At 37.5% G+C, this 108,156-nt stretch carries 101 protein-coding genes; 46 read left to right on the forward strand and 55 right to left on the reverse strand.

All coding sequences use genetic code 11. The features are described 5' to 3' along the window. Nucleotides 1–245: 245 nt before the first annotated feature. From NFR29_RS03870 to NFR29_RS03935, 14 genes are all read right to left on the reverse strand, one after another. Nucleotides 246–479, reverse strand: a complete 234-nt coding sequence (locus tag NFR29_RS03870; protein ID WP_251423533.1) for a (2Fe-2S)-binding protein — start codon at nucleotides 477–479, stop codon at nucleotides 246–248. Between the two features lie 118 nt (nucleotides 480–597). Continuing rightward, nucleotides 598–1,239: a site-2 protease family protein gene (locus NFR29_RS03875; RefSeq protein ID WP_251423536.1), complete on the reverse strand. Its 642-nt coding sequence runs from the start codon at nucleotides 1,237–1,239 to the stop codon at nucleotides 598–600. 249 nt (nucleotides 1,240–1,488) lie between these two features. Next, the gene (locus tag NFR29_RS03880) at nucleotides 1,489–1,923 is read right to left on the reverse strand and encodes a hypothetical protein (protein ID WP_251423539.1); all 435 of its coding nucleotides are present in this window, start codon (nucleotides 1,921–1,923) and stop codon (nucleotides 1,489–1,491) included. A gap of 88 nt (nucleotides 1,924–2,011) precedes the next feature. After that, nucleotides 2,012–2,542, reverse strand: coding sequence for a MarR family winged helix-turn-helix transcriptional regulator (locus NFR29_RS03885; RefSeq protein ID WP_251423542.1), 531 nt, complete (start codon nucleotides 2,540–2,542; stop codon nucleotides 2,012–2,014). 106 nt (nucleotides 2,543–2,648) lie between these two features. Next, the gene (locus tag NFR29_RS03890; RefSeq protein WP_251423545.1) at nucleotides 2,649–3,002 is read right to left on the reverse strand and encodes an arsenate reductase family protein; all 354 of its coding nucleotides are present in this window, start codon (nucleotides 3,000–3,002) and stop codon (nucleotides 2,649–2,651) included. Between the two features lie 95 nt (nucleotides 3,003–3,097). Then, nucleotides 3,098–3,817 carry a DUF554 domain-containing protein gene (locus NFR29_RS03895; RefSeq protein ID WP_251423548.1) on the reverse strand — a complete coding sequence of 240 codons (720 nt, stop codon included), beginning with the start codon at nucleotides 3,815–3,817 and terminating at the stop codon, nucleotides 3,098–3,100. Between the two features lie 69 nt (nucleotides 3,818–3,886). Then, on the reverse strand, nucleotides 3,887–4,474 hold the full coding sequence (locus NFR29_RS03900) for a DNA-3-methyladenine glycosylase I (RefSeq protein ID WP_251423551.1): 588 nt from the start codon (nucleotides 4,472–4,474) through the stop codon (nucleotides 3,887–3,889). A 230-nt stretch (nucleotides 4,475–4,704) separates the two neighbouring features. Then, nucleotides 4,705–5,232 (reverse strand): hypothetical protein, encoded by a 528-nt coding sequence (locus tag NFR29_RS03905; protein ID WP_251423554.1) that lies wholly within the window; start codon nucleotides 5,230–5,232, stop codon nucleotides 4,705–4,707. Between the two features lie 265 nt (nucleotides 5,233–5,497). Next, nucleotides 5,498–6,253: a TRM11 family SAM-dependent methyltransferase gene (locus NFR29_RS03910; protein ID WP_251423557.1), complete on the reverse strand. Its 756-nt coding sequence runs from the start codon at nucleotides 6,251–6,253 to the stop codon at nucleotides 5,498–5,500. Further along, on the reverse strand, nucleotides 6,253–7,116 hold the full coding sequence (locus tag NFR29_RS03915; RefSeq protein WP_251423560.1) for a type II restriction endonuclease: 864 nt from the start codon (nucleotides 7,114–7,116) through the stop codon (nucleotides 6,253–6,255). The genes NFR29_RS03910 and NFR29_RS03915 overlap by 1 nt, the downstream gene beginning before the upstream one ends. 32 nt (nucleotides 7,117–7,148) lie before the next feature. Next, nucleotides 7,149–8,279 (reverse strand): Dam family site-specific DNA-(adenine-N6)-methyltransferase, encoded by a 1,131-nt coding sequence (locus tag NFR29_RS03920; RefSeq protein WP_251423563.1) that lies wholly within the window; start codon nucleotides 8,277–8,279, stop codon nucleotides 7,149–7,151. Nucleotides 8,280–8,354: 75 nt separating this feature from the next. Continuing rightward, the gene (locus NFR29_RS03925) at nucleotides 8,355–10,202 is read right to left on the reverse strand and encodes an AAA family ATPase (protein ID WP_251423566.1); all 1,848 of its coding nucleotides are present in this window, start codon (nucleotides 10,200–10,202) and stop codon (nucleotides 8,355–8,357) included. 43 nt (nucleotides 10,203–10,245) lie between these two features. Then, nucleotides 10,246–10,773, reverse strand: coding sequence for a hypothetical protein (locus NFR29_RS03930; protein ID WP_251423567.1), 528 nt, complete (start codon nucleotides 10,771–10,773; stop codon nucleotides 10,246–10,248). Nucleotides 10,774–10,928: 155 nt separating this feature from the next. After that, on the reverse strand, nucleotides 10,929–15,203 hold the full coding sequence (locus NFR29_RS03935) for a DUF4011 domain-containing protein (protein ID WP_251423570.1): 4,275 nt from the start codon (nucleotides 15,201–15,203) through the stop codon (nucleotides 10,929–10,931). 196 nt (nucleotides 15,204–15,399) lie between these two features. Between NFR29_RS03935 and NFR29_RS03940 the strand changes: the two genes are divergently transcribed. Next, nucleotides 15,400–16,071, forward strand: coding sequence for a DUF805 domain-containing protein (locus NFR29_RS03940; protein ID WP_251423573.1), 672 nt, complete (start codon nucleotides 15,400–15,402; stop codon nucleotides 16,069–16,071). Between the two features lie 74 nt (nucleotides 16,072–16,145). On the opposite strand, the gene NFR29_RS03945 is transcribed toward NFR29_RS03940, so the two are convergent. The 8 genes from NFR29_RS03945 to NFR29_RS03980 all read right to left on the reverse strand — a co-directional run bounded on the left by NFR29_RS03945 (nucleotide 16,146) and on the right by NFR29_RS03980 (nucleotide 21,447). Next, entirely contained in the window at nucleotides 16,146–16,937 is a 792-nt protein-coding gene (locus NFR29_RS03945; RefSeq protein ID WP_251423576.1) for an HpcH/HpaI aldolase family protein, read from the reverse strand. Nucleotides 16,938–16,969: 32 nt separating this feature from the next. Then, nucleotides 16,970–17,512, reverse strand: coding sequence for a glutathione peroxidase (locus tag NFR29_RS03950; RefSeq protein ID WP_251423579.1), 543 nt, complete (start codon nucleotides 17,510–17,512; stop codon nucleotides 16,970–16,972). Nucleotides 17,513–17,530: 18 nt separating this feature from the next. Continuing rightward, nucleotides 17,531–17,986, reverse strand: a complete 456-nt coding sequence (locus tag NFR29_RS03955; protein WP_251423584.1) for a ferritin-like domain-containing protein — start codon at nucleotides 17,984–17,986, stop codon at nucleotides 17,531–17,533. A gap of 210 nt (nucleotides 17,987–18,196) precedes the next feature. After that, on the reverse strand, nucleotides 18,197–18,745 hold the full coding sequence (locus NFR29_RS03960; RefSeq protein ID WP_251423587.1) for a TetR/AcrR family transcriptional regulator C-terminal domain-containing protein: 549 nt from the start codon (nucleotides 18,743–18,745) through the stop codon (nucleotides 18,197–18,199). A gap of 57 nt (nucleotides 18,746–18,802) precedes the next feature. Continuing rightward, complete coding sequence (locus NFR29_RS03965; protein ID WP_251423589.1) at nucleotides 18,803–19,267, reverse strand: Tat pathway signal protein; 465 nt, start codon at nucleotides 19,265–19,267, stop codon at nucleotides 18,803–18,805. A gap of 126 nt (nucleotides 19,268–19,393) precedes the next feature. Continuing rightward, nucleotides 19,394–20,548 (reverse strand): DNA/RNA nuclease SfsA, encoded by a 1,155-nt coding sequence (gene sfsA / locus NFR29_RS03970; RefSeq protein ID WP_251423592.1) that lies wholly within the window; start codon nucleotides 20,546–20,548, stop codon nucleotides 19,394–19,396. Nucleotides 20,549–20,917: 369 nt separating this feature from the next. Beyond that, the gene (locus tag NFR29_RS03975) at nucleotides 20,918–21,139 is read right to left on the reverse strand and encodes a DUF2922 domain-containing protein (protein WP_251423595.1); all 222 of its coding nucleotides are present in this window, start codon (nucleotides 21,137–21,139) and stop codon (nucleotides 20,918–20,920) included. Nucleotides 21,140–21,240: 101 nt separating this feature from the next. Beyond that, nucleotides 21,241–21,447, reverse strand: a complete 207-nt coding sequence (locus tag NFR29_RS03980) for a DUF1659 domain-containing protein (RefSeq protein WP_251423597.1) — start codon at nucleotides 21,445–21,447, stop codon at nucleotides 21,241–21,243. 326 nt (nucleotides 21,448–21,773) lie between these two features. On the opposite strand from NFR29_RS03980, the gene NFR29_RS03985 reads away from it, so the two are divergent. The 3 genes from NFR29_RS03985 to NFR29_RS03995 all read left to right on the forward strand — a co-directional run bounded on the left by NFR29_RS03985 (nucleotide 21,774) and on the right by NFR29_RS03995 (nucleotide 23,962). After that, on the forward strand, nucleotides 21,774–22,820 hold the full coding sequence (locus NFR29_RS03985) for a DUF1858 domain-containing protein (RefSeq protein WP_251423600.1): 1,047 nt from the start codon (nucleotides 21,774–21,776) through the stop codon (nucleotides 22,818–22,820). Between the two features lie 116 nt (nucleotides 22,821–22,936). Beyond that, nucleotides 22,937–23,605 carry a hypothetical protein gene (locus NFR29_RS03990; protein WP_251423603.1) on the forward strand — a complete coding sequence of 223 codons (669 nt, stop codon included), beginning with the start codon at nucleotides 22,937–22,939 and terminating at the stop codon, nucleotides 23,603–23,605. A 72-nt stretch (nucleotides 23,606–23,677) separates the two neighbouring features. After that, on the forward strand, nucleotides 23,678–23,962 hold the full coding sequence (locus NFR29_RS03995) for a cupin domain-containing protein (RefSeq protein ID WP_251423606.1): 285 nt from the start codon (nucleotides 23,678–23,680) through the stop codon (nucleotides 23,960–23,962). Between the two features lie 148 nt (nucleotides 23,963–24,110). On the opposite strand, the gene NFR29_RS04000 is transcribed toward NFR29_RS03995, so the two are convergent. The 9 genes from NFR29_RS04000 to NFR29_RS04040 form a co-directional block, all read right to left on the reverse strand. Then, entirely contained in the window at nucleotides 24,111–24,572 is a 462-nt protein-coding gene (locus NFR29_RS04000) for an OmpH family outer membrane protein (protein ID WP_251423608.1), read from the reverse strand. A 237-nt stretch (nucleotides 24,573–24,809) separates the two neighbouring features. After that, the gene (locus NFR29_RS04005; protein ID WP_251423783.1) at nucleotides 24,810–25,190 is read right to left on the reverse strand and encodes a GerW family sporulation protein; all 381 of its coding nucleotides are present in this window, start codon (nucleotides 25,188–25,190) and stop codon (nucleotides 24,810–24,812) included. 126 nt (nucleotides 25,191–25,316) lie between these two features. Beyond that, on the reverse strand, nucleotides 25,317–26,450 hold the full coding sequence (locus tag NFR29_RS04010; RefSeq protein WP_338146902.1) for a hypothetical protein: 1,134 nt from the start codon (nucleotides 26,448–26,450) through the stop codon (nucleotides 25,317–25,319). Between the two features lie 15 nt (nucleotides 26,451–26,465). Beyond that, entirely contained in the window at nucleotides 26,466–27,044 is a 579-nt protein-coding gene (locus NFR29_RS04015; RefSeq protein ID WP_251423614.1) for a cob(I)yrinic acid a,c-diamide adenosyltransferase, read from the reverse strand. 141 nt (nucleotides 27,045–27,185) lie between these two features. Further along, on the reverse strand, nucleotides 27,186–28,139 hold the full coding sequence (locus NFR29_RS04020) for a M23 family metallopeptidase (RefSeq protein ID WP_251423786.1): 954 nt from the start codon (nucleotides 28,137–28,139) through the stop codon (nucleotides 27,186–27,188). Nucleotides 28,140–28,214: 75 nt separating this feature from the next. Beyond that, nucleotides 28,215–28,736: a DUF4446 family protein gene (locus tag NFR29_RS04025; RefSeq protein ID WP_251423617.1), complete on the reverse strand. Its 522-nt coding sequence runs from the start codon at nucleotides 28,734–28,736 to the stop codon at nucleotides 28,215–28,217. Between the two features lie 12 nt (nucleotides 28,737–28,748). Continuing rightward, nucleotides 28,749–30,014 carry a [FeFe] hydrogenase H-cluster maturation GTPase HydF gene (gene hydF / locus NFR29_RS04030; protein ID WP_251423620.1) on the reverse strand — a complete coding sequence of 422 codons (1,266 nt, stop codon included), beginning with the start codon at nucleotides 30,012–30,014 and terminating at the stop codon, nucleotides 28,749–28,751. A 244-nt stretch (nucleotides 30,015–30,258) separates the two neighbouring features. After that, the gene (locus NFR29_RS04035) at nucleotides 30,259–31,170 is read right to left on the reverse strand and encodes a ParB/RepB/Spo0J family partition protein (RefSeq protein ID WP_251423623.1); all 912 of its coding nucleotides are present in this window, start codon (nucleotides 31,168–31,170) and stop codon (nucleotides 30,259–30,261) included. Nucleotides 31,171–31,259: 89 nt separating this feature from the next. Next, entirely contained in the window at nucleotides 31,260–32,024 is a 765-nt protein-coding gene (locus NFR29_RS04040; protein WP_251423626.1) for a ParA family protein, read from the reverse strand. A gap of 246 nt (nucleotides 32,025–32,270) precedes the next feature. On the opposite strand from NFR29_RS04040, the gene NFR29_RS04045 reads away from it, so the two are divergent. From NFR29_RS04045 to NFR29_RS04055, 3 genes are all read left to right on the forward strand, one after another. Further along, nucleotides 32,271–32,960 (forward strand): methionine synthase, encoded by a 690-nt coding sequence (locus NFR29_RS04045; protein WP_251423629.1) that lies wholly within the window; start codon nucleotides 32,271–32,273, stop codon nucleotides 32,958–32,960. Between the two features lie 68 nt (nucleotides 32,961–33,028). After that, complete coding sequence (locus NFR29_RS04050) at nucleotides 33,029–35,503, forward strand: homocysteine S-methyltransferase family protein (protein ID WP_251423632.1); 2,475 nt, start codon at nucleotides 33,029–33,031, stop codon at nucleotides 35,501–35,503. 83 nt (nucleotides 35,504–35,586) lie between these two features. After that, nucleotides 35,587–36,444: a methylenetetrahydrofolate reductase gene (locus tag NFR29_RS04055; protein WP_251423635.1), complete on the forward strand. Its 858-nt coding sequence runs from the start codon at nucleotides 35,587–35,589 to the stop codon at nucleotides 36,442–36,444. 221 nt (nucleotides 36,445–36,665) lie between these two features. On the opposite strand, the gene rsmG is transcribed toward NFR29_RS04055, so the two are convergent. The 14 genes from rsmG to rpmH form a co-directional block, all read right to left on the reverse strand. After that, the gene (gene rsmG, locus NFR29_RS04060; RefSeq protein WP_251423638.1) at nucleotides 36,666–37,415 is read right to left on the reverse strand and encodes a 16S rRNA (guanine(527)-N(7))-methyltransferase RsmG; all 750 of its coding nucleotides are present in this window, start codon (nucleotides 37,413–37,415) and stop codon (nucleotides 36,666–36,668) included. A gap of 252 nt (nucleotides 37,416–37,667) precedes the next feature. After that, nucleotides 37,668–37,793, reverse strand: coding sequence for a hypothetical protein (locus tag NFR29_RS08285; protein ID WP_277612499.1), 126 nt, complete (start codon nucleotides 37,791–37,793; stop codon nucleotides 37,668–37,670). Nucleotides 37,794–37,955: 162 nt separating this feature from the next. Next, the gene (mnmG, locus tag NFR29_RS04065) at nucleotides 37,956–39,827 is read right to left on the reverse strand and encodes a tRNA uridine-5-carboxymethylaminomethyl(34) synthesis enzyme MnmG (RefSeq protein WP_251423640.1); all 1,872 of its coding nucleotides are present in this window, start codon (nucleotides 39,825–39,827) and stop codon (nucleotides 37,956–37,958) included. Between the two features lie 309 nt (nucleotides 39,828–40,136). Further along, nucleotides 40,137–41,522: a tRNA uridine-5-carboxymethylaminomethyl(34) synthesis GTPase MnmE gene (mnmE, locus tag NFR29_RS04070; RefSeq protein WP_251423643.1), complete on the reverse strand. Its 1,386-nt coding sequence runs from the start codon at nucleotides 41,520–41,522 to the stop codon at nucleotides 40,137–40,139. A gap of 379 nt (nucleotides 41,523–41,901) precedes the next feature. Further along, the gene (locus NFR29_RS04075; protein WP_251423646.1) at nucleotides 41,902–42,429 is read right to left on the reverse strand and encodes a DUF805 domain-containing protein; all 528 of its coding nucleotides are present in this window, start codon (nucleotides 42,427–42,429) and stop codon (nucleotides 41,902–41,904) included. A gap of 35 nt (nucleotides 42,430–42,464) precedes the next feature. After that, entirely contained in the window at nucleotides 42,465–42,794 is a 330-nt protein-coding gene (locus tag NFR29_RS04080) for a DUF805 domain-containing protein (protein ID WP_251423649.1), read from the reverse strand. Between the two features lie 172 nt (nucleotides 42,795–42,966). Beyond that, nucleotides 42,967–43,674, reverse strand: coding sequence for a DUF805 domain-containing protein (locus NFR29_RS04085; protein ID WP_251423652.1), 708 nt, complete (start codon nucleotides 43,672–43,674; stop codon nucleotides 42,967–42,969). A 112-nt stretch (nucleotides 43,675–43,786) separates the two neighbouring features. Further along, the gene (locus NFR29_RS04090) at nucleotides 43,787–44,149 is read right to left on the reverse strand and encodes a DUF805 domain-containing protein (RefSeq protein ID WP_251423655.1); all 363 of its coding nucleotides are present in this window, start codon (nucleotides 44,147–44,149) and stop codon (nucleotides 43,787–43,789) included. Between the two features lie 59 nt (nucleotides 44,150–44,208). Next, nucleotides 44,209–44,568, reverse strand: coding sequence for a DUF805 domain-containing protein (locus NFR29_RS04095; RefSeq protein WP_251423658.1), 360 nt, complete (start codon nucleotides 44,566–44,568; stop codon nucleotides 44,209–44,211). A 189-nt stretch (nucleotides 44,569–44,757) separates the two neighbouring features. After that, entirely contained in the window at nucleotides 44,758–45,609 is an 852-nt protein-coding gene (gene jag, locus NFR29_RS04100; RefSeq protein WP_251423661.1) for an RNA-binding cell elongation regulator Jag/EloR, read from the reverse strand. Between the two features lie 8 nt (nucleotides 45,610–45,617). Then, a complete protein-coding gene (locus NFR29_RS04105; protein ID WP_251423663.1) occupies nucleotides 45,618–46,286 on the reverse strand; it encodes a YidC/Oxa1 family membrane protein insertase in 669 nt (222 codons plus the stop codon). A gap of 165 nt (nucleotides 46,287–46,451) precedes the next feature. Beyond that, entirely contained in the window at nucleotides 46,452–46,673 is a 222-nt protein-coding gene (yidD, locus tag NFR29_RS04110) for a membrane protein insertion efficiency factor YidD (RefSeq protein WP_251423666.1), read from the reverse strand. A 111-nt stretch (nucleotides 46,674–46,784) separates the two neighbouring features. Continuing rightward, nucleotides 46,785–47,132 carry a ribonuclease P protein component gene (gene rnpA, locus NFR29_RS04115; RefSeq protein ID WP_251423669.1) on the reverse strand — a complete coding sequence of 116 codons (348 nt, stop codon included), beginning with the start codon at nucleotides 47,130–47,132 and terminating at the stop codon, nucleotides 46,785–46,787. Nucleotides 47,133–47,208: 76 nt separating this feature from the next. Then, complete coding sequence (rpmH, locus tag NFR29_RS04120; RefSeq protein ID WP_004692946.1) at nucleotides 47,209–47,343, reverse strand: 50S ribosomal protein L34; 135 nt, start codon at nucleotides 47,341–47,343, stop codon at nucleotides 47,209–47,211. Between the two features lie 513 nt (nucleotides 47,344–47,856). Between rpmH and dnaA the strand changes: the two genes are divergently transcribed. From dnaA to NFR29_RS04165, 10 genes are all read left to right on the forward strand, one after another. Continuing rightward, nucleotides 47,857–49,422 carry a chromosomal replication initiator protein DnaA gene (gene dnaA, locus NFR29_RS04125; RefSeq protein ID WP_251423672.1) on the forward strand — a complete coding sequence of 522 codons (1,566 nt, stop codon included), beginning with the start codon at nucleotides 47,857–47,859 and terminating at the stop codon, nucleotides 49,420–49,422. Between the two features lie 420 nt (nucleotides 49,423–49,842). Further along, on the forward strand, nucleotides 49,843–50,964 hold the full coding sequence (dnaN, locus tag NFR29_RS04130; RefSeq protein ID WP_251423674.1) for a DNA polymerase III subunit beta: 1,122 nt from the start codon (nucleotides 49,843–49,845) through the stop codon (nucleotides 50,962–50,964). Between the two features lie 206 nt (nucleotides 50,965–51,170). Continuing rightward, entirely contained in the window at nucleotides 51,171–51,407 is a 237-nt protein-coding gene (locus tag NFR29_RS04135; protein ID WP_251423676.1) for an RNA-binding S4 domain-containing protein, read from the forward strand. Between the two features lie 3 nt (nucleotides 51,408–51,410). After that, the gene (gene recF, locus NFR29_RS04140) at nucleotides 51,411–52,511 is read left to right on the forward strand and encodes a DNA replication/repair protein RecF (RefSeq protein ID WP_251423678.1); all 1,101 of its coding nucleotides are present in this window, start codon (nucleotides 51,411–51,413) and stop codon (nucleotides 52,509–52,511) included. Next, nucleotides 52,498–53,454: a DciA family protein gene (locus NFR29_RS04145; protein ID WP_251423681.1), complete on the forward strand. Its 957-nt coding sequence runs from the start codon at nucleotides 52,498–52,500 to the stop codon at nucleotides 53,452–53,454. The genes recF and NFR29_RS04145 overlap by 14 nt, the downstream gene beginning before the upstream one ends. A gap of 45 nt (nucleotides 53,455–53,499) precedes the next feature. Next, the gene (locus tag NFR29_RS04150; RefSeq protein WP_251423684.1) at nucleotides 53,500–53,739 is read left to right on the forward strand and encodes a DUF370 domain-containing protein; all 240 of its coding nucleotides are present in this window, start codon (nucleotides 53,500–53,502) and stop codon (nucleotides 53,737–53,739) included. 60 nt (nucleotides 53,740–53,799) lie between these two features. Further along, nucleotides 53,800–55,701, forward strand: a complete 1,902-nt coding sequence (gyrB, locus tag NFR29_RS04155; RefSeq protein WP_251423687.1) for a DNA topoisomerase (ATP-hydrolyzing) subunit B — start codon at nucleotides 53,800–53,802, stop codon at nucleotides 55,699–55,701. Nucleotides 55,702–55,851: 150 nt separating this feature from the next. Continuing rightward, entirely contained in the window at nucleotides 55,852–57,252 is a 1,401-nt protein-coding gene (locus NFR29_RS04160; protein WP_251423789.1) for an amino acid permease, read from the forward strand. A gap of 239 nt (nucleotides 57,253–57,491) precedes the next feature. Next, complete coding sequence (locus tag NFR29_RS08320) at nucleotides 57,492–57,575, forward strand: putative holin-like toxin (RefSeq protein ID WP_420908275.1); 84 nt, start codon at nucleotides 57,492–57,494, stop codon at nucleotides 57,573–57,575. A gap of 195 nt (nucleotides 57,576–57,770) precedes the next feature. Then, nucleotides 57,771–58,088 (forward strand): YbjQ family protein, encoded by a 318-nt coding sequence (locus NFR29_RS04165; RefSeq protein WP_251423690.1) that lies wholly within the window; start codon nucleotides 57,771–57,773, stop codon nucleotides 58,086–58,088. Nucleotides 58,089–58,245: 157 nt separating this feature from the next. Here NFR29_RS04165 and NFR29_RS04170 read toward each other — a convergent pair whose 3' ends face one another. Together NFR29_RS04170 and NFR29_RS04175 are read right to left on the reverse strand one after the other, a co-directional pair. Then, nucleotides 58,246–61,308, reverse strand: coding sequence for an efflux RND transporter permease subunit (locus NFR29_RS04170; protein WP_251423693.1), 3,063 nt, complete (start codon nucleotides 61,306–61,308; stop codon nucleotides 58,246–58,248). Then, on the reverse strand, nucleotides 61,305–62,399 hold the full coding sequence (locus NFR29_RS04175) for an efflux RND transporter periplasmic adaptor subunit (RefSeq protein WP_251423695.1): 1,095 nt from the start codon (nucleotides 62,397–62,399) through the stop codon (nucleotides 61,305–61,307). Before NFR29_RS04175 ends, NFR29_RS04170 begins: the two co-directional genes overlap by 4 nt. A gap of 448 nt (nucleotides 62,400–62,847) precedes the next feature. Here NFR29_RS04175 and NFR29_RS04180 point away from each other — a divergent pair, with 448 nt between their 5' ends. Both NFR29_RS04180 and NFR29_RS08325 read left to right on the forward strand, forming a co-directional pair. Next, nucleotides 62,848–65,772: an S-layer homology domain-containing protein gene (locus NFR29_RS04180; protein WP_251423698.1), complete on the forward strand. Its 2,925-nt coding sequence runs from the start codon at nucleotides 62,848–62,850 to the stop codon at nucleotides 65,770–65,772. A gap of 372 nt (nucleotides 65,773–66,144) precedes the next feature. After that, nucleotides 66,145–66,213 carry a putative holin-like toxin gene (locus NFR29_RS08325; RefSeq protein ID WP_420908276.1) on the forward strand — a complete coding sequence of 23 codons (69 nt, stop codon included), beginning with the start codon at nucleotides 66,145–66,147 and terminating at the stop codon, nucleotides 66,211–66,213. Between the two features lie 278 nt (nucleotides 66,214–66,491). Here NFR29_RS08325 and NFR29_RS04185 read toward each other — a convergent pair whose 3' ends face one another. Then, a complete protein-coding gene (locus NFR29_RS04185; RefSeq protein WP_251423700.1) occupies nucleotides 66,492–67,928 on the reverse strand; it encodes a hemolysin family protein in 1,437 nt (478 codons plus the stop codon). A gap of 106 nt (nucleotides 67,929–68,034) precedes the next feature. Between NFR29_RS04185 and NFR29_RS04190 the strand changes: the two genes are divergently transcribed. From NFR29_RS04190 to NFR29_RS04225, 8 genes are all read left to right on the forward strand, one after another. After that, on the forward strand, nucleotides 68,035–68,634 hold the full coding sequence (locus NFR29_RS04190; protein WP_251423703.1) for a methyltransferase domain-containing protein: 600 nt from the start codon (nucleotides 68,035–68,037) through the stop codon (nucleotides 68,632–68,634). A 219-nt stretch (nucleotides 68,635–68,853) separates the two neighbouring features. After that, nucleotides 68,854–69,684, forward strand: a complete 831-nt coding sequence (locus tag NFR29_RS04195; RefSeq protein WP_251423706.1) for a hypothetical protein — start codon at nucleotides 68,854–68,856, stop codon at nucleotides 69,682–69,684. Nucleotides 69,685–69,896: 212 nt separating this feature from the next. After that, nucleotides 69,897–71,834: an LTA synthase family protein gene (locus tag NFR29_RS04200; RefSeq protein WP_251423792.1), complete on the forward strand. Its 1,938-nt coding sequence runs from the start codon at nucleotides 69,897–69,899 to the stop codon at nucleotides 71,832–71,834. Between the two features lie 75 nt (nucleotides 71,835–71,909). Beyond that, complete coding sequence (locus NFR29_RS04205) at nucleotides 71,910–72,884, forward strand: glycosyltransferase (RefSeq protein WP_251423708.1); 975 nt, start codon at nucleotides 71,910–71,912, stop codon at nucleotides 72,882–72,884. A 20-nt stretch (nucleotides 72,885–72,904) separates the two neighbouring features. After that, a complete protein-coding gene (locus NFR29_RS04210; RefSeq protein ID WP_251423711.1) occupies nucleotides 72,905–73,663 on the forward strand; it encodes a glycosyltransferase family 2 protein in 759 nt (252 codons plus the stop codon). A 10-nt stretch (nucleotides 73,664–73,673) separates the two neighbouring features. Continuing rightward, nucleotides 73,674–74,822 (forward strand): glycosyltransferase family protein, encoded by a 1,149-nt coding sequence (locus tag NFR29_RS04215; protein WP_251423713.1) that lies wholly within the window; start codon nucleotides 73,674–73,676, stop codon nucleotides 74,820–74,822. Between the two features lie 63 nt (nucleotides 74,823–74,885). After that, nucleotides 74,886–75,833, forward strand: a complete 948-nt coding sequence (locus NFR29_RS04220; protein WP_251423716.1) for a VirK/YbjX family protein — start codon at nucleotides 74,886–74,888, stop codon at nucleotides 75,831–75,833. A gap of 19 nt (nucleotides 75,834–75,852) precedes the next feature. After that, nucleotides 75,853–77,070: an O-antigen ligase family protein gene (locus NFR29_RS04225; protein ID WP_251423719.1), complete on the forward strand. Its 1,218-nt coding sequence runs from the start codon at nucleotides 75,853–75,855 to the stop codon at nucleotides 77,068–77,070. Nucleotides 77,071–77,163: 93 nt separating this feature from the next. On the opposite strand, the gene NFR29_RS04230 is transcribed toward NFR29_RS04225, so the two are convergent. Further along, entirely contained in the window at nucleotides 77,164–77,376 is a 213-nt protein-coding gene (locus tag NFR29_RS04230; protein WP_251423722.1) for an Ada metal-binding domain-containing protein, read from the reverse strand. A gap of 282 nt (nucleotides 77,377–77,658) precedes the next feature. Between NFR29_RS04230 and wbaP the strand changes: the two genes are divergently transcribed. The 9 genes from wbaP to NFR29_RS04275 all read left to right on the forward strand — a co-directional run bounded on the left by wbaP (nucleotide 77,659) and on the right by NFR29_RS04275 (nucleotide 88,549). Beyond that, the gene (gene wbaP, locus NFR29_RS04235) at nucleotides 77,659–79,062 is read left to right on the forward strand and encodes an undecaprenyl-phosphate galactose phosphotransferase WbaP (protein WP_251423795.1); all 1,404 of its coding nucleotides are present in this window, start codon (nucleotides 77,659–77,661) and stop codon (nucleotides 79,060–79,062) included. Between the two features lie 23 nt (nucleotides 79,063–79,085). Continuing rightward, complete coding sequence (glf, locus tag NFR29_RS04240; protein ID WP_251423725.1) at nucleotides 79,086–80,186, forward strand: UDP-galactopyranose mutase; 1,101 nt, start codon at nucleotides 79,086–79,088, stop codon at nucleotides 80,184–80,186. A 44-nt stretch (nucleotides 80,187–80,230) separates the two neighbouring features. Beyond that, nucleotides 80,231–81,133, forward strand: coding sequence for a glycosyltransferase family 2 protein (locus tag NFR29_RS04245; RefSeq protein WP_251423727.1), 903 nt, complete (start codon nucleotides 80,231–80,233; stop codon nucleotides 81,131–81,133). Between the two features lie 2 nt (nucleotides 81,134–81,135). Further along, a complete protein-coding gene (locus tag NFR29_RS04250; RefSeq protein WP_251423730.1) occupies nucleotides 81,136–82,299 on the forward strand; it encodes a glycosyltransferase in 1,164 nt (387 codons plus the stop codon). Next, entirely contained in the window at nucleotides 82,299–83,273 is a 975-nt protein-coding gene (locus tag NFR29_RS04255) for a glycosyltransferase family 2 protein (protein WP_251423733.1), read from the forward strand. The genes NFR29_RS04250 and NFR29_RS04255 overlap by 1 nt, the downstream gene beginning before the upstream one ends. A 31-nt stretch (nucleotides 83,274–83,304) precedes the next feature. Continuing rightward, nucleotides 83,305–84,552 carry a flippase gene (locus NFR29_RS04260; RefSeq protein WP_251423736.1) on the forward strand — a complete coding sequence of 416 codons (1,248 nt, stop codon included), beginning with the start codon at nucleotides 83,305–83,307 and terminating at the stop codon, nucleotides 84,550–84,552. Between the two features lie 447 nt (nucleotides 84,553–84,999). After that, complete coding sequence (locus NFR29_RS04265) at nucleotides 85,000–86,568, forward strand: O-antigen ligase family protein (RefSeq protein ID WP_251423739.1); 1,569 nt, start codon at nucleotides 85,000–85,002, stop codon at nucleotides 86,566–86,568. A 499-nt stretch (nucleotides 86,569–87,067) separates the two neighbouring features. Continuing rightward, nucleotides 87,068–87,829, forward strand: a complete 762-nt coding sequence (locus NFR29_RS04270; RefSeq protein ID WP_251423798.1) for a DUF4422 domain-containing protein — start codon at nucleotides 87,068–87,070, stop codon at nucleotides 87,827–87,829. A gap of 108 nt (nucleotides 87,830–87,937) precedes the next feature. Beyond that, nucleotides 87,938–88,549, forward strand: a complete 612-nt coding sequence (locus NFR29_RS04275) for a hypothetical protein (RefSeq protein WP_251423742.1) — start codon at nucleotides 87,938–87,940, stop codon at nucleotides 88,547–88,549. 150 nt (nucleotides 88,550–88,699) lie between these two features. On the opposite strand, the gene NFR29_RS04280 is transcribed toward NFR29_RS04275, so the two are convergent. Beyond that, nucleotides 88,700–89,332, reverse strand: a complete 633-nt coding sequence (locus NFR29_RS04280) for a flavodoxin family protein (RefSeq protein ID WP_251423745.1) — start codon at nucleotides 89,330–89,332, stop codon at nucleotides 88,700–88,702. 236 nt (nucleotides 89,333–89,568) lie between these two features. Between NFR29_RS04280 and NFR29_RS04285 the strand changes: the two genes are divergently transcribed. Continuing rightward, a complete protein-coding gene (locus tag NFR29_RS04285; RefSeq protein WP_251423748.1) occupies nucleotides 89,569–90,573 on the forward strand; it encodes an acyltransferase family protein in 1,005 nt (334 codons plus the stop codon). Nucleotides 90,574–92,087: 1,514 nt separating this feature from the next. Here NFR29_RS04285 and NFR29_RS04290 read toward each other — a convergent pair. Then, nucleotides 92,088–93,524: a reverse transcriptase domain-containing protein gene (locus tag NFR29_RS04290; protein ID WP_251423750.1), complete on the reverse strand. Its 1,437-nt coding sequence runs from the start codon at nucleotides 93,522–93,524 to the stop codon at nucleotides 92,088–92,090. Nucleotides 93,525–95,351: 1,827 nt separating this feature from the next. On the opposite strand from NFR29_RS04290, the gene NFR29_RS04295 reads away from it, so the two are divergent. Continuing rightward, nucleotides 95,352–95,663, forward strand: coding sequence for a hypothetical protein (locus NFR29_RS04295; RefSeq protein WP_251423753.1), 312 nt, complete (start codon nucleotides 95,352–95,354; stop codon nucleotides 95,661–95,663). Nucleotides 95,664–96,041: 378 nt separating this feature from the next. On the opposite strand, the gene NFR29_RS04300 is transcribed toward NFR29_RS04295, so the two are convergent. After that, nucleotides 96,042–96,650 carry a flavodoxin family protein gene (locus NFR29_RS04300; protein WP_277612501.1) on the reverse strand — a complete coding sequence of 203 codons (609 nt, stop codon included), beginning with the start codon at nucleotides 96,648–96,650 and terminating at the stop codon, nucleotides 96,042–96,044. 135 nt (nucleotides 96,651–96,785) lie between these two features. After that, nucleotides 96,786–97,478, reverse strand: coding sequence for a hypothetical protein (locus NFR29_RS04305; protein ID WP_251423756.1), 693 nt, complete (start codon nucleotides 97,476–97,478; stop codon nucleotides 96,786–96,788). 200 nt (nucleotides 97,479–97,678) lie between these two features. Between NFR29_RS04305 and rfbB the strand changes: the two genes are divergently transcribed. Then, nucleotides 97,679–98,671 carry a dTDP-glucose 4,6-dehydratase gene (gene rfbB / locus NFR29_RS04310; protein ID WP_251423759.1) on the forward strand — a complete coding sequence of 331 codons (993 nt, stop codon included), beginning with the start codon at nucleotides 97,679–97,681 and terminating at the stop codon, nucleotides 98,669–98,671. 178 nt (nucleotides 98,672–98,849) lie between these two features. Next, nucleotides 98,850–99,083, forward strand: a complete 234-nt coding sequence (locus tag NFR29_RS04315; RefSeq protein WP_251423761.1) for a hypothetical protein — start codon at nucleotides 98,850–98,852, stop codon at nucleotides 99,081–99,083. Nucleotides 99,084–99,177: 94 nt separating this feature from the next. On the opposite strand, the gene NFR29_RS04320 is transcribed toward NFR29_RS04315, so the two are convergent. Then, a complete protein-coding gene (locus NFR29_RS04320) occupies nucleotides 99,178–99,813 on the reverse strand; it encodes a flavodoxin family protein (RefSeq protein WP_251423764.1) in 636 nt (211 codons plus the stop codon). 283 nt (nucleotides 99,814–100,096) lie between these two features. Between NFR29_RS04320 and NFR29_RS04325 the strand changes: the two genes are divergently transcribed. The 6 genes from NFR29_RS04325 to NFR29_RS04350 all read left to right on the forward strand — a co-directional run bounded on the left by NFR29_RS04325 (nucleotide 100,097) and on the right by NFR29_RS04350 (nucleotide 105,598). Beyond that, nucleotides 100,097–100,255 (forward strand): hypothetical protein, encoded by a 159-nt coding sequence (locus tag NFR29_RS04325; RefSeq protein WP_251423767.1) that lies wholly within the window; start codon nucleotides 100,097–100,099, stop codon nucleotides 100,253–100,255. A gap of 48 nt (nucleotides 100,256–100,303) precedes the next feature. Beyond that, the gene (locus NFR29_RS04330; protein WP_277612502.1) at nucleotides 100,304–100,828 is read left to right on the forward strand and encodes an RNA polymerase sigma factor; all 525 of its coding nucleotides are present in this window, start codon (nucleotides 100,304–100,306) and stop codon (nucleotides 100,826–100,828) included. Nucleotides 100,829–101,248: 420 nt separating this feature from the next. Further along, nucleotides 101,249–101,869 (forward strand): hypothetical protein, encoded by a 621-nt coding sequence (locus NFR29_RS04335; RefSeq protein ID WP_251423772.1) that lies wholly within the window; start codon nucleotides 101,249–101,251, stop codon nucleotides 101,867–101,869. Between the two features lie 188 nt (nucleotides 101,870–102,057). Further along, on the forward strand, nucleotides 102,058–104,523 hold the full coding sequence (gene gyrA, locus NFR29_RS04340) for a DNA gyrase subunit A (protein ID WP_277612500.1): 2,466 nt from the start codon (nucleotides 102,058–102,060) through the stop codon (nucleotides 104,521–104,523). Nucleotides 104,524–104,582: 59 nt separating this feature from the next. Further along, nucleotides 104,583–104,960 carry a hypothetical protein gene (locus NFR29_RS04345; protein ID WP_251423775.1) on the forward strand — a complete coding sequence of 126 codons (378 nt, stop codon included), beginning with the start codon at nucleotides 104,583–104,585 and terminating at the stop codon, nucleotides 104,958–104,960. Nucleotides 104,961–105,127: 167 nt separating this feature from the next. After that, nucleotides 105,128–105,598, forward strand: a complete 471-nt coding sequence (locus tag NFR29_RS04350) for a hypothetical protein (protein WP_251423777.1) — start codon at nucleotides 105,128–105,130, stop codon at nucleotides 105,596–105,598. 208 nt (nucleotides 105,599–105,806) lie between these two features. Here the strand turns inward: NFR29_RS04350 and NFR29_RS04355 are convergent, their stop codons facing one another. Further along, nucleotides 105,807–107,261, reverse strand: a complete 1,455-nt coding sequence (locus NFR29_RS04355; protein ID WP_251423780.1) for a catalase — start codon at nucleotides 107,259–107,261, stop codon at nucleotides 105,807–105,809. Nucleotides 107,262–108,156: the final 895 nt, after the last annotated feature.

The following is a 108,156-nucleotide window of genomic DNA, read 5'->3' on the forward strand; positions in this document are numbered from 1 at the left end:
GCTTATTTTTTTTGCAAAAAAATAATGTTGGTTGTGCCACCTTGATGGTGACACCCCAACATTTATTATAGAACCATAAAAAATCGCGCTATTAGAAATTCCTAACAACGCGATATATAAAATAAATTAATATATTAATTCTATCGTAGGGAGTTCCTACACAACAATTACAATCCGCCTAATGAACGCATGTTATGAAATAGCACTTAACTAGCGTATACATCAATCACTAGATAATCGAATCGTTATATACGACCTTGCTCCTTTAATTCTGCTAACAATTTTACGATGCGTGGTCCACAGCCTTTACCACCGCAGGCACCTGTACCTGCACGAGTGGCTTCTTTCACAGCAGGGAATGTATGGGCACCGTTAAAAATAGCCTCTTTAATAGTCTTCCTTGTAATACTGCGACATGTGCAGACTTTTGTCAATTTATCCAGAATAGCTTCTGGGACTTGGTTGCTTTCAAAATCCATAGGGTTCTCCTTTACTCACTTGAGCTCATAATATATAAGTATATAACGCTAATATAACACTAACGGAACACTCATAACACGGATGGACTAATACAAACTAATCGACTATGACGACCGTCTATAAGAAAGAGCTACCCAATATTGCCTGCATAATAATGCTATAGATATGTAATATGTTGAGCATTAATGGGCGAATAACAGATGTTAAAATCGGCGTATTAATGAGAATAATCAAAAAGATAAGATTCCAAATACCCAGTTGATAATAACGTAATTGCCATGTCGGCGGTAACCACGGCAAGACCAAATTAAACCCTGGTAGCGGCGGAATAGGAATTAAACAGAATAACGCTATACCCACACTATACAACATAATTGTACGTAACACCTCGATGAGACCAAGAGACGTGATGAATCCCATAGATGTTCCCAAAACGAGAATAAATGCAACTATAAATCCGACGATAAGGCTAAACACGGGACCTGCAAAAGTGACGAGGGTAATATCGCGGCGTGGATTTTCAAAGTTATTCGGATCCATGGGCACTGGTTTTGACCAACCGAAACCGATTAATAACATCACGAGAGTCCCTACTAATTCCAAATGACTGGTAGGATACAAATTCAAACGGCCTGCCAGTTTAGGCGTTGGATCACCGAGCCATACAGCAGTTTGCGCTTGGGCGTAGCCGAATACAGTTAATACAACAATAATAGCCGGTATACGGGCTAATATATCGGTTAGACTCAAATCAAACATATAACTCCTTACGATAAGCACTAAAGACCATGATGCGACATGCACCAAACATACTGTATGCTACGTGCATGAACGACGCCATATCTATGGAATACACTACCTATATAGTGTGCCTATCTTATATATAAATTTACACATAATAAATGGTGAAAGCCCGCAGTCGAACTTTCACCATTACAGATTATATCGTTGAGAACGTACCCACTGGATACGCTCTCTTTACCTAAACAGCCTATTAGGAATGTACGATTATAGCGTTTTTCTCAATGTTTCTGGCACGTCTAACATGTTAGGGAATGCCAAATCTTTGCCGTATACTTCACGGTATGCAGCTAAAAACATGTTGTATTCGTTAGTGCCAGGAGTAATTTGGTAACGTTCACCGTTAGGCGCTATACGATATACAGTTTGTAAGCTAGGATTTACAAGATAGTGGAATAATGTCGCTTCGCCATATTGGTTATTGTGCATATTAATCACGTTAATACCGAATACGATGTTGCGGCTACCATCAACTTCTTTGAATTGAGATGCTTTGTCGAAATAGTATGTTTCAGAACCGTTAGCACTGTTTGGCACTTCTGGGTAGTTTGCTAACCCATTCCAGTTCGCTGCTTCGCTCACATTAGAGCAAATGCATAATGCTGCAGCTAATACAGCAGTAGCAAAAAATTTTGTTTTCATAACAATCTCCTCTTTCCTTGAGTCGTGATGATCATCACCCTACTAATACTAACAAGATTATTATACCATATCCCAGTGAAGAACAATATTATTTGCCTGTCTCAATCATATCTTCTGGATTAGATACACCGTGAGATGCATCAATGGCATCTAACAATTTATTAAGCAATTTACGTAATTCTACTGTTTCTTCTACAGAGAAAACATGGCCTGCTTTGGCAGCGATTTGTTGCGGAATCCCTACCGCTTTCTCACGGATGGCTTTACCTGCCTCTGTTAAAGTAACCATAACGACGCGCTCATCACGATGGCTACGCTTACGCGTTAAGAAACCTTTCGTTTCTAATTTTTTAAGAAGTGGCGTTAATGTACCAGAGTCAAGACGCAATACTTGACCTAATTGCTTAACCGATAAATCACCATACTGCCACAAAGCCATCATTACAATATATTGGGTATACGTTAAATTCAACGGATCCAAATAATCTCTGTATGCATTTACAATTTCTTTTGCCACTACATACAAAGGGAAGCCCAATTGGTTTTCCAATAGCAGATAGTCATCTGCCGGAATATCTTCCATCCGTTTGTAGCCCTCTAACGTTCCAAAACGCGCCATTTAATAACCTCCATTACACACAACTAGTTTATAAAAAAATTGTACACAATTTAAGGATAAACGTCAACGGCTTGGCACGGAGATTTACATGATTTCTTCATGAAGTTTATAGCCCTAATGCGTCTCTCCACTCTGCTTCTTTAAAACCTACCAAAACTTTGTCATCTAGCACTAAAATAGGGCGCTTTACAAGCATTCCATTCGATGCTAACAAAGCTAATTTCTCTTCTTCGCTCAAAGTGGGCAATTTATCTTTCAGCTGTTGTTCACGATAGATCATGCCAGATGTGTTGAAGAATGCTTTCAAATCTTTCCCCGATTGTGGGTACCACGCAGCAATTTCCTCAGCCGTTGGATTTTCCGATTTAATATCGCGGTCCGTATATTTGATGTTGTGATCATCTAAAAACTTCTTCGCTTTTTTACAAGTTGTACATTTAGGGTATTCTACAAATAACATAATAAACTCCTTCTTTCTGCATTTACATAATTGATTTAACGAATAAATATAGTCACTACTACGTTCTGTATAAATAAGCTCGTACATCTATTCATTTACATAGGAATAAATGTAAGCACCATAGCGATGAAAATAGCAGGTAGCAAATTAGCAATACGAATTTTTCCAGGCCAAATAAGGTCAATACCGACGCAGAAAATCAAAATAGAGCCTACGTAGGACAGATTATCAATAGCTGCCTGTGTCATAAGAGGCGCCGCCCAATTAGCCATATAGGTAATCATAAGCTGCGTAATGCCAACAGGTATAAACGAAAACAATGCGCCACGCCCCAATGATGAGGCCATAACCATTACAATAATACCGTCAAGGATGCCTTTTAACAATAACGTTTGGTAATTACCAGACAAACCATCTTGAATAGATCCCAATACGCCCATGGCACCTACAGTAAACGTAATAGATGCAGTAATGAAAGCATTAGTAAACTGCGGGTCACCGCTGTTGCCAGTTTTGGCTTTCAGCCAGTCGCCTAAGCGAATAATCCATCGGTTAAAATCAATAAGTTCGCCGATAACGGCACCAATAACCATACTAATGATCATCATGAGAGGCCCCGTCGTCTGTAACGAGCCATTTACGATGACCAACATATACTGCATAACACCGCTCATACCGAGAAGCAGCACAATAACGCCACTGACCATCATGAGGGTTTCTTTTAAATTGTCTTTCATCCCTCGCCGGAACACAAGTCCTAGTACACTACCGACGATAATGAGGGCCACGTTAATGACCGTACCTAACCCTGGCATAGGTATTTCCTTTCTAACGCCTATGAAAGCTTCGTAAAGCTCCGTAATCATTCCATATATGCGGCGTTACTACGCTTTAACAAACACCACATCTGCTGTGTCATTAATATCCGCAAAGCACGGACAATCTCTACCATGGTCATTAATAAGACCGCTAGCTTGCAAATGGGAATACACCGTAACAGGACCTAAGAACTTGAATCCTCGTTTCTTTAAATCTTTGGCAATGCATTCAGATAATTCATTCTTAGCAGGAATATTGCCTTCTGGATGCCCTTCATAAACGATTGTCTTATGGTCTGTAAAAGCCCATATATACGCGTTAAAAGAACCAAATTCTTCTCGAATTTCTAAAAACCGCTGGGCATTATTAATAATCGCTCGAATCTTACGTTCTGCTCGAATCACATTAGGCGCATCCATAATACGCTCTACATCCGCATCAGTATAAGCTGCTATGATATGATAATCAAAATGATCAAAAGCAGCCCTCAAATCTTCTCGCTTATTGAGCACCGTAATCCAACTGAGGCCACATTGCAACACCTCTAACATAAGATGTTCAAACTGCTGCTTATCATCATGAACAGGACGTCCCCATTCATGATCATGATAGACCTGATATAATTCCGTTGTTGGCCACGTACAAGTGTGCATGATGAACTCCTTTTGATGTGGAACAATACTGTATATCTATAATTACTGTATATCCATCATTAGCAACAACATATGCGGTTACTAATGATTGAGTAATCGTTAGGATTATTATATCATATATTTTCGATATGGTAAGAGTGGATATGGTAAATATGTGTATAAAAATATCCTAACACTATACTAGCGTTAGGATATTATCTATGTACCTATTGTACTGGTGAAAGCCAGCTTTACACAAACTGTGCTACAGCATAAATGGCTACAGCGAGGCAGATAAGGTGGATGATGACCATCACTGGCGGAGCTAGGCGAACAGGGAATTTCCGCTTTAACAATCGTTTGATGGCCTCCGCACTAGCATCGCTGTGAACGATTAAAAGAAATGTAGTCGGGATTTGAACACTACTATTAATCAACCGAACCACCAGCACACCAATGAGACCTAGGATGCCCCAATATATATAAGTGGGAAAATGAAAATACATAATAGCAATAATAAGCCCTATGATATCAAGGGAATAATAAACGATGCCAATGACCGTCGCCAATGCAACAAGCACCTTCGTTGTACCTTCTGACAATATCTGCAAAGCACTATTTCGGACGTTCTCTATCTTCTCCTCTCGAAGATTAGCCATTCTAGCATCTTCGCCCTTCATATACTTACGCATATCTCTGTAATCTTCTTTTAACGAGTACACACGGTAAGCTAACCAAAACCAAAGATACAATACGACCATGCCTGATGTGTGTTCCATAATGGGCTCCTTTGTAAGAAAAAATATATAGTCTAACTATATCTAGTAGTAAAATAGACTATACTACCATACTACTGAAGAATGATATATATATACTCCCTCTTGCAGATTCGTAGGTACTATATGCTATAATATGAACAAAGGGATAGCAAGTGTGTGGAAACGCTAGGCTCATCTCAGAATAAATTACAAATTTAAGCGAGAAATGGCCTAGTGTTTATAACATTAGGTCTTTTTTCTATTTAAGAATCAAGACTACAAGGGTTTATTTCTTAAATACAAATAAATACTCATGTGCGATTAACAAAAAATTATATTTAACACTATTTGTTTTCCAATATCCTGTAGCACGACAATTATGTTGTTCTTTAATAATTAATTCTTTTAATTTAAATCCAGTGTTCTCAAAAATCCGCATCACATCAAAAGACATTGGTATCATATGTCCTTTTTGTCTAGTGTCCCCCATTAAGATGGCACAAAATTTATCTTTTTTAAGAACTCGATAAGATTCTACTGCAACAGCCTTCATTTCCTCTAAAAAATCGGGTACTTTTAATTGTGATAAATCACCATCTAATCCATCACTATATTGAATAATATTGGCATACGGTGGATGAGTACATATAAAATCAATACTCTCATCAGATACAAAATCTAAATGACGGGCATCACCTTTATATAATTTGACTTTACCCTTTGCATTTTCATATTCAAAATCAACTTTATCTTTACAACGTTCAAGAGCCACATCATTGATATCTACACCAATAATATTACGATTCAGCAATTTTGCTTCTACTAGCGTAGTGCCTCCTCCAGCAAACTGATCTAATACTAAATCCCCCTCGTTTGAATAGCGAAGTAATAAATTACGGGGAATATACGGAGACCAATTACCTCTCCATTTCGCATCATGTGTAGCCCAATCTCCACGTTTAGGAAAGGACCAATGTGTGGTCATTTCTAATTCAAAATCATCAGGTTCCCATTTTTTTATCTTTTTAGCCGTTGTAGCCATTATTTAAAGACCTTTCGAATAATATTACTTTCCAAATCAGAAATACTATAAATATGTTCCATCACATCAAAGGTTTCTTTTAAATTATTTCGTGCACTGTTCCAACCATAACCATCTGTAAACCACACAAAAGTAATATCCTTAATCGTATCTGCTTCTAAAGCTAATGTTTTATAACTGCGAGCAGTTTCATTCAATTTGCTCCCACCACTACTATAAAAATTCGTTTCAATAACATATAACATAGCTTCTGTTTTTACAACAAAATCAAATCGCTTCTCAGTCGTACCTTGATTAGAAATAGCAGATAGATCAATCCCCCATTTGTCTGTAATTTGATGAATATACATTTCTTTAAAATAGTTTACATCTCTTTCAAATCCAGCTTGAAGAATAAACTTTTCTACTAAATCTTCCATCAAATGACCACCACGATTTTTACGGCCATTTGAATCTAATCCTGTTTCTACACCAGTCACATAATCAACCAAATTATTAATGATATGGGAACTAAGCAAATCAAACAATCCTGTTTCTCGCATAAAATACGTATATAACTCAATATCTTCTTCTGTCGATAACGAAGCTGTTTTCGGATTGAAATTAAATGAATGCCCTCCATTTTCGTCTTGGCAATAAATTTCATTAGCTCGTACGGCTATTAATATAGGAATACACTTTATAATTTCAGGATACTTTGAAAGTAACAACTTAAATTCATTTTCAATATTTCCAGATCCAATTAAAGAATTAAGAATATGCAACTCAATTTTAATATCTTCTACATTTCGATAAACTTTCGAGAAATCAATATAATATCCATAATTTGCAATGCTCTTTCTAAAACCACTTAGCCATTCCATAAAATCTCTATGTGCCATATTTTTCTCCATGATTAAAAGTTAGATATAAGTAACTCTTTAATTTTTCCTCGTTTATTGCCATTACTATTAATCATTCGTGCTGCTTCTATACGACGTATAGTATGGGCTGCATATATATCATCAAAAAAGTTATCCTCTTCATCAATATTTTTAGGGTCAGAATTACTAAGAACAATTTTAGCCCCTTTTTTACTAATAGCATTTACAAAGTTAGCCAATTCTTTTTGTTCTTTATCATTAAAGTCGTATTCTGTGTAAGCAGTAAAACTAGCAGATTCAGTGATTGGTCTATAAGGTGGATCAAAATATACGAACGTCGATGCATTTACAAAAGACTCGGATTGTTTATAGTCTCCATGAACAATAGTTACACCTTGCAACCGCTCTGATACAGCCTTTAAGTTTTTAGCATCACAAATGGTAGGTCGCTTATATCCGCCCATAGGAACATTAAATTGACCTTTTTTATTAACTCGATATAACCCATTAAAACAAGTTTTGTTTAAGAAAATCATGAGTGCTGCTTTTTCTAAGTCTAACTCATCACTTTCTTTAGCTTTTAACTCATTAAAACGCTCTCTTTTTTCATAAAAATAAACTTTACGTTCTTCATTTTTAAGAGGAATATATTCATCCTCCATCACTTGTAACAGTGAAATAAGACCTTCTACATCATCTCGTATCGCTTTATAAGCATTAATCAATTCCGCATTAATATCACTAATATAAACTTCCTCTAAATCATAGTGATTAAGAATATCAAATAAAACAGCACCTCCGCCTACAAATGGTTCCGCATAACGAGTAATATTGTTTTCTTTAAATGGATAATATTCTTGAATAGTGGACAATAATTGACCTTTTCCGCCCGCCCATTTTAAAAATGGTTTAATTGATTCTGTTATCATTGCTTCTGAAGCAATCCTTTCTGATTGAGTCTTTGTAACGCCTAAGTTCTCTCCTTGATAACGTGAATGTCGCCCGTCTTCAGGTTTTTCTGCATCAGCAGGAATAATCCACATATTACCTACTCTTTGAGCAAAATTAATTCTACCGTCAGAACATAAAGAAGCCACTCGACGTTGAGAAATTCCCCATTTGTCGGCGGCTTCTTTCGCACTTATATATTGTATATATTTCATAATGCCCCCCTTCCAACATCTTATATATATTTTATTCTAGATATGGAAGGATAGCAAATGAAATTTATAAAATTTTTATTTAACCAAAGTTAAAAATTCTGTAAGCATCTCTGTAAATTCATAACGTGTTTCACCATTACTATCTACATATTTTTCTGATTCTCTAATTTGTTCTACAGTCATTTTTGTCCAAAATTTATCAATAAAAGTACTCCTCTTTCTCTTTCTTTCTTTTTCATCGCTAGAAGGAAGTCCAGAAAGAATTTCCGCTTTTGCATCACAAGTATCTGTTAGTTTATGTCCCTCGTAGCCCTCTATTACAGAAACATCTATATAATTTTCAATTTCTCTCTTTCTAGTGCAAAAAGCTTTTATTCCATCTTTCTTAAGCTTTTCAATTTCATTTTTATTATCAGTGGAATGTGTTGCGCCTTCATCAGAATCCATTAAGATCCCCCATGGTAAACCAAATTGCTCAACTAATTTATGATTTATCCAATATTTTAAATTCTTACATCCAGATATAGGTATAAATCCAATTTTTGCTTCTACTAAATCTTCACTTATATATTTAGCATTTGAAAGCTCTTTCGATAGATGTTTAAGAAAAGTAATGTCATCTTTTCCCTCAACGAAAATTAAAGCTTTTACATGCGGTGGAATAGCCTCTGGAAGAATACCTAATTCATCACAAATCTCTTGAAGCGTCTCATCGTCCGATGTTTTTATCGTTTTTACTCCATCTATCGAAGTGATAAATCTTAAACCATCAAGTGGTACAGCTGAAGCTAAAGCTGGCGTATGAGTAGTAAATATCACTTGACACGCACTAGAGTTAGCTAAATCTTGAAATGCTTTTAAAAGCATTTTCTGATGTTTAGGATGTTGTGAAGTCTCCGGTTCTTCAAATGCATAAATAATCTGATTTTTATCTTCTTCTTCTAATCTTCGTTCTGCTTCTGCTCTAAAGAAATTTAATAAAATCAAACGCCTAACACCACTTCCACGTTTATTTATAGGAATATTATCATCTGATTTGATAGTTAATTTAAATAATGACTCAAACTTAGGTTCACTTTTAAATTCAGAACTCAAATGTTTTGCTATATCAGGTGACATTTCTTTAAGTTTTTCTAATGTTCGTTCAGCTGTTTCACAAGCAGCCTCTTGAACTTGTTGTTTTATTTTATCTAGTTCTTCATCTACTAATTTTAATGCTGCTTGAACTGCTATCTTCATCGGATCTGTAACCTCAGGATCATCATCTCGACTAGGTCTATCCGATTGGAATAGCGCATACGTAGGTAAGTACGTTTTAATCTGACTATAAATCTCTTTATTTATAGAAGCATTATAAGAATCAGGATTTAAATCCAAATTTTTAGCTCTTTTCTTTAAATCTGAATTTTTCAAAGAAAGTAAGTCACCATAATCCTCACCTTCTGGATGTAAACATCTAATAAAAATTGATTCTTTAGGTGTACTACTAGTTATCTTGTAATGTTTTACTATTTCTAAATCCTTATCTTTATTTAATAAATACTCCTCTTTAAAAGTTGTACGTACTTCTGTATCTACAATTATCGACTCAGGTAAATCATCAAAGACACATGAAATCTCTATTTCTTGCTCTTCCGCTTCTATACACAAATCACCTGCATCTATTTTTACTAATTTATTATTAAAGAAAATTTCTAACGCTTCTAAAATAGTAGATTTCCCAGCATCATTTCGACCTATAAATGTAGTTAAACTTGATATAGGGATATCAATTGCATCCTTATATCCTCTAAAATTCTTTAATCTTACTGTTTTTAAACGCATAAAGTATCTCCTTAATTCAAAATCAAACATCCTAAAATCCATTAATAATGCAATTTCGACATTAAGAGCAGATTCTCTTGTATCAATCTTTAACTTCATAAAAATTTAATAAAAGATATTTTAAAACGCCTATAGAAAGCAGTTATAATCCCAAGAAATCTAACGGTATTTCATTATAGAAGTAATGACATCCCATTTGTTCAATATAAGTTAACGTATCGCTGTATTGTTTTTGCTTAAACCAATCATTTAAAACATATAAATAAACAACAAAATATTCTAATTCTGAAAATAGTTTTGAATATTCTAACAATTTAAAGTGGCAACTAGGCAACTTCTCATCAACAGAACCAGAACTATTCTGGAATTTTTTCTCGATAATATAAATATGCTTATTGTTAAAATTAATAAAACATTCGTCTGGTTCCCATCGTTTAGAATTGTATTTTGCATAATCAATATTATTTTCTTTTAATTCTAAAAAGTCCGTATACAATTTTCTCTTTGGCACAGATAAGCCTATTTCTATACCATCTTTTAATATCTTTGTACTATCAACTGTATATCCCGCCAATTCTAAAGCATCTTGTAAAGATGTTGTTTGCTCAAATTGTAAACCATTTATATTTGTTTGTGCTCCACCACCATGTGTGTTGATTCGCTTTACCATAATTTACCTCATTTCTCTTCATTAATATATTTATTATATCAAAGCTGTACCTTTATATAAGGATAAAATAAAAATGACCTAATGCTAAAACATTAGGTCATTTTTATTTCTATTCAGTTATACTCGCAAGAGACAATGATAGCTTTCACCAAATACTATCTCACATCCCCCAAGTTCTCCGCCAAATACCTGCGCAAGCGTTCTTGTTCGCCTTTCAGGTCTTCGAACCAGTCGATGGTCCAAATGCGGTACATAGGCCACCCCATTCTGCCGAGGACGCCTGGTACGAGGGCATTTCGATCTCGCATGGTTGGCAGTTTAGCATAGTTTGTGTTGTCCATAAGAATGGCACAGCCAAAGGTATCCTTGGAGTTTGGTTTCACCACGGCTAGTGGAATTTTAAATTGTGAAGTACCTACATTAGTACGCACGTCGTATCCTAAGGATTTCACGTACTCAGCAATGCGTTCTGTTAGGAAGTCTTGTTGACTATCAGCCACCACGGTTTGCGGCAATCGTCCCATTTGGGCATATTGAATGAAATCACGCAGTCCCCGTACGCCTTCTACCGTTTTCGTGTGCACCGCAATATCACTAGCCTGTAAGGTACTAATGATGTGCATTTCCTTACGCGCTCGAGATACGGCTACGTTGAGGCGTCGCCAACCTCCTTGTTGCCCTAGAGGACCATAGTTTTGGAATACTCTACCATTTTCATCTGGCCCGTAGGTAATGGAGAAATAAATGCAATCCCGCTCATCACCTTGTACATTTTCAAGGTTTTTCACGAATATGCTTTCACTCATAGCATCGGCAGCCTCGCGCAAATCTTTATCACTATCAAGCAAGGCCTGCAGTTTATCTTCAATGAGGTTCGATTGGGTCATATTAAAGGTAATAACGCCGATGGTTGTCTTCGTATCACCACTGCGGAGCCGTTCTTCGATGGCTTTCACAATGGCATTCGCCTCTGCCTCATTAGTGCGCGTTGCACCGCGGTCGTAGGTACCTTCAATATGTGTGAAAGTCACCTTAGACACGAGATCCGTCGGTGCTGGGAAGGTCATCATTTTGCTATCGTAATAGTTCATATTGGAGAAAGCAATGAGACTTTCACTTTGGGAACGGTAGTGGCAAGACAAGTATCGCTGCGGCATACTCACTGCTAAGCAGTCTTCTAAGAGGCTCTCTAAGTCTTCTACGTGGACATTATCTTCATCTACTTTATTGCCGTTAAAGAAATTCGTCGGCGGCATTTGTTTTGGATCCCCTACGATGATGACGTTCTCCGCCCGCGACATAGCCCCTACAGCTGTGCCTGTGCGAATTTGTGAGGCTTCATCAAAGATGACAAGATCAAATTTCGGGTACTCTAAATCAATGTATTGTGCCACTGACAATGGACTCATCAACATGCATGGCAATAATTTACGCATCACCTGTGCATTGTTGTTGAACAATTCGCGAATGGATACGCCACGTCCTTTGCTTTGAATGGCTCTATTAATTTGCGCCAATTGAAGAGACTCTTCTTCGGTCCACGTTAACGGACTTGGAATGGCATCTAACAAGGTATGAACGATTTGCTCTTGGCACAACGATTCTACTTCACCAATCAATGTATTGTATTCATCAATTTTGCCTTCCACTATAAGGCGGCTAAAATTCGACAATTCTGGCGACGTTTGGGTAAACAATTTGATAAGTCCATAGGACAGGCTAGCTTTGCCAATATCTTCTAAATGAGCTAAGTCTATCTCGCCTTCTTGTAACGCTTCTACAACGACGGATAACCCAGCATCTTTTAGGGCTGTGAAAGTATGTTGCAACAGCGACCATTCTTTCCACAAGTCGATATGATCACGCCACACCTGTACTTGACCTGCTACATTCGTTAATGCCTCGTCACTAATGGTTGTAAGCGATACTTCCGCACCTGTTAAATCCCATAATTCACGGCTAGATGCACGTAATGACTCTACAGCTGCAGCGAGTGCAGTAATATCAAATTTATTAGCACGCTGTACTAAATCGTACACAGGGAATACATCCTGTATAGTTTGAGCCATTGGGCTCACTTCCATATCCTTATAGTTAACCTGCGTCCCTTGCTTTGCTTGCGTAGCAACGGCCATCACTGTATGAAGGTCTAACAAGGCATCAACAGCGTCAAATCCAACTGCTACGGAAGGGCCTAGTACAGACAAGAGCGCGGCTACTAAATCGTCAACGCGGCGCTTCGCTTCTTGTAAGGTTTGCAACCGCTCTAATTCAGCGTCCCAGCTATCGTCTGTCACAACGTCTCCACCTTTGCGCAACGCATTAATTGGAGCTAAAGCTTTTCGTACGGCTTTGGAACGCATAATGAATGAGAATAGACCATTTCGCCCTGCCGTTACAGCCGTTGCTATAGCCATGAGGTCTAAGGTCTCCACTTGGTCTACATAATCTTGAAACACTTCACGACGTAATGCTTCTAAGTGCTCATTCAAATTAGCCAATTCTGCCAATCGTTGCTCTACATCTGCATCACACAACTTGTTCCATAACTCTCGATCGATAACTGTTTTAACAGATTTTTCATCTATTACATTGCTGAGTCGCATCATGAGTTCCACATAAGCTGGAGTCATCGTAAATCCATCCGCTTCTATCGTTCTACCCACTTCTGTTGTTCTATCTCCTGCACTGCGTAGTACAGCGTTCATAGAGACTTTCACGTCTTCAATTTGTGAAAGTATACTGTCACAGAGGGTCTTTACTGAATCAGCGTTCGTCAATGTATAGTCAGCACTGGTAAAGGCCTGCAGCGGATGATGATGAACATCACCGCGTAGTTCCATCACTACTTGTTTTACCTGACGCAACAGAGCCATCGTGTCATCCCACACGGTGGGCGTCATAGTCGTAAGCCAGTCCGTACTAAACCGTAAACTGCGGTATTCGGCTGGATATTGCTGACACAACGCAAGCATATCGTACAAAGAAACGCCTTGAGGACGCAGTTTATGAATGGCATTCATTTGGCGATTCAATTCATCCTTAATAGTTTGAAGCCGATTCGTTTTGCGCACATATTCTTCGCTTTGAGAGGCTTGTTTCATATCAAGAACGGTTTGTAGTTTATCTAAAACTACCCGTTTTTGCGTCTTACTAGAGTGAATTTCACCGCAGAAATTACCGAGTCCAATACGGCCTAACCGATCCGCTACGACGTTAAGAGCAGCCATTTTCTCAGCTACAAATAACACCGTCTTCCCTTGATACAATGCGTTGGCAATCATATTTGTAATCGTTTGCGACTTACCTGTCCCCGGAGGTCCATGTAGAACAAAACTAACCCCTTTGGAAGCTTCGATAACAGCTGCCAATTGACTAGAGTCGATACTGCTAGGAATAGCTAAGTCAGATACTTTATAATCTTCGTCTAAGCGCGTCAGATCCATAGCTTCCGTATGGTAATCTCCGTAACGACCATTCACCAACGCACTAACAACTTTATTTTCTGTTAATTTATCAAAACGATTGCGCAAATCATTCCACATAACAAACGAACTAAAAGAGAAGTTAGCTAAAAAGGCGGTTTCTACAATATCCCACATAGGCATGGACATAACAGCACGCCGTACAGTGCTAAAAACACCTTTCAAGTCAATGCCCGACTCATCTTGCGGTAATGGATTAAGGCCATGCAGTTGCAATCCAAAACTCATGCGCAGCATTTCTACCAAGGTAATATTAAACTGCGGTTCGTCTTCGCGAATGCGCATACTATATTGGTCATGCGTTCCCCGCACTAACTCAATAGGTACCAGTATAAGTGGTGCATAACGAACAGGTGGATTACCATCAGCATCTTTAGGTTCCTTTGGATCTATCCAGCGCAACAAACCGAGCGCTAAGTATAAAGAGTTAGCCCCGCTTTCCTCAATATTCTTCTTAGCGTCTCGGAATAGGTCTTTCGTCCGCTTTTGCAATTCTGGGCCCGTTAGGAAGGTATGCACTTGTCCCGCTTTGTAATCGGCTTCGCTAATGCGTTCCACCAACTCAAGTTGACTGTCCACATTAATAACCGTGGTACTGTCTGTAGATCCACTCCACTCTGCTACTTGATCCTTTAAGAGCAACGCTTTGCCGTCTGCCAAAGCATCTTCTAATGCTCCTAGACTGCTTCCCATGAGCTGAATCGTTTTTGGCCCTGGTTTGAAAGAAATCAAACTGTTGCGTTTAGATATATCTAGCAAATTGCGCATCCAAACCGTTTTCTTATCTACCTGTTGTTCTTTATCTAAATCAACAACATGCTCCTCTACAGTCGTTATTGATTGCCCTTGATCCGTCGCCGCATCAACAACTGTATTAGATGTATCAATTATAGTAGTACTACTCTCTTGCATTAATTCATGATGATTAGAATTAGCCTCAGTCATACTGCACCTCAGTTGATATATGGAAATGAATAAATAATCTTCATATTTATTTTAACATGAAATATTAGAGATATTTCATGTAACTTATAAATTATATATTTTAAAAAATTTATTATAATAGTATACTTATATATTATTATGATGATGACGAAAAGAATTATATTATAAAGTAATTATATACTAAGGAGATTACTATATGTATTGTAAAGAATGTGGTACTCAATTACCAGAAACAACAAAATTCTGCACTTCTTGTGGCAAACAAGTCATGAGTTCTGAATCTGTACCACCAACCCCTACATATCCTGTAAAAATATATAATTTGGATCCGTATGAACTGAGCGATCTAGACAATTTCAAATTTGTAGTAACAAAAAAATATGTAGAATTCAACGGCCGTGCTAGTAGAGGTGAATATTGGAGATATTCCTTTTTTTCATCTATTGTTGCATGTGCTATCTTATTTTTAGCTAGTATAATTGGACTCCTAACAAATGGATTCGTTGCAATAGGTATCTTTTATATAGCAACGATGATTATGGGCTTCGCTCTATTTTTACCAGGTTTAGCAATAACCGTGCGTAGACTTCATGATATAAATAAATCAGGATTTTATTTCTTGATAAATTTTATCCCCCTCATTGGTCCCATATGGTTCATTATTTTAATGATAACCAAAGGGGATTCATCCGCTAATAATTATGGTGAACCTACATCATATCTCCCCGTTACGACTGAAATTCAAAATAAATATAACTTGCAACCATCACCTACGTCACAATCTACAATATTATTGATTATTCTACATCTAGCCCTTCTCATTATTGGCATCGGCTTTATAGTAAATAGTTTAAAGTACGCAACATGATACATATGAAAAAGAGTAGTAGCCACATGGCTACTACTCTTTTTTCATCATAAATATATCTTAATTCAATGCGCTTATCGCTGCATCCCTTGTTTAAATGTTTCTAAATTAGCATCTGCTGCTTGTACCAACAATTGGGTATCTGCACCAATGCCAATAAAGCTAGCACCTAAATCAGCAAAGCGTTTACCTTGTTCAGGTGTCATTGCCACAGTTCCTACAGGTACACCTAATTCTCGAATGCGTTTGATGGCATATTCCATGGCTTCTTCTACTTCTGGATGGAAAATATTCAGTCCATGACCCATATCAACAGCCAGATCGATAGGCCCTAAGAAAATACCACCAATACCTGATACAGATGCAATAGCATCTAAGTTTTCAATACCTTTTTTGCTTTCAATTTGTGGCAAAATGCAAAGTTCATCATTAATACGTTCGAGATAATCAGGAATGCGACCATAGCGACCAGCCCGTACAGCAGGAGCCCCCATACCGCGATTACCTCTTGGTGCATAGGATGCCCAGTACATGATACGTTCTACTTCTTCGCCACTTTCTACTTTAGGAATGATAATATTGTGAATACCAGAATCTAAATACTGTTTTAAAATACCAGTTCCTGCTTCGGGAATACGTACAACAGGTGTTACATTATAGGGAAGGACGGTACGTGAAATTTCTACGATGGATCGCAAATCGTGAGCACCGTGCTCACCATCTACGAATAACCAGTCATAATTAGATGTAGCCAGTACTTCTGCCACTTCTGCAGAAGGAATCTCTTGGGCTATACCGTACTGAAATTTACCAGCTTCTATATTATGTTTAAATTCATTGTAAAGAAAATCTTTTGTCATTGCCATAAACAGGCTCCTCTCTCGTATAAATTAAAGCATTATAATAATTCTTTAATGCAGTTTTCCATTTCCTTTGGATCTGCCATTGGCTCAAAACGCGCTACCACATGACCATCTCGATCAATTACAAATTTAGTGAAATTCCATTTTACTTGGTCATCATCTAAATAATGAGGGTCAATGCTGTTCAAATGATCAGTCAACATTTGTGTTAAATCACTTGGTGGGAACCCTTTGAAAGGTTGCTGTTCAGTAAGATAGGAAAATAATGGTAACTGATGGGCATCACGAACATCAGATTTCGCCATAACCGGGAACGTAACGCCAAAATTTAATTTACAAAAGCTTTGTACTTCTTCATTTGTACCAGGTTCTTGTTCACCAAATTGGTTAGATGGAATAGCAATAATTTCTAGCCCTTGCTCTTTATATTGTTTATATAATGCTTCTAATCCATCATATTGCGGTGTAAAACCACACTTACTAGCCGTATTAACAATAACAAGCACCTTACCAGCAAAGTCTTGTAAGCTTTTTTCTTCACCAGATTTTGTTGGAACAGAGTAATTATAAATAGACATAACTAAACTTCCTCTCTATTAAAGCTGTTGAATAAGATAATTTTCATAACCAATACACTCTATAAGTTCTAATTGTTGTTCCATCCAGAATAAATCTTCTTCTTCATCAATATAATATTCTTTTAATAGTTCATAAGAAGTAATATCAAATTGTTGTGCTTGTAAACACTCTGCTAAAGCAGCAACGCCAGCAGCTTGTAATTCAGCTTCATGCGCTAAATATTCGCGTACATCTTCGTATACTGGCATAGACTCGCTTGCATTGTGCTCCACTTTTCCACCTAAATCAATGATACGATTCATTAATTTAACGGCAAAGTCTCGTTCTTCTTGTGCATGCGCTTTATATTTGTCACCTAATTTTGCGAAACCTTGTGCTAAAAAAATGTTACTATGAATTTCATGATTTTGCGAAGCTGGCAATATTTGATCCACTAAGCTTTGCAGTTGTTTAATAACATGTTCCTTTTTCATTTGAGAACCTCCTATATAGTTTCATACATTTCATTAACTATGAATAAAAAAATAACTGTAATCAAAAGGTAATCCTACCTTCTGACTACAGTATATCTTTTCGAAATATTTCAATCAATTACTAATAAAATCGATTTATGAAATAATTTCACAAATATAGAAAATTGTGAAATATATGGATAATAGCTCAAGCATAGAAAGGATATACCACTAATCCAAATAAGATCGGAGTATTTCAGGCATAGCCAGCGTAAAATAATCAGCAATCTGATCGACATCCATAGGCTTATCTTTGTGCAGCTGGAGTTCCATCATTCCCATCATACCGTAAAAATATGTCCCCACCTGAAATGTTAACTCTGCCAAGTTTTCTATATCTGCATGTGTATCAGTAATATAGGCCAACAATAAATCGGTGCTCCGTTCTATAACCTTTGTTTTAAAATTAGTCTCCACGGAAAAGTCAACAAGAACAGATTTATAAAAGGATTTTCGTTCCTCCATAATATGTATCAAATGAATTAACAACTCTTTCCATGTCAGCGTTGACCCTAGTTGTGCATACGCTTGTTCAACTTGATTGATGAAAATCCAATTCACTAAATCGTACTTATCTAAAAAGTGGTTATAAAAAGAACGAGATGTCATACCACAATTACTAGCAATAGCCCCTACCGTTATTTTCTGTAGAGGTGTTGTGCGAACCAATTCTAGTATGGATTCAGCAAATAATTCTTTTGTTGACATACGTTGTACCATAACACAATCCTTTGCTCCCATACATTAACGTTACTATAATAGCTTGTATGCTCGTTTCTATGATTGCTTCTTAGCAGGTTCTCTTACGGTACTACTACCTGCATTGACAGTGCTGCGCTGCTGTTTCTTCTGTTCTTCTTCATACTGCGCTACTACTGGTGGCGTTACTGGTTTGGCTTGCACGGTGCTTTTCATTTGTCGCGCCGCACGGGTTGCCGCGAGCATACCAGGATTTTTATACAGGGACTGCCCGCTTTCAGTAGCTAACGGCTGCTCGTGATAGAACACATTAGCATTGTAATAATTGCCTTGGCTCGATACGTCATACCGTAAACCTGCCATAGTATATACCGTAAAGTTAAGGGCATCAGCAGTGGCTTTCACAGAATCTTGGTCCACATACCAATTATTGCCATTGTACGTGTAGGCGTATACGTCTTGGCGCGCTTCCGCGGTATGTACAGAAAAACCTATCATAATGGCTATAAAAACAGCCATAACATAAATGTGTCGTATAATCATAATACCTCACTATAATAGACGATTAACATTAATAGAAAAAACGATGAACTACCAAATCGATGATACCTGTACCCCAAAATGTGTACTTAGAAATCAATTTTGCACTATTAATCTAGTAGTATTATATCATATGTGCTCATCCACCACCGCATCAAGATGATTCATCCTAAACTCCTCTACCACGTCCATAAATCCTTTATGGTGGATGGGGTTCTCGGTCATGCCAAACAGATGGCTGGTGCATTCACAGTCGGATGATCCAAATTGTGGTACATCCCATTGAGCCACCTGTCGAACGGCATCTGCCAAAGCGCATTCTACGTGTCTGCTCGTCCGTATAGGCAGGCCTGCAATCATGTCGCAATGACTGCGGAAGTAATCCATGTGCCAGTGCATTTTCTTCCGTTTCCGCTTGTGTCGTTCGATGCGCTTCGTCAAATTGGTTTTCGCCGATCCTACGTAGATGTAGTAGCCCGGACGGAATTGCATCATCCCTTTCGACCCTACCTCTAGCTCTAACTCGTGGTCGAGATACATCACCATGAGGTATACGCCACTATCGTGGGCTTCCTTATCTAAAACATGAGGCGCATACACACATTCATGGGCAACACTAGGCATAGTGAAAGTCTCATCCCAGGCTACAGCAACGGCTTTCCAGTCAAGACTAGGAGCCACGTCTTGGAAGGTCTTTGCAAACTCTAAATCGGTGTGATAATCTGGTAAGAACCATTGTGCCCGATCCCATTGCACGAGGAATAAGACGCCAGTATGGTACCCTTCTTGTTGTAATTCTTGAAGGTGCAGTAAATGCTTTCGACCTCGTTCCGTAATAGCATCAGGGAACATAGCTCCTTTGTTGGAAAAGAGGGTACACGATTTCACTTCTAAGAGGAAGTCATCCCCCGCATCATTGGTGAGCAGTAAGTCGAATCGCGATTTTCCTACCGTATATTCACGGCGTACTACGCGCCACTCTTCCCAACCGGGAATGAGTTTATGTTCAATCAAATGTTGTGCCACGTCGTTGCTGTAATTGGTATCTAGCATAATGACTTTTCCATCTCGCTTGATACCAACAACGCGGTATTTCGTTTTTCCATCTGGTTTATGGTGATCCACCACATACATGGTCACACCAGGAAACAATAATTCCCACATACGCCCCGGATTCGGCAAATGGGCAAGAGCGCTCTCACCATTGACGTCGACGTTCACCACAAAGCGATTCGGACGGCTTTGGTATGTCGCTTTCAGCACCGTATCATATAATACTTTCATTCTATCTCCTTATAGTAAATTTCTTATGTACATCCCTACTATTATACACTACCCCCTCCATACACCCTCTATGCACCAAAAAAGGCCGCCTCGTGGGCGACCTTTGGGCATCTCCATTCAGACGCAGTGAAGATACATGGTGATAAGTATGTAATTGTTTGTTATGTAGTTGTTGTATGGTTTGCTTGTAAGGTATGTTGTGGTTTATATTGTGCGAGGATCGCTTGCATCTATGGGGGTAGATGCAAGTGGATGAAAGTAAGTCATTCATCATCACTGCAACGATTGTTCCGAGATAAATTACAAAATGGACTTGTGCAGTTCATAGATAGTTTGCCTATGCACAATTTTGTGCATAAGTTGTAGCCGTTATACTAACGGTGTTGTTTGAGTTGTTACTTCGTTAGCGCTAATGAATTTAGATAATTCAGTATCGCCAGCGCCAAGCACGACTTTGTGAGCTAAGAGCACATTTGCCGCTTTTCGAGCTTCTGCCAAAGTCAATCCTGCGCGTGGTGCGCTAATGCTAATGGACGTATTTTTGCCGTCCACTGTAGTAAATTTAAGATATACTACGCGTTTATCTGCCATTGTATGTCCTCCTTTCCCAGCGTATCTGGCCTACCTATAATCCTAGAGAGGGTACTTTCATCCTCACTGGTGACGGCCACGGTGCTGTTATAATGGATCCCTTATTCACCAAGGGACACTTCGTTGATGCGGTACACGTCAACCATGTCGTAGCTGTACAATTCAGCCAAGGCAGCGCCTACCGTTTGGATTGCTGCATCAGTAGTGTCTTCCGCAATACGTGTGAAAGTAACGTCTTTATATTTCGGTTCATCTTCTGTACCGATATTAAAACGCAATACTAATTTCGTACGTTTCAGTTCAACCATCTGATCACCTCCTTTCACCTATATACATTCCTGAAAGGTCACAGTGACAATGGCTTTCACAGGGATTAGTACAATATTAATGTTTCACGTGAAAAAATACCCTTAATTCATCAATCAAGGGTATAATAATAGAGGATTTGCTATATTTATTATTTTTGTAGCTTAAGATACATTATTTTTTGGAAAAATAGTTTATACTAAGTACAAAGAAAGAAACACGGCACACAACAGACAACGAGTCTACGCCGTGCACGAGTATCCTAAGGATACATCAGATGATATAACATATAAGAATTAACATCGGTTACGATAGAATAGAGGTTTTTATGGCACAAGTAGCAGGTAATTTACAACGCATTCGAAATGGGGAGCGCCGGTATGCAATTACACCGCGCATTCCTGCTGGTTTCATTCAACCGGAGCAATTGCAAAAATATATCGACGTAGCTAATACATTCGGCGCCGTATTGAAATTAACAGGCAGCCAACGCATTATGATTACGAATTTGAAAGCAGAGGACGTGGAGAAAGCGTGGGAGATGCTCGGTATGGATCCAAGTTATCCTATGTCCAACCGCGTGCGCAGCGTCAAAATTTGTCCTGGTACGACCTTCTGCAAACGAGCAAAACAAGACAGCGTAAAACTAGGCATGCAAATTGAAAGAAAATATATTTCTAAAGAAATGCCAAGCAAAATGAAAATCGGTGTCTCTGGTTGCCCGAATTCCTGTTCTGAAAGCGTTATGAAAGATATTGGTGTCATCGGTACTGTCGATGGCTGGCAAGTCTACGCTGGCGGTAGCGGCGGTGCGCACCCTCGCTTTGGCGATTTCATTGCTGCTGTAGCGACAGAAAAAGAAGCGCTCCAACTAGTGGACCGCATCATCGAATATTACAAAGCCCATGCTCAAATCGAGCGCATGGGGCAATTCATTGACCGCATCGGCATCGACGCGTTTAAAACAGCTGTGCTTGAAGACTTTGAAGGCAATGCTGTAACAGATGCAACAGCTATCGGTGCCTTTGCCGGCGGTGCTAGCTTTGGTACAGCAGGCAGTACAGTTTCTAGCTCCAGTGCTAGTGCTATGAATGCTCCTGGTGCTTCTGACTCCAACGGTGCAGTCGATTCTGGCGCTGGCCCTGAAATAGTGACTCCTCACTTAACAGCAGGTGATGCAATTAACGAAAACACCATCATCCGGGACATCGTCGATACGTACCCGGATCTAGTGCCTGTATTACAAGGCATCGGCATGGGCTGCCTTGGTTGCCCATCGTCCACATCGGAACCATTGTGGCAAGCCGCTGAAATCCACGGCTTCAACGTATACGATTTGATTGAGAAATTAGAAACAGCTCGCAAAGGCGCGTAATTCACGTGTAATTCGAAGAACTATAATACACCGCATAATATGACAACACTCGCTATAGCAAGCCAAAGAGTTACGTCATAGACAATCGCCAAAGAGCATTGATATAAGGAGGTCCTATGTCCGCATTTTTAGGTCATATTCACCATTGGTTATATAAGAAAATTCAATTATTAGTAGAACGAGAACAATTGATTCTGGAAAAGACGCGCAATGTGGTAGATGATTTGGCTGATGAACTTCACGCCATTTCCGTCGATACTTACGGTGCCCCTATTGATCCAGCATTGCCATTGGCAGACATCATCGACCACGATAACATTCACGGTTGGTTGTCCAAACAAATCAACGTGGCATCCGTTCGCGAAGCGGCTTTCATTAAAGACATGCTAGACACGAATTCCGGCGATAAAGGCGTTCTCGTTGTAGCTGCTATTCTCGATGCCTTCGCTACACAAGGCCACGCGGCTGGCGTAGTGGCAAAAGAGGACTTGAAAGAAACCTCTGCTCCAGCCATTTACAACGCGTTACAAAACTTCTACGTTAATGGCATGCCTTGCGACGGCGGCGACACCGTTGTGGAAGACAGTGCTGAAACGTTCAGCTGGGTTGGCGACCATCGCCTCCAAACCCCATACTGGCGCACAGCCGGCGTAGACCCGCAATTCATGCAGCTCGCTTACAAAACATGGTTCGAAGCCTTTGTGAAAGCCATCGCTCCTGATTTCGAGCTCGTCACACTAGACAATAACGGCACACCACTGTACAGCATTAAGAAAGTAGCGTAACTATTAATAATTTATCCCTATGCTATAAAAATTTTCACCTATATTTCCTCGTAATACACAGGAGGTACAACTATGAACGGCACAGTAAAACAAGAACTAGGTGTATTATTCGAAGGTCCTAATTACGTGGTCGTCAAAAAAGGCGGCGTAGCAGGCGACCAAGTAGAAAAACACAATCACCCAGAAGCTAATGTCATCTTCACAGTCGTAAAAGGTAAAGTACAAGTCTTCCTCAACGAAACAGAAGAACACCTACTCACACCAGGCCAAGTACTTCAGTTCAACGGCGATAACTACATTCAAGCAACGCTTATGGAAGATAGCGAGTTTATCGTAAATCTTATTAGAAAGCCCTAAATTCTGCTAATTCTATGATGTAACAGATTTATACGTTATAGCACTAAAAAAGATACCCCTGCAAAAGCGACTTTGACCCTGCCGAATAGGCAGACCCGGTCAGTGGAGCTTTTGCGGGGGTATCTTTTTTACCCTAAAGAAAGGAAAATTATTTAGCGCGTACGCGTTTAATTACTTCATCTGTAATATTTTCAATGCGGCTATTACCGTCAGCAGCGCGGATTGTGTATGGGTCGTCAAGTACTACGTCCATTTTTTTCTCTACGCGGATAGCTTCGATTGTGTTGTGAATGTTTTGCATCATTGGTTGAGCAATTTTGTTCACTTCATCGTTTTCTTTTTGTAACAATGGTGCTACGGATTTATTGAATTCAGCTTCTGCTTGAGCTTGATCTTTAATTTTATCAATCTCTTGCATTTTTTTCTCGATTTGTGGGCGGTATTGAGCGTCTACTTGTTTCATTTGCATTTCAAGCGCGCCGTAACCAGGATAGCTATTTACAACTTGGCTCATTTGTACTACGCCAATATTAGCTGCACTAGCTACTGCAGCAGTAGCAGAAACAGCGCCTACAACTGCTAGCGTTGTTAATGTTTTAGTCAATTTCATCTGAGATCCTCCTCAATATATAGTATGCTATGGCATGCATAACGAACTACATCTACTATATCAAATCATTATGATTTTAACAAGCCATAACAATATACTCTACTATATCATAGTTCATTTAAGTTGTATACTACTAAACACAAGAATTTGTGTTCTATAGGATTCAAAAATTTGATAGCAAGAGTAGAAATAATTGGCCACAAAAAGGACTCATAAATTATGAGTCCTTTTTGTACATTATTGTGCGTCATCGTTGATGTAAATATATTTGTCAGATTTCAATTTAGACACCAAATCAGGCACTAAACCAATCAAGCGGTCAAAGCTGCTGCTGTATGGGTTTCCTTTAATGTTGAACAGTTCAATGCGGTCCCCTTTAATAACGAGAACAGCGCTTGGCTCCATGCGAGCACCGCCACCACCGCCGCCGCTTTCACCATTTTTAGCAGCGTTGTTGTGATTTGTATTCGTACCGAAACCGAAGGTGACGTCCACGAAAGGCACTAATGTAGTGTCACCGATTTGCACCGCTTCACCAACTACAGTTTCCACCTTAATCATATTTTTGAACTTTTCAAAAAGGGTTTCCAAATTTTCTTTTACATTGCTAGTATCCATCATCATACCTCCCGGTCTACTTTCTATTGCGGAACGTCTCTCATTCCTAATTATATCACGAATCTCTAATCGTTCGTGCATCTACAAGCTTTCATGCATCTGACTTCGTTCGTACATCTGTCAGCTTTATTCAGCACTGGCTGTGCCTAATTGTTCAGCCTCTAAGGCAGCTAAGATTTTCGCTTCTTTTCGTTTAATCCAGAGGACGCGTATAGTGTCTCCTATGAAAGATCGCATCGGTTTTGACAACAAGAATCGTGTGCCATGCCAAGCTAACACGCCAAGGACGATACGGCCTTTGATATGACCGCTCCCTTCTGTTTGAAAGCGCATATAGTCGATATTGATATCTTTCGTCGCTTCTGGCCAAATGGTGTACATAGCAGCCGCCAACATGCCGTTTTTATAAGGATCACCTAAGCCGATGAGGCCTTCTAAATAGATATCCCCCGGCTTCGCATGGTTCGTACATCGCTTGCCAACCAATAATAACTGACGCCACAACTCTACATTCGTTACATGTTTCATAAACCAGAACGTCGGAATCTCTGATTTAAAGCTCGCCACAGGGTCATTTGGATCAGGCCCCTGAAAGCGCTCTACAACGGAGTCTTTCAAGGTCTTAATTTTAGTCAACACGCCACCTTTTACGGTGCCGTCTTCGTTGAAACTCACTTGTGTTACTACTTCATCGTCCTCAGCTGCTGACAGCTCATCCCCCGTCACAACACGCTGTATATTATTTGTAGACGGTTCAACTGTGCCCGTTCTTTGCGTACTTCCATCAGCAACGGTACCATCAGTAGATGCCATGTCTTCGCTAGCAAAGGTTGTATCCGCAGTACTGCTTGCAGATGTATCCATAGTGGCGCTCGGCGCTGTCGGTCCTGTACCTTCCCCAGACATGGCTTTCATCATTGCCTCTGCTTGAGCCGCCATAGGATCGTTGTCGAGTTCGGCCATGGCCGCTTGGTACTCTTCGTCTACCCGCTGTTCTAGCCACTCTTCGTAGTCTTTCACAGGGCCGATTTTCTGTTGCCCTAAAATGTACAGTTCCTTGAAAAACGGTTTATTCTGAAAGTACGCTAAACGCAGCGATAGGACGCGCCACAGCCATTTGATGGACAGTTCTACACGATATGGCGTGCGGCCATTAAATTCTAAGCTATATGTGATGGGCGTTAGCAAAATAATTAGTATGAGCGCTATTAGTATGAGCACTATGACGAGTGCTATCATAGCGATTGTACTCAACCGCATCACCTCCTATATTACTTAATTTTCAATCCCTTTACGGGCCATGACTCCTTGCAAATAGTAATGTTTCACTTCTTTCATTTCCGTCACTAAGTCCGCCGCATCGATTAATGCTTCTGGTGCGCCGCGGCCTGTAAAGACGAGCTCTGTTTGTGGATGACGGGCTTTCAGTAACGCCTCTGTTTGTTCCCAACTGATAAGATCAAAGAACAAGGCCATATTATATTCGTCGAGAATGACTAGATCATAGTCGCCACTTTGGATGGCCTCTACAGCACGGCGATAGCCTGTTTCGATAAGCCCTACATAGTCTTTTGGAGGATTGCCCGATTCGAAGACAACCACTTCGTCGCCCCATTTAGCCAGCTCTTCTTTACTTTTCATTCCTTCTTTGATGATGAAAAATGGCTTGCCCACCGTTTCTAAGGTCATATTCTCAAGAGAGGGTAATACATTATGTTCACTATATACTTTCGATTTCATAAATTGCAAAAATAAAACCTTTTTGCCCGCCCCGATAGCACGGATGGCAAGACCGATGGCAGCCGTCGTTTTACCTTTGCCTTCACCAGTATAGACTTGTACATAGGCTTTCATAGATATACCTCCGTTCATATATATTAATTATAGCATATGCATATATAAAATAACATGTATGCATAAGAATTTATGCATAGAAAAAGGCCCTAGTAAGTGTTAACACAGTACTAGAACCTCTTATTAATTATATATGCCTATTTAGTTACTGATGGGCAAAAATACCATTGGATCCACCGGCGTGCCATTAACGCGTACTTCATAGTGCACGTGAGGGCCTGTACTTTTACCAGTGCTGCCCATAACGGCAATCATTTGTCCTTGTGTAACGCTCATGCCTGGTGTGACAACGACAGCGCTGTTGTGGCCGTAACGGGTCACAAAACCGTTGCCATGGTCAATTTCAACAAGGTTGCCGTAACCACCATCGGTGTAACCTGCAAAAGTGACAATACCTGCTGCCGTAGCTACGATTGACGTGCCATAATCATCAGCAATATCAATGCCTTCGTGGAATGCACCAGATCCGTACACAGGATCGACGCGGCCACCATAAGGAGACGTAATGACCCCTTTGCTCGGCCAAATGCTTGGCGTCGTGCTATTAGCATAGCCACCGGAACCGGTCATGAAATTCAAGTCTTGTAAGGCAGCGATATTTTGGGCGCCGCCATCACGCAAAATGTTGCGCATCGTATAAAAGCTAACGAGTAGCTTTTGCGCATCTTTATCGAGCCTCGATAAGCGAGACGACAGTTGCGCCGCCGTTAGCGGAGCACTTACTTCGCCATCAGCGGCTATTTGCTTTGGGTCTTCACCATCACTACCGCCTTGAGACGGCGTACCAGTTTCAGCACCTTTTAGCATTTGTTTATTTTCTTCACTAATTTGATTTAAATTTTGGATTTTTTTATCCAACACGTCTGTTTTTTGCTGCAACAATTTCAACTGCTCTCGTTGCAACTGCGTTTGTTGGCGTAATTGTACAATTTCTACTTGTCTTGCAATGCCCCATATCATTAAGCCTAACGATACAATGAGTAAAACAGCGACGATAACAGCGCCAATTTTACCTTGTCGTTTCGTCAACTGCAAAGTTACGTTGTCATCGCTGACAATTAACAAGGAGCTCAGAAAATTAGGTAGTTTCACAATTCTCTTCCTTCTAGTTCTGTTAGATACCTTTTCGATTTTGACTACTATTCACGGTCTAGTTCGACTCGTTATCCTTTATTTTACCGCTACGGAACTGGACAAGGTTTCTTCATTTGTTCGTTCCCCAAGAGCTTCGTTGAGACTTTCCAATTCTTCTTGTGAAAGATTAACGAGACTTTTACCTTTTACAATAGGTTTGCTGAAAATACGCGATTCGCTGCGTCCGTAAATACTAGAAATACAGACCCCATTGTTGTTGCCATCTAGCAAGGTCAACGAAAAGGATAAATCGTTGCCAATGTTTTCAAAGGCATTATATTTTTTAAAACCAATTTTTTGTAATGTACTGCCTTGGACACTGCGGATGTGCGCCTGTTCAGACACCACATCTTGTAAATTTTTAGCAGTGTCGCGAATTTCCGCTACTTCAACGGACAATTTGCGCTCAATGCTAGCACCGTCTTCGCCTTGCATGAAGAAATGATATTTCTTCGTCAATCGATTTAAATTGATATGTAATATGATGCAGTAAAGCAACAAAGCGATGGTCAGTACAAATCCTAGCAAACCGATGTACGGTTGTAATGATTCTAACATGTTGGACCCCTTCTACTGTTGTAATTCATCCAAAAAAGGACTTATAGCACGTTCTAGTATACCATGTAAGAACGCTATGAGTACACCATAATTTACTATCGGTGTTCCTTGTACTACCGCCGCATCGATACGGCGCAGCACTTCACGGCGCGTGAGCATGCAGGCGCCACAGTGAATGATCAAATCGTAATCGCTTACATCTTTTGGAAATGCTCCACCACTGGTGAAAGTCAAATCTAATTTGTCATGTCCTTGTTGTTTTAGCCAGTTAGGAATTTTTACGGTACCAATATCATCACATTGACGACGATGCGTACAGCCTTCGCTAATGAGGACTTTGGAACCTGCTTTCAGTGACTTTAGGGCCTCTACGCCGGCCACTAAATCTTGCAACTTCCCTTTATAGCGAGCCATCAAAATGGAAAAAGACGTCAATGGAATGTCTGGCGGCGTCATAGCATTCACAACGCCAAAGGCTTGGGAATCAGTAATGACTAACTTCGGCTTTTCTGAAAGCTTCTCCAACATAGCCGGTAGTTCTTCAGTTTGGCATACTAAGGCGAGACCTCTTCGGTCTAAAATGTCTCGTATCGTTTGCACTTGTGGCAAAATAAGACGCCCTTTAGGAGCCGCCTCATCGATAGGACAAACAAGGATAATCGTGTCCCCAGGCTCTACAAGACCTTCTAATAAACTATGCTCACCTTCTATATCGAGAGGCGTTAAACCACCTAACAAATCGAGGAGCTCTAAGCGCTTGTCACTAGACGTGAAATTAGCATACCCTATAACGGTAGCGACCTTAGCTAATTCCTTATGGTCATTAATATAAGCTTCACCTGATGTGAACGTCAGATTATCAGAGTCTACTTGTTGTGAATTCAGGACTTTCGTTTCAATTTCATTAATAAACAACGCTATTGGCACATTCTGTTTCTTTAACTGTTCTAGCCATTTCATGTCTTCTACTGTCGGGGCTTCATCAGTGCGCAACACATACACAGCGAGGTTGATTTTTTTCATGACCTCTTCTGTTTTTTCAATGCGCAAAGCTCCTAGCTCAGTATCATCATCGATGCCTGCCGTATCAGTAATGATGACAGGTCCCAACGGCAAAATTTCCATGGCCTTGCTCACAGGATCCGTCGTCGTCCCCGCCACATCGGATACGATGGACACAGACTGATCTGTAAGCATATTAATTAACGTCGACTTGCCCGCGTTACTACGGCCAAAAAAGCCGATATGAACGCGGTTCGCCTTAGGTGTTTGTTCCATATATCTCCTTTCTTATATAGTTCTTATAAATACGTTCTTATACCTGTCCATCCCTATGTATACGCTTCCTATATACAGTATGTTTATAAAATATAATCTTTATATATGTATGCCTTATGAATACGCAGAAAGCGCAGCCTGAGGCTACGCTTATGTGCTATGTTTAACTCTATATACTATATAGATGTATATACTAATATCTATATATAACGTCATGTCTCGGTATGACGCCATGTACAGTGATTTACACGCGGAATGTCATACCGCCTTCTTCGCTGCCCCCTTCTTGAGACTCCATATAAGCGATGAGGCGTGTCAATTCTTCTTCCGAGGTGAAAGCAATTTCGATTTTGCCTTGCACTTTTTTACCGCTTCGGAACTTAATGGATACAGGAGAGCCTAAGCTCAACTTCAATCGATCTACTAAGGCCCGTACTTCCGCTGTATCTTGCGGATGTGCAAAAGTAGCTTTAGCCGTTTTTTTGTCCATCATAGCTTTTACGAGCTGTTCTGCTTGTCGAGCACTTAACTCGCCGTCTTTGATACGTTCTGCTGCTTCTACTTGTTGAGCCGCTGTTTTAAGAGCTAATAGTGGTCTCGCTTGGCCTACCGTTAAATCCCCTTCAATGAGGTCTTTTTGTACAGCTGGCGCCAATTTCAATAAGCGCATCATGTTTGCAATATGGGAACGGCTACGACCTAAACGGGCAGAAATCATTTCTTGCGTTAATTTATATTTGTTCATCAACCCTTGATAGGCTAAGGCTTCTTCAATAGGATCTAAACCTTCACGCTGCAAATTTTCCACCAAAGCCACTTCTGTCATTTCTTCAGTGTTGTAGTTTTTCACTACCACTGGCACCGTTTCAAGGCCTACCATTAAAGCCGCTCGGTATCGTCTTTCACCAGCAACGATTTGGTATTTTTTATTTTGTTTGCGTACTACGATGGGCTGAAATATGCCTAGATTTTTGATAGATTCCGCCAACGTAGCCATCCCTTGCTCATCAAAGTGCTTCCGCGGTTGATCCGCATTGACTACTAATTCTGATATAGGTAATTCGTGTATTTCACGAGCCGGCAAAGCAGCCTCTAGAGAGGTGTTATTCATCAATGTTGCTAAACCTTTGCGCTCTTTTTTTTGTTTTACTGCCATAACGCTCCCCTTGTTGATGATATATATTACGTCTATCTATTGCTATATATTACTATTACATCAATTATGTACAGCAATTATGATTTAGCCTATTTCGACGCTTTAATGACTTCCTTTGCTAATTTGCTATATACAGCGGCGCCTTTCGATTTTGGATCATAAATAATAATAGGCTCTCCGTAGCTTGGCGCTTCACTGAGACGCACATTGCGAGGAATAATCGTTTTATACACTTTCGTACCGAAGAAAGCTTTCACCTCATCCGCCACCTGAATGGACAAATTCGTCCGCCCATCGTACATAGTGAGCAACACCCCTTCAATTTCCAAATCTCGGTTCGATGTTTGCTGCACAATGCTAATCGTTTTGATGAGCTGACTCACCCCTTCTAAGGCATAAAACTCCGTTTGAATAGGAATGAGCACGCTATCTGCTGCTGTGAAAGCGTTAAGTGTTAACAGACTCAACGACGGTGGGCAGTCAATGATAATAAAATCATAATCATTCCGCACAGGAGCAATAGCTTGTTTCAAAATTGTTTCACGTGAAACAACGGGAACTAATTCTACTTCTGCCCCAGCCAATTCAATAGTAGCAGGCGCTACGAAGAGTTTTTTCAGCATCGTCGGTTGAATGATTGACGTAATATCGTCACCATCGATAATCACATCGCGAATACAAGTTTCTAGTTCTTCTTTTTCAACACCTAAACCAGAACTAGCATTTCCTTGCGGATCCAAATCAATGAGTAATACTTTTTTACCAGCATCAGCTAAGCAAGCACTCAGATTAACGGCCGTTGTCGTTTTGCCAACGCCCCCTTTTTGATTCGTAATAGCTATGACTTTGCCCACAATTTCACCTCACCTTATCGTTCAAACAATTCATTTCATTATAACATAGCTACATAGAAATACATAGGAATGTATTATGAATAATATTGAAACCATACATCAGCATACCACATATAACTTTTATCTATGGACGAACGGTATTAATTTATATGCAGTTATACCCCTCTGAAAGCTTTACATTAGAGACTGTTATTTTTATACTATTAAAAGATATACATTAACTAAGATACAAAAGGAGGTCTTACCATGCCAATTTACAACGGAATGCTTCCAATTATCGACAAAGCAGAAATGAAACGGTATGCAGGCCTTCGCCATGCAGAAGATTTTCCGCAACACTTAATCGATGAAGCTTGTAAAGAGGTACAATTATTAGCTGTCCCTAAGGGAATCTATCAGGAATACGATTACGATCCTGACAGCAACACTATCCTCAGCAATCCACCATTACTCGTTGAAGGCGCCATAGTAGAAAAACATTTAGGTAAATCTACCAAAGTGTGCGTCTTAGCCGTAACGATTGGTGAAGATGTGGAAATACGAAGCGAACAATTATTTAAAGAAGGCAATTACACCTTAGGCTTGTTACTAGATGCAGCAGCTACTACGGCGGTCGAACAAGTGGCTAACCAAGTGAATGACGTCATCAACCGCAACGCAAAAAAACAAGGCTACACACCTACGTGGCGCTTTAGTCCTGGTTATGGTGACTGGCTTTTGGAAGTGCAACCGCACTTAGCGAGCATCATCAAAACCGATCAAATCGGCTTAGACGTAACGGAAAACTTTTTGCTCTTTCCAAGAAAATCTGTAACAGCCATCATCGGCTTTATGCCCGGTGACGAAACGCTAGACACAAAACGAGGATGCTCATCATGTTCACAACAAAATTGCACTTCTCGTAAATTGCCAGAGAAAGAACAAAACAAAAACTAAATTGTTTCACGTGAAACATATCAACAAATTAAATTAACAAATAGTAATAGTATATAAGGAAAAGTGTTATGTATATTTTTGACGGTGCTACAGGCACAATGTTACAAGCAGCCGGATTAGAAGAAGGCTATGCTCCGGAGCTATACAATGTAGAGCGACCAGAGGTGATGAAAGATATTCACGTCCAATATTTACAAAGCGGTAGTGATATTATTACGACCAATACTTTTGGCGCGTGCAGTTTAAAATTAGAAGACTACGGTTTAGAAGATAGAGTACGAGAAATCAACTTAGCTGCCGTAAAGATTGCCAAAGAAGCCATTGCTGAGCACAAACCAGGTGCCCGCGTAGCTGGATCGATGGGTCCTACAGGTCGCTTTTTACAGCCTTTAGGGAATATGACCTTTGACGACATTTATAATACCTACCGCGAGCAAGCCGATGCTCTCATCGAAGGTGGTGTAGATTTCATCATTATCGAAACGATCATCGACGTGCAAGAAATGAGGGCAGCCCTTTTGGCTTCCTTAGATGCTCGTAATGCAGCTAACAAAACGAAAGAGGATGTAAAGATTATTTGTCAGTTTTCTTTCAGCGAAGACGGTCGTACTATTACAGGTACACCACCAGAAGTAGCTACTATCATCGTGGAATCTATCGGTGCGGATATTATCGGTATTAACTGTTCCTTGGGACCAGAGCAAATTACACCGCTCATTGAAAAGATTGCAAGCGTAACGAATTTGCCTATTAGTTGCCAACCAAATGCTGGTATGCCGCAGCTTATTAACAAGCAAACAGTATTCCCATTAACGCCAGAAGAAATGGGACAGCTCATTCTTCCTATTGTTGACGCCGGCGCTACTTATATAGGCGGCTGCTGTGGCAGTACGCCAGCGCATATTCAATCTATTGCGGAAGCTGTGAAACAACATACACCAAAAGAGCGTCCTCACGTAGAGCCAAAAACATATATTACAAGCCGTACCAAAGTGTTAGAATTAGGCCACAATGTGAAGCCACTCATCATTGGCGAACGAATTAACCCAACAGGGCGCAAAGTATTAGCGCAAGAATTGCGCGACGGTTCTTTCATCCGCGTTAAACGAGATGCCTTAGACCAAGTCGAAGCAGGGGCAGATATCCTTGATGTAAACATGGGTGTAGCTGGAATGGACCAAACACCGTTGATGGAACGCGCTATTCTGGATTTATCTATGCTCGTAGAAGTGCCGTTATCCATTGACACATTGGACCCAGCTGCTATGGAGATAGCTCTTAAAAACTATCCAGGCCGTGCCCTCATTAACTCGGTAAACGGCGAAGAAGAGTCTATCACGCAAATCATGCCGTTGGCAAAACGATACGGAGCCGCCTTATTGTGCTTACCGTTATCCAGCGGCGATTTGCCAGAAACAGCAGAAAAACGAGTCGCTTTAGCTGAAAGCATCGTCAATAGAGCCTATGAATACGGCTTAACAAAATACGATTTACTCTTAGATCCTCTCGTATTGACCTTAGCCAGTGGTGAAGATAGTGCTCGTCAAACATTGAAAACGTTGCAACTGTACAAAGAAAAGTTTGGTTTCCCTACAGTGATGGGCTTATCCAATATTTCCTTTGGTATGCCACAACGTCCATATTTAAACGGCCAATTTTTAACCATGGCTTTAGCGTCTGGTTTGACCACACCTATTATGAACCCTCTCGATTATAGCGCTAAAAAAGCCTTCGTAGGTGGTACAACATTACTTGGTTGGGACCCAGGTTCGGCACAGTTCATTAAAGAATATGGGCACGAACAAATCGACCCTAACGGACCAAGTGTACACAATGGAACAGCAGGGGGTCCAATGGGCGCTTCTGCATCTAGTACATCAGGAAATACTAACGCCATCAATCATGACAATCCACTAGAGGCTATTAAAGCCGCTGTGGAACAAGGGGAAAAAGAAGCCGTCGTAGACTTTGTTAAACAAGCCTTAGCGGATGGTATCGATCCTCTCGATATTACGAAAAAAGGCTTATCCGAAGCGATGAACATCGTAGGCGAAAAATTCGGTTCCGGCAAATTATTCTTGCCACAAGTTATGCTCGCTGCAGAAACGATGCAATCTGCTTTCAATACCATCAAGGAAATGATTCCTGCTAGTGAAAGTCTCCAAAAAGGGACGATTATCGTAGCCACTGTAAAAGGAGACATTCACGATTTAGGAAAAAATATTGTGTCTGCCTTGCTGGAAAACAATGGCTACAAAGTCATCGACCTTGGGAAGGACGTGGACGCAGATGTTATCGTTCAGTCCATTAAAGATAACAACGCTCTCATGGTTGGTATTTGTTCCCTCATGACTACGACGATGCCACAAATCGACAATACTATCGCAGCCATTCGCAACGCCGGGCTTTCTACGAAAGTCATGGTTGGTGGTGCCGTAGTGACCCAAGAATACGCTGACCAAGCAGGGGCCGACATTTATGCAAAAGACGGTATCGATGCCGTTAATCACGCGAATAACTATTTTGATACAATTCAGGCTTAATAATTCTAAGCTAACGATTCATCCATCTAATAGGAACTTAATGTATATAAAGAATATTAGCGTTTCATGTATGAGGAGTGTTTATGAATTTACAAGAAAAACATAAGGCCGGTAAATTCACCATTACTGTTGAATTAGACCCGCCTAAAAGTAGTTCTGCGCAAAAAATATTCGACCAGGCGAAGCGATTGAAAGGCAAAGTGGATGCCATCAATATCGCCGACAGCCCTATGTCGAATATGCGTATGAGCCCTATTTCATTATCTTATTTATTGCAACATAACGAGGGGATTGAAACCATATTCCACCTCACATGCCGAGATCGAAATATCATCGGTTTACAATCGGAACTTCTCGGTGCAGCGGCGCTAGGAGTGAACAATATTTTAGCTCTCACTGGTGACAATCCGGCCAACGGGGACCATCCTTTTGCAAAAGCCGTATTTGAAGTCGATTCCATGAGGCTCCTCGATATTGCTAATTCCTTAAATAAAGGGAAGGACCTAGCTAGTAACGACTTAGAAGTGCCTACCAATTTCTACATTGGCACCACTGGTAATCCTGGGGCAGAGGACTTCGGGGTGGAACGCCAAAAATTAGTGTCTAAAATTGAGCACGGCGCAAACTTTGTACAAACACAACCTATTTACGATTTGGAACAAGCGAAACGATATATCGATGCGATGTCCGATTTGAACGTTCCTATTATGCTCGGTTTAATTCCTTTAAAAAGCTTCAAAATGGCGACGTACTTACACGAAAAAGTACCTGGCATCAGCCTCACCCAAGACATCCTTGATCGCGTCGAAAAAGGCGGAAAAGAGGCGGGCACAGAAATTGCCATCGAAACATTAGAAGAAATCAAAAAGATTGCTTCTGGCGTACATATTATGCCACTCAACGATATCGATACAACATTGTATATTATCAATCACGTGTAGCCAATTCTAGAAACAAACATACCTTGCAATGAATATAAGCCCTTAGAGGCAGAGAGCTATAATTATTATATAAAAACCCTTATACGATGCTATATAATCAAAATGATTAGCATGTATAAGGGTTTTATAATGATTATGTGTTTATTACCTCTAATGGTTTATATTCGTATATAGTACAACCGATATATAATTCTACACTCTTACAATTATATCTTCAATAATTATAGAGGCATATCCTTAATAGCCTTCGGCTTACGTGGATATTGCTTTGGTGTTTTTCCTGTTTTTTCTATGTACACCACAGCCCGTGTATCATCAAGGGTAGGGAGGGTTACTTGTTTAACATCTGTAATGCGACCTTTTAAAATATCTAAGGCCTTTGTAGACTCTCCAATTTCCTCTTCATAAATAGCGCCTTTCAACGCAATCATATAACCACCTTGCTTCACATAAGGCAATGTCCATTCTAACAATATAGGCAATCGCGCAACGGCACGACTTGTCGCTATGTGAAAGCTTTCACGGAAGGACTGGTGGCTCAAGTCTTCAGCGCGACCGTGCAAAGTAGTACAGTTCGTTAAGTTCAGTTTTTCAATGATTTCATCGAGGAAGTTCAGCCGTTTTTTAAGAGAATCGAAGAGAGTCACTTGCAAAGTTCTGTCGTAAATGGCCAGTGGAATTCCTGGAAAACCGGCACCAGTGCCAACATCAATGATGGTAGATTTCGGGTTCATAATCTCAGGATCGTAGCAGGAAAGGGAATCTATCATGTGTTTTACAACTACTTCTTTCATATCCGTAATGCCTGTAAGGTTCAGGAATTTATTGGTTTCAATCATATGCGCATAATAGATATAGAAATCCTTAGCTTGCGATTCTGTGCAAGGAAGGCCGAAAGCTGCCATTTGTTCCATCATGTATGATACAAATTCCGCTTCCACCGCAATAGGCACATCGTATTTTTCTTTCATAGTGACTCCTAGTGTAGGTTCTAGTGTAAATAAAAGGTAAAACTCAATTATTCGCGCTCTAAGCTAGTTTATATCATCTTTACAGCACTTGATATGCAAAAACAGTAAAAAAGGGAATAGAGACGAAATAAGAAGGTCATTTTTGAGAGACTCCACAACTATAGATAATGATCTATGGATCTAACAGAGTCAATGATATTATATTCTAGTATACCACATAATAGATTTTCATTTTATATACTGCTTTCTCATTTAAACAATTAATTGAGAAATCGCTCCATCTTTTTGGCTATCTTTTATAGGATAATTCATCTCTACATCTCCATCATGTAATCCTATATTCCTTCTATCATCTATTTGTATTTTCTCAGAAGACATTCTACAATAATCTCATCCATCTTTTCCTATATTATTCATTGATAAAATTGCATAAATATAATTTTAAAATCATTTTATCTATTATGATATGGATATGTATACAAAACAGCCCTAATGCATTAATCATTAGGGCTATTATTTTTATTCCTATATTTAGTTCCTTTATTTACTGCGATGGTATTGTTCTAGCTGTACCAACAGTACCGATACGTCCGCTGGAGAGACCCCAGAAATACGGCTTGCTTGACCGATGGAGTGAGGGCGGATCTTAGTGAGTTTCTGTTGAGCTTCCAAAGAAATGCCTTTCATGTCCATGTAGTTCCAGTCTGGAGGGAGTATTTTTTCTTCTAATTTGCGCACTTTATCGACTTGGTCCAGTTGTTTTTTAATATACCCTTCGTAGGTAATGGAAATATCAATTTCTTCTTCTACATCAGGGGTAAATCGTTTTAAACCGAATGCATCGGCTACGATAGCGTAGTTCAATTCATTACGTTTCACCAAATCATAAGCATGAATGCCTGTTTTAATAGGTGCTGTCCCGATGGATGCAAGGATGGCTTGCGTTTCTTTTGATGGGTTCACAGGAGTTGCTTTCAAAAGAGTGAAAGCTTCTTCTAAATCTGCCTTTTTCGCTGTAAATTTCGCCCATCTGTCGTCTTTCACAAGACCAATGGCACGACCTTTTTCAGTGAGGCGCAAGTCCGCATTGTCTTGTCGCAATAGCAAACGATATTCGCTGCGGCTCGTCATCATGCGATACGGTTCTTCTGTACCTTTTGTCACTAAATCGTCGATAAGAACGCCAATATAAGCTTCTGAACGAGCAAGGATGAAAGGATCTTTCCCGTCAATCCAAAGGGCTGCATTAATACCTGCCATAAGACCTTGAGCGGCCGCTTCTTCGTAGCCTGATGTACCATTTGCTTGGCCAGCAGAGTAGAGACCTTCAATATGTTTCACCTGCAAAGCCGGTGTCAATTGTGTAGGGTCTAAGCAATCGTATTCGATAGCATAAGCAGGACGCATGATTTCTACATTCTCAAGCCCCGGAATGGTGCGCAAAAACGCATATTGCACGTCCATAGGAAGGGAGGTACTCATGCCTTGTACATACATTTCATTAGTACCATTGCCTTCTGGTTCTACGAACAATTGATGACGCTCTTTATCGGCAAAGCGCACCACTTTATCTTCAATGGAAGGGCAATAACGAGGGCCAACACCTTCGATTTTACCGCTATACATAGGCGCACGATGAATATTGCTGTGAATGATATCGTGAGTTTCCTTATTCGTGTAAGTGAGCCAACATACTTGTTCATTGCGATCAATCCACTCATCCATAAAGGAGAAAGCGTGGTGATGTGTATCGCCTTCTTGCATTTCCATATTGTCTAAATTGAGCGTCCGTTTATCAACGCGCGCTGGCGTACCCGTTTTAAATCGCATCAATTTAATACCGTGGTCGAGAAGGGATTGGGAAAATACTTCCGACACGCGTTGCCCATTAGGACCACCAATATAGTCAATATTACCGATGAGAATTTTGCCTCGCAAATACGTACCCGTACAGAGAATAATAGCTTTGGCGCCGTAGAATTCACCTAATTCTGTAACGATGCCTGTTACCTTGCCATCTTCTACTTTTAGTTCCGTTACCATAATTTGTTTCACATTCAAATGATCCGTATTCTCTAAGGTTTCTTTCATCATTTGTTGGTATTTGAATTTATCCGATTGGCAACGCAAAGAGTGAACGGCAGGGCCTTTCCCCATGTTGAGCATACGCATTTGAATAGCCGTTGCATCTGCATTAATAGCCATTTGCCCGCCTAAAGCATCGATTTCATATACGAGATGGCTTTTACCAGGACCACCAATAGCCGGATTACATGGCATAAGGGCGATGGTATCTAAACTGATGGTCGCCATCAAGGTACGGTGTCCCATGCGTGCACAAGCGAGAGCCGCTTCACAACCCGCGTGACCTCCACCGATGACGATGACATCGTAATTGTCTACTGTATACATATTTGTTGATTCCTTTTTATATTTTTATTCCTATTATTTCTGCTTACAGGTCATTTTACCCTGCCGGGTCGCTCGCTGAGCATTTTCTTATTTTCTCCTCAGTCCTGTTCCTCACTGTGGATTTTGCTTCGCAAAATCTTCGTCGCTCATGTGGATTTGCTTCGCAAATCTTACTTCGCGACATAAGCGACTCCTCACTACTTGTGCGTCGCTTTACTCCTTCAAGTAGGCTACGCTGCTTACGTTCGGAACAAAGTGATGCTTGGGTTTCTTCGTCGCTTTGCTCCTCAGCTCCCTCAAGCCCTACTTTTATTTACCTAAACAAAATCTACTGAATAGTTCGTCGATCATGGTTTCGCGGATGCTGTCGCCTGTGATGTCGCCTAGGAGTTCCCAAGCGCTGCGAAGGTCGGTGGCGATGAAGTCTACTGGCATGCCAGCGTCGATGGAGGAGAGGGCTTGTTCGATTTGAGCTTTCGCTTGTTCCATTAAGCTAATATGCCGTACATTACTAATCATAGTTGTGTTTGTTTGTTGTACAGCGCCGCCGTATACGAGTTCTTTTACCCATTTAGAGAGGACAGCACTGCCTTCTCCGTCTTTAGCGCTAATCCGTTCGATGGCTGTAAAAGTTCCTACTGCCTCGATGTCAGCATTGGTCACGACTTGACCAACATCTGCTTTATTTAGCAAAACGATGGTATTTAGACCAGATACGGATGTGAGAATGTCTTGTTCTTCCGATGTTAACGGTGTGGACCCATCGATAACACAAAGAACGATGTCTGCTTTATCTATATATTCTCGTGCTCGTTCTACACCAAGGGCTTCTACGGTATCTTCTGTATGACGAATGCCCGCCGTGTCGATGAGTTTCAAAGAAATACCTTCAATGGTCATAAATTCTTCAATACTATCCCGTGTCGTTCCTGGAATGTCCGTTACAATAGCACGGTTTTCTCTCAACAAAGCATTCATCAAACTCGATTTACCCGCATTAGGGCGACCAACAATAACCGTCATAATCCCATCTCGAATGAGGCGCCCCGTGTTGGCCGTCGCCAACAACTCGTCCATACTGTGCAAAATAGGCTGTAACTGTGCGCCCACTTCGCGGCTTGTCACGTCTTCAATATCTTCTTCAGGATAGTCGATAGTCACCTCTAAATGGGCAATCATAGTAATTAGCTGTTCCCGTAAAGAACTAACAAATTTAGATACCGTTCCATCTAATTGAGACACCGCAAGAGAGAGGGAATCTTCCGTTTTCGCTTCAATAATGTCGATAATGGCTTCCGCTTGCGTTAAATCAATACGACCATTTATGAAAGCCCGCTTCGTAAATTCTCCCGCATCTGCCATGCGCACACCGTGACGCACTAATAATTTCAAAATCTGCTGTACTGGCACAATGCCACCATGACATTGAATTTCCACTACATCTTCCGCTGTATACGAATGAGGGCCGTGCATTAATAGCAATAATACTTCATCAATCGTCTGATTCACCTCAGGATCAACGATAGTTCCATATTGAATGGTACGATTAGGGCGTTCACCTAAAGGCACCGTACCGGCGCTTTTAAACAATGTATTGACGATCGTAAAACTATCCTTGCCACTTACCCGAATAATACCTACACCACCAATCCCCGGCGGTGTAGCAATAGCTGCAATTGTATCATCTATATACATACTATCTTCCTTATGTTGTTATTGATATATTATACCTTCTGATATGTCTATATCTTCTCGTGAAAGTTAAACTAAACCAACCTTCCACGCAGAAGATTACCTTAGGTTAGCTTTCACCATAACCTATGTACTATAGTAGTATATCATAAACTATATTGATTCATAATCATATCTTGGGCTAAAAATGATATAATAATAGATATTTTTAGGCAACAATCCTCGCTTCAGCATTAGCGATATAATGTTAGAAACCCCTCAGAGGTGCGAACTCTGAGGGGTTTCGTGCTATCTATTAGAACATAGCACACTCTTTCTTTGCTTATCTATATTATAGCATAGCTATTATAATAATCAAACGATAAAATATAGAAATGCTATTTTATTCCTCATGATTCAATAAAGACGGACCGTATTGATTATCATTTGGTTGCGTCGGTTTTACCAATAGATACAACATAATTAATTCAATAGCAACAATAATATAAAACAAAGCAAAAGTAACTATGGCAGCGTGTTTTTTATTATTAAATAATTCAAATATACTAATATCAAACAGATATAATGACGACCCTAATCCAATTGGTAAATACAATAGTAATATATACCATCCACTTCGATTGACATCATGTAACCGCCTGATTGTTACTGTTATATTTGGAATAAAAAGAGCAAACCATACTAAAAATCCAACGATACCATATATACCAAGTTTAAACTGAATAATAGTATCGATAGCATCAGCCAATAAAGTAATCCAAAAACCAATAAATGCAAATGACCAATATTCCTTGCGGCTTGCGCGACCGGAAAAGCTAGAATACTTATATCTTACTGTATCTTTGAATTGACCCCATATACTAAATTCTTTAACAGCTTTTTCTACTGTATTATTTTCATTACTATTCATACTACAACTATCTCCACTTATTATTATTTAATTTATTATTTATTCAACAAAGACGATCCATATTGATTATCATTTGGCTGCGTCGGTTTTATCATTAAATATAAAAGATAGATAGTTCCTAACACAGGAATAATTTGTATTAAATACCAAAACCCACTTTTATTTATATCATGTAAACGTCTTATAGTAATAGTAAGGCTAGGTATCAAGAAAATAATATATATTGTCTTGCTAATGGCTTCCTTTGTTCCCCATATTTCGTCTAATATCATGGCGATGAAAGTAATCATAATAGAACATAATACAAAGGACCAATATTCCTTACGACTCGCTCGACCAGAGGCAGTAGCATACTTGTATTTCATAGTATTCACAAAATGTTCCCATATACTCATTTCACTCATATCCTTACACCTCATTAATCAATCTATCATTTTACAGATACTATACATATAGTATACTCTTATAAAAAATAAACTAAAAGCTTATAACACAAAACCTCTCTACCGACTATAACAATTGGCAGAGAGGTTTTTATTACTCTTTAGGATTCAACAAAGACGGACCATATCGATTATCATCTGGCTGCGTTTTCCGCAATAGTAAATACCATAGGTAGATATGAATAGTAATATATATAACAATAAACAAACCCATAGCCCAAGCATGTTCTGGATAATCTCCAAAGCCTCCAAATATAGATCCGAAAAAGGATCCTACAAAGGCTAAGAATTTAACAAATACAGATAAAATCCCTACTGTATAGTCTAGGTTCTGCGTTATAGCGTAACTGATTCCATAGAGGATTGGTAACAATATGAGTGCATAAGGCAATAACAAATACCACCCGCTTTTATTAGAATCGTGAAGTCGTCTGACTGTAATAGATAAACTTGGAAGAAACATAAATAGATTATACAAAACGACCAAAAACATATACACATAAACCGCAATGGTAGCGTCATCCCTTATAAATCCACTAAGTACTACATTAATACCCATACTAAAGACATAATTAAATAAATAAAAGGATAACAGTTCTGCTCTGCTGGCACGCCCCGAGAAAGTGGCATATTTATATCGTATAGCACCATAAAAATGATCCCACGCGCTAGGCTCTTTTTGTATAGCATCATAGGTGGCAAGTTTCACTTGTTCGTCTTGTATTTCATTATGTTCTACAGATTCATATTGAACCTGTTCTTGTTCCATATACTCTTGTTGAGTCTGTTCATTTCGATTCATAGTACATCTCCCTATACAATGATAATTATATATTGAATCATACAAAAAAAACTCTTTCCCGTCTATAACAGAGGAGAAAGAGTTTATACTAACTATATAGACTAATAAGCGATTACACTAAAGAAGGACCATATTCATTGTCTTCTGGTTGTGTTTTCTTTAATGTTAAATACAAGATGTAAAGAGCACCAAATAAAGGTACTAAGTAGATAAAATACCACCAACCACTTTTATTCACATCATGTAAACGTCTTACTGTAACAGAAATACTAGGTACAATGAAAATAACGCTAACTAAGTTAGAGATTATTTCATTTGTTTCAAAGGCAACATCTAATAAAGCTGCTACAATAGCAAAAATAATGCTAAATAAAACAAAGGACCAATATTCCTTGCGGCTTGCACGACCGGAGAAAGTAGCAAATTTATCTTTCATGGCGCTTACAAAATGGCCCCATATACTTAGTTCATTCATGTAATGTCCCTCTCACATAATACTTTAAATATACAAAATTATTATATATTAGCATACATTTACACTAAAGACGGACCGTATTTATTATCACCTTGTTGAGTAGGTTTGAGCATTAAATACAAAAGATATAAAGTGCCTACAATAGGAATCAATTGAATAAAATACCAAGCACCACTTTTATTTAGATCATGTAAACGTCTTACTGTGACAGCAATACTAGGCACTAAAAATACATAAGAAATTGAATTGAGAACGCGATCAGGCAAATCCATCATACCCAATACTAGACCTGCTATAGCCATAAATATAATATAAAATAAAACAAAAGACCAATATTCTTTACGGCTAGCACGACCTTTAAAAACGAAGAATTTATTCATAGCATTTACAAAATGGCCCCACATACTTAATTCATTCATGTTATAACTCCTTTTAATAACTCTTTTACACAAAAACATATGTTATAGAATATCATAAAGATAGCACATAGTATAGTAAAAATCTTACTTAATAAAACAAAAAACTCTTCCCCATCATACCAAGATAGGGAAGAGTTTTTGTTATATTTAATTACTAGTAAATGATAGTAACAATATGTGGATTCTATGTTATTTCTTATAATGAATCACTACATAGCGGAATGGTTCTTCACCGGCGCTGCTCGTTTCAATATGTGCATCCCCTTGTAAAGCGCTATGAATGATTTTGCGTTCAAATGCATTCATCGGTTCGAGGGATACTTTTTGACGATTTCGTTTTACTTTAGCAGCCAATCGTTTCGCCAAGTTAACGAGCGTTTCTTCTCGGCGGGATCTGTAGTTTTCTACATCTACTACGATGTGGCAATGGCCAGATACTTCTTTATGGGCTACCAAATTCGTTAAATATTGAATGGCATCTAGTGTTTGACCGTGTTTACCGATCAAAATACCAAGATTTTCACCGTGAACTTGGAAGGTAATTTTATCTTTCGTCATCATTTTTTCGATGAGCACAGACAAACCCATTTGTTTGAACATATCATCCAAGAATTGTTTACCTTTTTGAGCAATTAATTCTTGTGTTTCTTTTGAAAGTTCTTCTTTCTCTTTTTTACGGCTTTCACCAAAAGAGCTGCTATGAGTAGCATCATTAGCGTTGTTAGCAGTATCTGTAGAAGCTGTAGCCTCTATATCAGCTACACCCTTTGCTGTTTCGCTATCTACTGTAGCCACTGGAGAAGAGGAGACAGCGTCAGATCGTTCTTCTATAGCTGCTCGTTCTGTAGTGGTAACATTAGCTTTCACAGATGTAAAAAACAAGCGAACCACTGCTGGTTTACGACCGATACCAAGAAAACCACTGGATGGTTTTTCAATGACTTCTGTTTCTACTAGTTCGTGTCCATCTATAGCTAACTCAGCTACACCTTTAGCAATGGCTTCTTCAATAGTTTTAGCAGATACATCGATAAATTCCATAGTGCCTCCTATTTATTAGCTTCTAAGCTTTTGTAAATGAAGTGCTGTTGCACAAATTGGAACACATTAGAGACTACCCAGTAGATAACGAGGCCTGCTGGGAAGTTAAGAGAAATATAACCAATGAAAAGTGGCATAAACCACATCATAATTTTTTGTTGGCTCGCCGCAGCGCCAGTAGCACCTTGTGATGTTTGGCGGGACATCATCCACGTAGATACGGCACTAAGAACCGGTAAAATGTAGTATGGGTCCGTTTCGCCAAGGCTTGGTAACCATAAGAATTGTACGTACGCTGGATTGTACGGATAATCTTGTAAAGCCCAAAAAATGGCAATCAAGAATGGCATTTGCACCAATAATGGCAAGCAACCAGCCAATGGGTTTACACCCATTTCACGGTACATTTTAGCCACTTCTTGTTGCATTCGTTGAGGATCATTTTTGTACTTTTCTTGAAGAGCCTGCATACGTGGTTGCAATTCTTGCATGGCTTTCATAGATTTAATTTGTTTTACTGTTAAAGGTGCCAAAATTGCTTTAATGACAAGAGTCAACAAAATGATGGCAATGCCGTAACTTGGGAATCCTATCATTTCTGTAAATTGGAATGCGTACGTCAACAATGTACGCATAAATTCAATGATAGGGTTAAACATAGACGATAAAAATTCCATAGTGCCTCCTAAACATGCAGGTTCGCTTCGAAACCTTTGCGTATCTATATCGTTATGGTATGGTCTATATTTCATCCATACAGATACTTCGGTATTTCCAAATCTGTGCTAATTATACGAAAGTTCCTACTCATCAACACTTCATAGTGCTTATGAAAAAATGAGTTACGGAACAGGATCATAGCCACCTTTGTGAAAAGGGTGGCAACGCAAGATCCGTTTCAAACCTAACCAGCTACCTTTAAAAGGTCCGTATTTGTCGATAGCCTGCAGAGTATATGTGGAACAAGTTGGGTAGTATCGGCAACACCCCGGTTTTGCTGGTGATATGGCCACTTGGTAAAACCGTATGAAGAGATGTAAAAGTCGTTGTAATACTGTTGTCATAGTGCTTCCTTTCACCGTAATTCTAGCCCATGTATATGCCAGAAAACTACGTATATACAAGAATAGGACCACCGCGCGGTACAATTGCCACACATATGGTCCTACATAGGATTATACTAAGAGCTTGCTTTTACGCAATAAGTACAGTATTTCCTTTTCCGCTCGTTCATAGGTTGCGTCCTTCATAGGGCCACGTCCAACTATAACAATGTGATAGCCTTCGCGAATTTCATGTTGATGCAATCGATACACTTCTTTCATCAACCGGCGTGCTCTGTTTCGATCCACAGCACCGCCTATTTTTTTACCCGTCACAAATCCAATACGGGTCTTTTCTTTCGCTACAGGCATACGGTAGATAACACATAAGCGACCTACTTCGTATTTACCATGCTTATACACAAGGCGATATTCATTGTTGTTGATGATGCGTCTTGTTTTTCGTAAGCGGTAATCCATTGTCGTCCGATTCCTATAGAACAGAAAAACTTGGCAAGAGCGCCAAGTTTTCTCAAAAGCTCTTGTGAGCTATATATTATGCAGACAAACGTTTTCTGCCTTTAGCACGTCTTCTTTTTAATACGAGACGGCCACCGATAGTTTTCATACGTTCACGGAAACCATGAGTACGTTTTCTCCAAAGCGTATTTGGTTGATAAGTACGTTTCATTAGTAAAACACCTCCTCGTTCATTTTTTTGTTTTACTTATACCATAACAGGCTAATTATATGGTTAAAAACTAAATCTGTCAATAAATATCGTTAAAATAAGACCAATAGATTCGTAAAAATAATATGGTATGACCAATCCAATATGGTCTATCAAAAAAAATATGGTCTCTAAAAAATAATGTGCTCACGATCTAATGCGATGATCATAGTTATCCACAGACAATGTGACAATTCTATCATTTTTTGGTAAAATTGATGTACTATTTCAAGAAAATTGCCATGATTACCTTTGAAAAAGGGGATAACTAATAAAAGTTATCCACATTTTTATTATTTTCCCTATTCACAAGAGTAAATCATATAATAACTGAACTTTTACATATTGAGAAACAAGTTATTCACAACTTATACACAGTTATTTCACAGTTATTCACATTATATTTGGCAATTATCTACAATTTACCCACAAATTACGCCAGTTTTTATAAAAGTTATGCACAAGGGGTCTATAATGTCATCGAATGCTAATGATTTAAATACCATATGGGAAGATATATTAAAAGAAGCCCATAAATTTATGCCTACAGTTCTCTTTAAGCGCGTTAGTAGTTCTATTATTCCTATGGATATCGATCATAATTCTATCCATATTGGCGTGCTACAAAGTTATATGAAAGACGTCATCGAATCCCAACCAGTCGTGAGTCGCCCTTTACAAGAAGCTATCACAAAGGCTACAGGATCTCCAAAATCTATCGTCGTTATCGACTTGTCTGCAGATGAGGAAGAACAAAGTGAACCAGCTAATTCCACAGATAACATGCCTCATCAAGAAGAGCTGTATACGCCATCTTATAACGAATCAGTGTTCATCGACCGCCCCCAAGTAGATCCTCAACCCATGGTTAGTGACTTAGGAATTTTAGGAGACGAGCCTGTACGCATTCCCGATGAACCGATGATACCGCCAGTAAAACAAACACCATCAACTACACATTTTCAATCAACAGATACGATAATTGACTTGTCAGCATCAAATTTAAATCCAGCTTTCCGTTTTGATAACTATATTGCAGGTAATGCCAACCGTGTCCCTTTTGGCGCTGCTCAAGCTGTAGCAGAACGTCCTGGTATCATCTATAATCCACTATTTATTTACGGACCATCTGGTCTCGGTAAAACCCATTTGATGCACGCCATTGGGAATGCCATTTCTGAATCACAACCGAATCTAAAAATCATGAGTATTACCAGCGAAAATTTTATGAACCTCTTTGTTGAATCCATCAAAAAAGGGCAAGGCGAAATGTTCAGAAATACATTCCGTAACATTGATGTATTAATGATCGACGATATTCAATTCTTAGATAACAAACAAGGGACAAAAACAGAATTCTTTAATACCTTCAATGAATTATTTAATAAAGGAAAACAAATCGTTCTCACATCAGATACACTACCTAACGATATGGATCAATTCGAAGATCGCATTCGCTCTCGCTTCCAAGCTGGCTTTGTAGTTACTATGGAACATCCTGATATAGAAACGCGCATGGCTATTTTAAAAGCCTTAATAGAGCGAGAAAATATAAAAGGTAATATCCTCAATATTAATAACGATGCTATTCATTACACAGCCCTTCAATTTGATGAAAATATCCGCAAATTACAAGGTGCTTTCACCCGATTAATTTCTACTGCCTCTATGGAGCGCAGAACAGAGCCTATCGATTTGGAATACGCCAAGACTACGCTGTCTCCGCTCATTACGACGGAACGCGTTACTTATGTAGACATAGAAACAATTCAAAACTATGTGAGCAACTATTTCAACATCAAAAAACAAGACTTACTTGGTAAAAAACGAAAAGCCGAATTCGCTTTCCCTCGCCAAGTGGCCATGTACTTGTGCCGGGACATTATGAATGAAAGTTATCCAGAAATCGCGAAAGCTTTCTCTAGGGATCACACAACTATACTTCACGCATACGATAAAATTACGAAGGAAATCGAAAAAAATCCAGAAGTGAAAGAATTAATTCGTAAAATTAAATTAGAATTGTCCACTGGTAATTGATTATCTATGATGAAAACTCTTAACTATCCCTTATACAGTACATGTGGATAACTATGTGGATAGATTGTGTATAATTTTGTGGATACATATAAGTATCTCATTTTCTGTGATTATGTGGATAACTAGGTACAATGAGACCACAGGTTTATACACAGGCCATGCACCACGCTATGACAATAACAAAAAGGCTTTTACACACATGCACAAGCCCTATTACTAAAACTACTAAAATTACAAAACAATCAAAACCAACATTAGTAAACAGATCTATCGTTGATTATCTATAGAGCATCTACATAATTTCAAATTAACTATTTACAAACAAGAATATGATGAACATATAAAATCAACGATTATCTAATATAGCTATTAATAACAAGATAATGTAAAACATATCAAATCAATAATAAGGAGATTACAATGAATATTAAATTCCCAAAAGCCAACCTCCAAAAAGCAATCAATGTATTACAAAAAGTATCTCAAAATAAAACGAGTTCTAATTTGCCTGGCGCTATTTATATGACCACAAAAAACAATCAAGTTGAATTACAAGGTAACGACTTTGAACTAGGCATTAAACTCACAATTGATGCAGACATTTTAGAACCAGGTACACTCGTTGTGGCATCTCGTTACTTTCAAGAATTGATTCGTAAATTGCCAGGCGACACCATCCAATTAAATAAATCAGAAGATGAAAATACTTTAAAAATCACATCTGGTTCATCTGAATTTAAATTAGTTACTCTTCACCCTGATGATTTCTCTTTAGTCGAACAAATTCATGACCAAGATCATTTACTCATCGATAGTCAAGCTATGAAAGAGTTAATCGATTTAACAAACTATGCTGCTGCTAGCGACGAAGACCGTCCTGTATTTGCCGGTGCTCTTCTCGAAATTAAAGATGCTAACGACAAAGAAGTAACTATGGTAGCTACCGATACGCATCGAATGGCTGTTAAAAAAGTCCAAATCGATGAACCTGCTACATCTCCTATGCGCATTATCATTCCAACGAAAACATTAGCCGAAGTGTCTCGTTTATTGCCAACAGACAATCCGTCTATGATTAAAATCATTTGGAATCGCAACCAAATCGTATTTATCTTTGAATCTATTTATATTATTTCTCGATTGATTGAAGGCACATACCCTGAATACGAAAAAGTAATTCCTTCTCAATTTGACTCTAGCGCTGTCATTGATCGCCGTGAATTTGCTGGCGCCGTAGACCGCGTATCGCTCTTAGCGAAAGACATGAGTTACAACGTCATCCGCTATGACTGGTCTCCAGAAAACGTAACCTTGTCTAGCCAAAATGCAGAAATTGGCATGGCTAAAGAAGACATTGCTGTAGAATTTAAAGGCACACCGTTTACGATTTCTTTCAACGGTCGCTATATTTCAGATATCCTTCGCCACAGTTCTGGTGAAAGCATTCACTTATATTTGAAACAAAATGGTCCTGTTGTAATCCGCCAAGATAACAACGCCAATTATACTTATGTAGTAACGCCAGTGCGTACTAATAACTAATACATGACTTAATATTAGTTATTCGTTGAGTTATTTATATTAATGTTAATAGTAATAACTCGTTTTTATAAGTTGTGTATGTATCAATGTAGTCGATATGAATAAATATTAGTTTTATTTATGTATATTTAATTATTATTTATACATATACTATGAGTAGTACATCCCATGGATATAATTTTAAAATATCCATTCCAGGAGGACATATGGAAAAAGACGTACAACTTGTTGTAATTCACACCGAGTATATCCAAATCGATCAATTATTGAAATTGGAAGGTGTTATCGAAACAGGTGGACAAATTAAATCACTCATTGACGATAAAGTGTTATTCTTAAATGGTCAATTAGTGACAGAAAAACGAAAAAAATGTTATCCCAAAGATATCATTTCTATAGATGGATTAGATGTAGATTTTGTGATTACCTCAGAGGAGGAATAATCGGTGAGAATTAACTCACTGCAACTATTTCAGTTTCGCAATTACGAGCATTTAGATTTATTACTGGATTCGGATATTGTCGTCCTCTATGGATCCAATGGGGCTGGTAAAACAAATATATTAGAGTCTATTTACGTAGGTACCATTGGTAAAAGCCATCGCACCAGCGATATATCAGATATGTTGTTATTTAATGCTAATGAAGCGGGCATTGTGATGAACTTTGAAAAGAAAGAGACACCGCAAAAGGTAAATATTAAATTATTCCGCCAAGGGCCGAAAGATATTCGCTTAAACGATACGAAATTATCCCAAAAAGAATTGATTGGCACATTAAATACAGTCATATTTTGTCCAGAAGATTTGCAGCTCATTAAAGGTAGCCCTTCTGGACGGCGCCGGTTCCTCGATATGGAAATATCCCAAACAAGTGCTACTTATTATCATCAATTGTTGCAATATAATCGATTATTGCAGCAGCGCAATACATTGCTAAAAGAATACCGAGGCAAACAACATATTCCCCTTGCAGAATGGGATATACAGATTGCTGATATAGCTTCCTTTATCGTAAAAAAACGGTTAGAAAGTTTGAAGAAAATTAATTTGCTTATCGATTTGATGAATCGCAAATTGACAGGTGGATTAGAAAATCTCACTATTGGTTATGAACAACCTTACGGTGAAGACGGCGATATGGTATACACCAAAGAAGCATTTTACGACTTGTTGCAACAACATTTGACTCAAGATCGACATCGCATGACTACTAGCGTAGGACCACATCGTGATGATTTACGGTTTTTCTCGGATTCTATTGATTTAAAAAAATACGGTTCTCAAGGGCAACAACGGACTGCTGTACTTTCACTAAAATTAAGTGAATTGGAATTTATTAAATCTGAAGTAGGCGAATATCCTGTATTGTTATTAGATGATGTACTAAGCGAGCTCGACGAATCGCGGAGAACGAATTTATTGCAGTTCATTCACAAACGGATTCAAACGGTCATTACCACCACAGATATCCATGATTTTAAAAATTTACCAGGGGTTCAATTGATTCATTGTAAAGAAGGACAGATCCATTATGGAAAGCCTTGATCTATTACTAGGAAAAGGCCTACAGAAGTTAGGCATTTTAGAACAATTTAAATTGAATACCATTGTTCATCACTGGAAAGATGTAGTTGGTCCTATTATTGCGTCTCATACGAGAATTATTGATATTAAGCCTCCCCGCATCGTCATCAGTGCTGATACATCGCAGTGGATGCAAGAAATTAAGATGAACGAAAAGCGCATCATCAAACATATTAATGATTATTATAAGTCCGATGTAATTACAGAGATGCGCCTTATTATGCAGCGCCAAAGTTATATCAAGCAAGATGAGGAAAAGCCTTTAATTTTAGAAAAAGAAATCAAAAGCCGAGATTATATTCAGTCCAATAAAATCGTCTTAACCGATGACGATGTAGATCGCATCGATAGTATAGTAAATAAAACAAATAATGAAGAATTAAAAGAAGCATTTCGGAAATTGCTCATTAGTCGTTGGAAAAAAGAAATCCATTTGGAACAGCAAGGCTTTCAGCGATGTGAGCGGTGTCATGTGTTAATGGATAGGAACAATCAGTATTGCGTGTCTTGCGAATACGATTTGTACAGAGAAAAAATCAATGGCATTAAGACCTTCATTCGCAATTATCCGTACTGCAAATATGGGGACTGCAAGCCTCATATAAATTGTACATTTACTGAATTTTCTACGGCTATGAGGGAATTAATTTATTTCTACTTAGATAAGATTTATAAAGGATCGACGAGCCGGAACCATATGTATATGGCGGCTATGTTAATTACCCATAAAAAGCCTGATGAATTGACAGATCAACATGTGATTAATTTATGTAACAAATATCGGTCTAAATTTTTGGATGAAGAAAAGCAAAAGGAATTACAGGCTCTGCGAGGTATTAACGAATGGGAAGCGATTAATGAATCTAATAATAGCTCTGAATTTCAAGATAATAGTAAATCATAGATTATAATAGTATTCTGTTATAGAGCTTTTACAATAAGAGGTTATATGTACGTACATATTGGAGAAAATGTAAGTATACCTATTGCTGCCATTATTACGATGGTACAAGTGGATAAAGATTTGAAGAGCCCCATTGCTCATTACGCTGGGGAAGTCCTCAACATGGTCCCTGCTAGTGATATTAAGACTTATATCATTACAGATGATTATGTATATGGATCTGGTATATCCTTAAAAACATTAAACAAGCGGATTCATGAGTTTTATAGTATAATGAAAAGATAAGTTTAATCATAAAATATGTAATATCATATGTTTTACATAGTATGAGGAGGAGTTTGTTTCATGCCTGAACAAGTTTATGGAGCCGAGAATATACAGGTATTAGAAGGCTTAGACGCGGTGCGTAAACGCCCAGGGATGTATATTGGTAGTACGTCTGTGCGCGGTTTACATCATCTCGTATACGAAGTAGTAGATAATTCTGTAGATGAAGCGCTCGCTGGTTATGCAACGCATATCGAAGTGTCCATCAATGAAGACAATAGCATTACTGTTGTCGACGATGGTCGCGGTATTCCTACAGGAATGCATGAATCTGGTATGTCTGCAGTGGAGCTTGTATTGACGAAATTGCATGCAGGCGGTAAATTTGGGGGCGGCGGATACAAAGTATCTGGCGGTCTTCATGGTGTAGGTATTTCCGTAGTGAACGCTTTGAGTGAATGGACGCGCGTTCAAGTGTCTCAAAATGGTATCATCCAAGAAATTACCTTTGCCCGCGGTCATAAAACGTCAGAATTGACGGAAATTGGAAAAGCTGACAGCACAGGTACGACTGTTATTTTCAAACCAGATGCAGATATTTTTGAAACGACTATCTTCAGTTTTGATACATTGAAAGCGCGCTTACAAGAGTTAGCGTTCTTGAATAAAGGATTGCGCATTACTTTGAGCGATTTGCGCGGTGACGAGCCTCGCGTTGAAAGCTTCCACTACGAAGGCGGTTTAAGTTCTTTCATTACATTCCTTAACGAAAATAAAGAAGTAGTGAACGGCGAAGTGATTACCATTGAAAATACAAAGGACGATGTTGTGGTAGACGTAGCCTTACAATATAACGATAGTTATAGCGAAAATATTATGTCCTTTGTTAACAATATCAATACTATCGATGGCGGTACTCATTTATCAGGTTTCCGTTCTGCCTTGACGCGTACCCTCAACGATTACGGCCGCAAAGCAGGTCTTATCAAAGAAAATGAGTCTAACTTGTCCGGTGAAGACGTGCGTGAAGGCTTAACAGCTGTTGTATCTGTAAAAGTCTTAGAACCACAGTTCGAAGGGCAAACAAAAACAAAATTAGGCAACAGCGAAGTAAAAGGTATTACCGATGTAATCGTGTCGGAAGGATTAAAAACGTTCTTAGAAGAACATCCGCAAGATGCGAAGAAAATTATCGAAAAAGCGACTATGGCTAGCCGTGCTCGCGAAGCAGCTCGTAAAGCCCGCGATTTAACGCGTCGTAAAAATGCTTTGGAAGTATCTAGCTTGCCTGGTAAATTAGCAGATTGCTCCGAAAAAGATACATCTATGACAGAAATTTACCTCGTCGAAGGTGATTCTGCAGGTGGTTCTGCAAAACAAGGTAGGGATCGTCGATACCAAGCAATTTTACCATTGCGCGGTAAAATCTTAAACGTAGAAAAAGCTCGTCTTGACAAAATTTTAGCAAATAACGAAATTCGTTCCATGATCACTGCCTTTGGTACTGGTATTGGGGAAGAATTCGATATAACAAAATCTCGTTATAATAAAATCATCATCATGACCGATGCTGATGTTGACGGTGCTCATATTCGTACATTGTTATTAACATTCTTCTACCGTTATATGAAACCACTCATCGAAGAAGGTCACGTATACATTGCACAACCGCCTTTATACCAAATTAAAAAAGGCAAATCTCAATGGTACGTATACTCCGATGCAGAACTAGCGGCTAAACTTGATGAAATTGGTCGTGATGGCATAGCTATTCAACGCTATAAAGGGTTAGGTGAAATGAATCCTGAACAATTATGGGAAACTACGATGAATCCTGAGAATCGTACGATTTTACAAGTTAGCTTAGAAGATTCTATTGAAGCTGATAAAATCTTTACCGTTCTTATGGGCGATAAAGTAGAACCTCGTCGTAAGTTCATTGAAGATAATGCGCAATACGTTCGTAATCTAGACTTATAATCAGAGGTGATTATGGATAATCAACAACAATCAAATACAAGTAATCAATCACAAGGCAATCCTAGTGGACAAGAAAAACGAGATATATCCAGTGTAGAATATACATCAAATACAGATAAACATCTAAAACGGTCTCTCAAAGCTCGTCATATGAATATGATTGCTTTAGGTGGCGCTATTGGTACTGGTCTTTTTGTAGCTGGCGGTGAAGTAGTGAGTACTGCCGGTCCTGGTGGTGCTTTAGTAGCCTATGGTCTCATTGGACTTATGGTATATTTCTTAATGACATCTCTCGGTGAGATGGCTACATATTTACCTATACCTGGTTCTTTTGGTACCTATGCGAAACGTTATGTAGATCCTGCTTTTGGTTTTGCCTTAGGTTGGAATTACTGGTTTAACTGGGCCATCACATTGGCTGCAGAGGTCCTTGCAGGGGCACTTATTATGAAATATTGGTTCCCTGACGTGCCTGCTATCGTCTGGTCCGCTCTATTTTTGCTCATCCTCTTTGGACTCAATTACATGTCCACCCGTTCCTTTGGTGAAAGCGAATATATTTTCTCATCCATCAAAGTTATTACGGTGTTCGTCTTCTTATTCTGTGGCTCTATGCTCATTTTTGGTATTGGTGGAACGTCTCCAGGATTTGAAAACTGGACTGTTGGAGAAGCGCCATTTGTCGGTGGATGGGGTTCTATTCTAGCTATTTTTATGGTAGCTGGTTTCTCCTTCCAAGGAACAGAGCTTATTGGTGTTGCTGCAGGTGAAGCAGAAGAGCCTGAGAAAAACGTGCCAAAAGCAATTAATTCTATTTTCTGGCGCATTTTGCTCTTCTATATTGGGGCTTTCACAGTGATTGGTTTCCTCATTCCTTACACGGATCCAAATCTATTAAATTCGAGCATTGAAAATGTGTCCATCAGTCCATTTACGCTTGTTTTTGATCGCTTTGGATTTGCTTTTGCAGCGAGTTTTATTAATGCCATTATTTTGACGGCTGTATTGAGTGCAGGGAATTCTGGTCTTTATTCTTCGACGCGTATGCTCTATGCACTGGCGAAAGAAGGACAGGCGCCACAAATTTTTGGTAAGTTGAACAAAAAAGGCGTGCCTGTGCCAGCCCTTATTATGACCACGGCTATTGGTTTATTTGCTTTCTTAACAAGCTTCATTGGTGAAGGTACGGCATATAGTTGGATTGTTAATATTTCTGGTATGTCTGGATTTATTGCATGGGTAGGTATTGCTATCTCGCATTACCGTTTCCGCCGTGCTTTTAAAGCACAAGGTAGAGACCTTAGCGAATTGCCGTTTAAAGCTTCCTTGTTCCCATTTGGTCCAATTATGGCCTTAATTCTCTGTATCTTTATCATTGCTGGTCAAAACTACTCTGCCTTCATGGGTGAAACCATTGACTGGTACGGCGTATCTGTTGCGTATATTGGTTTACCAGTGTTCTTTGCAGTGTACTTAGGTTATAAATACACGAAGAAAACAAAACTAGTGCCGCTGAAAGAAGTAAATTTGGATCGCGATTTTGATCGATAGATATAGATCATCTAGTATAGATACTATATTATTTTTATAGATAGTAAGTGATACCTAGATATGTAAAATAATCAATTATATATGCAAAAAAGAGCCCTTTATGAACCGACCTCCTTAATGTTAGATTTTTGGTCTAACTTTTTGGGGTCACATCATTAGGGGCTCTTTTTATGTTATACTTTAACTAGGTAGTTAAGCATGCTTGGCTCGTCAATCTGTAACAGATTGGCGGTGATGTAATGAATATATACAAAGTTTTAACCTTAATGATTAGCTTTGGTATACTCGTTGCCACGATAATCATGGCTGCTAAATGTTATTAGTAGCATGAAAAAAAGCTAAGTGAAATGAATCACTCAGCCGTTTCTCAAATCTTATTTGTATTACGAGACGAGCTGAGCGGTCCAATGCTTAACTATCTCTTTGTAATTATTATAGCACATATCGTCAAGGTATCCTATAGGGATGCCTTCGTTCAGATATCGTTTAGATATTTTTATTTATATAAGGAGATAAACATGATTATTACAACAACTATGCATATTGAAGGCCAACCAGTTAAAGAGTATAAAGGCATTGTATTTGGTGAAGTCGTGGAAGGCCGTAATTTTGTTAAAGATTTTATGTCTGGTATCCGTGATGTTGTAGGTGGCCGCAGTGGCAGTTATGAAAATTCGCTTATGAAATCTCGTGAAGCTGCATTAGAAGAAATGGCACAACGAGCAAAGGAAAAAGGTGCCAATGCTGTTATTGGTGTATCTATTCAATATGATACAGTAGGACCAGAAGGAGGCATGTTAATGGTGACTTGCAGTGGAACAGCTGTGGTCATTTAGATAGTAATTTGTTTTAGATAGATGTAACTCTTTGATAAAAATTTAAGCATAAAATAAACCCCTAGGAAAGTGATTTTGACCTTGCCAAAGGCAGAATAGGTCTTGGAACTTTCCTAGGGGTTTATTTTTTTATATGATTTTATAAGTCTATTTATATTTATTTAATTCTATAGTAACTAGCGTACATCACGGGCAACACAATAAGTGTTAATACTGTAGCCACCAGTAATCCACCGCTAAAAGCGATAGCTAGTGGACTCCAAAATACGGATCCCATAAGCGGTATCATACCCATAATGGCTGCTGCAGCTGTTAACATAATCGGTCTAAAGCGCAATGTAGCAGAGTTAATAATGGCTTCTCGTGGTTCTTGTCCTTCGGCGCGATGAATTTCGATTTGATCCAATAAGATAATGGAATTTCGAATAATCATGCCCGATAAGGCGATAATACCGAGAATAGCCATGAAGCCGAGAGGTGTTCTCGTAATATTAAGAGCTAGAACGACTCCAATGAGGCCTAACGGAGCTGTGAAGAGAGCCATCAACATGAGCGGAATTTTCTTTAGTTGGAACATGAGGATGGTCATGATCACGAAGAGCATAATCGGCATAGGAACAAGCAATTTTTGTAACGCTACAGTACTACGTTCGGCAGAACCGTCTAGCTCAATAGTATAGCCTGTAGGTAATTGGCTTCGCATAGTTGATAATTTATTATAAATCTCTTTCGTTTTCGCATTGCCTAGTACGTTAGGCCCAACATTAGCACGAATACCGATAGTTGGCATCATATTGCGGTGCCAAATAATACCTTCTTCTTGCGTCATAGAAATGTTGGCAATTTGGCTTAAAGGCACGTACGAACCATTACCCGTTTGGATTGGTAATGACGAAAGGGCCGATAAATTATGTCGTTCATTGTTCCCCAATCTGAAAGTGATAGGTATGGTTTGATTACCTTCATAATATTCCCCTGATTTAGTGCCCGATAACAGGCTTTGTAACTGAAGGGACGCAGTGTAACTATCGATGCCTAGCAAGCGTGCTTTATCAGGATCGATATGTACATTGGCGACTGGTTCTGTGTCAGGCCAGTCGAAAGCGATATTACTTAGCTCTGGATCTTGTTGCATCACTGCTTTTACATCATTAGCAATAGCTTTTACTTGGGATGCATCTGGTCCAGATACGCGGAGCATAACTGGGTATTTAGATGGTGGACCTAGTTGGAGAAATTGTACGTTAATGAGAGCCGATGGGAAAGTATCGTTCAAGTAAGCTTGCAATTGGTTATATAAGGCTGTGCGGTCTTCTAAGGATTTGGTTACAATCACATATTGCAAGAAATTGGCCCGTTCTAATTCTGGTTCCAGATTTAGAATAAACCGTGGCGAGCCTTGTCCTACATAGGAAGTGAAGGTCTCGATAGATTTGTTCCCTTGTAAATAGTCATTCAATATTTTCCCTTGTGCCGCCGTATAGTCGATGGACGAGCTTTGTGGGAATTGCATAGATACAATAATTTCATTCCTTGTGGAGGATGGGAAGAATTCTTGTTTGATTAGTGGAAATGATAATAGGGAGAGTATGAAAGCTCCTATAGTGATGATTAGTACCGATTTATGGTGACTGAGAGACCAATGAAGGATGCTTTCAAAACGGTTATAAAAAGTGGCGGTTACATTGTGAATAAAACGATCTTTCTTAGTCCATTCTGATTCTGGTTTAGGTTCTTTCGTTTCAATGATTTGATAGCCTAGAACAGGGCTGACGAGGACTGAAGCGAACCAAGAAAGAATGAGGGCCATAAATACGACGATGGACAGGGATTTTGTAAATTCTGCTACCATGCCGTCCGCCAAGGCAAGAGGTAAGAAACCAGCGCATGTAATGAGTGTACCAGACAACATTGGAAAGGCTGTTGATTGATAAGCAAAGGTAGCTGCACGCCAGTGATTATAGCCTTCTTCTAACTTTAAACTCATCATTTCTACGACGATAATGGCATCGTCTACGAGAAGGCCTAGGGAAATGATAAGGGCCCCGAGGCTCACCTTATGGAGGTATATGCCATTTTCGTACATTAATACAAACGTTGTGGCCACCACTACAGGAATGGTTAAAGCTACAACGATGCCAGAGCGGATGCCAAGGGATGCAAAACTTACGATGAGAACGATGGCAATAGCTTCAAATAAGGATTGAGAGAAATCACCGATGGATTCATCTACGATTTTCGGTTGATTTGATACTTGATCTAAGGATAAACCAGCCGGAATCATAGGACGAATGGTATTCAATTTCGCTTCGATAGCTTTGCCAAATTCGATATTGTTAGCTCCTGCATCCATGGAAATGGCAATGCCAATAGCAGGGGTGCCTTCGTAGTAAAATTGAGGACTCGATGGATCTACATAGGTTAAGGTTACATCGGCAATATCGCCAAGTCGTATAGTTTGATTATTGATGCGCAATGGCATTTGTTTTACTGCATCTACACTGTCAAAGATACCGTTTACCCGAATATACACATTATTTGTGTCCGTATTAATCATACCAGCCGGTACCATAGCACTTTGTTGACGCAGCGCTGTCAATATATCTTGGGAACTTACTTGATAAGATGCTAATTTATCTTTATTAATCGTTACATCTAGGGATTTTTGTTGTACCCCAATGAGGCTGATTTTCTTAACATTTGGCACAGATAACAGCTGACGCTTTACGTCTTCTGCGTATTGTCGTTTCTCTTCGTAACTAAATTCATCGCCTGAAATAGCGTAAATAATGCCATATACGTCGTCGAAGCGATCATTAATAATCGGTCCTTGTACGCCAGATGGCAAATGTCGCCATTCGTCGTTGATCATGTTGCGCGCTTCTTCCCAAGAAGGACGAATGCGTTCCGATGGAATGTCTTCTTTCAAATTGATATAAATGACAGTTTTATTACCGTCTGTAAAGGATTTTGTATAATCTAATCCAGGCAAATCGCGCAGTTTTTCTTCTAATTTGTCTGTCACTTGTTCAGACATTTCTTCTGGTGAAGCACCAGGCCAAGAGACGCCTACCACCATAGTACGCATGGTGAAATCAGGATCTTCCATACGGCCTATATTCGCATACGAAAAAATACCGAATGTCATCAACACAGCGATGAAATAGTAAATAATAGATTTATGACGAAGTGCCCAATCGGCTAAGTTGAAATTCTTCATTGTTTAACCGCCGTCCCTTCTTGTAATTGCTGCGTTCCCGCTGTAATGACAATGTCTCCTTGTGAAAGTCCACTAGTAACGACAATAGAATTATCTCCAAAATCGCCAGTTTGAATAGGTGTTACATGAGCTTTACCATCTTTGATGATATACACAGCAGGATTACCAGTGTTGTCTTTGATAAGCGCTGTGAGTGGTATGGATATGGTTTGTGATGATGGGTGTTTAAGAATGACATTCGTAGTCATACCTAATTGCACCGATGGCGGTGGATTGAGCAAAGAAATTTTTACCGTATAGGTACGGGCTACAGGATCTGGAACAGGTGAGATTTCTCGTACCACACCTTGTACACTCACATCGGGAAGTGCCCAAAATGTTACGGTTGCATCGGTACCAACTTGTACAGACGATAATTCTTGTTCTGGTAAGGCGATAACTGCTTCTGGTTCATTCCCAGCTGCTAAGGTACCTATGTTTTGGCCAGCTGCTACAACTTGGCCTACCTCTATATTGAAAGCTGTCATAATGCCGCTTTCAGGAGCTACAAGGGTAGTATAGTTATTTTGATTGCTACTCAAATTCAGGCTCGCCTGTGCTTGTTGTAATTGAGCTTCAGCGGCACGCAATTGGTTTTCCATTTGATCTAATTGTAGTTTACTTATGGCTTGTTCTGCGTACAATTGTCGATATCTATTGGCATTGACTAAAGCTAATTCATACGCCGATTGTGCTGCTGATACAGCACCCTCTGCATTAACCACTTGATTGATGGTATCTATATTGTTAATTTGAGCCAGTACTTGACCGGCTTCTACAGTGTCTCCCACAGTAACATATTTGTTGATAATGCGGCCTCCCACTTGAAAGGCTAAATTCGTTTCTGTTCGATTGTGAACGGTGCCAGCATAATTAGCATTTGCTGTCGATGCTACATCGCCTACTGTTATGGTACGAACCTTAATAGATATATCTTTGGTAGGCTCTTCTGAACCACAACCAGCTAATAGAGTAGTACTGAGGAATAGTAGAGGTAATAATAGGGCGTATCCATACGATTTGTAACGACGGAATGTACAGGTAGTCAGCATAGGGTATTCTCTCCTTTAAATATGTATTTTTATATATGATATATAGGTAGTAGTTACATGCAGTTAATTATTGAGATAGACCTGCATAGCAGTACATATCTTTTATACAATTAAATATACTACAGTAGATTTAAAATAGCTACTCATAAATGATTGAATGTATAGAATACATTACTGAAATAGTAAATTAAATACATATATTACATATGTATATAAGTAAGTGTTATTTTAAATGCATTTAAATGTAAATTAAATATTATAAAAAAAAAAAGAAAATAATATGAGTTTTTTAAAAAGTATGGTACAATAATACACATATGAAAAGTATACATTTCAAGTGCACTTAAATCATATGTTAATAGCATATAAAAGGATATATAGCATATATAAAATGTATATAATTATTTTAGAATGTAGTGTGTTAAAAAGGTTAGGAAGGAACTGAATAATGAGAAAAACATTATTAATGGCTGCTGTACTTGGTACACTTAGTGCACCAGTATGGGCTGCTACGGAAACATTTATTGGTGGTGCAGATAATAGTACTAATATTAGTAATCTATCAACTATTCAAACAGTAGGATATCAATTAAATGGTGCTCGTACCACAACATCTATTACAGAAGGTAGTGGCTCTGGTGTAGTTGGTACATCTACATCAGGTAGTGGTGCAAAAACATTTGCTGCTGTATTAACGGATCGTCGACTTGCTGGTGGTACTGGTGATGGATTATATAATACAGCACTTACTTATACTGATGCTGATGGTAATACTCAAAATGCCTATATTTCTCCTGTATTAACAAAAGTAACATATGATACAGATACAAGAAATGGTATAATTAATGTCCTTGGCCAAAATATTTCTGGTGTCGGCGTAGCTAAAATGAATGATAAATTAACTTTAGCAAATATGAATAACTATTCTCAACCAGGTCTTTCTGATGGGATTACATACAATATGTTAAATGATGATATTGTTCAAACTGCATTAAATGCCCATGCTACAGGAATTAATGCATTGGCTGATGCTGCTGCAAATCTTGACACACGTATTACTAATTTGACAATTAATAGTGGCAGTGGAAACTGGTCATATACAGATCGAGAAGGTAATAAAGTTGTAAAAGGAACAGACGGTAATTATTACAAAGAATCTGATTTAGATGCATCTGGTGCTCCTAATACAGGTGCTACTGCAGTTGATACTAGTAATATCGTAAATAGTGCTGTTAATGTAGATGGTACAACTACAAACCCTACAGTAATTAGCAATGTAGCTGATGCAGTAAAAGCTAATGATGCTGTCAATAAAGGCCAATTAGATAAAGCTGTAGCAGCAGCTAAAACAACAGTTTCTGCTGGTAATAATGTAACAGTAACATCAGAAGTTAATAAAGAAAATGGTAGCACTGATTATAAAGTAGCTGTTAATAAAAACTTAACTGGTTTAGAAACAGTAGAAGTAGTAAAAGATGGTATTACTACTACAATTGATGAAAAAGGTGTAGGTGTTACTGATGGTACTAAAGCTGCTATTTACAACCAAGATGGCATGAGTGTAACTGACGGTACTAATACTACTATTGTTGCACCTGGTGGTATGTTGGTAACTGATGGCACGAATACAGCTATTTACGATGCAAATGGTGTTAAAGCTGGTGATGTGAGCATTACAAATAATGGCGTTGATGCAGGTAACAAAACTATTATTAATGTAGCTGATGCAGTGAATGCTACTGATGCTGTTAACAAAGGACAATTAGATAAGGCTGTAAGTGATTTAGACAAATCTGTAGCAGCAGCTAAAACAACGGTTTCTGCTGGTGATAATGTAACAGTAACACCAAGTGCTAATGCAAATGGTAGCACTGATTATAAAGTAGCTGTTAATAAAGATCTTACGGGTTTAAATTCTGTAGAAGTAGAAAATAATGGTGTAACTACTCGAACAGATGAAAATGGCGTATTTGTTACTGATGGTACTACTGGTGCTATTTATAATCAAAATGGTGTAAATGTAAGTGATGGAACGAATAATACTGTTGTTTCACCAGGCGGTATGATGGTAACTGACGGTACTAATACAGCTATATATGATGCAAATGGCATAAAAGCAGGCGACACAAAAGTGACAAATAAAGGTATTACTATTGGTGATATCAATATTACAAAAGATGGTGGCATCAATGCAGGTAACAAAACTATTACTAATGTAGCTGATGCAGTAAATGATACTGATGCTGTAAATAAAGGCCAAATGGACAAAGCAATTGCTGGTTCTAAAGTAACTTTAACAGAAGGTAATAATATTGCTATTACACCAACTACAAATACAGATGGAAGCACTAATTATGAAGTAGCTCTTGCTAAAGATTTAACAGGTCTTAACTCTGTAACTGTAGAAAACGGTGGTGTTAAAACAATAACTGATGGTTCTGGAGTAACAGTATCTAATGGTACTAAATCTACTACATATGGTCCGGATGGTATCAAAGCAGGTAATGTAACTATTACTAGCGATGGTATTAATGCAGGTAATACAGTAATTAGCAATGTAGCTGATGGTGTAAATCCTACAGATGCAGTTAATAAAGGTCAATTAGATGCGATTTCTAATGGTACTAAGCAATTATCTAATCGTTTAGATAAAGTAGGTGCTGGTGCAGCAGCATTAGCAGCGTTACATCCATTGGATTTCAATCCAGATGATAAATGGAACTTCGCAGTTGGTTATGGTAACTATGCTGGTGAAAATGCTATGGCAGTAGGTGCTTTCTACCGTCCAAACGAAGACACTATGTTTAGCGTAGCTGGTAATATGGGTAACGGCGAAAACATGATCAACGCTGGTGTATCTTTCAAATTAGGTCAATCTAGCGGTGTAACAAATAGCCGTGTAGCAATGGCTCAAGAAATTAAAAACCTTAAAAATTCCGTTGATATGTTGATGAAACAAAACCAAGTATTAGCTAATACAATTGGCGAAATGAGCGGAAAACAAATGATGTCTGATGGTGATTTCAGCGATGTACCAATGGATCACTGGGCATATGGTTATGTAAAATCCTTAGCACAACAAGGTATTATTGAAGGCTATCCAGATGGCATGTTCAAAGGCGACTTAGCGATGACTCGTTATGAATTTGCTGCTCTTCTTTACCGTGCATTACAAGCAGGTGCTACTATTGATGGCGATATGAAACGCGCTATTGATGAGTTCAAACCTCAATTAGAACGTGTTCGTTTAGCTGATACATTCCGTATTGATCGCGTTTCTGGTAAAGATAACGACCGTCATAAAGTTGACCGCGTTCGTGTAAATGGTCAAAAAGGCCGCGACGTATATGGTAACCACATTACTGTAAAATAAAAAGTGATTTACATACAAAAATACCAAGAGATAGTATCTCTTGGTATTTTTGCGTTTATATGTTGTTATATAGGAATAGTAAGTTATCATTTGAGAGAGAAATGATATAATTTACATGCTATATAGTAAATGAACATAGTACTAATTGGAGAGCATGACTATTATTTACTATATAGGTATAGGTATAGGGAGAGTCTTACTATTCTATATATAGGATACCACATATAATTAAATAATTGTATTCTTTCTTAAATTTTATTCTACAATTAAGCCGATTTATAATATATTTGATATATGATTTTTAAAATTTACAGTGCTATACTATACATAAGATAGCAAGCGAGTTAGGCTCATCGTTAAGGCGGTGATACTATGAGAGTTTATGAAGCGTTATCATTGATGATAGCTTTTGCAACACTTATAGTCATGATTCTTAAATAGAAAAATGACCTAACGCGTAATGCACTAGGCCATTTCTCAAGTCTATTTTTAATTAACTTTGAGATGAGCCTAGCGCAGCACACGCTTGCTATCCCTTTATCTATTATTATAGCATATGTAGGATAAGTAGAATAGAGTAAATAAGATTGATTGAAGGTATATGGGTAAGAAAATACACCCCTGGAAAAGCGACTTTAACCCTGCCGTAGGCAGACCTGGTTATTGGAGCTTTTTTGGGGGTGTATTTTTATCTAAATACGCTAGATGTATTTTTTATACTATTCTTCTACCGGTTCTTCAACAACTGGTGGTTCATAAGTGACGAGGATTTTATCAATACGTGTATTGTCCATGTCTACTACTTCAAAGGTGTAGCCTTCCCAAGAGGTTTTATCGCTTTCACGAGGAATGCGGCCAAAGAGAAGGTTTAATAGACCACCCATGGTTTTGTATAAATCGTCTTCTTCACGAGGCAGTTCTTTGTCGATGTGAAAGAAGTCTTTAAATTCGTCAATATCGAGGAGGCCATTGACGAGCCAGGAGCCGTCGCCTCGTTCGATGATGCGGTTCTCTTCTTCTTGCATTTCTTCTTCGCCAGATGGCATAAGACCGACGATTTCTTCCATAATGTCGTGTAATGTGACGAGGCCTGTAAATCCACCGTACTCGTCGAGGACGATGGTTTCGTGAACACCTTCTGTACGGAAAATATTGAGCAGTTTCATGAGGGATAGAGACTCTGGCACGAGGACCGGTTCTTTTAGACAAGATGTAATAATAGATCGTAGTGAAGTATGAGAGGTATCTATTTTGGAATCCGTAGATTGCTTAGATTGAGCAGAATGTCGCGTAGTAGCTGGTGTGTTAGCGGCGTTGCTTTCACCTTGCATGAGCTGCACTAGTACGTCGGATACGGTAATAAACCCTTTGAATTCGTCTAAGGAATCTTCGCCTACAGGAATACGTTGATAATTTGATGTTTTGAGAACATCCATAATTTCGTCGGCGTCACTATTGAGGTCGATCCAACGGAGTTGAGTCCGCGGTGTCATAACATCACCAGCATTCATATCCGCCAAGTGGAATATATTTTCTACTAAAATAGGCTCTTCCTCTTCGTAAGCGCCCATGGCCACACCTTCAGTAAGCATTTTATTGATTTCTGATTCTGTTACGGGTGCTTCTTCTTTATTTTTGACACCTAATACTTTCAGCAAACCTTCTGTAGATAGGCCTAAAAACAGTACAATAGGTTTCAATACCTTTGAAAGCCATGAAATAGGCTTAGCTACGATGAGCGCAATGGATTCAGGATTGTTAAGAGCTAATCGTTTTGGCACTAATTCACCCATGACGAGGGATAAATAAGTAATAATAGCTACGATTAAAAAGGAACTGATAGACGCAGCATAGGCATTAATGCTAGGGAATGCTTTCACCAATAATTGTTCAAGAGGAGCGGAAAAAGTGGCACCTGAGTACAAACCTGTTAAGACGCCGATTAAGGTAATGCCGATTTGAATGGTCGATAACATTTCGTTTGGATTGTCTGCTAAATCCACTGCTTTTTTGGCGCTTTCATTGCCGTCCTCAGCCATTTCCTCAAGGCGGCGCTTGTTAGCATTTACGATAGCTAGCTCAGTCATTGAGAAGAGTCCGTTCGCAATGATTAAGGCAATAATGATAATAAAATCTAAGGTCAGATCACTGTCCATGTATAATTGCTCCTTGTATAGAATGAAATGAGTAATACTATTATTATATCATACTGGGTTACATGGTATACTAGATTATATAAAAGTAATGAAGTAGGATATGATTATGAACACTGACGAGCAACAATGGGAACACATCTTGAATATAAAAACAGCGGGTCGTGATGATAGTCACTCCGATTGGGAGCATCATCCGTACGAGCCTACCGATTATCCTGTGCTAGAGCGTTTGGCTAACACGGGGTACATCGGGAAACGTAATACATTGCTCGATTACGGCAGTGGCAAGGGGCGAGTGAGTATTTTTATGGCTTACCAAACGGGATGCCAGTCTATCGGTATTGAATATGATGAGCGCCTCTATGCGCGGGCTGTCGTGAACGGTGAAAGCGATGCCGCCCGGAACCGTGTGTCTTTTGTCCTCGGTGACGCAGCTACGTATGTAGTACCTCCTGAAGTAGATCGATGCTTTTTCTTTAATCCATTTTCACTGCATATCATTAAGCGAGTACTTGCCAATATATTCGACTCTCTCTATGCATATCCACGGCCTATGCAATTCTTTTTCTATTATCCATCACGAGATACGGAAGCTTTTCTCAATGAACACTGGCGATTGCAATTAATAGAAACCTTACCATGTGATGATTTATTTGATGAAGAGGACGAAAAAGAGAAAATACTGATATATAGCGTTTTATGTTAGGATATTGGCTCAAGATCATTATATTGTTATGGATAAAAACCTAGTGGAACCAAAATTGAAATTCTCTAGTAAATAGTCTATATTTCAGCGGAAAAGTTTCATCACATTTGATATAATATAATACATTACGATTAATTTTTCATTAATTTAAAAATGATATAATATGTATACCTGTTTTCATTATATTCAGTAAGGCCTAGGCCTTAGAGGAGGTATATCATGGAACATATTGATGCTAGTGTGATTGATAAAATTCGGAAAGCTTTGATCAATCGATATGACCGGGATCAGCAAATTCAACAACTCATCGAAGAAATCGGTACAGAAGAAGGTCTTGGTGAACAAGATTTAATTGTTGTATATCAAGCGTATTTAGAATTGAAGGAACGCATGCAGTATACGGCGAATTTGGTGGATTTGTGGAATCAAATCGAATCCGTCCAAGACCGTATGAATCTGTTGCATACCTATGACCGCTTAGAAGAGGATTTGTGGCGTCACGACATTGATATTGTGGACACAGCAGACTTGGAAGATGTTCCGCAAGAGGATGAGAACACTGAGAATCTTGATGAGGAAGACTTTCAGTTTATCGGTGAAGATGATTCTGATGATGAATTAAATGCATTTGAAGACGACCTAGAGGATGAACATTTCCAATATGTTGGTGATGATGAAGATTACGATGATAACGCTATGTATTACAACAGTGACGAGAAACAGGCAAGGTCTAACAAAGAACAAAAAGAATTAGATAAGCAGAAGAAAAAAATAGAGAAGCTTTTGAAAAAACAGATGAAGCGCATTGAAAAAGAATGGGCTAAGATTTCTGGGAAGTCTAATAAAGGCGATAGAAAAGATAAGAGCTCAAAGAAAAAAGATAAAAAGGACAAGGACGCTAAGAAGAAGGATAAAGAGTCTAAAAAACATAAAGACTCCAAAAACTACAAAGAAACGAAAGACCTGTTAAAAGCTTTAGACAAACGAGAGAAAAAGGTTAAAAAAGATAAACCGAAACAAGAGAAATCTAATAAAGAAAAAAAGAAATAGCCCTAGTGTCTCATAAGCACAGTGCTGCGGCCTACAATGAGAAGGACCGAGGCTGTGGCAAATGTAAGCGCTGTAAAGGGCGTAAGTGTAAACGGTATATTTAATAGAAAACATAGTTACTTAACAATCAATAGAGAAGAAAAACGTATTTGTTATGAGGAAGAATTAAGGTTCACATAATGTATATAAGGGATAATGGTATGCAGGGAGAGATGGCGAGTCCTTGGCAACGATGGGTCACAGGCATACAGCAAGAAGCGAAAGCACTCGCATTTTTTGCTGTTTTATTAACTATATTTCGTATTGTATTTTTAATTATATTTCAATTGCAATTGGCAAACGCTTCTATAGCGGATATAGGTATGTCCTTGTGGTTGGGGTTTCGGTTGAGCCTAAAAACAGTAGGTTTTATTTCCTTGGTAGGATTAGTTATAGCAACGATACCAAAGGTATTGAATCTTCGATGGCCGGCACAAACGATTCGTACTGTTTGGTATAGTATTGTTACTGTTATCCTTACATTGTTATTCTTTGGGCGAATTCCATTTTATAGGATCTTTAACTCTTCCTATAATGCTATGCTTATTAATGGTAAAAACGACGACATATCTGCCATTATTAATACAGCTATTAATGAATACCATGCTATTCCCTTTTTGATTGGCGCATTGATGACTAGTTCTTTGCTGTGCTGGTTATTGGTGAAAGTATTACATACGCATACGTCTGATTGGTATCCTAAAACTAGAAACACACAAATTGGTACTGCTATAGCAAGTGTGATAGGTCTTGCTGTTCTCTTTGTGCTATTTCGTTTTGGTGGAGCCTTTTCCTATACACATTCTATTAACTGGGAAAGCGCAGCTCGTCTTAATTCTAATGTGTTAAATGAAGCAATTTTAGATGATGTACAGGCCTTATATCGAGTAAGAACTATTGCAAAACGGATTCATGCACTAGAAACTGTACAATTAACTGCAGATGAATTAAAAGCGGCTATTTCACAAGTGGGTGGTAATCCATATAGTAAAACCTTTGATGAGGCTTTCACTAAGACGATTACGACGCAGCGTTTAGAAACAGCGCCGCAATCGATCCATGTTATTCTTGGGGAGTCTTATGGATTATGGCCGTTTTTACCAGAATTTAACAAACTCGGCACTTATATTGTAGGACAAGGGCGTAGTATTGAGCAGAAACAAAATGCGATGCATACGCAATATGCATTGGCTCAAGGAACGGGTACAATGCCTGCTATTAACGGATTATTAACAGGTATGCCCGATGTAGGGTTGTATCCAAACTACGAAAAGGTTAGTTATGAAGCTCCTTATGGGTTAGGTATTGCGTCGGTTATGAAACAATTGGGATACAAAACCGTATTCTGGTATGGTGGATTCAGTACATGGCAAAATGTGAAAGATTTTGCTTTGTCTCAAGGATTTGATGAATTTCATGATGCATCGGAAATAGACAGCACTGCTGTCAATGCGTGGGGCGTTGATGATGGTGATTTATTTAAGGCTATTTCTGCGTATATGGATGCCCATAGAGGTGAAAAGATTATCAACGTCATTATGACTACCTCGAATCATCCACCGTATAGCATCAATATAGAGAAAGAAGGCTTTAATAGTAGTTATGTAGCATCTAATTTGCCTAAGTCTATAGCGAATACAGAACAACAAATTAAGGAGTTAGGTCATATTTGGTACGCCGATCACGTAATGGGACAATTCGTCCAACGTGAAGAGCAGCAAGACCCGTCGGCGTTGTTTGTCATTACTGGAGACCATAGTGAACGATTTACCTTTGCTAGCGAAGAGGGACCTCAAGTGACATCAACGATTCCATTAATTTTTTATGGTAAAGGTATACAACAAGAGTGGTTAGGGCAGGAATCGTTTGGTATGAGTATTCAAATGATACCTACCTTAGCTGAGCTTGTCGGCCGTCCAGGGCAAACCTATACATCTATGGTACCGAGTCTATTTGATTCATACCCATTCGTATTTAATCATCGATTATGGATGGATTCCACAGGGATTCATGGGGAACATCAACCTATGCCTGGAGAATACCGTGAGACTATGGATACATTGAGAACATTGGCAGCGTGGCGCATGAAACAGGGGAATGTGATACATTAAGTTTCGGTCTTTTTTATTCTGTGGGTATTTTAATCGTGAATAGATTCTATATTGTATTGTAAAAAGGAAATAGGTATGAAGTTAGTATCAATTGTAATTCCTGTATATAATGTAGCGCCTTATTTGCATGAATGTATCGATTCTATTATCAATCAAACATATAGTAATTTAGAAATTATTCTCGTTGATGATGGATCAACGGATGAAAGCGGCTATATTTGTGATGCATATGCTGCACAGGATCATCGTATACATGTCATTCATCAAGCTAATGGTGGACTTAGTGCAGCTCGTAATACTGGCATTGCAGTAGCTACTGGTGAGTATATCGGTTTTGTAGATTCTGATGATTTTTTAGATATTAATATGTATAGCACATTAGTGTCTCATTTAGAATCTAATGACCTAGATATTATAGAATGCAATGCATATCGATATAAAAACAAACATACTATTAAAGCTAGCAAAAATGATGGTCATATAACTATATATGATCACGACGAAGCGTTACAGCTAGCTATGTATGATGGATTTACAGCGGCTTGGAATAAATTGTATAAACGCAGTATTTTAGGGAACATTCGCTTTCCAGAAGGTAGAAAATTTGAAGATTCAGCTACATCCTATTTGATTATTAATAACGCTCAACGAGTAGGTCACATTGATTTGTGTTTATATTATTATAGACTTAATCCTAATTCTATAACACAAACCTCTTTTGATGCTAAATCGCGATGGGATTTTGTATTAGGCTATATAGAACGATTAGAATTTGCTACCACACATCAATTACCATATACTTCTGATTGCAACAGTTTATTAATGAAAGCCTGCTTATCTTGCTTAACAGCGTATTATGCACAACCAAGTGATACAAATAGACAATATTATGAACAATGCGCAGACTTGATTCGTCAATATAGAAACAAAGATTCGTATAGTCAATTAAGTGGTAAATATAAGCTATTTCTGTATGCATTCGATCGATTTGACGTAATACATAAAATAGGTGCAACATGTTCTTACATGGCTAAAAAAATAAAGTCATAATAAGAACTAAAGGGGATACAATGGCAACAGTAACAGTTATTATTTTAGCGAAAAACGAAGAACAAAATATTAAAGACTGCATTGAAACCGTTAGTTTTGCTGACGAAGTATTAGTCATTGATGATTTCAGTACTGATGCAATGCCTGATATTGCTCGTTCTATGGGTGCGCGCGTGGTACAGCACGCCATGAATGGCGATTGGGGTGGACAACAGACCTTTGGCATTCAAGAGGCGAAATCGAAATGGATCCTCTTCCTCGATGCGGACGAGCGAATTTCCCCTGAGTTAGGCGAGGAAATTGTACGCGCCGTTCAACAAGATGAACCTAAGGCATATTGGATGCAACGACGCAATAAATTCCATCACAATGAAGCTACTCACGGTGTATTGCGCCCTGACTATGTGCTTCGTTTAATGCCTGCAGAAGGCAGTTATGTGGAAGGCTATGTACACCCTGCCATCATTACACCTTATAAAGAAGCTAAATTACAAGGCTCTATGTACCATTATACCTATGATAATTGGCACCAATACTTCAATAAATTCAACAATTACACTACGTTGGCTGCCGAAAAGTACAAAGATGCTGGTAAATCTTGTTCCTTTGTGAAGGATATTTTAATTCGTCCTAGCTGGGCTTTTTTTAAAGTTTATTTTCTCGATAGAGGATTCTTAGACGGTAAAATGGGGTTTATTTTGTCGGTTAACCACTATTTCTATACTATGATTAAATACGTCAAACTCTACTATTTACTAAAATCTAATGGGAAACTGTGAGGTATATCGTATGCGCGTTGCTATTCTTGAAAGTATCATAATGCCTGCCGGTCATGAAGTGGAATTTGATCGTTTACTTATTAACGAGCTGAAACGGCAAGGGCACGAACCGATTTTCATGGTTCCCGAAGACTTTACCTTCAAAGTAGATTATGACGTAGATGTGGTGTATCTTGAGGGGGGGCCTGTAGTAACCTATGCAGGTGCACCAAAGTGGAAGAAACCGTTTCTCTCTTTATTGCGAGAAAAACGGCGCCGTGCATGGTTTAATTCAGCAGCAAAACTTATAAAAGAACATCATGTTGATGCCCTTATCATTCCTACAGCTACGTATCGCTATGTAAAAGCTTTATTAGATACATCTCTTAAAGATGCAGATGTGCCAGTTCATCTTATATTCCATGGGATTGGTTCTGGTGAGTTAGAACGCTTCTTAAAACAGGCTTTCAAAGCTAAACCATATCCTAATGTATTTTTAGATGTCATTACATTGCGGGATGATATGTTGCGTCGGAATTTGCCTCGTGTATATCCGTTAGTGCCACCTGTATTTACGCCATCTACAGGAGAGCAACCAAAGTTTATTACGCATCAGCCTTTGCGATTAGGTTTTTTTGGACAATTTAGAAAAGAGAAAAACATCATTCCTTTGCTGGAGGCTTTCAAAGGTGCGCAGTTTAATGGACCTGTAGAGTTACTCGTTCAAGGGGCTACGGTGACACTGGAAGATGGAGAATTATTTGAAAGCATTGCTAGAGAGTATAGTCAGGTACCTAATATTTCGTTTCTTCATGCTAGCTTAATTGGTGAACAATGGGAGCGAGCATTGCTCGATATAGATGCTATTCTTATGCCATACGGTGCTGAACGCTATCGCTATCATTGGAGCGCTATGTTGTATACGGCCATAGGTTTTTATAAACCAGTGTTAGTATCTCCTGAAATTAATCCCGAGGTATTAACCACCTATCATATTGGTGAAGTGGTAGATATTCAGTCTGTTGATACGATTCGAAATGGATTAGAATCATTTGTCAATCAATTGATTGATAATCCATCTGTGTATCGAGAAGGATTACAACAAGCCAATGAAGAGTATAGCCATTATGGGTTAATTAGAGGTATCCTAAGAGGTATGAATTCCCAAAATACCATTTAGTATTGTGGGAGTGTCTGTGAATCACTATTGTAAGAGGCATAACATAATTACTAAGGAGAGTATATGTTTCAATATATGAAAGATCAGTGGGCCAATGGGCGCGCTATTTACGGCTATAAGTCGTGGCGTGAAACACGGCGCACTACATTGCATTTTTTGCGTACTCTATTCCACAAACGGGAAGTAATGGAATATAAAGCTTTTTTTGAAAGCTACAAACCTGATATGCATATATTAGATAAACAGGAGGGGTTATACGAATTATTAAGTCGTATCTTTTTATTTAAAGAATCGACATTGCGTGAGCGCATTGATGCGGTTATCAATCATTTTACTGCTCTTGAAACAGTATTTACAGACGAAACGATTGCTATGTTATACAATCCAGAGGAATTAAAACCACAAGGGTTAGAACAAGGTATTCTTCTGTGGTCCGACAAAGAATTGAACATGAAAGCGCATCTTAATTTTATGACCGGTCAACGAAAAGAAGGTTTAATGACTATTCTCTTAACTCTTGGCGATGAAGGGGTATACCATGCGAATATTCGTCTAGGTAAAGGTTTGAATGGTGAAAGAGCCCTTTGGATTGGCACTATTCAAGGTTATAAAGACGGTTTAGATAACGCAAAACATATTACAAAACAAATGCATGGCTATCGGCCGAAAAACTTTATTATCTTCTTAATTCGTGCCTTGGCTAAGGCTTGTAGAGTAGATAGTATGTATGCTGTATCAGATGAAGGATTTTATGCCAATACTCACATGGTGCGGGGACATAGAGCGAAGGTGGCAGAGCTAGACCCGTTATGGAAAGACATTGGTGGGACTGTTACAAGCGACGATCGATTCTATATGATTCCTTTAGAAGAATATCGGAAACCGTTAGAAGATATAAAATCACAAAAACGGAGTCAATATAGAAAACGGTACGAATTGTTGGATAAATATGAGCAGGAGATTGAGGAGAATTTGAAATCGTATTTAAAAATTCATAGATACGATAGTTAGTACATAGGATGAGCAAATAATGGATGTAAAAAAGTATATAACCTGGGAAATTTGCATTGCTATTTGTATTACCTTAATGGCTTGTATTACGCGTTTATCTATGGCTTTGGGACAAGTGTTTTATGGCGTTGCTATTTTATTAACTATTTTTTATATGTATAAACAACGAACACAATTGCAGGTGCCATCTTTTTTTAAAAGCTATAGCATAGCCTATGTATTAATGCTATTTTCTTTATTGCCAGCAGCGCTATTAACAGGAGCTCCTGTAACAGGATTTATGGAGTTTGTTAATGTGTGGATATGGCGCGTACTACCTTTCTTTATAATTGCTATTGTATTGCGTGATGAGCATATTATATATAAAATGCTGGCTGGTTTTTTCGTTGTTTTTGGTATCGATAATGTAGTGGCTTTTATACAGCCTCTCATTCAATATACTGGGGTAGGAGAAGATAATCGAGGCTGGGGATTTGGTAGTAGTACCCTTACCATTGCAGGGATTATGGTTATGGTAGTGCCTGTACTAGTAGTTACGTTTTTAGACAATAAGTACCCTAAGTATTTGCGCAATAGTGCATTATTTTGTTTAGTTTGTACTTTTTTTGGTATGTATGGAAATAAGAGTAGGGCTGCATGGTTAATTAACTTTATTACTATGCCTTTAGTAGCTCTGAAATATATAATGAAAAGTTGGAAGGCTATAGCTATTATAGTTTTAATTGTATTGGCTATTGTTGGATTATCTTTGCAACCAGCAAAAGAACAACGATTTACTACATTATTTGATTTTGATTCTGATGGATCTAATTTAGGACGTTTATATGTTGCTACTAGTGCTTTAGAGATGTTTGAGGACCACCCTTTTACAGGTGTGGGTATTGGACAATGGAGAAATGTTTATGAAAATGGGTATAGATTACCTGAAGAAACACAGCATTTATACCATGCACACAATAATTTTCTTCAATTGTTAAGCGAAACAGGTATTATAGGTACATTAGGCGTTACTTTATGTTTCTTATTTATATTTTGTGATATCTTTAGACGATGGCGCATAACTAAAAATCCATCTTATTTAAGTACGTTATTTGTTATTGCTGGGTATATTTTTGTTTTTGGACAAGCTGAATATACCTTAGATAATTCTTCTGGAATGCGTATACTTTGGTTTTTAGCAGGATCGTTATTAATGCTAGGAGAGAAAGATTACAGTAAAACTTTAACATCTAAATAATAATAGGTGTTTTGATAATAGTTACATGTAAATAAAAAAGACCACTGTACATTCAGAAAACCGAATGTACAGTGGTCTTTTGTTTTGCATTTATTACGGCCGACAAACATTACAAGGCACATACCCTGCATTAACAGCTTCTTGGCGAGTATCAAAATGAACTCTATGGTGATTGGCTATACGTGATTCATGATGACAACTTTCACGATGAAATTTATAGGTATTAGAATTGCCTGTATAGGCTAATATTTGAGCGCATATACTGAAGATCATTAATGCTAATAATAAAACTTTTTTTGCTAACATAACTAAACTCCTTGCTATACAAACTATATAACGTTCTTCGTGGAGAAGAAAACAAATTATTATATATAGTAAATTATATTTTATTGTTTTTTGCAATAGATTTATAGTGAAATGCAGATTAAATTATGTGGAATCCGTTTTTCATTATCATTTTCAGTAAATCTAGTTTATAATAGATATAATGGGAGTTGTATGTGCATTTATTACTATCATGCAAATCATATAATAAAGGTAATATACAAGGGGTCAGTTATGAATTTATATAAAAAGCAAAAATTAACTATGCCGCTCATTCACTTGATGACTGTTGGCATTGATTATATATCCGTTGTATTGGGGTTAATGGCGGCGTATCATTCACGAATCGCTTTGTCATTTATTCCAGTGAGTGCTAATTTTGAATTGGAAAGCATTTACACCTTTTTCATTGTGCCCATCGTATTCATTGCTACGTTATTCATAAATGAAGCGTATAATATCGATATGCCCTATTGGGACAAGATTAAACATATTTTCCGAAGCATTACCATCGGTGTAGTGGTGTCCATAGTCCTTATGTATGCGGGGCACGTGACAAACGAAGTATCCCGTTTATTCGTAGGGTTTACGTATATCTTTATTTTATTATTTACCATTATTTTCAGGTTCATTGCCTATAAAATCTTGAATAAAATGGGCGTGTTGCAAATTCCATATGTATTGATTGGGGCTGGAAAAACAGCGGAGTTAGTGAATCGATCCATCAATCGCATGCCTATACCGTATTTTAAAATCATTGGCTATGTGGATGATAATCCTAAATCTGAAAGTATCGCTACAGAATATCCCTATCTAGGCAAGTTTGATGATATAGAGAAGGTCATTGAAGAAACAGGGGTGCAGCACGTATTGGTGTGCGCACCAGGTATGGAATCTAAGAAATTAGTTAGCTTAATCAATAAACTACAATTAATGGTCCGTCGTGTAGCATTTGTACTAGAACTATTTGGCTTGCCAGCTAGCAATATTAGTGCTCGCGGTTTAATGGAAGAACAAGCTATCGTTATCCGTGTTCATAATAATTTGGCTCGTAGATCCAATCGTTTCTTAAAACGATTATTTGATATTATGGCGACCCTTATAGGAGGGATTTTTATTTTACCTATCGTAGGTATTATAGCTCTGTTAATTTATTTGGATTCGCCAGGACCAATCGTATTTGGTCATAAACGAGTAGGACAACATGGTAAAGAGTTCCCTTGTTACAAATTCCGTTCCATGATTCCAAATGCCCAAGAATTCTTAGAAGAGTACTTGAAAAATAATCCTGAAGCACGGGAAGAGTGGGAACGTGATTTTAAATTGAAAGACGACCCTCGTGTAACGAAAATTGGAAAATTCTTAAGAAAAACGAGCCTCGATGAATTGCCACAATTGTGGAACGTTTTAATGGGTGATATGAGCCTTGTAGGCCCTAGACCAATTGTACGTGCCGAAGTAGAAAAATATGGTGATTATATCAATGATTTCTACTTAGTACCACCAGGCATTACCGGCGTATGGCAAGTATCTGGTCGTAGCGATACAACCTACGAAGAACGTGTCCTTATGGATTCTTGGTACGTACACAACTGGTCCGTGTGGATTGATATTGTGTATTTAGTGAAAACGGTTATGGCTGTTATAAAATCTAAAGGTGCTTATTAATAGTTTAGTAAGGAGATTCAAATATGAATACAACATATGATTATTTAGTAGTTGGTGCCGGCCCTTTTGGCGCGGTATTTGCTCACGAAGCACATAAACGAGGCAAATCGGTTCTTGTTATTGATCGTCGGAACCACATTGCAGGTAATTTGTACTGTGAAAGCAAAGATGGTATCAACATTCATGTCTATGGTGCTCATATTTTCCATACATCTATGAAACACGTATGGGATTATGTGAACCAATTTGCTGAGTTTAATCACTATGTAAACAGCCCTGTAGCTAACTATAAAGGTGAAATGTACAATTTGCCTTTTAATATGAATACATTTTCTAAAATGTGGAATATTCGTACTCCTCAAGAGGCAGAGGCTATTATTACGGAACAACGGAAAGCCATTACAGGGGAGCCTAAAAACCTAGAAGAACAGGCTATTAGCCTTGTTGGTACAGATATTTACGAAAAACTTATCAAAGGTTATACAGAAAAACAATGGGGCCGCAAATGTACAGAATTGCCAGCTTTCATTATTAAACGATTACCAGTTCGCTATACTTATGATAATAACTATTTCAATGATCGCTACCAAGGCATTCCAATCGGTGGCTATACAAAGCTCATCGAAAATATGCTAAAAGATATTGAAGTGCGTTTAGGTGTGGATTTCTTAGAGCATCGTGATGAGTACAGTGCGATGGCTAAGAAAATTATCTATACTGGTCCTATTGATGAATATTTTGGCTATTCCGAAGGGACATTGGAATATCGCGGATTACATTTTGAAACGGAACGATTGGAAGAAGAGAATCACCAAGGTGTAGCCGTTGTGAATTATACGGAAGGTGATATTCCGTACACTCGTATCATTGAACATAAACACTTTGAATTCGGCACGCAGCCTGTGACGTATGTGACGAAAGAATATCCGCGGGACTGGAAGCTCGGAGAAGAAGCGTACTATCCCGTGAACGATGTGAAAAACCTCGATCTCTACGCTAAATATGTAGAATTAGCGAAGCAAGAAGAAAACATCATCTTCGGCGGTCGCTTAGGAGAATACAAATATTACGATATGGATAAAGTCATTGCTAGTGCTTTGAATTTAGTAGAACAAGAACTGTAATATTATATTGTAAAATTAGGTTTATTAAAAAATAGGAGTTACATATGAGTGATACTATTGCTGCAATAGTAGTTACATACAATCGGAAACAATTATTATTAGAAAATGTTAACGCTCTTTTACAGCAAACAATAAAAGATAAAGTTACTATTGTTATTATTGATAATAATAGTACGGATGGCACTCATGAAAGTTTAATGCCATTTATTGAAAATCAATCGATCACTTATATCAATACAGGCGAAAATTTAGGTGGTGCTGGTGGCTTCCAATTTGGTATGAAGTATGCAGTAGAGCAAGGCTTTGATTTTGTCTGGATTATGGATGATGATTGCATCCCTCAAAATACTAGTGCAGAGGAATTATTAAAGGCTTATCATTCCGTAAATGGGAAATGTGGATTCTTATCTAGTAAAGTTTTATGGAAAGATAAATCAATTTGTACGATGAATGTACCTCGTGCCACAATGTATAAGAATGTCACTGATTTTGATAGTCCTATGGTGCCATGTGTAATGGCATCATTTGTCTCCTTTTTCGTATCAAGTGACGTTGTTAAAGAAGTTGGATTACCAATTAAAGAATTCTATATATGGACAGATGATTGGGAATATACACGACGTATATCCTTGAAATATCCTTGTTATCTTGTAAATAATAGTGTCGTTATTCATAAATCGAATAGTAATATTGGTGCTAATATAGCTTCTGAAGCTGAAGATCGGTTAGACCGATATAAATATTTATATAGAAATGATGTCTATTTATACCGTAGAGAAGGTATTTCAGGATTTGCCTATGAATGTGCTAGACTTTTATATCATTCATTCTTAGTACTAAAATCAAGTGCATCTAGAAAAGCATTCCGATTGCGTACTATATGGGCATCTACTTTAGAGGGATTATCTTTTAATCCACCTATTGAATATGTCAAAACTAAGGATTAATAATGAACATTTTACTAATCTCATCAGATAATAATAAAACCTCAGGTGCCTTTTTATGTCTTGTTGAGTTAGCAGAACGATTGCAAAGAATAGACAAGCATAGGGTAGTAGTGGTTTTACCTAAGTCAGGAGATGGACAATTATTATTAGATGAACGCAATATTGAGTATATATTAGTGCCAATGTTAAGTTGGGTTGTATTTAATAATATGTCGCTTGCATCAATTGCTAAATATATTATTAAGTACATGGGACTTATCTTTAACCTATATGCATTAATGCGATTGTGTTGGATTATTCATAAATATAAGATTGATATTGTCCATAATAATACTATTTTCACCTATGTGGGTGCATTAGCAGCGCATATTATGGGAAGGTTGGTTATTTGGCATATACGTGAAAGTTTGAGAGATGCATTTAATTCTAAAATTATATTCTCTAATGTGGGATATAAATTAATTAATAGCTCAGATCAAATTATTTTCACGTCAAAAAAACTACAAGATAGATATCCTGAGATATCCCAATCTAATAGTCGAGTCGTTTATGATGGAGTCCCTTTAAAGTTTTATAATACCCATTTTATATTAGAAAAGAACATTGTTACTCTTGTAACGATAGGCCATTTAAATGCTAATAAAAATCAGAGACTTCTTATTGAAGTACTCGGTAGCCTCTATAAAAAGGGGGTTTCTAATTTTCAGACCCATATTGTTGGAGATGGAGAATTAAAAATTGAGCTGATAGATCTTGTCTCTGAACTTGGTTTAGAAAAGCATATTAGATTTGAAGGAAGGCGTTCAAATATAGAGGATATATTACTATCTTCAGATATTCTTGTATCTACATCTATTGCAGAAGCTTTTGGACGAACTTTAGTAGAAGGTATGATGAGTAACTGTTTGGTTATCAGTGCTAATAGTAAATCGAATGCAGCTGATGAATTAATCGATGATGGTGTTACAGGAATGTTGTTTGATATAAATAATCCATCTGATTTAGAAAATATATTATCAGATATTCTTACATCATCAGATCGGAGATGCTATCAAAATATAGCGCTTCAAGGAAACAAAAAAAGCCTTGCATCATTTTCGGAAGATGTAAGTTTTTATAACATGCTTGAAATTTATGAGTCAGTGATAAAAGGTAGAGAAGTATAATGAATGATAAAATTCTTACTATATCAATAGCTGCATATAATGTAGCATCGGTTATCGATGATTGTTTAGCTAGCTTAGTAAGTAGTCGCTATATAGATCAATTAGATATCATTGTTGTTGATGATGGTTCAAAGGATGATACTCCTCAGCACGTAGAATCTTTTGTTGAAAAATACCCTAATAGTATCCGCTATGTGGGGAAGGAAAATGGTGGGCATGGTTCTACTATTAACACATCTCTTAAATTAGCGAAAGGGAAATACTTCAAAGTTATTGATGGGGATGATTGGGTCGATACAAAAGAGTTTGATCGATTAATTGAATTTTTAAACCAAGCTACTGAAGATTTAGTTTTAACTGATTATGATGAAGTGTATAGTCATAGCTCGACCCCAGTACATGTATTACCTTATTTAGATAGAAATATAGAATATAATTTATCAAGTTTAATTAACTTTGATTATTTACCAATGCATGCGATAACAGTAAAACTAGACACGTATTTACAAAAAAATGAGATGATATCAGAACATCGATTTTATGTAGATACAGAGTTTGTATACTTCGTTCTATCTAGTATCAATAATTTTATAATCACTAATGGATCAGTATATCAATATAGATTAGATCAACCAACTCAAAGTGTAAGTAGTATGGGTATATTTAAACATATTGAAGATTTACCGTATATACTTCTTCGTTTGTTGGGCTTATATTCTAAAGAAAGTAATATTGATAGTGATAGAAGTCAGATTTTATTTAATATTATTGCATCAAGATATAAGCTTTTATTTTATTGGTTTAGTATAATTACAGACTCATCTAAAGACGCTATTCTTATTAATTTTGATAAGACTGTTAAAAAAAATTATACCAGTGTGTATAATCGAATTTCTATCGGGAAATATGCATTGATACGCTTAAATTATAGTTTAGGTTTAGCAATAGTAAGAGCTATGCGAAAGCTAGTATAAAGAAAGAATTTTATAATTGAGGGTAGGATGAATGGTATTTAAGCCGACAAAGCTTATAGAAAATATTTTTTCTATGGTTTTATTGCGTGCATTAGAATATATTCTGTCATTTTTGCTGATTCCTTATTTGTTGATTGTTTTGGGACCAGCAAATATGGGAAGTATTGTCTTTGCACAAAGTATAATGGCATACTTAGTGCTTATATCTAGTTACGGCTTTAATTTAACTGCTCCACGAGCAATAGCTAAAGCAGAGCCTATTGAGTATGCTCAACTATTTTCTAAATACATGTATGGATCAATTGCCTTGGGCGGGATTGCGACCTTCTTATTATTAATTAGCATTTTTGTATGTATGCAAATTGGTATTGAAATTGACCTTGTTTTGTATTTAGCTGCTTATACGGCTGTTATTGGTAATATTATATTCCCTATTTGGTTTTTCCAAGGGATTCAAGAAATGAGATACATTACTATATTAAATTTAGCGGGGAGACTATTATGTATTCTCGGTATTTTTACTCTCGTAAAAGATCCTGAGGACTATAGGTTGGCAGCTTTACTTTTGTCATGTGCGCCATGTATTTCTGGAATATTATCTTTAATCTTATTAACTAAACGATATAACTCTCTATGGACAATACCTAAATGGGGAGAATTCATTGTAATCTATAAGGAAGGATGGCTCATCTTTGCTTCTACTATTGTTATAAATCTTTATACTACAACATCTATTATTATTTTGGGTTTACTCACTAATAATACTGTCGTTGGTTATTACAGTGCTGCCGATAAGTTATTAGGAAGTATTCGAAGAATGGTGATGGCTGTAAATGATGCGGTATATCCACATATTAATCGGTTATTAAAAAATTCTTATGTGGAAGGCATAAAATTCTTAAAGAAACAGTTATATATCTATACAGTTGTAGGGTTTTTAGGCGGATTAATACTAGTTTTCTGGGGAGATTTTATTATTATTTCCTTATTGGGTGAAGAGTATAGAGAATCTATTATATTGTTTAAAATTATGGCTTTTGTACCTATGATTGTTGCCATGAGTAATGTATTAGGTTATGAAACTATGCTTTCCCTACACATGGAATCTATTTATAGCAAAATTTTAATGATAGCGGCTTGCATAAGCTTACTTATTATCGTTCCATTAACATATTATTATGGCGGGGTTGGGACTGCTGTAACAACGATAATAACAGAGATATTCGTAACTTGTACTATGGCATATGTGATTTATCGCAAGAAGATTTATAAGATTTAATAAAGTTAAAAACTAGTTTCTCTAGAAAAGGGAAGTCATTTAGGAGACTCTGTTGAATCTATTACGATCAATCACGCAAAGGCTCTTTTAACACCTTAAACTGGTGCTATTGGGGGGCCTTTTTATCTTGGATAGAAACGAAAGTTTAAAAAGAGTATTTGGTTTATTGATGTTGTTGATTTTTCTAAAGTTAATGATTTGTTTGCATGTCCTTATTCTGTATGGGAATGTGGTTCTAATAAAAGGCAAAATGGACTACTTAGAAGCTTTATACCTAAAGATAGGTTAGCAATACTTTTGGGATATTGGGATAAAATTTTTAAGGTGTTGCATTAAGCCTATATACTCTTTAGAGGTATATAGATAAGTGCACTATGAATTCGTTGTGTATTAAACCAATGTACATAAATTTAAAAGGGATTTAGTAATGTAATGGAGGTATAATTTATGAATCCGTCTATACGAGATGGTTTATTTTATTTAATTGTGTTATTTACAATTTTTACTCAAATTCCGAAGATCCTTCAATTAAATTTTATAGGTGGGTTTTTAGGAACTGATTTAAGCTTCTATCCTATATTAATTGGGGTATTATATTCATTTTACATTATATACAAGAATAAATCTGAATTAGTAATAACACGAGATGATAAAATTTGGGGAATATATATCGTGATTTATATTGGTATATTACTCATTTCGTTTATCCATGGTCTTGTTATATATCCTTATTATGATGTTATTTTATCCGGTCCAGTAACTCAAGTTGAAAAATTACCTATGATACAAAAAACTTTAGCATCAATAGGGATACATATTGATGCTAATACGCTATTAATGTATTCTATGGTTTTGAGACCTATTAAAATTTTTGTAATAGAATGTTTTTGGTATTTTACGGTTCCTTATATGATATATAGTTGGTATAAATTTAATATTAATAGAGGAATTAGAATATTAGTAAAAGGTACGTACGGGGCTACCATTATTGTATGTATCTATTCTATATTAGATATATTATATTTATGGGGCAATTTTTCAGCTGAACATATATTAAGTATCCTTAATCCAGTAGTTCATGAGATAAGTAGTAATGGGACTTGGTGGCCACCTCTTTTTTGGAATAATCAATTAAGGTCTGTATTTGCAGAACCATCTTTTTATGGGATTTTTGCAGCTTTTGCGATGCCTATTTTATGGTATAAGCTAATTGAAGTGACAAACAACAAAGAACGAATTATAAATATGGTTGTAATATTTATGTTTAATTATGGGTTGTTTTTGACTCGAGCCCGAACTGCGACTATCTTGTTACTTATTGAATTGTTAGTGCTTATATTTTTTACTATATGGAATAAGGAAAAAACTTTTATTAAGAATACAGTATTAGTTTTATTCTGTTCGCTATTAGCTTTTGGGGGAGCTATACTCTCTTTAGATGTTATGCCTGGAAGTCCGCAAAGTACAAAACAAATTTACGAAGTAGAGAAAAAGGATACTGTAAAGGAATATGTAACTGACAATATAGCTTCCGCTGTTAGTACTGACAAAAGGAGTAATCGTGCGCGGTTATCCATTATTGAATCAAGTGTAGAAATTGGAAAACAACATCCATTACTCGGGGTAGGAACTGGTTTTAGAAGTTCTTATACACCTGATTATCTTTCCACTGAGGCATTAAATGATCCAGAAGTTCAAAGCTGGATTCAATATCAGAAGGAAAGAGGTTTAATGCAGTCTGGATTTCCTAACTTAAGTGAGTATGCTGTTCGTTTTGCAGAAGGTGGAATTTTAGGATTATTAATATTTTTAGTTGCTCCAGTTTATTTGGGTTTTAAATTACTTAAGGAGATATTCCGTACAAAGAATTTAATTAATAGAACTCAATTAATTTTTTTCTTTATTTCGTTTTTAGGGATTATGGTAACAGGACTTATCAATAATTTGAGTATTACTTGCTGTTATTATATTTTAATGGGACTTGGATATGCTTTAATAAAAAATCAGTCTGCTTAATTGTAAATTAAAACTGGACGCATAAATAAATCCATAGTGAAAACTGTATATTATGATTTAGATGTCTGATCAAAATTTAAATAGATAATCACTATGGATTATTTAGGTGCTTTATAACTAAAAGGGATGCCTATTAACAATGTTTCTGATAGAATGTTATAACAAGCAATCCAATGGTGTAACAATTTGCCTCGAGAATTACTACACTATAAAGTACTACAAGATATCTTTTTAGAAGAAGTTAGAAAAATAGGATTGTTAAAGACATTAGAAAAGAGATTATTCTGTCAAGTATATTGTTGATTTTTCTATAAGCACATTTTCTCCTCCATACATGATTTTTGGTAATATATTATATAGAATAATGATATGCTATAGATATATTTTATAAATAGTGACAGACTTTATTATATTTACATATTTTGTAGTAAACTAAACGAGAATTATAGACTCTAGTTACTATGCTAAATATAGAACATATGGAATAGGAGCAGCAATGATGAATATTAGAGTTTTAATAGCAACACATAAGCAATATTGGATGCCTACAGAATCTGTATATATGCCTATTCACGTTGGCCGTGAAGGGAAAGATGATTTAGGCTATGTAGGGGATAATACGGGTGACCATATATCACTTAAAAATCCTAATTACTGTGAATTGACAGCCTTATATTGGGCTTGGAAAAATTTAGACGCCGATTATATCGGCCTCGTTCATTACCGCCGGTATTTTACTAATAAAGAAGTGCGTTCCGTAGAAGGTAAAAAAGAGCAAATTTTGACTACTGCTAATTGGGAAGAGTTATTGAGTAAACACCCTGTTGTAGTAGCCGATAAGCGTAAATATTACATCGAATCGAATCGTTCACATTATAACCATGCGCACCATAGCGAAGGATTAGATGTGACGGAAGAAATCATTGCCGAGCTATACCCTGAATACAGTGCAGCCTTTATGAAGGTTTGCAATCGGACTTGGGCACATATGTTCAATATGTTTGTTATGCGTCGCGATTTGTACGATCAATATTGTGAATGGATGTTTACTATCTTAGGGGAATTAGAAAAACGTGTCGATATTTCTCATTACGATGTTTACGAATCTCGTATTTATGGATTTGTTAGCGAAATTTTACTCGACGTATGGCTTGAGAAAAATGAAATTCCTTATAAAGAACAAAACGTATCCTTTATGGAACCGCAGAATTGGGTGAAAAAAGGCGGTGCCTTCTTGTTGAGAAAATTGGGTATTAAATAAAGTATTCTAAAAGACTAACATGAATACACTTCTCAGGGAATAGTGGGTATTGTTTTATTATTAGTTGTAAATCCTAAATACTATAAGAAGAGAAAGTAAGGAGATTTAATGAAAACAACGGTGAAAAATCGTTTAATTGAAGCATATAATCAATTAGAAACTGATGATGCTAAAACTGCAATTAAATACCATTTTGAGTATAATTTAGTACAAGTTAATCTATATTTTGATAATTATGATTTTAAGAATCCTAGCTTATGTATATTTTTAAAGTATAAGGAGCATAGTTATTTCACAACTCTTAAGATGAATAATACAGGGGGCAGCAACCAATATTTAGACAAATTAAATTCAACAATACGTCATCAGATTATTGATGATAATGGAAAATTACTCTCTTTTTTTGAATGTATTGATACACATATTTTAGAGAGAAGATTTGAGAAAATTTATTATGGTACTGATAAATCTTTTAATCAAGCGATGAATAGTAAGAGAAAAGAGAATGGGAATGAAGAGTTTTCTTTTATAAAAGGGATTAAGAGAGGTATTATGTCTGATAAAATGGAGAACTGGGTACTTCAGAACACATCTGTTAATTATGGGGATATTAAATTGGTGAAGACAAAGAAATATACATTTATAAGGACAAATGATATTACTAAAAGAATAAAGCTTGATATTATCTTTGAAAATAAAGGTCTTCGATCAGCATTTTGACGTAGAGAATTTTAGTTAAGAGTTTTAGCTTTATAAATGAAAAACGGAGTAATACAATGTATTACTCCGGCTAAATTTTATCCTATAAACCTTATGGTGTTATAAGATAGTTTTTGTGTAAATTTACAGGGGTAGATTATTTTGACTATCTCACAAAGTGTGTGTGTACACTTTATCTTCTTTTTCTGGAGCCTCAACAATACCTTTGGAGGAAGCCATGATTTTTATAAGGTAAGCCATGTTTTTACCGAGAATGCGCATGATTTGGGTGCCTTCTATGTCTTGTACTATTTCACCTGGTGTTGTGCCGTAGATGATATTCCAGTAGTTTGATGTAGGGATCATTATTTCAGAATAGGACAGGTAGTAATTTAACTCGTTTAATGTAGAAATACCACCTTCACGGCGATCTGCGACAATGGCTGCACCTACTTTATGGCGGAATAAGTTGCCATTAGATGTGCTCACATAGAAGAGTCGATCTAGGAAGGATTTCATTGTACCTGGTACGCCAGAATAGTGAACAGGAGATCCTAGTAAAATTCCAGCAGCTTCTTTTACTTTTTGGATGGATTCGTTAACGATGTCATTTGTAATTATGCATTGCTCATTTTGTTTCATGCTACAATTGCCACATGCAATACAGCCACGAATTGACTGGTTTCCAACATGGATGATTTCGAATTTAATACCTGCCATTTCTAATTCTTTGCCTACTAATTGTAGGGCGTGATACGTGTTGCCATTAATTTTAGGACTGCCGTTAAATGCTACTACTTTCATTAGAACTTTTTACCTCATATATTATATATAATAGTGTGTTAGTAAGTGTAATTATTATAACATAGGTTAGTATTATATAATCTGAATTATAGTATGTTTTGAGTTTAGTTAGAGTACAATATATAATCATTTTTTAGGTAAATATAAATATGGATACGCCATAACTACCATTTTATGTTATCTTTTATTAGAAAAGTTGCTATCTTTATGGGTAACATTAGGAGATATTTTTTATTATGAAAAACTCTATTATAGAATTATATCGTTTTTGTGGTGCAATCGTGATAGTTTTTCATCATGGGTTTATATTTGGAGAAAGATTATATTTTGATACAGGGTGGATATTTGTTGAGTTTTTCTTTTTATTAACAGGTTATTTTACGGCTAAGCATTTTAATAACATGGATAATATTGAGGTAGAAAATATACCGCAAGTTGCTGTAAAATATAGCTTGAGAAAAATATATAGAACTACTTTATATGCATGGATAGGTATATTTATTGGTTTTGTTGCCTTATTAGTGAAACCAAGCTCTGGAGATATAAATATTGTTACATTGATTGCTTCAATACCCGTTAATTTGCTTTTTTTGGGAGGGACTGATCTAGGAAGTGGCCTTTATAATTTTAACTCTCCCTTATGGTTTATTTCGAACATATTAATTTTCTTACCAATTATTATTGTATATATGTATAAAATGAAGAATTTATACATATATATTTTTTCTTGGATAATTCCATTAGCTTTATATTCTTATAATCTTGAACACATAGGCATGAGTATAACTTGGGATGTAAGCCATATGTTATATTTTAGAAGTATAGCAGATTTAATGTTAGGAACATTTTTATTTTATGTTGTAAAATGGGTACAAAAAGCAAATATTAAAGTCATGAGAAATATATCTTTACTACCAGTATCATTAGTAATATTTATTATTTATATATTAGGGAGTATATTCATAGATATGAAAGGAACGACGATATCATTCAGTTTGATATTATTTACTTTCTTAGTATTATTAATAACGTTATTGGTGGATGATAAAATTCCAAAACAAGTAGACAAAGTATTTACTGAATTAGGTTCACTTTCATTACCTATTTATTGTATGCATTTTCCAATTATGCAGTTGGTTCAATTCAGTGGAATTATAACAGACTATGTATTTAAAGGTGTAATATCTATAATAATAGCAATAGGGATAACTTATATTTTACGTTATGTTAAGTTAGTGTAGTATGAAGGTCAATTAGACAGAGAGGTACTTCAACTTGTTTCATTTCTATAGGTTGACGCATCAATAGCAATGAGGACAATATGAAATGTAAATGTCCCCCCCCCCCCTACATACTAGTAGTATAAGGGGAGGCAAGAAAATAATTAGAAGGGGCTGTAATGAAATGAACAAAAATCTTCATTTCGTTACAGCTTTTTTTGTCATTGTGATTGAGCATTGTCTGGATATGGATGAAAGTATGTTTTGAAATGATTTAAAGTCTTATGTTTTTCAAACATAGATTGTAGCATTCTGATGATTTCGTCTTTTCTTTTACCGTTTAAATCGCTTTCAAGGTCATCAATACCAGCGAGTTAACATTGAATAATTTTTCTGCTTCTTTAGAGTCCTTATATAAATTTTCAATTTGATTAAAATTATTATATGTTTCTAAAATGCGACGAATAGAGGTTAATAAATATTCTGCTTTACCGTGAGTGTATAGCCAATTAAGTTCATCTCATAATGCCTCATACCTTGTTTTAATATTGTTCTTTTTTCTACTTCTATAATATCCGTAGTCATACCATTTTTTATTAGTCTAAAGGTTGCTTTATTCTTTTTATCCTTAAACCATCAGTTGCATCTAGTATTTATATAGAAATGAGTATTTAAATATAATGATTTGATTTTTTTTGACGAGTGATTAGAATCTTGTAAATGATAAATGAATCATAAAAAAGCAACAACATTTTTTTCACCAGTGCTAAGCGTTTCTATTTTTCTTGGATTACCTTAATGATCTAGAATTTGATAGACTCCTTTTTGTTCAGTAGAAGACGCGTTGGCTAGAGTAAAAGAATGACTTCCAAGTCCTTTTATAAATTTATTTATGTATTCTATAGCGAGGTCTTCATTTACAGCTTACCGTTTCAATTCTTGGAGATTATTTTTATATTTTAGTAATTCATTTTTTTATAAATTAAAGTATTATTTGCAGCATTATATTCTACTTGAGCTACTAAGCAACTAGTTTTATGTAATTCATACTCCGAAGCTTCATGTTCTAGATCAACGTAATGTTTGCGTAAAAGATTATTAGCATTTTGTTTAATTTTTTCTATGGCAAGATTCGTGATACTGATTTACATGTATTTGCGAACAAAGGGGTTTTGTTTAGAAAATGCATACCCACAATGTGTATAGCTATATCTCCGCGTCTATATTTACTAATTAATATACCACATTGAATCATTATATTACAGTACGAATCCAGTAATTTTTTATACGTTTGGTTGCATGATGACACTTTGGACAAATATATTCTTGTTTGATATTGTGTAAAACTCTGTATAATTTTTAATAGGCATATACGCTCACATCTTTTTAGGACTTTGACATTTGTATTGTAAAGCATGTGAGTGGTATATGCTTATTTTTTGCAAAAAAATAATGTTAGATGTGCCACCTTGATGGTGACACCCCAACATTTATTATAGGCTAAAAATTATTATTTAAACTAGCATGGATGGCATTTATAGTTTTGCCTTTAGTCGTTTTGATAGATGTTGTATAGACTTATTGGTTACCTTAATAATGGGGGTATCATCCTTAAACTTTCTTTGTGCTCTAATTACATAATCATGAAAATTACCATTATCTTGAGTTATCAGTCTTACATGAGGTAAATCTTGATGTTTTTTCCGATATGAAATAGTTCCTTTATATGTATATTGATTATATACTCTATATAATGGAACTGGCTTGGATTTTGTATTTTTTTTAGCAATACTATTTACGGCCTTTGACATTTTTCCAAAATAGCGTGAGAGTGTTTTATTTCTTATAGATACATTGTTACCATCAAAAGAGAAACCTAAATAATTTATAATTTTCTTTTTCTTATTAGGATTATTAGATTCAACTGTGGAAGTATCTGAATTAGTATTTAAGAAATCTAAATTAGTAATTTGATTAGAGTTTATTTCAAATATATGACATTTTTCGTTTTGTAGTGTAATACCTTTTATCGAATTACACTTATTAGAGAACTCTTTCAAAAGTAATTTTAAATTGCAGGTACTTTTTGGTATAACTAAAATAAAATCATCACTGTAGCGTTGATAAAAACCGTGATAACTATGAGTCCAGTTTGTAATCGATTCATCCCAATGTATCATATAGATATTAGATAAAACAGCACTTATTGGGGTTCCTTGTGGAATGCCATATGATTCCTTATGTGGACTAATATTTATTTTATCAGATGATCTTACAGCGGCCATTGTTAGGACTCTACCACTATTATTATTAAAAGAACTACTATTCAATAATTTTCTGTGGGCAACAGAATCCTTTAGTTTATGGTACTTAAGTATATCTTGAATACTAATTGAAGAAAATCTAGTTATATTCTTAAAAATATTATAGTAATCTTGAGGGAGTTTGCGATTTTTTTTGATTTTAATGTTTTTATGACTTAATAAATCAATTAGGCATTCTTTTAAATACTGATGGTCAAGAGAATCAAAAAAATGAGTAAAATCTCCGATAATCACATAACAATCTTTATTATCTTGTTGTAATGTCCTAATAAAATTGAAAGCATTGTAGGCAAAATCAATATTACTCTTTCCTAAATTAGTCCTATATGCTACTGGTGCTGTTGCGAATCCATGGTCTGATATATAACAATTATATAATTCATTTAACTTATAACTATAATACCGATAAATCCAGGAATCTATATGTGCGGTATAATAGAGCTCTCGTTCTTTTGAATTATCTACTCGATTATTTTTCCATTTTATTTTAGGGATAGTGAAATGGATAAGTGGATAAAATCCATGGTGTGCAACTTTTTCCTTATTAAAAATATAGCTCTTTACTTGTTCATAAGAAACCCATACGTCAAAATGATTATATTTACGAGTTAGAGTTTGAACTTTAGATTCCCATTTTAGTAAGTCCATATGCTCCTCATTGCAAAACCCACGAGTTACCAAGGTGGAATGGAAAGAGACTCGTGGGTATACTATTTACACCATATATAATTTTTATATAATCGTCCACCAAATTAGGCCTATAGACTGTTGTCTGTAGAATTCCGTCATTACAATTCATGTTACAATAATAAAGGAGATAATCAAGCTTATGCTCAATCATAACTTTTATATCATACCTATGATATCAATATACGCTGTAATCATATGGTTGGTCACTAGTGTTCTAGTAACAACTCAATATAATTATTGGCGGCAAGATACGAAACTTTCTTCGTACTTGCAATTCATTGGTCTCCTTTAATGCAATCAAAGACTCATTAAAGTAATTTTATTATAGCAACCTATTAAAACTAAAGCAAGGTATTAAATTTTATTGTATTTAAGGGGTGTTCTTTTTCTTTTTGTTATTCTATGCATTGCAACGAGTTTTGTGTTATCATGCACATATAGCATTTCATTATCTTTATATCAAGATAGTAGTGTGCGTATCTTGCTGATACAGACTAGGCACAACCTTTGTATGAAATCGTATATGTCTTGGAAGACCGTACAGTGGAATATTGTTGTTTATAGGAGTCCCTAATCGCTTGCGTAGCAAGTGGTGTATTATGGACTTCTTTTTATCTTCCCGCAAATTGTAACGGTGAACACTCTGTAGACTGACAGATATGTAAAATTCACGCGGTTTTCTATGTGTTGTACTTGGCAAGTATTGAATGTACAGTTGAATTCTCTACTAAAACTTTCAATGGTAGGATGGATAGCTTTACGAATAGAGGTGTTGTTTTGTAATGTAACAATATTTTTCATATTATCTGTGAGTATGCGTTGAGGCATACCATCTAGTTTTCCAAATAACATGTAAGTAGATGTAACAAAGTACTTTGCGAACGATTTTGCGTAACATAAAAGAGTTTCAATCGAGAATAACTCAGTATTAAGACAAGTATATTTAATATACTATTTGCATCTAAAAACTTAACATTTTCTTTCCAATCTAGTTGTGCCTGATAGTCTTATAATGATAGGTAGGTTGTTTGGGGTGTACGCCTTTATGGGTATTAAAATAGTGTTGACACTCCTTCCTTATATCTAGAAAATATTGTCTAAAGGTAGATTCTGAAACGGCTAATTCATAGTTATCATATAAATATCTCCATAATACTGCTTTATAGTGAAACTTTTTCGGAGTTATGTCATCTATAGTAACTCGTTAATGACGGGTCTTAATGTATTGATGGAGGAAGTCTCTTTCCGCTTACTACTAGGTGCACTTGTTTGTGTGCCAATCTTTGTTTAAAGTTTTTTCTATACGAGCAAAATTGGGTTTCATTCCAGTAGCCTCGTTATATCATCAATTACCTATATTTTTATACTATATTTATACCTATACATAGTATTTCTAAAATAATGAGTTATTGAGTGTTTTGATACTGTAATAACTTGCTCCGTAAATTATTATACTATAAAATAATTTAGGAAGTATTTTAGAAAAAGTAAGATATCAGTAGATTTAAAGAGGATTTGGTTTTATATTACAATTTAAGTAAGAATGAAAATTATTTATTAATGTGAATAGGTGTATCATGTATTTAGTAAATCAAATTAAAAAATTTTTTTAAGCAGGAAATGGGAAGAAGAAAGAGTAACTATAAAAGAAATATAAAATGTATGAAACGTTTTTTTAGTTCTCTTAGGAATGGTACGTATATTAGTCGATATTTACGAAAGTTTTTTGTAAAACGATATAAAACATACCATAGACAAAGTACACTTAGGTTGAAGGAATTGTTAATGGTTAAATCAGCTAGTTTTAATAGTAGTGAATCATTGATGTGGAAAAGTGGGTTAGTTGGTGCTATATTAGGAAGTTTAATACCAAAGATAGGTGAATTTTCAGAATATTTGACTTTTAGTGTGAAGACTGTTGATATGAACTGGGCAAATTGGGTTATAATAGGATGTCTTCTTTTAGATATATTAATGCCCGTTATTTCTTGGATAATATCAGTTTTTATGGGACTTTCAATGTCATATACATGGCGTTTTTATTTCTTATTTTTTTATTGCTTTAATAATGTTTTGTTTAATCACGAGAGTACCTAATATAGATTGGATTCCTTTGGTGGTAATTATACTTTTTCTATTAAATATATTTAACCTTATTATTACTGTCATCGATGTATTTAAACAATGTATGATTATTGAGTGTGATATTATTAAACGTATACTCGTAAAACGGGGAATTGAGTTAATTTAATCAAATTGTTTGTTATATCGGTATTATTTAAATTTGATATGTATGCACTCATATTTACAGAAGAAGTATCTACATTAGAAAATATCTTGCATGAGGTTTTCAAGCAAAATCAATGACCACCCGTCTAACGGGTGGTCATTGATTTTGCCTCATAAGCCTTAGTTTGTTATAGATAATTATTATATAATTTTGCAGAATAAATCAATATGACTATCGTATATACTTTATCTTCTTCTGGTGCTTCTACGACGCCCTTTAGCAGCATTCATGACTTTCATAAGGTAAGCCATGTTTTTTCTGAGGACGCGCATGATTTGGTTGCCTTCCGTGTCTTGTACTACTTCATCTGGTGTTGTGCCATAGATGATATTCCAGTAGTTTGATGTAGGGATCATCATTTCAGAATAGGATAGGTAGTAGTTTAACTCGTTTAACGTAGAAATACCACCTTCGCGGCGGTCTGCGACAATGGCTGCCCCTACCTTATGACGGAATAAGTTCCCATTAGATGTGCTGACATAGAAGAGTCGGTCTAGGAAAGATTTCATTGTACCTGGTACGCCAGAATAATGAACAGGAGATCCTAGTAAAATACCATCAGCTTCTTTTACTTTTTGAATGGATTCGTTAATGATGTCATTTGTAATTATGCATTGCTCATTTTGTTTCGTGCTACAATTGCCACATGCAATACAGCCACGAATTGATTGATTTCCGACATGGATGATTTCGAATTCAATGCCTGCCACTTCTAACTCTTTGCCTACTAATTGTAAGGCGTGATATGTGTTACCATTAATTTTAGGACTGCCGTTAAATGCTACTACTTTTATTAGATCTTTTTACCTCGTATATTACAATAGTGTGTTAGTAAGTGAAATTATTATAACTATAGATTAATATTATATAATCTGAATTATAGTATGTTTTGAGTTTAGTTAGAGCATAATATATATAATTATTTTTTATTATCGAATACACTCTAAAAATAATCTAAATCTTCTATCAAATCTAGTATTAAGTTTTTTAGGCATTAGCTGCAAAGTTAAGACTTCATTTTCTATATTTACGAACCCAGCAGATAAGAGTCTTAAATATAGATATTTATCTATCGTGGCAAAACTGTGAGTTTCGACAGGTCCTTTAAAGTCGGTATCATCTCGTGCATTTTTGTATAGAGTTTCAAGGTTTGTAAAGTCTACCTCTTGTGGTTTTATATCCAATGTTAATAAGGTTTCTAGATCTGAAGAGAGTAAACGATCAACAGCAATAGAAAATTCCTTAAATGTATTCCAGTCTATTTTGTCTACAATAAAATTATAAAACAGATGGCCTATATAATAAGCTTTATCTTCTTCATTGATAGAGTCTAAACATATGATAATCCATTTTAAATCATCATTGAGTTGGTCTTTTTTATCTATATATTTCTTTTTATATTTTTCTTTAAATCTCTCAACGTCATGATTGGAGTTTAAAGCTACTATAAATTTACAAAATTTGTACATAAATACTTGGTTTGGAATATTATGAATAAGTTTTACCGCTGTAGTTAATGATTCAAATATTGGTAAGCCTCCATGGAGGAAATCCAATATACTTATTCCTGTATTGAAGCTATCTTTTAGTATTTCTTCTGCTGGATTTTGTGGGATATTCATAGTGCCTCCTCATTAATTAATCTTTGGTTATGTTACTATTATTATAGTCCACAGTGAGTATCTTGGTAATAGTATAAATAAAGCTGTAAACATTCATATTCCACCTGAAAATTTATAATAAAGTTAAATATGGATTATGAAAATTAATCAAAAATATTAAATAATACAATTCGAGTTATAAAATAACAGAAGGTAAACCCATGAAAATCCTAATCACCGGCGGTGCCGGCTTTATTGGTAGTAATTTTATATACTATCTTCTCAAAACACATCCGTCGGATGAAATTATTTGTGTTGATGCTTTAACCTATGCAGGGAATCTGCATACGTTACAACCTTTGTTAGATAAGAAAAGCATCTGCTTTTACAAGGCGAACATTACTGACCGAGAGGCTATTGACCGTATTGTTAAGAACGAACGGCCCCATATCATTGTTAATGTCGCCGCTGAAAGCCACGTGGATCGTTCTATTGAAAATCCAGGTATTTTCTTAGAAACGAATGTGTTAGGAACGCAAGTATTGCTTGATGCGGCCCGTAAATATGATGTAGAGCGGTATCATCAAGTATCTACTGATGAAGTGTATGGTGATTTGCCGTTAGAGAAATTAGCATTAGCTTTCACAGAAAATGCACCATTGCGTCCATCTAGCCCATATGCGGCATCTAAAGCAAGTGCTGATTTGCTCTGCCTAGCATATAGTCGTACCTATCAAATGCCTATTACTATATCTCGTTGTTCCAATAACTATGGCCCCTACCAATTCCCAGAAAAACTCATCCCTCGCATGATTATCAATGCATTACATAATAAAAAACTACCTGTTTATGGAGCAGGTAGCAATGTGCGAGATTGGTTATATGTAGAAGATCATTGTGCAGCGATTGATCTTGTTATGCGCAAAGGAACGATTGGTGAAATTTATAACGTTGGTGGGCACAATGAAAAAACAAATTTAGAAGTAGTTAGTACTATTTTGAAAGCACTCAACAAAGATGAATCACTCATTGAGTTTGTAGCAGACCGCCCAGGACATGATTTGCGATATGTTATCGACTCTACCAAACTAGAAACGGAATTAGGGTGGACACCGAAATTCAGCTTTGCTGAACGAATCCAATATACTATACAGTGGTATGTTGAATATGAGGAATGGTGGCGAAACATGTTGAATGGTTCTGATGCGGTTTAATCATCGCCGAGTAGGTAAGGAATAGTTTGATTCATTTATCGTAGAAATCAAGTGCTAAAAAAGGGTATAATAAAATAGTAATCACAAATGATACAAATCAAGTTAGTGATATAGTTAGTTAATATACCATCGATGCGATCACCGTTAGGGCGGATTGTGTCGTGTACAAGGAGTTAATATGGTACGATTAAGATTGAAAGAAAATAACGATACTCATGCTGTATACGAATTTTTACCAGAAGGTAAAGAAGAACGTATGGGCGTGCTCGGTATTGTGAAAGCAACAAAAGAAATTGAGCGCATTCAAACAGAGCCAAATGATTGGGCTTATCGGGCCTATGCTATTAGCAAAATGCAAGGCTATGTAGATGCTAATGTGTATCCAGAACAAGATTTTGGTACTTGGTATTAATAGTATATTGGAAAAACCGCTCTCTACAGTTATAAAAAAGACTGTAGAGAGCGTTTTTTAGTTTTGATTTAATATATAACGTCGTTAAATATTTTTACCGCACAAAGTGTGTATACACTTTATCCTCTTTCTCCGGCGCCGTCACTATGCCTTTAGCTGCATCCATGACTTTCAAAAGGTAAGCCATGTTTTTACCGAGGACGCGCATAATTTGTTTGCCTTCTTCGTCTTGTTCGACTTCGCCTGGTGTTGTGCCGTAGATGATGTTCCAATAGTTAGATGTAGGAATCATCATTTCCGAGTAGGTAAGGAAATGATTTAATTCATTTAGTGTGGAGATACCGCCTTCTCGGCGGTCAGCCACGATAGCAGCACCTACTTTGTGGCGGAACAGGTTGCCGTTAGAGGTACTCACATAGAAAAGACGATCTAAGAAGGATTTCATCGTGCCAGGTACGCCAGAATAATGTACTGGAGACCCTAGTAAAATACCGTCTGCTTCTTTTGCTTTTTGAAGACATTCGTTAATGATATCATTGGGAATCACACATTGTTCATTTTGATTACGGCCACAACCACCGCAGGCAAGACAGCCTCGGATGATTTGATTGCCAACATGGACGATTTCAAATTCAATACCTGCTGTTTCTAGTTCTTTACCTACCAATTGTAAAGCATGGAATGTATTGCCATTAGCCTTAGGACTACCGTTAAATGCTAGGACTTTCATAGGGAACTTTCACCTCGTATATTACAATAACTATCATACATAATCACTGCTCGTAAATCTCTCTTTGTAAAGATGTAAAGTAGTGATTAGGGAAATAAGTGTAATTATTATAACATATACCTTTTCATTCTAAATCTTAAAAAAAGATTTATTTTTACACTGTTCTTATATAGTTCCATTCATAACTCCAGGCAAATCCGCATTTTTACGGATTTGCCTGTTTTTGTATCTTCCTGTATAGTGCAAGTAAGCCTAGGCAGAAAGGATATATATGACACATGTAATGGAATCTGTAACATCCACACAATCTGCAAGTTCTGTAACAGCTAAACAAATAGCTACACAATCAACCAAGACCATTGTTTGTTCGCCTCAAGTATTGGCGGCTGTCACTGATGAAAGTTTAGTGCGCTTATGCCAAGGCGGAACATTGAACGTTTAACGGTATAACCAAGATAGGTGGTGTTTTGAGGACATCACCTTAGATGCCATTCAAACGGAATTATGCCACAGGTATAGGCCGCTTATTAGAAAATATGCTCGCTTGTCTACTCATGATAGTGTAAAAGAAGACATTGAATCCTTCCTTTGGGTGCTTTTTATTGAAGCTATCCAACGGTATGAATCGGAAGGAGAGGTACCTTTTGCTGGTTACGTAAAGTCCGTTATTCATTATGGACACCTACGGTTTTATAAAAAAGCCGTCAACCAATGGCGCCACGAAGTGACATTGCCGCTCTTAAGCGATGATGAAGAGCTAGCCATGGATCAATTTCCTGATGATATTGCTATTGATCAAGAGGTTCTTGCGGCAGATGAAGAGCATAGTTTACGCCGAGAGTTGTGGCGAGCTTTTAAAGAGTTACCCATTACGCAGCAAGAATTATTGCATCAGATTTATCAAGAAGAGCTGAGTTGTGCCCAAATTGGTCATATAACACAGACTACAAGGCAAGCCGTGCAACAGCGTCATAAGAGGGCTTTGGCGCAGTTGCGGTCACGTATGATGCATTGATGTAAGAGATATGACATAGTTGATAGCAGATAATAATTGATAAGAACTGCATACACGGGCAGTGTAATAGTACATAAACCATAGTATGATAGTGCATAAATATTGATTATAATGTGTGCTAGCATGGAGGCATTATATGAGCAAAGAAACAAATAAAAAAATAAACAAATAAACAAGAAAATAAGTTGTGATCACACTTGTCTACACATATCAGTTAAGTTGTCTGTGAATTAGATGAAGTTATTCAAAAATCCATGGAAATGTATATTTATATATTTACAAAAACAAATGATAGATATACAATAAAGTCATAAGAATCGCAGCGAACTTTTACAATAACACATGTGTTGTTAGCAAGACATTATACTCGAGGAAATTAAGAAATTATATATACTATTACAAATATGAGAGGAGTTCAGAATGGAACAATACTCTAAAGAAATTCCAACAGTAGATATTATTGCATTACACAATTATTTGTATGAAGAATCATATGATGAGCATGAAGAAGGTAATTATCTTTGCTATCTCATCCCCACCTATGAGAGTGGTGGGGATAGCACCTATTGCTATTACTTAAATGGACGGAATATGCTCATTAACAAGTCTATTAAAACTGTTCTTCGTCGACTGACCGAAGCGGAAGGTTTACAATCTGAGTCCATGTTATCTATGACGGGAACTAAACCCATGTACACTGACCCAAGAACCTATGGCCCCCATATGACGTTTGCTTATCTTAAAGTACGTCAACCAATAGGCCGTAGTTCTGTGTATGGCATGTTTAATGTTATATTGCCTCATGCCTATAAGTTGAGATCAGGCCCAACTAAGGATACGTGTTTTATTCAATATGATGCGTTTGACCCTATTCTAATTTACCATTCTCTTCATCGTGCAAAGCGAAAAATACAAGAGGCTAAGGAAGAGCATCGATGTTATTTGGAACGATGGTTTCGTTATTTAACAATGACCTCTAATAAGACGGCAATAGCAGAATTAGTTGCTGCGTGGCATTCTTTGTCAGATCTAAGACGGTAGTGGTTAGCCCTAGTTATTATGTAGTTGCTAGCCTCAGTTATTATATTTAGCTATCATATATAATCCTAATGCATAGGCCCATAGTCCTGTGCATTAGGATTTTTCATTTTTCCATGGTCTAAGTTGAGAAAAACTGCTATAATAATAAGATACGAAACTAGGTAGTGTTAGTAAAATGAGGTGAGATTGTGGCAGACCAACAATGGTCCCATGGGAATATTCATCCCGTTCAGATTGATAAAGAAATGAAAAATGCCTATATCGATTACGCTATGAGTGTAATCGTTATGCGTGCTTTGCCAGATGTGCGTGACGGTTTGAAACCGGTACATCGCCGTATTTTGTACGCTATGCATGAAACAGGTATGACACCGAATAAGCCGTACAAAAAATCGGCTCGTATCGTCGGTGATGTATTGGGTAAATACCATCCACACGGCGATAGCTCCGTGTATGATGCAACGGTTCGTTTGGCGCAAGATTTTAATACGCGTTACCTCTTGGTAGACGGCCACGGTAACTTTGGTTCCATCGACGGCGACAGCGCTGCGGCGATGCGTTATACCGAAGTTCGTATGGCGAAAATTACAACGGAAATGCTTGCTGATATCGACAAGGAAACGGTTGATTTCATGCCGAACTATGATGAAAGCTTGCAAGAACCGACTGTATTGCCAGCGAAGATTCCAAATCTTCTCATCAATGGTTCCAGCGGCATTGCCGTAGGTATGGCGACAAACATTCCGCCACACAATTTAAACGAAGTGTGCGACGGCTTAACGATGCTTATCGACAATCCTGATGTTACCGTAGACGACTTGATGAAAGCTATCAAAGGTCCAGATTTCCCAACAGGGGCGTTAATTCTTGGCCGCGATGGTATTAAAAAGGCTTACACAACAGGCCGGGGCAGCGTAAAAATGCGTGCTCGTGCCACTATAGAGGAAATGTCCAAAGGTAAACACAAAATTGTGGTTACGGAAATTCCTTACCAAGTCAATAAAGCGCGAGTTATTGAAAGCATTGCGAACCTTAGCCGTGATAAAGTCATCGACGGTATCACAGCTCTTCGCGACGAGTCTGACCGTCAAGGTATGCGCATCGTTATTGAATTGCGCGCCGATGTACAACCAGATATCGTATTAAACAAATTATATAAACATACGCAATTGCAAGAGTCTTTCGGTGTTATCATGTTGGCACTTGTAGATGGTCATCCTCGGGTGTTGAACTTAAAAGAAGTACTTGGTTACTATTTAGATCACCGTCTTGATGTAATCGTACGCCGTACGCAGTTCGAATTGAACAAAGCGGAAGCGCGTGCTCACATCTTAGAAGGTTTGCTCATTGCTCTCGATCATATCGACGAAGTCATTGCTACCATCCGCAGTTCTCAAACTGACGAAATCGCGCGCAATGCGTTGATGGAAAAATTCGGGCTTTCAGAGAAACAAGCAGTAGCCATCCTCGACATGCGTCTACGTCGCTTAACTGGTTTAGAGCGCGAAAAAATCGAAGAAGAATACAACGAATTGTTGGCATTAATCGAAGATTTAAAAGCTATCTTAGCTAGCGAAGCGCGTCAACGTCAAATCATCAAAGAAGAATTGGACGATATGAAGAAGAAATACGGCGATGCCCGTCGTTCTGAAATCACTATCGACACCTCTGATCTTGATGTAGAAGACCTCATTGCCGATGAAGAAATGGTGATTACCTTGACGAAACAAGGTTACATCAAACGGATGAATGCTAATGTGTACCGTAATCAACATAAAGGCGGTGCTGGTGTTATTGGCATGAAAACGAAAGAAGACGATTATGTAACCCAAATCATGCATGTGCGGACGCATAATACATTACTCTTCTTTACATCTACAGGCCGTACGTACCGTTTGAAAGCCTACGAAGTGCCTGAAGCAGGTTCCCGTAATTCTCGCGGCACTGCGATGGTTAATGTATTGCCACTCGCGGTGGGCGAATCGGTGACTACAATGATTGACCTCGAGCGTATCCAAGAAGATGTGAACTTATTCATGGTTACAGAACAAGGCGTTGTGAAGCGTACTGCTATTGAAGAGTACCGAAACATTCGCCGTTCTGGCCTCAATGCCATCAACCTTGATGAAGGGGACCGCTTGATTACTGTAACTATTACGACTGGTAACCAAGACATCCTCATTGGAACGAAGTTAGGTATGGCTATTCGTTGTAATGAAGAAGACGTACGCCTCATGAAACGCGCTGCTCGTGGTGTTCGCGGTATTAAGTTGAAAGCTGACGACGTAGTTGTAGGGGCTGGCGTGCTCAACGCTAACGAAACGGAAGTGCAAGTCTTCACGATTTCCGAAGAAGGCTATGGTAAACGTAACGATGCAGATGTGTATAATGTACAAAAACGTGGCGGCATCGGCACGAAAAACTTCCGTATTACCGACAAAACGGGCGACGTAGTGGCCGTTGAAGTAGTTCACAACGATGATGAAGTGATGCTCATTTCTGAACAAGGTAAGATCATTCGATTCAACATGAACTCCATTGCTGTGAAAAAAGGCAAAGCTATTTCTGGTGTGAAAACACAAAACCTTGATGAAGGCGATAAAGTAGCTGGTGTTGCTGTTATTCCGGCAGGGGAAATGGACGAAGATAACTAACATATACACAGGCGACTACCGAAGGGTGGTCGCTTAGTGCTTTGTTGATAGGAGTAATTATGAAACAATGGATAACAGCCTTCGCTGTGGCGTGGGCTCTTGTAGTAGGCGGATTTAGTACAGCCCAGGCGGCTGATTGGTACTACATTAACGCCGATGCCGATGACTCGACATGGTTTATCGACAATGAAACAGTAGAAAAAACAGATAGAACAGCGCATATTTCTGTAAAAGTAAACAATGTAGAAGGTTACACCTATGTGTATGACGTAGACATTGATCGCGCTAATAACTTATGGACTGAAAACAGTGTGAAAGTATCCACTACAGCTGGTATTCCTCTTTTTGTAAATCCTGAGCGGCAAGAACCAGTGGAAATTAAAAAAGGTTCTATTGGTGAATTAATTAAACAGGCCATTTGGGGAAAAGACGCATAATATGTAAGCTAAAGGTCGTACTATATAGGCTGAAGGTGTATATTATATAGGCTAAGAGCACATACTGTGCACGGGAAAGACAGTTCATTTGAGTGAATTAGTCTTATATGATATAATACAATTGCATGCTATGAATCGATAGTCATGTAATCATTAGGATCGACGAGGTGAAAGATATGAAAAAAACTCTATTAGCAGGTTTAGCTGCTGCTGTTATTTGTACTTGTAATGTAGGTAATGCAGATGCTGTGAACTGGCAACAATTCGGTTCTGATAGCGCTGGTGTATCTTGGTTTATCGACGTAGACAGTGTACAACGTAATGATAACTCTGCTACTATCGATGTGAAAGCTCAAGATTCTGAAGGTTTCCATTTCATTGCTACAGAAGAATTTAACCGTAAAGATAAAACCATTCGAGACGTAAAAGTAACATTATATAACCCTCAAGGTTATGTAGAAGCGGAAGATCCTGTAGACAATGTATACCGTCCAGTTAACGCAGGCTCTCCATCCGAAGCAGTATACTACTACTTATGGGCACCTGAAGAGAATGCTACAGTAGACCAAGCAAAAGCTACAAAAGTAGACAAAAAAGCTGATAAAAAAGCTAAAAAAGAAGAGAAAAAGAAAAAATAATGGTTAACCTATAAAGGCTAGTTGGATATCCTAAAAAGGCCCGTCTAAGAACATCAGTATCTTAGGTGGGCCTTTTGTAGTTCCTTCAAGTTTACAACGGTACCCTATAACCTTGGTAGGGTCATGCTGGGAAATAAAAAAATAGCTCTCCACTTGGAGAGCTATTTTTGTTGGGTTAGGTGTATATTGTGTGTATTTGTGTATTGAATTATTTTTGAACAGACATGTTCAATGCTTTTGCTACCCCTTCGCCGTATGCAGGGTCACATTGGTAGCAGTGTTGGATGTGGCGTTGTTTGATTGCCTCAGATACGCCAGTCATAGCGCGAGCTGTATTTTCGAACAACAATTGTTGTTTTTCTGGAGTCATGAGACGGAACAATTTGCCTGGTTGTGTGAAGAAATCAGAATCATCTTCGTAGAAGTCATATTGGTACGCTGGACCAGTTACATCTAATGCCGGTTCTTTGAACTCTGGTTGGTTCAACCACTCGCCTTTTGTATTTGGTGCATAACCAATGGTGCTGCCATGGTTGCCATCAACGCGGCCTAAGCCGTCACGATGATACATATTTACAGGACATTTAGCAGCATTAACAGGGATTTGGTGGTAGTTTGTACCTAAGCGGTAACGTTGTGCGTCAGCATAGGAGAACAAACGACCTTGTAACATTCTGTCAGGAGAGAAGCTAATACCAGGAACGATAGTGGAAGGTGCGAATGCAGCTTGCTCTACGTCTTGGAAGTAGTTTTCTGGGTTGCGGTTCAATTCCATTTCGCCTACTTCGATAAGAGGGAACTCATCGTGGTACCATACTTTCGTCAAGTCGAATGGATTGTAAGGCATAGCTTTTGCTTGTTCTTCTGTCATTACTTGGATGAATAATTTCCATTTCGGGAAATCGCCTTTTTCGATAGCGTCGAACAAGTCCTTTTGATGGCTTTCACGGTCGTTAGCAATCACATCAGCTGCCTCTTGATCAGTGAAGTTTTTAATGCCTTGTTGAGATACCCAGTGGAATTTCACCCATACGCGCTCGTCGTTAGCGTTGATCATGCTGTATGTGTGGCTGCCGAAACCGTGCATAGTACGGTAAGAAGCAGGGATACCACGGTCACTCATAACGATAGTGATTTGGTGAATTGCTTCAGGAAGGCTAGTCCAGAAATCCCAGTTAGCTTCGGCATCGCGAAGGTTTGTTTGTGGGTTACGTTTTACGGCACGGTTCAAATCTGGGAATTGCAATGGATCGCGAATGAAGAATACCGGCGTATTGTTACCAACGAGGTCCCAGTTGCCTTCTTCGGTATAGAATTTAACAGCGAAACCGCGAATATCGCGTTCTGCGTCAGCTGCACCGCGTTCGCCTGCTACTGTGGAGAAACGAACGAATAAATCGATTTTTTTACCTACTTGAGAGAACACTTTTGCTTTTGTGTATTTTGTGATGTCATTTGTTACTGTGAAAGTACCGAATGCACCGGAACCTTTTGCGTGCATGCGACGCTCAGGAATCACTTCACGAGCAAAGTGGCCTAATTTTTCCATAAGCCACACGTCTTGCATCAATACAGGGCCGCGTTTGCCTGCTGTCATAGAGTTGTTGTTGTCTGGCACAGGTGCGCCAAAAGCTGTAGTGAGCTTTTTGTTGTTGTCACTCATAAGACAATCTCCTTTTCTTTTACTTAAAATGTAAATTGTAATGTCGTATAACCCTTACATGAAATACCTTACAAATTAAAACTTTTTGAAAGTACGGATTCATGAAATGGAAAATCATTATCCGTTGAATTTATTATACATCAAGATATTTTCTTGTACAAGAGTTTTATGAGTATTTTTATACGAATGTTGTATATCGCTGAGATTAAAAAGGAAAGATGGAAGACAAAGGCGAAAAACAATCCTTTTATATACTATTATATAAAGAGGAGCATATAGGTGGAGGTCATTTCGCTTGAAAGAAAAATGCTCGTTGAATTTTGCTATTCCCTTATCAATATATGTTGCTCTTGCCCTTGCAGGTTTTTGTATATACCATATATAGGGGCTGAAAAAGGGGTGTTATACTAATTAGCCGAACTTAAGAAGTAATTAGAAAAATTTACAAAAATCCCTTGCATTTCAGGCCTTAGGTGTACTATAATAGCAATACAGTCGCAACAGCGATGGAATAGATACCCAAATCTTAGGTTTTATCTATGATTTGAGGTATTTTTAATTTTGTTTTTCTAGCCAATAATGAAAGCAAGATTAAATGTTAAAAAGATTATAAAAAAGTGTTGACTCACTATAGTGAACATGATATTATAGTCTAGTCGCCAATCGGCGGACCTAGTAAATGATAGGTCCGAAGGTGGTAACAGATCTTTGAAAACTGAACAATGATAGGTAATCAATCGAGAGATTGAACATATGCCAGAGTGCGGGTTTTGACATGATCAAAACCAACCATAATTCTAATGTTGCCATGAGCAACAACAACAAACAAATGAGCTATTCAAATAGCTTCAAGATATCTTGGAGAGTTTGATCCTGGCTCAGGACGAACGCTGGC

It is taken from the genome of Veillonella agrestimuris (genome assembly GCF_943193065.1).
GTDB classification, from domain to species: Bacteria; Bacillota; Negativicutes; order Veillonellales; family Veillonellaceae; genus Veillonella; species Veillonella agrestimuris.

Coding starts and splice junctions, on each gene's coding strand:
- NFR29_RS03875 (WP_251423536.1), bottom strand. CDS start 1,239: ATGTTTGATTTGAGTCTAACCGATATATTAGCCCGTATACCGGCTATT.
- mnmG (WP_251423640.1), bottom strand. CDS start 39,827: ATGTATACAGTAGACAATTACGATGTCATCGTCATCGGTGGAGGTCAC.
- rnpA (WP_251423669.1), bottom strand. CDS start 47,132: ATGGATTACCGCTTACGAAAAACAAGACGCATCATCAACAACAATGAA.
- NFR29_RS04245 (WP_251423727.1), top strand. CDS start 80,231: ATGAGTGATACTATTGCTGCAATAGTAGTTACATACAATCGGAAACAA.
- rfbB (WP_251423759.1), top strand. CDS start 97,679: ATGAAAATCCTAATCACCGGCGGTGCCGGCTTTATTGGTAGTAATTTT.
- rpmH (WP_004692946.1), bottom strand. CDS start 47,343: ATGAAACGTACTTATCAACCAAATACGCTTTGGAGAAAACGTACTCAT.
- NFR29_RS03955 (WP_251423584.1), bottom strand. CDS start 17,986: ATGAAAAAGGAACATGTTATTAAACAACTGCAAAGCTTAGTGGATCAA.
- hydF (WP_251423620.1), bottom strand. CDS start 30,014: ATGGAACAAACACCTAAGGCGAACCGCGTTCATATCGGCTTTTTTGGC.
- NFR29_RS04005 (WP_251423783.1), bottom strand. CDS start 25,190: ATGGATACTAGCAATGTAAAAGAAAATTTGGAAACCCTTTTTGAAAAG.
- NFR29_RS04135 (WP_251423676.1), top strand. CDS start 51,171: ATGGAAAAAGACGTACAACTTGTTGTAATTCACACCGAGTATATCCAA.
- NFR29_RS03945 (WP_251423576.1), bottom strand. CDS start 16,937: ATGGCAATGACAAAAGATTTTCTTTACAATGAATTTAAACATAATATA.
- NFR29_RS04080 (WP_251423649.1), bottom strand. CDS start 42,794: ATGAAATACAAGTATGCTACTGCCTCTGGTCGAGCGAGTCGTAAGGAA.
- NFR29_RS04200 (WP_251423792.1), top strand. CDS start 69,897: ATGGCGAGTCCTTGGCAACGATGGGTCACAGGCATACAGCAAGAAGCG.
- NFR29_RS04295 (WP_251423753.1), top strand. CDS start 95,352: ATGGTTAAATCAGCTAGTTTTAATAGTAGTGAATCATTGATGTGGAAA.
- NFR29_RS03915 (WP_251423560.1), bottom strand. CDS start 7,116: ATGGAATGGCTAAGTGGTTTTAGAAAGAGCATTGCAAATTATGGATAT.
- NFR29_RS04150 (WP_251423684.1), top strand. CDS start 53,500: ATGTACGTACATATTGGAGAAAATGTAAGTATACCTATTGCTGCCATT.
- NFR29_RS04105 (WP_251423663.1), bottom strand. CDS start 46,286: ATGGAATTTTTATCGTCTATGTTTAACCCTATCATTGAATTTATGCGT.
- NFR29_RS04050 (WP_251423632.1), top strand. CDS start 33,029: ATGTATATTTTTGACGGTGCTACAGGCACAATGTTACAAGCAGCCGGA.
- NFR29_RS04250 (WP_251423730.1), top strand. CDS start 81,136: ATGAACATTTTACTAATCTCATCAGATAATAATAAAACCTCAGGTGCC.
- NFR29_RS04180 (WP_251423698.1), top strand. CDS start 62,848: ATGAGAAAAACATTATTAATGGCTGCTGTACTTGGTACACTTAGTGCA.
- NFR29_RS04280 (WP_251423745.1), bottom strand. CDS start 89,332: ATGAAAGTAGTAGCATTTAACGGCAGTCCTAAAATTAATGGCAACACG.
- NFR29_RS04290 (WP_251423750.1), bottom strand. CDS start 93,524: ATGGACTTACTAAAATGGGAATCTAAAGTTCAAACTCTAACTCGTAAA.
- NFR29_RS04320 (WP_251423764.1), bottom strand. CDS start 99,813: ATGAAAGTCCTAGCATTTAACGGTAGTCCTAAGGCTAATGGCAATACA.
- NFR29_RS03960 (WP_251423587.1), bottom strand. CDS start 18,745: ATGGTACAACGTATGTCAACAAAAGAATTATTTGCTGAATCCATACTA.
- NFR29_RS04215 (WP_251423713.1), top strand. CDS start 73,674: ATGCGCGTTGCTATTCTTGAAAGTATCATAATGCCTGCCGGTCATGAA.
- NFR29_RS04230 (WP_251423722.1), bottom strand. CDS start 77,376: ATGTTAGCAAAAAAAGTTTTATTATTAGCATTAATGATCTTCAGTATA.
- NFR29_RS04315 (WP_251423761.1), top strand. CDS start 98,850: ATGGTACGATTAAGATTGAAAGAAAATAACGATACTCATGCTGTATAC.
- NFR29_RS03910 (WP_251423557.1), bottom strand. CDS start 6,253: ATGGCTACAACGGCTAAAAAGATAAAAAAATGGGAACCTGATGATTTT.
- NFR29_RS04170 (WP_251423693.1), bottom strand. CDS start 61,308: ATGAAGAATTTCAACTTAGCCGATTGGGCACTTCGTCATAAATCTATT.
- NFR29_RS03995 (WP_251423606.1), top strand. CDS start 23,678: ATGAACGGCACAGTAAAACAAGAACTAGGTGTATTATTCGAAGGTCCT.
- NFR29_RS04190 (WP_251423703.1), top strand. CDS start 68,035: ATGAACACTGACGAGCAACAATGGGAACACATCTTGAATATAAAAACA.
- NFR29_RS04090 (WP_251423655.1), bottom strand. CDS start 44,149: ATGAATGAACTAAGTATATGGGGCCATTTTGTAAGCGCCATGAAAGAT.
- NFR29_RS04055 (WP_251423635.1), top strand. CDS start 35,587: ATGAATTTACAAGAAAAACATAAGGCCGGTAAATTCACCATTACTGTT.
- NFR29_RS04285 (WP_251423748.1), top strand. CDS start 89,569: ATGAAAAACTCTATTATAGAATTATATCGTTTTTGTGGTGCAATCGTG.
- NFR29_RS03930 (WP_251423567.1), bottom strand. CDS start 10,773: ATGGTAAAGCGAATCAACACACATGGTGGTGGAGCACAAACAAATATA.
- NFR29_RS04035 (WP_251423623.1), bottom strand. CDS start 31,170: ATGGCAGTAAAACAAAAAAAAGAGCGCAAAGGTTTAGCAACATTGATG.
- NFR29_RS03895 (WP_251423548.1), bottom strand. CDS start 3,817: ATGCCAGGGTTAGGTACGGTCATTAACGTGGCCCTCATTATCGTCGGT.
- NFR29_RS04325 (WP_251423767.1), top strand. CDS start 100,097: ATGGAATCTGTAACATCCACACAATCTGCAAGTTCTGTAACAGCTAAA.
- NFR29_RS04160 (WP_251423789.1), top strand. CDS start 55,852: ATGAATATGATTGCTTTAGGTGGCGCTATTGGTACTGGTCTTTTTGTA.
- gyrB (WP_251423687.1), top strand. CDS start 53,800: ATGCCTGAACAAGTTTATGGAGCCGAGAATATACAGGTATTAGAAGGC.
- NFR29_RS03905 (WP_251423554.1), bottom strand. CDS start 5,232: ATGGAACACACATCAGGCATGGTCGTATTGTATCTTTGGTTTTGGTTA.
- dnaN (WP_251423674.1), top strand. CDS start 49,843: ATGAATATTAAATTCCCAAAAGCCAACCTCCAAAAAGCAATCAATGTA.
- NFR29_RS04265 (WP_251423739.1), top strand. CDS start 85,000: ATGAATCCGTCTATACGAGATGGTTTATTTTATTTAATTGTGTTATTT.
- glf (WP_251423725.1), top strand. CDS start 79,086: ATGAATACAACATATGATTATTTAGTAGTTGGTGCCGGCCCTTTTGGC.
- NFR29_RS03885 (WP_251423542.1), bottom strand. CDS start 2,542: ATGGCGCGTTTTGGAACGTTAGAGGGCTACAAACGGATGGAAGATATT.
- NFR29_RS04185 (WP_251423700.1), bottom strand. CDS start 67,928: ATGGACAGTGATCTGACCTTAGATTTTATTATCATTATTGCCTTAATC.
- NFR29_RS03890 (WP_251423545.1), bottom strand. CDS start 3,002: ATGTTATTTGTAGAATACCCTAAATGTACAACTTGTAAAAAAGCGAAG.
- NFR29_RS04355 (WP_251423780.1), bottom strand. CDS start 107,261: ATGAGTGACAACAACAAAAAGCTCACTACAGCTTTTGGCGCACCTGTG.
- NFR29_RS04275 (WP_251423742.1), top strand. CDS start 87,938: ATGAAAACAACGGTGAAAAATCGTTTAATTGAAGCATATAATCAATTA.
- NFR29_RS04010 (WP_338146902.1), bottom strand. CDS start 26,450: ATGCGGTTGAGTACAATCGCTATGATAGCACTCGTCATAGTGCTCATA.
- NFR29_RS08320 (WP_420908275.1), top strand. CDS start 57,492: ATGAATATATACAAAGTTTTAACCTTAATGATTAGCTTTGGTATACTC.
- NFR29_RS04145 (WP_251423681.1), top strand. CDS start 52,498: ATGGAAAGCCTTGATCTATTACTAGGAAAAGGCCTACAGAAGTTAGGC.
- NFR29_RS04195 (WP_251423706.1), top strand. CDS start 68,854: ATGGAACATATTGATGCTAGTGTGATTGATAAAATTCGGAAAGCTTTG.
- NFR29_RS04345 (WP_251423775.1), top strand. CDS start 104,583: ATGAAACAATGGATAACAGCCTTCGCTGTGGCGTGGGCTCTTGTAGTA.
- jag (WP_251423661.1), bottom strand. CDS start 45,609: ATGGAATTTATCGATGTATCTGCTAAAACTATTGAAGAAGCCATTGCT.
- NFR29_RS04335 (WP_251423772.1), top strand. CDS start 101,249: ATGGAACAATACTCTAAAGAAATTCCAACAGTAGATATTATTGCATTA.
- NFR29_RS03975 (WP_251423595.1), bottom strand. CDS start 21,139: ATGGCAGATAAACGCGTAGTATATCTTAAATTTACTACAGTGGACGGC.
- NFR29_RS03935 (WP_251423570.1), bottom strand. CDS start 15,203: ATGACTGAGGCTAATTCTAATCATCATGAATTAATGCAAGAGAGTAGT.
- NFR29_RS03965 (WP_251423589.1), bottom strand. CDS start 19,267: ATGATTATACGACACATTTATGTTATGGCTGTTTTTATAGCCATTATG.
- yidD (WP_251423666.1), bottom strand. CDS start 46,673: ATGACAACAGTATTACAACGACTTTTACATCTCTTCATACGGTTTTAC.
- NFR29_RS04025 (WP_251423617.1), bottom strand. CDS start 28,736: ATGTTAGAATCATTACAACCGTACATCGGTTTGCTAGGATTTGTACTG.
- mnmE (WP_251423643.1), bottom strand. CDS start 41,522: ATGTATATAGATGATACAATTGCAGCTATTGCTACACCGCCGGGGATT.
- NFR29_RS03920 (WP_251423563.1), bottom strand. CDS start 8,279: ATGAAATATATACAATATATAAGTGCGAAAGAAGCCGCCGACAAATGG.
- NFR29_RS04095 (WP_251423658.1), bottom strand. CDS start 44,568: ATGAATGAATTAAGTATGTGGGGCCATTTTGTAAATGCTATGAATAAA.
- NFR29_RS08285 (WP_277612499.1), bottom strand. CDS start 37,793: ATGTCTTCTGAGAAAATACAAATAGATGATAGAAGGAATATAGGATTA.
- NFR29_RS04210 (WP_251423711.1), top strand. CDS start 72,905: ATGGCAACAGTAACAGTTATTATTTTAGCGAAAAACGAAGAACAAAAT.
- NFR29_RS03870 (WP_251423533.1), bottom strand. CDS start 479: ATGGATTTTGAAAGCAACCAAGTCCCAGAAGCTATTCTGGATAAATTG.
- NFR29_RS04220 (WP_251423716.1), top strand. CDS start 74,886: ATGTTTCAATATATGAAAGATCAGTGGGCCAATGGGCGCGCTATTTAC.
- NFR29_RS03925 (WP_251423566.1), bottom strand. CDS start 10,202: ATGAAGTTAAAGATTGATACAAGAGAATCTGCTCTTAATGTCGAAATT.
- NFR29_RS04205 (WP_251423708.1), top strand. CDS start 71,910: ATGAAGTTAGTATCAATTGTAATTCCTGTATATAATGTAGCGCCTTAT.
- NFR29_RS04165 (WP_251423690.1), top strand. CDS start 57,771: ATGATTATTACAACAACTATGCATATTGAAGGCCAACCAGTTAAAGAG.
- dnaA (WP_251423672.1), top strand. CDS start 47,857: ATGTCATCGAATGCTAATGATTTAAATACCATATGGGAAGATATATTA.
- NFR29_RS03980 (WP_251423597.1), bottom strand. CDS start 21,447: ATGGTTGAACTGAAACGTACGAAATTAGTATTGCGTTTTAATATCGGT.
- NFR29_RS04000 (WP_251423608.1), bottom strand. CDS start 24,572: ATGAAATTGACTAAAACATTAACAACGCTAGCAGTTGTAGGCGCTGTT.
- NFR29_RS04075 (WP_251423646.1), bottom strand. CDS start 42,429: ATGAATAGTAATGAAAATAATACAGTAGAAAAAGCTGTTAAAGAATTT.
- NFR29_RS04015 (WP_251423614.1), bottom strand. CDS start 27,044: ATGAAAGCCTATGTACAAGTCTATACTGGTGAAGGCAAAGGTAAAACG.
- NFR29_RS03900 (WP_251423551.1), bottom strand. CDS start 4,474: ATGCACACTTGTACGTGGCCAACAACGGAATTATATCAGGTCTATCAT.
- rsmG (WP_251423638.1), bottom strand. CDS start 37,415: ATGAAAGAAAAATACGATGTGCCTATTGCGGTGGAAGCGGAATTTGTA.
- NFR29_RS03880 (WP_251423539.1), bottom strand. CDS start 1,923: ATGAAAACAAAATTTTTTGCTACTGCTGTATTAGCTGCAGCATTATGC.
- NFR29_RS04175 (WP_251423695.1), bottom strand. CDS start 62,399: ATGCTGACTACCTGTACATTCCGTCGTTACAAATCGTATGGATACGCC.
- NFR29_RS03950 (WP_251423579.1), bottom strand. CDS start 17,512: ATGTCTATTTATAATTACTCTGTTCCAACAAAATCTGGTGAAGAAAAA.
- NFR29_RS03990 (WP_251423603.1), top strand. CDS start 22,937: ATGTCCGCATTTTTAGGTCATATTCACCATTGGTTATATAAGAAAATT.
- NFR29_RS03940 (WP_251423573.1), top strand. CDS start 15,400: ATGTATTGTAAAGAATGTGGTACTCAATTACCAGAAACAACAAAATTC.
- NFR29_RS04255 (WP_251423733.1), top strand. CDS start 82,299: ATGAATGATAAAATTCTTACTATATCAATAGCTGCATATAATGTAGCA.
- NFR29_RS04305 (WP_251423756.1), bottom strand. CDS start 97,478: ATGAATATCCCACAAAATCCAGCAGAAGAAATACTAAAAGATAGCTTC.
- wbaP (WP_251423795.1), top strand. CDS start 77,659: ATGCCGCTCATTCACTTGATGACTGTTGGCATTGATTATATATCCGTT.
- NFR29_RS04085 (WP_251423652.1), bottom strand. CDS start 43,674: ATGAATCGAAATGAACAGACTCAACAAGAGTATATGGAACAAGAACAG.
- NFR29_RS04225 (WP_251423719.1), top strand. CDS start 75,853: ATGGATGTAAAAAAGTATATAACCTGGGAAATTTGCATTGCTATTTGT.
- sfsA (WP_251423592.1), bottom strand. CDS start 20,548: ATGAAAGTATTATATGATACGGTGCTGAAAGCGACATACCAAAGCCGT.
- NFR29_RS04260 (WP_251423736.1), top strand. CDS start 83,305: ATGGTATTTAAGCCGACAAAGCTTATAGAAAATATTTTTTCTATGGTT.
- NFR29_RS03985 (WP_251423600.1), top strand. CDS start 21,774: ATGGCACAAGTAGCAGGTAATTTACAACGCATTCGAAATGGGGAGCGC.
- NFR29_RS04045 (WP_251423629.1), top strand. CDS start 32,271: ATGCCAATTTACAACGGAATGCTTCCAATTATCGACAAAGCAGAAATG.
- NFR29_RS04270 (WP_251423798.1), top strand. CDS start 87,068: ATGAATATTAGAGTTTTAATAGCAACACATAAGCAATATTGGATGCCT.